This window comes from Vibrio sp. VB16, from assembly GCF_015594925.2.
Taxonomy (GTDB): domain Bacteria; phylum Pseudomonadota; class Gammaproteobacteria; order Enterobacterales; family Vibrionaceae; genus Vibrio.
Genome location: NZ_CP087591.1, coordinates 519,044 through 634,386, shown reverse-complemented (window position 1 = coordinate 634,386; position 115,343 = coordinate 519,044). Strand labels below are relative to the sequence as shown.

105 protein-coding genes (2 of these 105 running past the window's edge) are annotated in these 115,343 nt (G+C 41.8%); 62 read left to right on the top strand and 43 right to left on the bottom strand.

What is annotated here, in order from left to right:
* The 8 genes from IUZ65_RS19370 to IUZ65_RS19335 all read left to right on the top strand — a co-directional run.
* Positions 1 to 287, top strand: the 3' end of a protein-coding gene (locus IUZ65_RS19370) for an ABC transporter substrate-binding protein (RefSeq protein ID WP_195705664.1). The gene continues 1,063 nt to the left of window position 1, outside the view; only the last 287 of its 1,350 coding nucleotides appear in the window; its start codon lies beyond the left edge, outside the window; the stop codon is at positions 285 to 287.
* Positions 288 to 443: 156 nt separating this feature from the next.
* Positions 444 to 1,454: a carbohydrate ABC transporter permease gene (locus IUZ65_RS19365; RefSeq protein WP_195705663.1), complete on the top strand. Its 1,011-nt coding sequence runs from the start codon at positions 444 to 446 to the stop codon at positions 1,452 to 1,454.
* The gene (locus tag IUZ65_RS19360) at positions 1,455 to 2,618 is read left to right on the top strand and encodes a carbohydrate ABC transporter permease (RefSeq protein WP_195705662.1); all 1,164 of its coding nucleotides are present in this window, start codon (positions 1,455 to 1,457) and stop codon (positions 2,616 to 2,618) included.
* Between the two features lie 21 nt (positions 2,619 to 2,639).
* A complete protein-coding gene (locus IUZ65_RS19355) occupies positions 2,640 to 3,731 on the top strand; it encodes an ABC transporter ATP-binding protein (RefSeq protein WP_195705661.1) in 1,092 nt (363 codons plus the stop codon).
* A gap of 521 nt (positions 3,732 to 4,252) precedes the next feature.
* Entirely contained in the window at positions 4,253 to 4,744 is a 492-nt protein-coding gene (locus IUZ65_RS19350) for a MarR family winged helix-turn-helix transcriptional regulator (RefSeq protein WP_195705660.1), read from the top strand.
* Positions 4,745 to 4,901: 157 nt separating this feature from the next.
* Positions 4,902 to 5,885, top strand: a complete 984-nt coding sequence (locus IUZ65_RS19345; RefSeq protein ID WP_195705659.1) for an ABC transporter substrate-binding protein — start codon at positions 4,902 to 4,904, stop codon at positions 5,883 to 5,885.
* A gap of 69 nt (positions 5,886 to 5,954) precedes the next feature.
* Entirely contained in the window at positions 5,955 to 6,854 is a 900-nt protein-coding gene (locus tag IUZ65_RS19340) for an ABC transporter permease (protein WP_195705658.1), read from the top strand.
* Entirely contained in the window at positions 6,847 to 8,076 is a 1,230-nt protein-coding gene (locus tag IUZ65_RS19335; protein ID WP_195705657.1) for a quaternary amine ABC transporter ATP-binding protein, read from the top strand. The genes IUZ65_RS19340 and IUZ65_RS19335 overlap by 8 nt, the downstream gene beginning before the upstream one ends.
* A 121-nt stretch (positions 8,077 to 8,197) precedes the next feature.
* Here IUZ65_RS19335 and IUZ65_RS19330 read toward each other — a convergent pair whose 3' ends face one another.
* The gene (locus tag IUZ65_RS19330; RefSeq protein ID WP_195706444.1) at positions 8,198 to 9,136 is read right to left on the bottom strand and encodes a LysR family transcriptional regulator; all 939 of its coding nucleotides are present in this window, start codon (positions 9,134 to 9,136) and stop codon (positions 8,198 to 8,200) included.
* Between the two features lie 127 nt (positions 9,137 to 9,263).
* Here IUZ65_RS19330 and IUZ65_RS19325 point away from each other — a divergent pair, with 127 nt between their 5' ends.
* From IUZ65_RS19325 to IUZ65_RS19310, 4 genes are all read left to right on the top strand, one after another.
* Positions 9,264 to 9,554 (top strand): putative quinol monooxygenase, encoded by a 291-nt coding sequence (locus IUZ65_RS19325; RefSeq protein ID WP_195705656.1) that lies wholly within the window; start codon positions 9,264 to 9,266, stop codon positions 9,552 to 9,554.
* Between the two features lie 215 nt (positions 9,555 to 9,769).
* A complete protein-coding gene (locus IUZ65_RS19320) occupies positions 9,770 to 10,060 on the top strand; it encodes a putative quinol monooxygenase (protein ID WP_195705655.1) in 291 nt (96 codons plus the stop codon).
* A gap of 152 nt (positions 10,061 to 10,212) precedes the next feature.
* Positions 10,213 to 10,611, top strand: a complete 399-nt coding sequence (locus IUZ65_RS19315; protein ID WP_195705654.1) for an OsmC family protein — start codon at positions 10,213 to 10,215, stop codon at positions 10,609 to 10,611.
* Positions 10,612 to 10,869: 258 nt separating this feature from the next.
* On the top strand, positions 10,870 to 11,361 hold the full coding sequence (locus IUZ65_RS19310) for a DUF2850 domain-containing protein (RefSeq protein ID WP_195705653.1): 492 nt from the start codon (positions 10,870 to 10,872) through the stop codon (positions 11,359 to 11,361).
* Positions 11,362 to 11,378: 17 nt separating this feature from the next.
* Here IUZ65_RS19310 and IUZ65_RS19305 read toward each other — a convergent pair whose 3' ends face one another.
* Both IUZ65_RS19305 and IUZ65_RS19300 read right to left on the bottom strand, forming a co-directional pair.
* Positions 11,379 to 12,275, bottom strand: a complete 897-nt coding sequence (locus IUZ65_RS19305; RefSeq protein ID WP_195705652.1) for a cation diffusion facilitator family transporter — start codon at positions 12,273 to 12,275, stop codon at positions 11,379 to 11,381.
* Positions 12,276 to 12,459: 184 nt separating this feature from the next.
* On the bottom strand, positions 12,460 to 13,338 hold the full coding sequence (locus IUZ65_RS19300; protein WP_195705651.1) for a LysR family transcriptional regulator: 879 nt from the start codon (positions 13,336 to 13,338) through the stop codon (positions 12,460 to 12,462).
* A 168-nt stretch (positions 13,339 to 13,506) separates the two neighbouring features.
* On the opposite strand from IUZ65_RS19300, the gene IUZ65_RS19295 reads away from it, so the two are divergent.
* Complete coding sequence (locus IUZ65_RS19295; protein WP_195705650.1) at positions 13,507 to 14,082, top strand: class I SAM-dependent DNA methyltransferase; 576 nt, start codon at positions 13,507 to 13,509, stop codon at positions 14,080 to 14,082.
* 135 nt (positions 14,083 to 14,217) lie between these two features.
* A complete protein-coding gene (locus IUZ65_RS19290) occupies positions 14,218 to 14,469 on the top strand; it encodes a hypothetical protein (RefSeq protein ID WP_195705649.1) in 252 nt (83 codons plus the stop codon).
* 268 nt (positions 14,470 to 14,737) lie between these two features.
* On the opposite strand, the gene IUZ65_RS19285 is transcribed toward IUZ65_RS19290, so the two are convergent.
* Positions 14,738 to 15,823, bottom strand: a complete 1,086-nt coding sequence (locus tag IUZ65_RS19285) for a glycerol dehydrogenase (RefSeq protein ID WP_195705648.1) — start codon at positions 15,821 to 15,823, stop codon at positions 14,738 to 14,740.
* Between the two features lie 263 nt (positions 15,824 to 16,086).
* On the opposite strand from IUZ65_RS19285, the gene dhaK reads away from it, so the two are divergent.
* From dhaK to ptsP, 3 genes are read left to right on the top strand one after another with little or no spacing between them, the layout of a single operon-like run.
* Complete coding sequence (dhaK, locus tag IUZ65_RS19280) at positions 16,087 to 17,151, top strand: dihydroxyacetone kinase subunit DhaK (RefSeq protein WP_195705647.1); 1,065 nt, start codon at positions 16,087 to 16,089, stop codon at positions 17,149 to 17,151.
* 1 nt (position 17,152) lies between these two features.
* Positions 17,153 to 17,791, top strand: a complete 639-nt coding sequence (gene dhaL, locus IUZ65_RS19275; protein ID WP_195705646.1) for a dihydroxyacetone kinase subunit DhaL — start codon at positions 17,153 to 17,155, stop codon at positions 17,789 to 17,791.
* Between the two features lie 3 nt (positions 17,792 to 17,794).
* Entirely contained in the window at positions 17,795 to 20,194 is a 2,400-nt protein-coding gene (gene ptsP, locus IUZ65_RS19270; protein WP_195705645.1) for a phosphoenolpyruvate--protein phosphotransferase, read from the top strand.
* Positions 20,195 to 20,269: 75 nt separating this feature from the next.
* Here the strand turns inward: ptsP and IUZ65_RS19265 are convergent, their stop codons facing one another.
* Together IUZ65_RS19265 and IUZ65_RS19260 are read right to left on the bottom strand one after the other, a co-directional pair.
* Positions 20,270 to 21,025, bottom strand: coding sequence for a ParA family protein (locus IUZ65_RS19265; RefSeq protein WP_195705644.1), 756 nt, complete (start codon positions 21,023 to 21,025; stop codon positions 20,270 to 20,272).
* Between the two features lie 363 nt (positions 21,026 to 21,388).
* Positions 21,389 to 21,535 (bottom strand): hypothetical protein, encoded by a 147-nt coding sequence (locus IUZ65_RS19260; RefSeq protein WP_195705643.1) that lies wholly within the window; start codon positions 21,533 to 21,535, stop codon positions 21,389 to 21,391.
* A 294-nt stretch (positions 21,536 to 21,829) separates the two neighbouring features.
* Between IUZ65_RS19260 and IUZ65_RS19255 the strand changes: the two genes are divergently transcribed.
* Positions 21,830 to 22,459, top strand: a complete 630-nt coding sequence (locus IUZ65_RS19255; protein ID WP_195705642.1) for a glutathione S-transferase family protein — start codon at positions 21,830 to 21,832, stop codon at positions 22,457 to 22,459.
* Here IUZ65_RS19255 and IUZ65_RS19250 read toward each other — a convergent pair.
* Entirely contained in the window at positions 22,456 to 22,746 is a 291-nt protein-coding gene (locus IUZ65_RS19250) for a DUF1496 domain-containing protein (protein ID WP_195705641.1), read from the bottom strand. The two genes, IUZ65_RS19255 and IUZ65_RS19250, sit on opposite strands and share 4 nt — an antisense overlap.
* A 522-nt stretch (positions 22,747 to 23,268) precedes the next feature.
* On the opposite strand from IUZ65_RS19250, the gene IUZ65_RS19245 reads away from it, so the two are divergent.
* Positions 23,269 to 23,517 carry a hypothetical protein gene (locus tag IUZ65_RS19245; protein ID WP_195705640.1) on the top strand — a complete coding sequence of 83 codons (249 nt, stop codon included), beginning with the start codon at positions 23,269 to 23,271 and terminating at the stop codon, positions 23,515 to 23,517.
* A gap of 72 nt (positions 23,518 to 23,589) precedes the next feature.
* A complete protein-coding gene (locus IUZ65_RS19240) occupies positions 23,590 to 24,483 on the top strand; it encodes a DMT family transporter (RefSeq protein ID WP_195705639.1) in 894 nt (297 codons plus the stop codon).
* Positions 24,484 to 24,815: 332 nt separating this feature from the next.
* Here the strand turns inward: IUZ65_RS19240 and IUZ65_RS19235 are convergent, their stop codons facing one another.
* From IUZ65_RS19235 to IUZ65_RS19225, 3 genes are read right to left on the bottom strand one after another with little or no spacing between them, the layout of a single operon-like run.
* Positions 24,816 to 25,298: an AAA family ATPase gene (locus tag IUZ65_RS19235; RefSeq protein ID WP_195705638.1), complete on the bottom strand. Its 483-nt coding sequence runs from the start codon at positions 25,296 to 25,298 to the stop codon at positions 24,816 to 24,818.
* Positions 25,299 to 25,335: 37 nt separating this feature from the next.
* Positions 25,336 to 25,836, bottom strand: a complete 501-nt coding sequence (locus tag IUZ65_RS19230) for a GNAT family N-acetyltransferase (RefSeq protein WP_195705637.1) — start codon at positions 25,834 to 25,836, stop codon at positions 25,336 to 25,338.
* 44 nt (positions 25,837 to 25,880) lie between these two features.
* Positions 25,881 to 26,309 (bottom strand): GNAT family N-acetyltransferase, encoded by a 429-nt coding sequence (locus IUZ65_RS19225; RefSeq protein WP_195705636.1) that lies wholly within the window; start codon positions 26,307 to 26,309, stop codon positions 25,881 to 25,883.
* Positions 26,310 to 26,542: 233 nt separating this feature from the next.
* Here IUZ65_RS19225 and IUZ65_RS19220 point away from each other — a divergent pair, with 233 nt between their 5' ends.
* The 6 genes from IUZ65_RS19220 (at position 26,543) to IUZ65_RS19195 (ending at position 33,428) form a co-directional block, all read left to right on the top strand.
* On the top strand, positions 26,543 to 26,890 hold the full coding sequence (locus tag IUZ65_RS19220; protein WP_195705635.1) for a DUF3316 domain-containing protein: 348 nt from the start codon (positions 26,543 to 26,545) through the stop codon (positions 26,888 to 26,890).
* Between the two features lie 199 nt (positions 26,891 to 27,089).
* Entirely contained in the window at positions 27,090 to 28,619 is a 1,530-nt protein-coding gene (gene norR / locus IUZ65_RS19215) for a nitric oxide reductase transcriptional regulator NorR (protein ID WP_195705634.1), read from the top strand.
* 205 nt (positions 28,620 to 28,824) lie between these two features.
* Positions 28,825 to 30,486: a hydroxylamine reductase gene (gene hcp / locus IUZ65_RS19210; RefSeq protein WP_195705633.1), complete on the top strand. Its 1,662-nt coding sequence runs from the start codon at positions 28,825 to 28,827 to the stop codon at positions 30,484 to 30,486.
* A gap of 75 nt (positions 30,487 to 30,561) precedes the next feature.
* Positions 30,562 to 31,605 carry a hybrid-cluster NAD(P)-dependent oxidoreductase gene (locus tag IUZ65_RS19205; RefSeq protein ID WP_195705632.1) on the top strand — a complete coding sequence of 348 codons (1,044 nt, stop codon included), beginning with the start codon at positions 30,562 to 30,564 and terminating at the stop codon, positions 31,603 to 31,605.
* A gap of 172 nt (positions 31,606 to 31,777) precedes the next feature.
* The gene (locus IUZ65_RS19200; protein ID WP_195705631.1) at positions 31,778 to 32,959 is read left to right on the top strand and encodes a winged helix-turn-helix domain-containing protein; all 1,182 of its coding nucleotides are present in this window, start codon (positions 31,778 to 31,780) and stop codon (positions 32,957 to 32,959) included.
* Positions 32,960 to 33,047: 88 nt separating this feature from the next.
* Positions 33,048 to 33,428: a CoA-binding protein gene (locus tag IUZ65_RS19195; protein ID WP_195705630.1), complete on the top strand. Its 381-nt coding sequence runs from the start codon at positions 33,048 to 33,050 to the stop codon at positions 33,426 to 33,428.
* A gap of 76 nt (positions 33,429 to 33,504) precedes the next feature.
* On the opposite strand, the gene IUZ65_RS19190 is transcribed toward IUZ65_RS19195, so the two are convergent.
* The 3 genes from IUZ65_RS19190 to IUZ65_RS19180 all read right to left on the bottom strand — a co-directional run bounded on the left by IUZ65_RS19190 (position 33,505) and on the right by IUZ65_RS19180 (position 36,718).
* Positions 33,505 to 34,758 (bottom strand): hypothetical protein, encoded by a 1,254-nt coding sequence (locus tag IUZ65_RS19190; RefSeq protein WP_195705629.1) that lies wholly within the window; start codon positions 34,756 to 34,758, stop codon positions 33,505 to 33,507.
* 82 nt (positions 34,759 to 34,840) lie between these two features.
* Positions 34,841 to 35,824: a Gfo/Idh/MocA family protein gene (locus tag IUZ65_RS19185; RefSeq protein ID WP_195705628.1), complete on the bottom strand. Its 984-nt coding sequence runs from the start codon at positions 35,822 to 35,824 to the stop codon at positions 34,841 to 34,843.
* A 252-nt stretch (positions 35,825 to 36,076) separates the two neighbouring features.
* Positions 36,077 to 36,718 (bottom strand): hypothetical protein, encoded by a 642-nt coding sequence (locus IUZ65_RS19180; RefSeq protein ID WP_195705627.1) that lies wholly within the window; start codon positions 36,716 to 36,718, stop codon positions 36,077 to 36,079.
* Between the two features lie 216 nt (positions 36,719 to 36,934).
* Here IUZ65_RS19180 and IUZ65_RS19175 point away from each other — a divergent pair, with 216 nt between their 5' ends.
* The 6 genes from IUZ65_RS19175 to yqfB all read left to right on the top strand — a co-directional run bounded on the left by IUZ65_RS19175 (position 36,935) and on the right by yqfB (position 42,901).
* Complete coding sequence (locus IUZ65_RS19175; RefSeq protein WP_195705626.1) at positions 36,935 to 38,077, top strand: hypothetical protein; 1,143 nt, start codon at positions 36,935 to 36,937, stop codon at positions 38,075 to 38,077.
* Positions 38,078 to 38,289: 212 nt separating this feature from the next.
* Entirely contained in the window at positions 38,290 to 40,308 is a 2,019-nt protein-coding gene (gene fusA, locus IUZ65_RS19170; protein WP_195705625.1) for an elongation factor G, read from the top strand.
* A gap of 337 nt (positions 40,309 to 40,645) precedes the next feature.
* The gene (locus IUZ65_RS19165; protein WP_229638320.1) at positions 40,646 to 41,497 is read left to right on the top strand and encodes a tetratricopeptide repeat protein; all 852 of its coding nucleotides are present in this window, start codon (positions 40,646 to 40,648) and stop codon (positions 41,495 to 41,497) included.
* Entirely contained in the window at positions 41,494 to 42,228 is a 735-nt protein-coding gene (locus tag IUZ65_RS19160; protein WP_195705623.1) for an AzlC family ABC transporter permease, read from the top strand. Before IUZ65_RS19165 ends, IUZ65_RS19160 begins: the two co-directional genes overlap by 4 nt.
* Positions 42,225 to 42,542 (top strand): AzlD domain-containing protein, encoded by a 318-nt coding sequence (locus tag IUZ65_RS19155; protein WP_195705622.1) that lies wholly within the window; start codon positions 42,225 to 42,227, stop codon positions 42,540 to 42,542. Before IUZ65_RS19160 ends, IUZ65_RS19155 begins: the two co-directional genes overlap by 4 nt.
* A 47-nt stretch (positions 42,543 to 42,589) precedes the next feature.
* Positions 42,590 to 42,901 (top strand): N(4)-acetylcytidine aminohydrolase, encoded by a 312-nt coding sequence (gene yqfB, locus IUZ65_RS19150; RefSeq protein ID WP_195705621.1) that lies wholly within the window; start codon positions 42,590 to 42,592, stop codon positions 42,899 to 42,901.
* A gap of 123 nt (positions 42,902 to 43,024) precedes the next feature.
* Here the strand turns inward: yqfB and IUZ65_RS19145 are convergent, their stop codons facing one another.
* The 4 genes from IUZ65_RS19145 to IUZ65_RS19130 all read right to left on the bottom strand — a co-directional run bounded on the left by IUZ65_RS19145 (position 43,025) and on the right by IUZ65_RS19130 (position 45,763).
* Entirely contained in the window at positions 43,025 to 43,303 is a 279-nt protein-coding gene (locus IUZ65_RS19145; RefSeq protein ID WP_195705620.1) for a hypothetical protein, read from the bottom strand.
* 117 nt (positions 43,304 to 43,420) lie between these two features.
* Positions 43,421 to 43,909, bottom strand: a complete 489-nt coding sequence (locus IUZ65_RS19140) for a hypothetical protein (protein WP_195705619.1) — start codon at positions 43,907 to 43,909, stop codon at positions 43,421 to 43,423.
* A complete protein-coding gene (locus tag IUZ65_RS19135) occupies positions 43,906 to 44,502 on the bottom strand; it encodes a winged helix-turn-helix domain-containing protein (protein ID WP_195705618.1) in 597 nt (198 codons plus the stop codon). The genes IUZ65_RS19140 and IUZ65_RS19135 overlap by 4 nt, the downstream gene beginning before the upstream one ends.
* Before the next feature lie 376 nt (positions 44,503 to 44,878).
* Positions 44,879 to 45,763 (bottom strand): LysR substrate-binding domain-containing protein, encoded by an 885-nt coding sequence (locus IUZ65_RS19130; protein WP_195705617.1) that lies wholly within the window; start codon positions 45,761 to 45,763, stop codon positions 44,879 to 44,881.
* A 90-nt stretch (positions 45,764 to 45,853) separates the two neighbouring features.
* Between IUZ65_RS19130 and IUZ65_RS19125 the strand changes: the two genes are divergently transcribed.
* Both IUZ65_RS19125 and IUZ65_RS19120 read left to right on the top strand, forming a co-directional pair.
* Entirely contained in the window at positions 45,854 to 46,786 is a 933-nt protein-coding gene (locus IUZ65_RS19125) for a DMT family transporter (protein WP_195705616.1), read from the top strand.
* Between the two features lie 209 nt (positions 46,787 to 46,995).
* The gene (locus IUZ65_RS19120) at positions 46,996 to 47,739 is read left to right on the top strand and encodes a phosphatase (protein WP_195705615.1); all 744 of its coding nucleotides are present in this window, start codon (positions 46,996 to 46,998) and stop codon (positions 47,737 to 47,739) included.
* 165 nt (positions 47,740 to 47,904) lie between these two features.
* On the opposite strand, the gene IUZ65_RS19115 is transcribed toward IUZ65_RS19120, so the two are convergent.
* Positions 47,905 to 49,275 carry an MATE family efflux transporter gene (locus IUZ65_RS19115; protein WP_195705614.1) on the bottom strand — a complete coding sequence of 457 codons (1,371 nt, stop codon included), beginning with the start codon at positions 49,273 to 49,275 and terminating at the stop codon, positions 47,905 to 47,907.
* Between the two features lie 100 nt (positions 49,276 to 49,375).
* Here IUZ65_RS19115 and IUZ65_RS19110 point away from each other — a divergent pair, with 100 nt between their 5' ends.
* Positions 49,376 to 50,323, top strand: coding sequence for a LysR family transcriptional regulator (locus IUZ65_RS19110; RefSeq protein WP_195706443.1), 948 nt, complete (start codon positions 49,376 to 49,378; stop codon positions 50,321 to 50,323).
* Positions 50,324 to 50,329: 6 nt separating this feature from the next.
* On the opposite strand, the gene gloA2 is transcribed toward IUZ65_RS19110, so the two are convergent.
* The gene (gene gloA2 / locus IUZ65_RS19105) at positions 50,330 to 50,713 is read right to left on the bottom strand and encodes an SMU1112c/YaeR family gloxylase I-like metalloprotein (protein ID WP_195705613.1); all 384 of its coding nucleotides are present in this window, start codon (positions 50,711 to 50,713) and stop codon (positions 50,330 to 50,332) included.
* A 10-nt stretch (positions 50,714 to 50,723) separates the two neighbouring features.
* Positions 50,724 to 51,641, bottom strand: coding sequence for a LysR family transcriptional regulator (locus IUZ65_RS19100; protein WP_195705612.1), 918 nt, complete (start codon positions 51,639 to 51,641; stop codon positions 50,724 to 50,726).
* A gap of 119 nt (positions 51,642 to 51,760) precedes the next feature.
* Between IUZ65_RS19100 and IUZ65_RS19095 the strand changes: the two genes are divergently transcribed.
* Positions 51,761 to 52,954 carry a glycine C-acetyltransferase gene (locus IUZ65_RS19095; protein WP_195705611.1) on the top strand — a complete coding sequence of 398 codons (1,194 nt, stop codon included), beginning with the start codon at positions 51,761 to 51,763 and terminating at the stop codon, positions 52,952 to 52,954.
* A 40-nt stretch (positions 52,955 to 52,994) separates the two neighbouring features.
* On the top strand, positions 52,995 to 54,026 hold the full coding sequence (gene tdh, locus IUZ65_RS19090) for an L-threonine 3-dehydrogenase (RefSeq protein WP_195705610.1): 1,032 nt from the start codon (positions 52,995 to 52,997) through the stop codon (positions 54,024 to 54,026).
* 117 nt (positions 54,027 to 54,143) lie between these two features.
* Here the strand turns inward: tdh and IUZ65_RS19085 are convergent, their stop codons facing one another.
* Positions 54,144 to 55,013 carry a LysR substrate-binding domain-containing protein gene (locus tag IUZ65_RS19085; protein WP_195705609.1) on the bottom strand — a complete coding sequence of 290 codons (870 nt, stop codon included), beginning with the start codon at positions 55,011 to 55,013 and terminating at the stop codon, positions 54,144 to 54,146.
* Between the two features lie 303 nt (positions 55,014 to 55,316).
* Between IUZ65_RS19085 and IUZ65_RS19080 the strand changes: the two genes are divergently transcribed.
* On the top strand, positions 55,317 to 56,441 hold the full coding sequence (locus IUZ65_RS19080; RefSeq protein WP_229638249.1) for an S-(hydroxymethyl)glutathione dehydrogenase/class III alcohol dehydrogenase: 1,125 nt from the start codon (positions 55,317 to 55,319) through the stop codon (positions 56,439 to 56,441).
* 185 nt (positions 56,442 to 56,626) lie between these two features.
* Positions 56,627 to 57,466: an S-formylglutathione hydrolase gene (gene fghA, locus IUZ65_RS19075; RefSeq protein ID WP_269213889.1), complete on the top strand. Its 840-nt coding sequence runs from the start codon at positions 56,627 to 56,629 to the stop codon at positions 57,464 to 57,466.
* A gap of 67 nt (positions 57,467 to 57,533) precedes the next feature.
* On the opposite strand, the gene IUZ65_RS19070 is transcribed toward fghA, so the two are convergent.
* The 3 genes from IUZ65_RS19070 to IUZ65_RS19060 form a co-directional block, all read right to left on the bottom strand.
* Entirely contained in the window at positions 57,534 to 58,916 is a 1,383-nt protein-coding gene (locus tag IUZ65_RS19070; RefSeq protein ID WP_229638248.1) for an alkaline phosphatase, read from the bottom strand.
* A gap of 193 nt (positions 58,917 to 59,109) precedes the next feature.
* Positions 59,110 to 59,316 (bottom strand): hypothetical protein, encoded by a 207-nt coding sequence (locus IUZ65_RS19065; protein WP_195705608.1) that lies wholly within the window; start codon positions 59,314 to 59,316, stop codon positions 59,110 to 59,112.
* A 258-nt stretch (positions 59,317 to 59,574) separates the two neighbouring features.
* On the bottom strand, positions 59,575 to 61,371 hold the full coding sequence (locus IUZ65_RS19060) for a choice-of-anchor I family protein (RefSeq protein WP_195705607.1): 1,797 nt from the start codon (positions 61,369 to 61,371) through the stop codon (positions 59,575 to 59,577).
* 256 nt (positions 61,372 to 61,627) lie between these two features.
* Between IUZ65_RS19060 and IUZ65_RS19055 the strand changes: the two genes are divergently transcribed.
* The gene (locus tag IUZ65_RS19055; RefSeq protein ID WP_195705606.1) at positions 61,628 to 62,098 is read left to right on the top strand and encodes a hypothetical protein; all 471 of its coding nucleotides are present in this window, start codon (positions 61,628 to 61,630) and stop codon (positions 62,096 to 62,098) included.
* A 224-nt stretch (positions 62,099 to 62,322) separates the two neighbouring features.
* Here IUZ65_RS19055 and ggt read toward each other — a convergent pair whose 3' ends face one another.
* The 6 genes from ggt to fruB form a co-directional block, all read right to left on the bottom strand.
* Positions 62,323 to 64,068: a gamma-glutamyltransferase gene (gene ggt / locus IUZ65_RS19050; RefSeq protein WP_195705605.1), complete on the bottom strand. Its 1,746-nt coding sequence runs from the start codon at positions 64,066 to 64,068 to the stop codon at positions 62,323 to 62,325.
* A gap of 351 nt (positions 64,069 to 64,419) precedes the next feature.
* Complete coding sequence (locus tag IUZ65_RS19045) at positions 64,420 to 66,288, bottom strand: methyl-accepting chemotaxis protein (RefSeq protein WP_195705604.1); 1,869 nt, start codon at positions 66,286 to 66,288, stop codon at positions 64,420 to 64,422.
* Positions 66,289 to 66,639: 351 nt separating this feature from the next.
* Positions 66,640 to 67,905 (bottom strand): L-methionine/branched-chain amino acid transporter, encoded by a 1,266-nt coding sequence (gene yjeH, locus IUZ65_RS19040; RefSeq protein WP_195705603.1) that lies wholly within the window; start codon positions 67,903 to 67,905, stop codon positions 66,640 to 66,642.
* A gap of 181 nt (positions 67,906 to 68,086) precedes the next feature.
* Positions 68,087 to 69,823 (bottom strand): PTS fructose transporter subunit IIBC, encoded by a 1,737-nt coding sequence (gene fruA, locus IUZ65_RS19035; protein WP_195705602.1) that lies wholly within the window; start codon positions 69,821 to 69,823, stop codon positions 68,087 to 68,089.
* 45 nt (positions 69,824 to 69,868) lie between these two features.
* Complete coding sequence (pfkB, locus tag IUZ65_RS19030) at positions 69,869 to 70,810, bottom strand: 1-phosphofructokinase (RefSeq protein ID WP_195705601.1); 942 nt, start codon at positions 70,808 to 70,810, stop codon at positions 69,869 to 69,871.
* Between the two features lie 10 nt (positions 70,811 to 70,820).
* Positions 70,821 to 71,957 carry a fused PTS fructose transporter subunit IIA/HPr protein gene (gene fruB, locus IUZ65_RS19025; RefSeq protein WP_195705600.1) on the bottom strand — a complete coding sequence of 379 codons (1,137 nt, stop codon included), beginning with the start codon at positions 71,955 to 71,957 and terminating at the stop codon, positions 70,821 to 70,823.
* Positions 71,958 to 72,280: 323 nt separating this feature from the next.
* Here fruB and cra point away from each other — a divergent pair, with 323 nt between their 5' ends.
* The 8 genes from cra to dbpA all read left to right on the top strand — a co-directional run bounded on the left by cra (position 72,281) and on the right by dbpA (position 81,258).
* On the top strand, positions 72,281 to 73,258 hold the full coding sequence (cra, locus tag IUZ65_RS19020; protein ID WP_195705599.1) for a catabolite repressor/activator: 978 nt from the start codon (positions 72,281 to 72,283) through the stop codon (positions 73,256 to 73,258).
* Between the two features lie 438 nt (positions 73,259 to 73,696).
* A complete protein-coding gene (locus IUZ65_RS19015) occupies positions 73,697 to 74,494 on the top strand; it encodes a transporter substrate-binding domain-containing protein (protein ID WP_195705598.1) in 798 nt (265 codons plus the stop codon).
* Between the two features lie 59 nt (positions 74,495 to 74,553).
* Positions 74,554 to 75,501: an amino acid ABC transporter permease gene (locus IUZ65_RS19010; protein ID WP_195705597.1), complete on the top strand. Its 948-nt coding sequence runs from the start codon at positions 74,554 to 74,556 to the stop codon at positions 75,499 to 75,501.
* A 22-nt stretch (positions 75,502 to 75,523) separates the two neighbouring features.
* Positions 75,524 to 76,249, top strand: a complete 726-nt coding sequence (locus tag IUZ65_RS19005; RefSeq protein WP_195706439.1) for an amino acid ABC transporter ATP-binding protein — start codon at positions 75,524 to 75,526, stop codon at positions 76,247 to 76,249.
* 241 nt (positions 76,250 to 76,490) lie between these two features.
* On the top strand, positions 76,491 to 76,985 hold the full coding sequence (locus IUZ65_RS19000; RefSeq protein ID WP_195705596.1) for an RNA-binding S4 domain-containing protein: 495 nt from the start codon (positions 76,491 to 76,493) through the stop codon (positions 76,983 to 76,985).
* A 215-nt stretch (positions 76,986 to 77,200) separates the two neighbouring features.
* A complete protein-coding gene (locus IUZ65_RS18995; protein WP_195705595.1) occupies positions 77,201 to 79,150 on the top strand; it encodes an alpha-amylase family protein in 1,950 nt (649 codons plus the stop codon).
* Positions 79,140 to 79,703, top strand: coding sequence for a sugar O-acetyltransferase (locus IUZ65_RS18990; RefSeq protein ID WP_195705594.1), 564 nt, complete (start codon positions 79,140 to 79,142; stop codon positions 79,701 to 79,703). Before IUZ65_RS18995 ends, IUZ65_RS18990 begins: the two co-directional genes overlap by 11 nt.
* A 169-nt stretch (positions 79,704 to 79,872) precedes the next feature.
* Positions 79,873 to 81,258: an ATP-dependent RNA helicase DbpA gene (dbpA, locus tag IUZ65_RS18985; RefSeq protein ID WP_195705593.1), complete on the top strand. Its 1,386-nt coding sequence runs from the start codon at positions 79,873 to 79,875 to the stop codon at positions 81,256 to 81,258.
* 102 nt (positions 81,259 to 81,360) lie between these two features.
* Here dbpA and IUZ65_RS18980 read toward each other — a convergent pair whose 3' ends face one another.
* Positions 81,361 to 81,681 carry an ArsR/SmtB family transcription factor gene (locus tag IUZ65_RS18980; protein ID WP_195705592.1) on the bottom strand — a complete coding sequence of 107 codons (321 nt, stop codon included), beginning with the start codon at positions 81,679 to 81,681 and terminating at the stop codon, positions 81,361 to 81,363.
* Between the two features lie 272 nt (positions 81,682 to 81,953).
* Here IUZ65_RS18980 and IUZ65_RS18975 point away from each other — a divergent pair, with 272 nt between their 5' ends.
* The 7 genes from IUZ65_RS18975 to IUZ65_RS18945 all read left to right on the top strand — a co-directional run bounded on the left by IUZ65_RS18975 (position 81,954) and on the right by IUZ65_RS18945 (position 89,330).
* Positions 81,954 to 82,871 (top strand): permease, encoded by a 918-nt coding sequence (locus IUZ65_RS18975; protein WP_195706438.1) that lies wholly within the window; start codon positions 81,954 to 81,956, stop codon positions 82,869 to 82,871.
* Between the two features lie 453 nt (positions 82,872 to 83,324).
* Positions 83,325 to 83,744 (top strand): D-ribose pyranase, encoded by a 420-nt coding sequence (gene rbsD, locus IUZ65_RS18970; protein WP_195705591.1) that lies wholly within the window; start codon positions 83,325 to 83,327, stop codon positions 83,742 to 83,744.
* Positions 83,745 to 83,768: 24 nt separating this feature from the next.
* Positions 83,769 to 85,274 carry a ribose ABC transporter ATP-binding protein RbsA gene (gene rbsA / locus IUZ65_RS18965; protein ID WP_195705590.1) on the top strand — a complete coding sequence of 502 codons (1,506 nt, stop codon included), beginning with the start codon at positions 83,769 to 83,771 and terminating at the stop codon, positions 85,272 to 85,274.
* Complete coding sequence (gene rbsC, locus IUZ65_RS18960) at positions 85,271 to 86,257, top strand: ribose ABC transporter permease (RefSeq protein WP_195705589.1); 987 nt, start codon at positions 85,271 to 85,273, stop codon at positions 86,255 to 86,257. The genes rbsA and rbsC overlap by 4 nt, the downstream gene beginning before the upstream one ends.
* A gap of 61 nt (positions 86,258 to 86,318) precedes the next feature.
* Positions 86,319 to 87,197 (top strand): ribose ABC transporter substrate-binding protein RbsB, encoded by an 879-nt coding sequence (gene rbsB, locus IUZ65_RS18955; RefSeq protein ID WP_195705588.1) that lies wholly within the window; start codon positions 86,319 to 86,321, stop codon positions 87,195 to 87,197.
* A 172-nt stretch (positions 87,198 to 87,369) separates the two neighbouring features.
* Positions 87,370 to 88,296: a ribokinase gene (gene rbsK, locus IUZ65_RS18950; protein WP_195705587.1), complete on the top strand. Its 927-nt coding sequence runs from the start codon at positions 87,370 to 87,372 to the stop codon at positions 88,294 to 88,296.
* 29 nt (positions 88,297 to 88,325) lie between these two features.
* Positions 88,326 to 89,330, top strand: a complete 1,005-nt coding sequence (locus tag IUZ65_RS18945) for a substrate-binding domain-containing protein (RefSeq protein WP_195705586.1) — start codon at positions 88,326 to 88,328, stop codon at positions 89,328 to 89,330.
* A gap of 23 nt (positions 89,331 to 89,353) precedes the next feature.
* Here IUZ65_RS18945 and IUZ65_RS18940 read toward each other — a convergent pair whose 3' ends face one another.
* The 4 genes from IUZ65_RS18940 to IUZ65_RS18925 are packed head-to-tail and all read right to left on the bottom strand — an operon-like array spanning position 89,354 to position 92,655.
* Positions 89,354 to 90,262 carry an amino acid ABC transporter permease gene (locus tag IUZ65_RS18940; RefSeq protein WP_195705585.1) on the bottom strand — a complete coding sequence of 303 codons (909 nt, stop codon included), beginning with the start codon at positions 90,260 to 90,262 and terminating at the stop codon, positions 89,354 to 89,356.
* A 6-nt stretch (positions 90,263 to 90,268) separates the two neighbouring features.
* The gene (locus IUZ65_RS18935) at positions 90,269 to 91,075 is read right to left on the bottom strand and encodes a transporter substrate-binding domain-containing protein (RefSeq protein ID WP_195705584.1); all 807 of its coding nucleotides are present in this window, start codon (positions 91,073 to 91,075) and stop codon (positions 90,269 to 90,271) included.
* A gap of 31 nt (positions 91,076 to 91,106) precedes the next feature.
* Positions 91,107 to 91,901, bottom strand: a complete 795-nt coding sequence (locus IUZ65_RS18930) for an amino acid ABC transporter permease (protein WP_195705583.1) — start codon at positions 91,899 to 91,901, stop codon at positions 91,107 to 91,109.
* Between the two features lies 1 nt (position 91,902).
* Entirely contained in the window at positions 91,903 to 92,655 is a 753-nt protein-coding gene (locus IUZ65_RS18925; protein WP_195705582.1) for an amino acid ABC transporter ATP-binding protein, read from the bottom strand.
* 186 nt (positions 92,656 to 92,841) lie between these two features.
* Between IUZ65_RS18925 and IUZ65_RS18920 the strand changes: the two genes are divergently transcribed.
* From IUZ65_RS18920 to IUZ65_RS18905, 4 genes are all read left to right on the top strand, one after another.
* Positions 92,842 to 93,474 (top strand): DUF2760 domain-containing protein, encoded by a 633-nt coding sequence (locus IUZ65_RS18920; protein ID WP_195705581.1) that lies wholly within the window; start codon positions 92,842 to 92,844, stop codon positions 93,472 to 93,474.
* Positions 93,474 to 95,324, top strand: coding sequence for an Hsp70 family protein (locus tag IUZ65_RS18915; protein ID WP_195705580.1), 1,851 nt, complete (start codon positions 93,474 to 93,476; stop codon positions 95,322 to 95,324). The genes IUZ65_RS18920 and IUZ65_RS18915 overlap by 1 nt, the downstream gene beginning before the upstream one ends.
* A 228-nt stretch (positions 95,325 to 95,552) precedes the next feature.
* On the top strand, positions 95,553 to 98,381 hold the full coding sequence (locus tag IUZ65_RS18910) for an Hsp70 family protein (protein ID WP_195705579.1): 2,829 nt from the start codon (positions 95,553 to 95,555) through the stop codon (positions 98,379 to 98,381).
* A gap of 532 nt (positions 98,382 to 98,913) precedes the next feature.
* Complete coding sequence (locus tag IUZ65_RS18905; protein ID WP_195705578.1) at positions 98,914 to 101,355, top strand: sensor domain-containing phosphodiesterase; 2,442 nt, start codon at positions 98,914 to 98,916, stop codon at positions 101,353 to 101,355.
* A 78-nt stretch (positions 101,356 to 101,433) separates the two neighbouring features.
* Here the strand turns inward: IUZ65_RS18905 and IUZ65_RS18900 are convergent, their stop codons facing one another.
* The 3 genes from IUZ65_RS18900 to IUZ65_RS18890 form a co-directional block, all read right to left on the bottom strand.
* A complete protein-coding gene (locus IUZ65_RS18900) occupies positions 101,434 to 102,333 on the bottom strand; it encodes a LysR family transcriptional regulator (RefSeq protein WP_195705577.1) in 900 nt (299 codons plus the stop codon).
* Positions 102,334 to 102,446: 113 nt separating this feature from the next.
* The gene (locus IUZ65_RS18895; RefSeq protein ID WP_195705576.1) at positions 102,447 to 103,394 is read right to left on the bottom strand and encodes a hypothetical protein; all 948 of its coding nucleotides are present in this window, start codon (positions 103,392 to 103,394) and stop codon (positions 102,447 to 102,449) included.
* A gap of 76 nt (positions 103,395 to 103,470) precedes the next feature.
* Entirely contained in the window at positions 103,471 to 104,364 is an 894-nt protein-coding gene (locus IUZ65_RS18890) for a DMT family transporter (RefSeq protein WP_195705575.1), read from the bottom strand.
* Between the two features lie 230 nt (positions 104,365 to 104,594).
* On the opposite strand from IUZ65_RS18890, the gene IUZ65_RS18885 reads away from it, so the two are divergent.
* Positions 104,595 to 104,843 (top strand): hypothetical protein, encoded by a 249-nt coding sequence (locus IUZ65_RS18885; RefSeq protein WP_195705574.1) that lies wholly within the window; start codon positions 104,595 to 104,597, stop codon positions 104,841 to 104,843.
* Between the two features lie 76 nt (positions 104,844 to 104,919).
* Entirely contained in the window at positions 104,920 to 105,825 is a 906-nt protein-coding gene (locus IUZ65_RS18880; RefSeq protein ID WP_195705573.1) for a LysR family transcriptional regulator, read from the top strand.
* Between the two features lie 42 nt (positions 105,826 to 105,867).
* Here IUZ65_RS18880 and IUZ65_RS18875 read toward each other — a convergent pair whose 3' ends face one another.
* From IUZ65_RS18875 to dgcN, 5 genes are all read right to left on the bottom strand, one after another.
* Positions 105,868 to 108,690 (bottom strand): FAD-binding and (Fe-S)-binding domain-containing protein, encoded by a 2,823-nt coding sequence (locus tag IUZ65_RS18875; RefSeq protein ID WP_195705572.1) that lies wholly within the window; start codon positions 108,688 to 108,690, stop codon positions 105,868 to 105,870.
* A 298-nt stretch (positions 108,691 to 108,988) separates the two neighbouring features.
* Positions 108,989 to 110,410: an alanine/glycine:cation symporter family protein gene (locus tag IUZ65_RS18870; RefSeq protein ID WP_195705571.1), complete on the bottom strand. Its 1,422-nt coding sequence runs from the start codon at positions 110,408 to 110,410 to the stop codon at positions 108,989 to 108,991.
* A 244-nt stretch (positions 110,411 to 110,654) separates the two neighbouring features.
* On the bottom strand, positions 110,655 to 111,512 hold the full coding sequence (locus IUZ65_RS18865; protein ID WP_195705570.1) for a D-amino-acid transaminase: 858 nt from the start codon (positions 111,510 to 111,512) through the stop codon (positions 110,655 to 110,657).
* 53 nt (positions 111,513 to 111,565) lie between these two features.
* Positions 111,566 to 112,540: an N-acetyl-D-Glu racemase DgcA gene (gene dgcA / locus IUZ65_RS18860; protein WP_195705569.1), complete on the bottom strand. Its 975-nt coding sequence runs from the start codon at positions 112,538 to 112,540 to the stop codon at positions 111,566 to 111,568.
* Complete coding sequence (gene dgcN / locus IUZ65_RS18855) at positions 112,540 to 113,544, bottom strand: N-acetyltransferase DgcN (protein ID WP_195705568.1); 1,005 nt, start codon at positions 113,542 to 113,544, stop codon at positions 112,540 to 112,542. The genes dgcA and dgcN overlap by 1 nt, the downstream gene beginning before the upstream one ends.
* Before the next feature lie 810 nt (positions 113,545 to 114,354).
* Here dgcN and IUZ65_RS18850 point away from each other — a divergent pair.
* Positions 114,355 to 115,343, top strand: the 5' portion of a protein-coding gene (locus IUZ65_RS18850) for an alanine/glycine:cation symporter family protein (protein WP_195705567.1). It continues 370 nt past the right edge of the window; 989 of the gene's 1,359 nt are visible here — the first part of the coding sequence; the start codon lies at positions 114,355 to 114,357; its stop codon lies off the right edge, out of view.

The window sequence follows — 115,343 nt, the reverse complement described above, 5'->3', positions numbered from 1 at the left end:
TTATGAAGTTCCTTCGTTTACCAATTGCTCACGAAATATGGATGGCACAGTCTGGATTCTTGACTCCGTTTAAAGGTGCAAATCTTGATGCGTACGCAAACGAAGCATTAAAAAAACAAGGTCAAATTCTTCTTGGTGCAACGACATTCCGTTTTGATGGCTCAGACTTAATGCCTGGTAAAATCGGGGCGGGGTCATTCTGGACTGGAATGGTTGATTACAGTGGTGGCAAATCGTCTAAAGAGGTTGCGGACGAAATCCAAAATACTTGGGATGCAATTAAGTAATTTGTTGGAATAATTGGCGGGTACATTTGTATTTAATGTTGTTTTAAACGTTCGCGTTACGTACATCTGTACTGGTTGAATCTCCACTATGATTAATTGTCAGATCGTTGGAGATTCTCCCCAATTTGGTTTTTTGTTTTCTTTAGTGAGGCTGTTATGGATCAGTTATATTCCTCCCTCTTTATCATGGTCCTCGGTGTTACTGGCTGTGTGTTTTACTTTTTTGGTAGCAACATGTTACTGAATTTAATATTTCCGACTCGCGGTGTTTCCAATAGGCAAATGGCGAAAAATATTCGTCTAGCGGCGTCGGTGCGGCCTTGGCTGTTTCTTGGTCCAGCATTAAGTTTTTTAGGATTGTATCTAGTTTACCCCGTATTTGATTCGCTTATGCTTTCATTAAGCGATAGATCGGGAGAGGATTTTGTCGGCCTAAAAAATTATATGTGGTTAGTGAATGACCGTGAATTTCGTGAGTCTCTCTTTAACAATCTTCTGTGGTTACTCGTGGTGCCAGCGGCCTCTACATTCTTTGGTCTTGTTATCGCAGCTATGACCGATAAAATCAGTTGGGGTAACATTGCCAAGAGCTTGATCTTTATGCCGATGGCTATTTCCTTTATAGGCGCATCAATTATCTGGAAATTCGTATACGATTTCCGCGCTGAAGGATCCGAGCAGATTGGTATATTGAATGCAATAGTCGAGTATTTTGGTGGGACACCGCAGGCATGGATAACCATTCCTTTTTGGAACAACTTCTTTTTAATGGTCATTCTTGTTTGGATTCAGACGGGTTTTGCAATGGTTATTTTATCTGCTGCTCTTCGTGGTATTCCGGAAGAAACGGTGGAAGCTGCTGTACTAGATGGTGCGAATGGCATTCAGATCTTTTTCAAAATTTTGATTCCTCAAATTTGGGGGACGATAGCGGTTGTTTGGACAACGATTACGATAACGGTATTAAAGGTGTTCGATATTGTGTTAGCTATGACTAATGGGCAATGGGACACGCAAGTATTGGCCAATATGATGTTTGATTGGATGTTTAGAGGCGGTGGTGACTTCGGAAGAGGTGCCGCTATTGCGGTGGTGATTATGCTCGCTGTTGTTCCCGTTATGGTGTGGAATATTCGCCAAGCCAATGCACAAATGGAGGGTCGTTAAATGTCAGGTGCAAAGCTTAGCCTCAGTAAATTAAGGCGCTCTCCGTTAACGATTTTGGTACACCTGTCTGTTTTGCTTATCGTGGTTTTGTGGACGCTGCCAACCGCAGGACTGTTGATTTCTTCTTTTAGAGATAAAGATCAACTCGCGATTTCAGGCTGGTGGACGGCATTGTCGGCATCGGACCAAAATCTTATTGGACGGACTGCACACCCAGATACTCAGGTGCAGGAAAATGGTGTCTATCTTTTGAAAGGGTCGATTGGCGAAGATGGGAAAGATGTTGATGTGAGGATGTTCGGTTGGATATCTAAAGCGCCGACGGCGTATCTTCCTGGGACGTTGGCACCCATGCGTAAAGGTCAAACTCTTACTGTAAGTGCGACTGGTCAGTATACGATGACATCACCAGAACCTTTTACCGGGTCTCGTGGAAAACGGGTTTTCTTTACCGCTAATATCCCACCTAAGTTTAGTCTAGATAACTATCGTGAAGTGCTTACCTCGGAGGGAATTGGTCAGTCATTTATAAACTCACTGACGGTGACTATTCCGGCTACTGTCATTCCTATTCTCATTGCCGCGTTTGCTGCATATGCATTGTCATGGATGCGTATGCCCGGCCGTCCATTGCTAATAGCGCTAGTTGTTGGTTTATTGGTGGTACCTTTGCAGATGTCACTTATACCGTTGTTACGTTTGTATAACGACATAGGTGCTTTTTTTGGTGTGGGAGCAAAGACCTATCTTGGCATATGGCTGGCCCATACCGGGTTTGGTTTACCGCTAGCTATTTATCTTTTGAGAAACTATATCTCAAACCTACCGAAAGAGATCATTGAATCTGCACGTGTAGATGGCGCGACAGACTTTGAGATATTTGTTCGCATTGTATTGCCATTGTCCTTCCCTGCGCTGGCATCATTCTCTATTTTCCAGTTTTTGTGGGTGTGGAATGATCTGCTAGTCGCAACGGTATTTTTGGGAAATGGCGAAAATGAACTGGTGTTAACGGGTCGGTTAAGAGAGCTATTAGGTTCCCGTGGTGGTAACTGGGAAATTTTAACGGCGTCAGCATTTGTTTCTATCGCGGTACCTTTAACCGTGTTCTTTAGTTTGCAGCGTTACTTAGTACGTGGCCTTCTGGCTGGCTCAGTGAAATAATTGATTTAAGAGAAGAATTCAATGAATGGTTTAAAACTAACAAATATTAAAAAGGCCTACGGCGAAACTGAAGTTCTTCATGGTATCGACTTAGAAATCGATATTGGTGAGTTTATTGTTTTCGTTGGTCCATCTGGTTGTGGCAAATCGACTTTATTGCGAATGATTGCAGGGTTAGAGGATATCACGGATGGTGACTTAGAAATCGAAGGTGCGGTAGTGAACTATCTACCGGCGGCTATGCGTGGTATCGCAATGGTGTTTCAAACCTATGCGCTTTATCCTCATATGACGGTCTATGACAACATGGCTTTTGCGATGCGTATTGCCAAAGAATCAAAAGAGGATATTGACCAAAGAGTGACGTCAGCTGCCGAAATGCTGCAACTGACGGAATACTTAGGTCGCCTACCTAAAGCACTTTCTGGTGGGCAAAGACAGCGTGTTGCAATAGGTCGAGCTATTGTCCGTAATCCTAAGGTATTTCTATTTGATGAGCCTTTATCTAATCTTGATGCTGCGTTAAGGGTTCAAACGCGTATAGAAATAGCCAATCTAAAAGAGAAGATGCCGAAAACAACCATGATCTATGTAACACATGACCAGGTTGAAGCAATGACGCTCGCAGACCGAATTGTCGTATTATCTGCGGGTCGAATAGAGCAAGTAGGCACGCCTTTAGAGCTCTATACTAATCCGGCGAATGTCTTTGTTGCTAAGTTTATTGGTTCACCTTCCATGAATATTATTAAGTCCGATATTATTGCTGGGGGTGAAACGGGTAAAGTTAGGTTTGATAATAAAAGAGAAGCTGATTACGCATTCCCTGTACCGACCCATTTAGTTGGTACAACTGGGCAATTGGGTATTCGACCAGAGGATTTTGAGTTAGCAACTGAAAATGAAGCTTTTGTCTCAGGTACCGTTCTTTTTGTTGAGTCGTTAGGAGAGGTGACACAACTTCACATTAATGTGCCAAACCATGAAGACGCCATTGTGGTCAAAATACCGGGTATTAATGATCGACACAAAGGTGAAACCGTTCATTTGAAAGCGGCGGCAGACAAAATACATCTGTTCAATACCGATGGTATATCCGTTCGGTACCTATAGTTAAGTTATTAGGTTGGTGTGCTGACTTAAGATAGCTTGATGGATTTCATATTAGAGCCAGTGGGTACGTCCTGCTGGCTTTTTTAGTCGCTATCCTTGCAGATACGGCCGTCTGTGTTACCGATATTGTGCTGTTTGTCTATGGTTTAATGTGATGGCGACGAGTAGTGATTTTATGAAATAGACATACTAATCATTCGTGTACATTGTATTTTAATCCAACATTTTTCGCGTATGTTACATGCTCACGTTATTAGTGCTATTAAATGGTTCAATAGCATTCGCATTTTTATATTTTTTCTGACTGAATATCCCGTTAATGCACGGTGTGGCTCTGTTTTAGCTGCTAAAGTGTATTATAAATAGTTCGATTACAAATCATTACAGGTCGTTGTATCGGTTAACCTAAGCTTAATTTAAGGCGCATTATGGCATTTTCTTTTATCAACGCTTTTCAAGTTGTATAAAGTCAGTTATTTTCGCTGTAGTTTTGGATACCCCTATTATTACGGAGTTACGAGTTGGAAAAGCATGAAGAAGTTTTGGTTTCACTGAGACAAATTATTAGAGCGATTGATTTGCACTCAAAAAAATTGAGCAAAGAGTCGGGTCTTACTGGCCCACAATTGATACTCATGCGTTCGATTAGAGAGTTAGGTGAAGTGACTATTAGGCAATTGTCCACTCATACTAATATGAGTCCAGCTACCGCGACAACTATACTAGATCGATTAGAACGAAATGGGTTAGCAGAGCGCATACGTAGTACGACAGACAAACGTAAAGTCCATGCGAACCTTACCGCAAAAGGGGCTGAGTTACTTAGTCATGCTCCGTTACCCTTGCAAGAAAGCTTTATCAATAAATTCCATAGCTTAGATGAATGGGAACAAAGTTTGTTATTGTCTTCAGTACAGCGCATAGCAAGTATGATGAATGCAGAATCCTATGATGTGGCACCAGTGTTGGAGCTGGGTAATATTACGGATCCAGAAGTAACAGTTGAGAAATGAAAATCTGATTGTTTATGATATTTTTGCAGTAATCGCCCCATTTTGTCAGTGAATTATAACCACCTTTGAAATGCGAACACCTCTAATCATTTGAACACTAATCAAATTGGAGGTATGCTGTTCAACCTAATTAAGGAATCTTTTCAAAGGAATTGTTATGAAACTGAAACTTGCTGCGCTCGCTTTACTCGCTAGTGCCAACGTATCTGCTAGTGAGTGTGGGAGCGTAACTATCGCCGACATGAACTGGAGTTCTGCTAGCTTAATAGCCAATGTAGATAAGTTTATTTTAGAAAATGCCTATGGTTGCGATGCGGAGCTAATTCCCGGCGATACCATGCCTACGACAACATCGATGATCGAAAAAGGGCAACCAGATATAGCGCCTGAAATATGGGCTAACTCGGTAAAAGAAGCAGTTGATGCCGGCGTTAAAGAAGGTCGATTGGTCTTTGCTGGCCCATCATTGATAGATGGTGGTGAAGAAGGTTTCTGGGTTCCAAAGTATATGGTTGAGCAATACCCCGAACTTAAAACCATCGAAGGTGTTAAAAAACACGCCGCATTATTTAAGCACCCAGAAAATAAAGATGTCAGTGGGTTTTATGGCTGTCCAGCCGGTTGGGGTTGCCAAATTTCAGCGTCGAATTTATTTACAGCACTAAAACTGGCTGATGCTAATTTTGAATTGATTGATCCAGGTTCTGCTGCTGGTCTTTCAGGGTCAATCGCAAAAAGTTACGAACGCAAAGAAGCTTGGTTTGGGTATTATTGGGCTCCGACTGCCATTCTCGGTAAATATGAAATGGTTAAAGTTGATTTCGGTGCAGAGGTCAATGAAGCTGAGTACTTTAGTTGCACAACAATTGAAGGTTGCGAATCGCCTAAAGTTACATCCTATCCTGCATCTCCTGTCTTCACTGTCACCTCAACAGAGTTTTCTAAAAAGAACCAACCGGTTATGGAGTATTTAGAAAAACGTGGATTTAAAAACTCTGATATGAACAAACTTCTAGCATGGATGGAACAAGAACAGGCAGATTCAGAAGATGCCATGTTCTACTTCTTTGAAAACTATCCGACGGTTTGGAAATCGTGGTTGTCTACGGAAGCGGCTGAGAAAGTAGCAGCAGCGCTGTAATTAGTTAATATTTAAAAATAAAAAGAGTAACTTGCTACAAGTTACTCTTTTCGCATTAAGGAATTAAAGATGGCTGATAGTAGCTGGTTGTACAGCTTTCCCGAAATGGAACGTTCAAGTCTTCGTGCAATACGAAAAACACTTGATGGTGCCTATAAAGAGTTTTCACGTGAATATGGCGATTTAATAGAGTCTATTTTTGACCCTTTGCTCTCCTTTCTTATTTGGTTTGAAAAGCTTTTATTAGGTACACCTTGGTGGATAGTACTTCTGCTCTGTACTGGTTTGGTTTATGTCGCGAGTCGTTCGGTTAAGCTTGCGGTCGCGTGCTTTGTTTCGCTATTGCTTATAGGCTACTTTGGTATGTGGGAGGATACGATGCGGACGCTTAGTATTATTACCGTATGTACCTTCTTGGCTATAGCCATCGGGATACCAATTGGTATCGCAATGGCCCGTTCAAATCGAGTGCAGTCTGTTGTGACACCAATGCTAGATATCATGCAAACTATGCCGGCTTTTGTATACCTAATTCCCGTTGTTATGCTACTTGGTATTGGTAAAATCCCGGGTTTAATCGCGGTTATTATTTACGCTATCCCTCCCGTAATACGCTTAACGAATTTAGGTATCCGTCTCGTTGACAAAGAGGTTCTCGAAGCCGCGACAGCGTTCGGATCTAGCCCATGGCAAAGGTTGACTGGGGTGCAATTACCCTTAGCCATGCCTACTATTATGGCGGGTATCAACCAAACTATCATGATGGCGCTGTCCATGGTTGTTATCGCATCGATGATAGGGGTAAAAGGATTGGGACAGCCGGTTCTAAAGTCGATAACCAATCAATACTTCACATTGGGTTTACTTAATGGCTTTGCTATTGTTGCCTTGGCGATTCTTTTTGACCGTGCATCACAAGCTTACGCAAAGCGTACTCAAGCCCATTTAGGAGACCAGAAGCATGACTGAGTCAGTAATTAAAATTTCTGGTCTGTACAAGATATTTGGCCCTAATCCCAAAAAAGTTCTCCCTATGATTGCGGAAGGCTTAAGTAAGGATGAAATATTAGAAAAGACGGGACACACTGTTGGACTTAAAGACATAAACCTGGAAATTAAGAAGGCTGAAATCTTCGTTATCATGGGTCTTTCTGGTTCAGGCAAATCGACGCTAATTCGCCATTTCAACCGACTAATCGATCCGACTGAAGGCAAGATAGTGGTGGAAGGCACAAATATCATGGAATTTGGCGTACATGAGCTACAGGAATTTCGCCGTCACAAAATGTCGATGGTTTTTCAACGCTTTGGTCTGTTCCCGCATAAAAAAGTGATCGCTAATGTTGCTTATGGGCTTGAAATTCAAAAAATTGATAAAGCAGAAAGGCTTGCGAAAGCAAGCGAATGGATAGAAACAGTAGGCTTGAAGGGATACGAAGAGCAATACCCTTCTCAACTCTCAGGTGGTCAACAACAACGTGTAGGTTTGGCAAGAGCACTCTGCACTGACGCAGAAATACTACTCATGGATGAAGCATTTTCCGCGCTTGATCCATTGATTAGAAGTGAGATGCAGGATCAACTAATTGATCTGCAAGAGACGTTACAAAAAACGATTATCTTCATCACCCATGACTTGGATGAAGCATTAAGGCTAGGTGATAGAATTGCCATTTTAAAAGATGGTGAGTTGGTTCAGCAAGGTACGCCAGATGAAATCTTACTTGAACCTGCAAACGATTATGTTGAAGCCTTTGTAAAGGACGTGAACAGAGCAAGAGCGTTGACTGTAGAGACGGTAATGCAACGCCCTGCGATGAGAATAACGGCCGCAACCATTGAAGGTGCGTTAGCTCAAATGAGGAAATCGACTCATGATTACGGCTATCACATCACCAAAGATGGTTTCCAAGGTATTATTACTGAGAAAGAGTTAGAGTCCGCGGTTTCATTAGAAACAAGTGGGGCTATTCATCCTGATATATATGAAGATGTTCCGACGGTCTCTCCCGAATCGGCTATTGAAGATGTGTTAACCGAGACAATCTCTTCTGATTACTCTTTGCCTGTTGTTGATAGTGAAGGTAACTTCAAAGGTTCTTTAGAGAAAGAATCGGTCGCTGAAATATTTTCTGAGAAATCAAGTACTGAGAAAGAATTAACAGCCACGGAAAAAGAATCAAGTAGTTAGCCTGAATTTAGAATCATCGATTTGTGTTTGTTGAATGAGGCATAATTTAAAAGGGAGTCGATTTATCGGCTCCCTTTTTAGTATCTAGCCTGACGTGTACTGATGTACTTAAGACTTTAATTCAATTTTTCAAAACGCTAACGTCTAGGATCTCCTTATCGACCAACTGCTCTAAAATAGAGGCGCATTTTGCCTTTAATGCATCTCTTATCAATCTTGCAGCAGGTGTAATAGATTGTCGACTCGGAAAGATAAGCCATAATTCTGTAGGATGAGGTTGATAATTTGTCATGACAGGAATGAGATTTCCCGCCAATAAGTCTTGAGACATATCTAGGCACGATTTGACCGCAAGTCCTTCGCCAGCGACACACCATCTACGGACTAAATCACCATCATTGGAGGCCCGATTTCCCTGCATCTTGACCTTATATTGTTGCTCCTTACGTAAGAACGTCCATTCGTCGTTCAGTACGTCATATAGTTGATAGAGAAGCCCGTTATGCTCTGATAGGTCATTGGGATGCATTGGGGTCCCATTTGCATCCAGATATCCTTGTGTGGCGCACAAGAGCCTAGGCGCATTACAGATTTTAAATCCATAGAGGTTGGCATCATCTGGAGAGCCATATCGAAGTGCAATATCGATGGCATCGCGATAAAAGTCAATATTGCTATCACTTATATTGGCTCTAAGTTGAACCTCGGGGTAGGTGTGCAAGAACTCATCCAACCATGGTACGACCAAATTACGACCTAAATCGGATGATAGAGCAATACGAAGTTCACCATCGACAATATCAAGATCGTCTTTCATGTTCTGTTTAGCCTGTTCTAGCATCAACAAAGCTTGTTCGCATTGAGGTATATATCGTTCACCTGCCGCAGAAAGCCTAAGCTGACGCGTGGTACGAATGAAAAGGTCGACGCCTAGAGAACGTTCGACACGTTTGACCGCAGCACTTGCTGTCGCCATTCGCATATCTAAATGTGATGCGGCGGCAGTAATGCTGCGAAATTCCGCTACTTTAAGAATAACTCTCAGATCTTCTAATAACATATTATCTAATGATTTTTGATAATGATTCAATTATACCGCTGTTTATTAGAGTGTAATCAAAGGTTACGATGAGCACAACTTAAAGAGAAAATAACCAAAACACGGAATCTAAATAGAGGAACATTTCATGGCCAAATTAACTATTGTCGCAAATATTTTCGCAAAAGCAGACCAAATCGATCGAGTAAAAGCAGAGCTGCTGAAGCTTATCGATATCACTCGTGCAGAGGAAGGTTGTATCAACTACGACTTGCATCAAGATAATGAGAATCCAGCACACTTTACCTTCTATGAAAACTGGGTTTCTCGCGAGCTTTGGCAAACTCACATGGGCAATACACATCTACAAGAATATATGGTCGCGACTGAGGGAGCAGTGGAAGAGTTTACTTTAAATGAGATGACTAGGGTCTGTTGAAAGGTCAACAGACCCTAGTATTGCTTTATTTGATTGCCTAGACTCAAGCTGTCCTCCCACTGTAAGGGCCAGATTTAGAATGAGTATTCATAACCAAACGGTTATTTTTGAAATATAAGTTGTTGGTTAATTTATAAGTTAATAAGAAGCGCTATTATACTTGAACCGAACTGAATGAATATTCTATCACTCGTCATTATGAGGATGTATAACACATGACAAAGCTGACAATTATTGCAAATATCGTTGCTAAATCAGACAAGATTGAACTGGTTAAAAGTGAATTATTGAAGTTGATTGAAACAACTCGCGCAGAAGAAGGGTGTATCAACTATGATTTGCACCAAGACAACGATAATCTGGCGCACTTTCAGTTTTTCGAGAACTGGGCGTCACGTGAGTTGTGGCAGGCTCATATGAGCAACCAGCATTTGATCGATTATGTAGCAGCAACGGAAGGCGCTGTAGAAGAATTCGTTGTCAATGAAATGACGCAAATAGCCTAACGAACTAACACGGTAATTAAAGAAATAAGGAAAGGCAGGCTAATGGCTTGCCTTTTTTTGTATAAGTTCAGACGTTTGATTTTACGAATAAATGTAGTAAGCCTAAAATGGTTGGCCTTATACTAGAGAAAATATCAAGAGTGGAGATTTAAATGGAAGCAGCAGTAGAGTGGGTAAATGACTTTACCTTTATCGGAAATTCCCAATCCGGTCATGCCATTGTAATGGATGGAAACGGAGGAGCATCTGCGCCAAGCCCAATGGAATTGGTGTTAATGGCGGCGGGCGGATGCAGTTCCGTAGATGTTGTCGATGGTCTCAAGTCTGCGGGTCAAAAAATAGATTCATGTATTGCCAAGCTGACAACAGAAAGACGAGATACGGCACCAAGAATATTTACCAGTGTCAACATTCACTTTGAAGTAAGTGGGCAGGGGCTTGATGCTGCTGTCGTAGAAAAAGTGACTCGGGATTCATTGCAGAAATACTGTTCTGTTTGCTTAATGTTAGGTGAAGGCGTAACCATGACTCATTCGTGGGAAGTGGTATAAAGAATTTGACGACTAGTGGCAATGTTAGGCTCCGTTATCCTGTTGTGTGAATACGTAAATGACGGTTCTTTAATCTCCTAATTGTTGTCTGATTGGGTTAAAAAATCTTTGCGTGCGTATTTACGCATCTAAAGCTAAATCCTAATTATACTGACAATAACGTCGTTTTTATCCGACCCAGAATTGACCGATAATACTGTCACTATCTCGTTGGCTAGGTTAGGATTAAATGGAAAACGATGAATCAAAGAGAACGTAATGGCATCATTGGGACGAACAACACCGCGTAAAAATAGCAAAGACGATGATCTGGAAAGAGGACCCAAATACGCTCTGTATGTGTGGTTACTTTTCTTTCTAGTGACTGCGGCTATAGGTATTTACGTTGCCATTAAAAGCTATAAAGAATATATCGATCCTATACGTGTCTATGGCCATTGGTCAGAGATTGGTGCGCCTAGTTGGTCAACGGATCAATTTATACTTACACCAGAAGGCGTCATGGTTGACAGCAGATATATAGCATCTACTTTCGAATTTGATGGCTCTATTGCTTCTTTTAACGCAGGTGGTGAACGATATGAATATAAGGTGTTTGGGGCCAATAATGAACGGCTAAAGCGTTTATCTGGTGGCGGGCATGTAGCGTCATTCATAAAACAAGGCTATGAACACACGCTCCCACAAGAAGATGGTATTGGACCTGCGAGACGTGTTTCGTTAGCCGAGCATTTTCAAAGCAAGAAATAACGTGGTTGTCCCTTGCGTTATCGAGCGATATGAAAGTTTAAGCGTAAATTAAACGGCATGGTTGAAAGTTGATGAGCGATAGACTGCCGAGTTTTTTCGATATCCGCTACGTTAATAGAACGGTTTTCCTGCGTATTGATATCAACATTGACTCGTAGCTCACGTCCTACTTTTGTTAAACCGGTCAGTTTTATTTGTTGAGTACCTTGTTTATCGACCTTGTTTATACCTTCATCAACCTGATTACGTATCTCTTCACTTGGCGGCATCATCAGTAACTCTCGCATTGAATCCTTTAGCATATCTAAAGGTACCTTGATAAAGTATACCGAAATGATACACATCATTAATGGATCCGCATATACTGCATATCTAGCGAACGACGTGTAGCTAATCGCCCAAGCAACAAGGAAACCAGCTGTGACACCAACACTCAGCAAGGTATCCATTTTCCATTGCATCGACTCCGCTTCAATTAATCCAGAAGAGAACGTTCTGCTACGATTTACTATATACCACCAGGCATAACCACAACCGACGACATTGATCACACCAAATAGTGTCGCAATGCTTGCGTCCATTTCTCTACCACCATTAAAAATAGCGATTACAGCAGAATATAATGAGACAACGACTACCGCTAATATGACAGAGGCTTTTACCGTGATTACAACCGGTTCTAAGATGGCTTTGCCAAATGGAAACTGTTTTTTTTCTGGTTTTTGGATGTACTTAGATACTGCCAGTGACAATAATGTTAACAGTAAGCTGACGGTTGAATACGCACCATCAAAAATAATCACGAGTGAGCCTGTTAATAATCCAAAGAACAGTCCTCCGACAGCGAATAGCGATGCTAAAAGGGCTGAGAAGATTAATACTCGATTTTCATTGTGATTAACTTGGGCACACATACAATATCCATATTATTACTGTTGGACAAGTTTTGGTCATATATGGAAGATGTTCAATGAGAAAATAGCAAACTGAAAGGACTTATGAATTTTTTAACTAAAAATGCCACTAATAACAATGGGTTAATGCTCTAATTTGGTGCCATTAAAGTTGACGCTGACTGATTGGTCCCAATTAATATGCTTAGAAGTCAAACAAGAAGTCACTTAATTTATCGGATAACCACGTCATACCGGGATGCTCAGACATTCCTGCGGCAGTCACCATGCAGAAATCTTCTTGAGTTAAACCGTATGTGTGTTTGATGACAGCAATTTGTTCACTTCTTAAAAGGTGACGAATTAGGGGTTCAGGTAATACCCCCCAAGCACCTTCTTTTAGGATCGTGTGGAGCATATAGTCAAAGCTTGAAAATCCAATATATTTCAGTGAGAAAGGTTGCAGTTCCGGGTTGTTTTTTTCATTTAGGTAGGCCATTGAAGCTTGCATTGTGTTTCGTAGATCTTGATCTGACACTCGGCGCATTTTACTCAAAGGGTGTCCCTTTTTGCATACAGACATCATGCGGATCTTACCTAAAGGTTGATAAACGAGTTTTGGGTCGTCTGTTCGTTCAAAGTCAACGCCAAAGGCATAGTCAACTTGCTTTGTTTCTACTAAGTTGGCTAAATCTCCGCTGGATGCCAAAACAATATTGAATGAAGTTGCTGGGTATTTGTTATTGAGTTTATGAGCGAGTTCCTGCCAAAACTCATCGGGTAAACCGTCATCGCGAGCAATCCATATTTCCGCGTTGAAGTCACCTGAAGCCTGACAGCATGTCTGCTTAATTCTTGAGAAGGTCGATAACAAGTTTTCACAATCTTTATAGATAGCCTTACCTGCCTCAGAAAGGGATAATTGGTTTCCTGTGCGAACAAAAAGAGAAATGTTTAATTCCTTTTCGAGTGCTTTAATTGCCATGCTCAAGCTGGTTCTATTGCACTCTAGTTGCCTCGCTGCTTCTGAAACAGAGCCTAGATCAGCAACACGACAAAACGCTTCTATATGTGAGATATTCATGTTTGCTCCTAGTTTCATGGCGTTAGGATAACGAAACTGGCTGAGATTGCCTAATTGAAAGCATCAAATCTGAATAAACATGAAAAGTTTAACAATTAGTCGTGAAGCTAAGCGACAATTTGTTTAACATGGGGTAGCGAAAATTAAGGACGTACAAACGGAGACCAAATGTCATACGATTGGGATAAACGCGCAAAAAAATGGGAAATGGAATCAACGACAGCTCGCTATGCAGAGAAGGCGTTCGAACAGTTAGATAACATTATTAATGTGACCAATTTACGAGTGTTTGATTTTGGCTGTGGTACAGGATTATTAAGTCAAAAGATCTCACCATTAGCAAAAGATATAGTGGCGCTTGATTCATCGGAAGCCATGATAGAAGAGCTAGACAAAAAAATGTTGCCAAACGTTGAACCCGTTGTTGACATCCTTTCTCGAGGGTTAATTGCTCAGCATCCGGCGTTTCGTGGGCAGTTTGATTGTGTCATTGCATCTTCAGTATGCGGATTTATAGATGATTTCGATGAGGCCGCGGAGTTAATTTACTCCTTACTCGAGGATGATGGTTTATTTATCCATTGGGATTGGTTAGCGGAAGACGAGAAAGACGGGTTAACAGAAAGTAAAGTTGAGCAAGTTTTAATTGATGCAGGCTTTGATACCGTTACAGTTTCTGTTCCTTTTGAGATAGAAACTGAGCAAGGTATATTGTCAGTTTTGATGGGTGTGGGTGAAAAATAATACTAGGTTATACTAAAAGGCTGTTAGCTATAACATTTATAGCGCATACGAATTGACCTCTTTTTGCAATTACTCCTATTATTGAAGCAAGGAATTAATTCTGTTTATCGATACTCTGATAGGATAGTGACGTTTATGAGTAATGAATCAAAAGAACATTTGCACGCGTTGCGAATGATTTTATTGGCTTTAGATGAGGTGGTAAAATCAGGTGGTGCACCTATGTATGAAGGTGATGATAGTGCGACAAACCCTGAGTCATTTAAAAAATTAGTGATGCAATTTGCTGGAAATAGAGTAAGTGAAGAGATTATGGATGAAGCATTGAAAATCCCATTGCAGGAGATTGCAGAAAGATTGATGGAGGCTTCAAAAAACAATCGCTAATAGAGTGAATTATTTTATAAAAGATCGCGTTGTGCGATCTTTTTTGTTTGTGGGCCATTGCTTTGTTGTTTAGCCATTGCGCTGAAATTCTACCGCAAACTACTCGCGCATCTAACTTGGGCTCTTAATTAAGTGGCGTTGGAGTATAAGACCACCGATATAAAAAACCGCCACTAAAAAGTGGCGGGTTAAAGATACAATTTAAAATACTACAATAAATCTAAGCATGAATGTTTTCAAACTCATAAAGGAAAACCCCCATGATTGATTACATAGATCCTAGCTCATTAGCCGTTAGCATCGCCGCTAATACTAACGCTGGAGTCACTTCAAATGGCATGTTGTGAATAGTTTCACCTTCTGCACAAGAAGCCTCAGCTACTTCCATAAGCTTATCGCGATTGATTTCAGTTACGCCCATATCTTTTAGATTTGTCGGTAGGCCTACCGATTTACAAAAATCCAATACTTCAGTGATTTCAGCCATTGCTGCATTTTCCAACACTAATTGAGTTAGAGTACCAAACGCCACTTTTTCACCGTGGTATAGGTGATGACACTCTTCTAGTTTTGTTAAGCCGTTGTGAATAGCATGCGCAGCCGCAAGGCCTGAACTTTCAAAGCCAATACCTGATAGATAAGTATTTGCCTCAATAATGTTTTCAACGGCGATGTTAGAGAGGTTTTGATCACAAGCGATTTTTGCTTTAAGACCATCTTCAATCAATGTTTCATAGCAAAGCTTTGCCAATGCTTGAGCTGCGCGTGTTGGTGCTCCCCCAGCCATTGTTGACTTACCAGAGATACCATTTGCACGTGCTTCAAAGTAGGTTGAAAGTGCATCACCCATACCTGACACAAGTAAACGAGTTGGTGCACCAGCAATAATTTGAGTGTCCATAATAACCATATTAGGGTTAGTTGGAATCATTAAGTATTCTGAAAATTCACCTTCAGGCGTATAGATAACAGCGAGTGCACTTGTTGGTGCATCTGTTGATGCGATAGTCGGAACGATTACAACCGTTTTCTTCAAATAGAACGCGATAGATTTAGCCGTATCAAGTGTTTTACCACCGCCAATACCAACAACGACATCGACACCTTTTTCGTTTGCGATTTCCATTAAACGTTCAATTTCAGGACGGCTACATTCACCTACAAATTCAGCCATGCTTAGTTCAATTCCCGCTTCTTCACAGCTTTTCGTTACGGTTGTACCGACTAGACCAGTTACAAAACCATCGGCAATAGCAAGAACCTTCGTACCTAGTGGTTTGACATAGTCACCAATACTTTCTAGTACGTTTGCGCCCTGAATATATTTGCTTGGTGAGATAATGATTTTGTCCATTTTAGAGACCTCTTTGAAATTTGGGTAGGGGGGTAATGTTCACTTCGCTATGAAAACAATATTTTGTATTATCAACAGTGATCCATCACGCATTTTGTGATTTTTTGTATGTTTTTGTTTGTTTGATTTTGAGTTATCTCACGTTAAACGTTTTCATTGTTGGAAATATTACAATTTCTGACATAGTCTAGCGCGTAATGTAATATTTATCCTTATTGCCCATATGTGCACAAATTTATCCAACAATCAGTGAAGTGAATGTGATGAAAAAATTAATTAATACAGTAGAAAACGTAGTGACTGAGCAAGTAGAAGGCCTTGTCCTTGCGAATCCCGCGCTTAAACTCGTGACGGATCCTTACTTTATTTACCATGAAAAAAGCCAAGGAAAAGTATCTTTGGTCTCTGGCGGTGGCAGCGGTCATGAACCGCTACATGCAGGGTTTATTGGTAAAGGTATGCTGACAGCTGCTTGTCCCGGTGCGGTTTTTACCTCTCCAACTCCAGATCAAATGATGGAGTGTGGTAAAGCGATTCCCAATGAAGAAGGCGTGCTTTATTTCGTCAAAAACTACACAGGTGACATTCTTAATTTTGAAATGGCAGTTGAAATGCTCCATATGGAAGGAATTAAAGTTGGTTCGGTTGTCATTGATGACGACGTGGCCGTAAAAGATTCGCTATATACTGCGGGTCGTCGTGGTGTTGCTGCAACGGTACTGATTGAAAAAATTGTCGGCGCGGCGGCGGAAGCAGGTAAAGATATTTCATATTGCGAAGCGTTAGCTACCCGTCTTAATAATCGTGCTCGTTCATTTGGCGTCGCCCTGTCTGCTTGTATTGTGCCAGCAAATGGTAAGCCTTCTTTTATACTTGCTGATGATGAAATTGAATTTGGTGTGGGTATCCATGGTGAGCCAGGCATTGAACGTCGCACATACAAAGATGTTGATACAACGACAACAGAGATGCTTGAAGAGCTTCTCGCGTCAGACACATATTCTCGCACGCTAAAAACGTGGGATCGTGAAAACGGTGACTGGATAGAAACAGTGCAATCAACAGAAGCCTATAAAAAAGGTGATGACTTAATCGTGCTCGTTAATGGCCTTGGTGGTACGCCGGAATCTGAACTATTCGGTGCTTATCGTAAGGTTCACACAGAGTTAGAAGCGGCAGGCTTTACAGTCGCTCGCACTTTAGTGGGTAACTATTGTACTTCTCTAAATATGGAAGGCTTCTCAATTACATTGATGAAAGCAGATGCTGAAACATTAGAATTATGGGACGCTCCGGTCGATGCTCCTTCACTACGTTGGGGTTGTTAATATGTCTGAGATCACTAAAGCACAAATCGTTACTTGGCTAACAAATTGTAGCGGTATCTATTCTGAAAACCGTGACATGTTAACTGAACTGGATGCCGCTATTGGAGATGCAGATCATGGCCTAAATATGGAACGAGGATTTGGTGAAGTTGCGGCTAAACTTCCAGCGGTTGCTGATAAAGATCTAGCGACAATTTTCAAGACCACTGGTATGTCGCTTCTTTCTAAAGTAGGTGGCGCTTCAGGTCCTCTTTATGGCACGTTTTTCATCCGTGCAGCGACAAAGTCTGCTGGTAAAGAGAGCTTAACATTAGCCGAATTTATTGAAGCACTTCAAGCTGGTGTCGATGGTGTTGTTGGCCGTGGTAAAGCAAATCCTGGTGACAAAACGATGTGCGATGCATGGTGGGAAATCATCACGGCGGGAAAAATTGCGTCTGAAACGGGGGCGAAAGTTGGTGGTGCACTCACCAGTATGGCTGATGCCGCTGTTAAGGGCGTTGAAAAAACAATCCCTATGCAAGCCAAAAAAGGTCGTGCAAGCTACTTGGGTGAACGGAGTATTGGCCACCCAGATCCAGGAGCAACATCGACTAAGTTGATGATTGAAACGCTAAATAAAGTCGTCAATGAGGCATAAATAATGGTAGGTATCGTTGTTGTATCACACAGCGAATTGCTCGCGAACGGTGTTGTTGAGCTAGCAAATCAAATGACTCAAGGTCGTTGCAAAATAGCGGCGGCTGGCGGTATTGACGACCCTGAGAATCCGATAGGTACTGATACTATTCGTATCATGATGGCTATCGAAGAGGTGTACGACGATAGCGGCGTTGTGGTGATGATGGATATGGGGTCAGCCCTTTTGAGCACAGAAACAGCATTAGAGCTAATTGACCCTGATATGGTGCCGAATATTGCTCTGTGTTCCGCTCCGATTGTTGAGGGTACGATGGCAGCGTCAGTGGCAGCATCGGCGGACTTGCCAATGTCGGCAGTATTGGAAGAAGCGGCAGGTTCTTTATCTGCGAAACGTGAACATTTAGGTGAGGTGGAACAAAATATCTCATCTGCGACAGATGTTGAAGTATCAGAAGACGCTCTCGAGTTTTGTTGGACGGTATTGAATCCACATGGTTTACATGCACGCCCAGCGGCGGCCATTGTGGGCTTATTGGCAAAGTTTGACGCTAATATTCTATTAGAAAAAGCAGATAAGAAAGTGAATGCGAAGAGCCTCAATTCCATCGCGAAACTTGGTGTCAAACGTAACGATAATATTCGAATTCTGGCGTCAGGTAACGATGCCGAAAAAGCGATAACCTCATTTGAAGCACTCGCAAATAGCCATTTTGGCGAGTCTATTGCGCAGATGAAAGTCGTTGCGCTAGACGAAGACAAACCAACAGTGGCAAAAGTTGACGGTGCTATCTCTGGTATTTCCGTATGCGACGGGATTGCAATTGGTCAGATTCTTGGTCGTGAAAGTGCAATGCCTGAAATACCGCAACGTGACTTCACATCTGAAGCGGATGAACTAGCTAGGTTCGCTCAAGCCGTGGCAAGCGTGTCTGCATCACTCAAGAAACAAGAAGAAGACGCAGAGAAAACACTTGGTAAAGCGCATGCCGATATTTTTGGTGCTCATGGCATGATGATCACGGATCCTGAACTGTTAGAGATGGTTCAAGAAGAGATTAAGTTAGGGAGCATCGCTGAAGCGGCTCTGATGAAAGTGATGACGATACAAGCGGCAGAATATGCTCAGTCTGAAAGTGAGTACATGCGCGAGCGCGAAGCGGATGTATGGGATGTCGCAAAGCAGACAATGTATTCGTTTGACGGTGCAGAAGCGGAGACCATTGAACTAGTGGACAATTGCATTATTGTCGCAAGTGACTTGTCGCCAGCCCAGACTGCACAGCTTGATCCGACGAAGGTTGTTGGTATCTGTCTTGAGGCAGGTGGCAGGACTTCGCACAGCGCAATTATAGCTCGTGCAATGGGTATTCCCTGCATCGTGAAAGCAGAAGGAATTCTTACTTCCACCATCAGTGGACAAGAGGTTATTCTTGATGGAAAACGCGGTCATTTATGGCTTTCACCAGATGCAGAGAAGGCTTCATTTCTAATTGAAGAACGTAATGCTTGGATCGCCGATACCGTTGCTAAGAAAGAACAGGCGTCGAAACCTGCTATCACAGTCGATGGATTAAAAGTTGATGTTCACGCGAATATCGGTGGGCTGCAAGATGTGAAGGCAGCGCTAGCGTCAGGAGCGGAAGGTGTTGGACTACTTCGCACAGAGTTTGTATTTCAGTCGAGCAAAACATTGCCTACTGAAGAAGAACAATATGAAATCTATCGTGATATAGCGGTTGCTTTGGAGCATCGACCATTAACTATTCGTAGTTTAGATGTTGGCGGAGACAAACCCTTGCCTTCCTATCATATGGCTCAAGAAGAGAACCCATTCCTAGGGTTACGAGGTGTTCGTTTGTGTTTGACGGATAGCGAACTGTTCAAACCGCAGTTAAAAGCGGTATTGCGTGCAGCGAAAGATAACACGAACGTTCAATTAATGATTCCAATGATAGCGGAAGTAGAAGAACTTCAAGCGGTTAAGTCACTTATTGCAGATTGTCGTGATGAATTGAATCTGCCGGAAATCCTATACCCAATGAAAGTGGGTATTATGATTGAGGTGCCAGCAGCGGTACTTAATGCGGACGAACTTGCTAAAGAGGCGGATTTTTTCAGTATCGGTACCAATGACTTAACTCAATACGTTATGGCCGCTGACCGTGGAAATACAGCTGTTTCTGATTTAGTCGATTATAAAAAATCAGCTGTAATTTCAGCAATTCAAATGACCTGTATTGCCGCCAAAGCAAATGGTATTCCAGTTAGCATGTGTGGTGAGATGGCTGGGGATACTGAAATGTCTGAGTTATTGATTAAGTTGGGTGTACATAAGTTAAGTGCGAGCTCGTCACTTATTCCTAATGTGAAAGCTAAAGTTCGTGAAATCAGCTATCAGTAAGTGTAAGTAACGAAACAGAAAACGGATTTAGTTGAACGCTAAGTCCGTTTTTTTTTATTCATTGTGAATGGTAAGCTACCAGTTTCGGAACGACAACAGATTAGAATATCTAACGTTATTGTTTGTCTGTGAATGCGATTTAATGGTCAGGGGCGTTACTTTTTTGTCCGTTAATTCTATTTGAAGCCAATTAAAAACCTCTCTCCAAAGTGGTGTATCTAAATCGACATCCAAGATGGTCTTCTTCTGAAATGGTTCTTGATAAAGATAGGAGTCGCTCATTAGACCCAAGGTTTGATATTGTCGAAAATGATCAAGTAGACTCCTGACCTGTTCAACCTGAGGGTTACCTTCGGTGCAACGATTAATTACGAAGCCCACCTTGACTTCTTTCTTGATTAAAGCCAGATTTTTCAATATTTTTTCAATAAGGGGAAGAGTGGCATGGAGATCGATTGGTGAAGGTTGAATAGGAACAACCACATAATCTGCTAGCATTAAATATTTTTTTATATGGTTATCATCAAAGTTAGCGGGTGAGTCAATGAGAGTAAAGTCGCAATTTCTATCTACCTTTATTGATGAAGCAATATCTGAATAACTGCGGAAACTAATATTTAATTGCTGAGATTCAATCTGTTTTATCTCTTTTGCCCAAGAATGGGAAGAACTCTGTTTATCACTATCAATGATTTCAACACAATGCTGAGCCATACATAATTTTGAAGCGAGATTCACCGTAAAAGTTGACTTGCCAACGCCACCTTTTAGATTTAGCACGAGTATTTTTTTTGATTTCGCATGTGTAATGCTGATTTTTTTTCGAAGCATTCGACATTCCCGAGATATTTATTTTTATTTCGATAGACGACTTTATCAAAATATCTGTATACCAAAAATAGCATAAGTATAGAAAAATAAAAAATAGAATGGCGAGTATGGTGCGGCTTATAAATAAGGGTTTGTAAGGGTGTTTGAATTTTAATTTTGTGAAGACAGTTAACTACTAGTCAAAGACATAAAAACGTAACTTAATTACAGTGTGAATTATTTGTTTATCACCCTATCCATGTGAGAATAGAGCCATTCATACACAACTACAAATTTGGAGTTGTGATCACTTCTTGGACAATAAGAACGCCTTTTGTGTTCAACCGATTTAAACAACTAAAGTGCTTTGAGCACCTTAGTAGCTTAAGCAATCCAAGTTAGGCTTGTTAATAATACAATGGTAGAAGTCACAGCAAACATAGTGAAAATAGCTGCAATCTCATGTAATACAGATACTATTTTGTTGCTTACTTTTGGTGCTTCGATTTGTGAAGTTAATATTGAGCTCATGTCGTTTTCCTTGTTATTGATTATCAGATGACGGTCACATTATCGGCATTTATGTGACCTACGTCAACCTTTAGTTGGTAATTAAATTACAATAATGACTTGTCGCTTACGAAATGAGTTTGGTCAGGTGATTTTAATTCTTTAAAAACAATATGTTAATAAAATATTAATAGTATGTTTCGATAAAATGATTTTGATCTGAAGTTACCAAAAGTGTGGAGTTGAGCTTGACTACATTATTAATAGTGGACAATATGCATATAAAATAAAACATAAAGAAATACCGAGGATTCCATGATTACTTTACACCACTTAGTTAGATCACGTTCAAAAAGAATTATATGGCTATTAGAAGAACTAAAAGTACCTTATGAAATCAAGGCGTATCAAAGAGATACAGTCACTCAACTTGCGCCACCTGAACTGCGTGCGGTGCACCCTCTGGGTAAATCTCCGGTGATCGAAGAAGACGGTAAGGTCTTGGCTGAATCAGGAGCCATCACGGAATATTTAGCACAACGCTTCGCAAGCGAAACATTGGTTCCTGCTCATGGATCCGAAGAATACCCGCTTTATTTGCAATGGCTGCATTTTGCAGAGAGTTCGGCAGCGTTGCCTCTGTTAATGCATTATTTCTTGAAAGTTGATGGTTCAGAAACACGGTTTGTTTCTGATTATAGTCAAAATGAGATTAAACTCATTCTGGGTTATATGGATACGCACTTATCTCATAATACTTGGTTAGTTGGCGACCAATTTACGGCTGCAGATATATTAATGTCATTTATTGTAGAAATGGCGGCGGGATTAGGTTTCCTTGGTGACTATCCTAAGCTGTCAGAATATCTTGCTGCGTTAAATGAAATGCCTGCCGCGCAGAGAGCCGCTACTTTAGAGCAACAGTACGATGAAAGTGCGGCTTAATCTACTTTGTAACTAGGTTTATTTGAGATCTCTGAACGCTCTTGACCCAATGGAAACCATCTTAATGGCCCATTTGATTCACGAGCGTTTTCTTCACTACATATCATGTCGTTTTCTCCAACCTGCAAAACCGCACCAAGCGAGTATGCTTTGTCTTGGTAATAGCAGACTCGTTTAGCTATTGCATTGTTACTACTCCCCACAATGATGGCTTTACCAGGAGTAGAAATTGTATTTGCATAACCAACTGTCGATAGTAGACCTAACATTAACCAATGTTTATTCATTTAATCTCCCTGTTATGACCTTTATCGTAAGGTAAATAACTTTGGTTCGTAATCAATGTAAAGTTATCACAGTTTTTGATTTTAACCAGACATGAGTGCTTATCTTCTTAATTGGCTCATTTAGGTGCTTTGAGCTACTCCAATTTTAAAACGTAAACTAAGTAGCCCCTTTAAATTCGCAAAACTTGCGCCTTTCTTCGTTACACCATGATTTCGTATCGAGCTCGTATTTTTCTATAGACGTAAATTTAGAGTGATATTGATCAAATAATCATGCACAAAACACGGGGATACATATTATTTACGTGATCTTCGTTGCGTAAATACAGCTTGATTTTAGAATATTAATGCATTCAGACCATGAGTAGAGGATATTGAGTATTAGTACGCCATACGGGTGTGTGTTTTTTGATAAAATCAAACAGTTTTAACAGTACTCTAGAATAATAACTGCTTCTATGGATATGGTCGCAACATAATTTTCTGTACATTTTGCTATCTCTCAGGACATGGAATTTGAGAATGGCGTGGAGAACGTCGATGCTAAGCCATAAATTAAGCAACCTACTCAAACTTTATCGAATTGCCAATCGAATTGAAAATTTGAATACCATCTCTCATTGCTCAAATGAATTTCAGAAAGTGTTAATTAAGATAGATGGGCAAAAAATAGATCCGGCCGCTCGGATTTACTTGAAAGATCTGACTACCGTGCACCAAGCGTGTAATGACATCGTTAAAAGAAAAATGGTGAATGTAGAGGCCGCATAACAACGGTTTCGATGGCGGTTTTTAGACAATTGACTTATTATTGGTCAACTCAATATTAGATAGTAATTTTATATGTCGCCTCATTCTCCAATCCAAGGTGCTAGCTGGATGTTAACCGCTGGCTTAGCCTTTGCTGTAGTTAATAGCCTCGCTCAATATGTTAGTATCAATTTCTCGCTTCCGTCTACCTCTGTTGCTTTGATTCAATATGGTGTTGCGCTTGTCGTCATTCTCCCCTACCTAAAGACACTCGGTATAAAAAAATCGTTAACAACAATGAATTTGAAGATGCATATCTTCAGGGTGTTGTTGTCTGTTATCGGTATTCAATTATGGATGTGGGCGTTAGCTTATCCTGTTCCGATTTGGCAAGGCATCGCTCTCTTAATGACATCACCGCTTTTCGCTACGATTGGTTCAGGTTTATTTCTTAAAGAAAAAGTAGGGTTTGCCCGTTGGGGAGCGACCTTAGCAGGCTTTGTCGGCGCCATGATTATTTTGGAACCTTGGGGGGACAATTTCAATATTGCTTCTTTATTGCCTATCGGTGCTGCATTTTTTTGGGCATGTTATTCGTTGATGGTGAAAAAGCTCTCTTCTGACGATTCTCCATCGACAATGGTGGTTTACCTTCTGTTGTTTATTACGCCCTTTAATCTGCTTTTAGCGTTACCAGATTGGACGATGCCCACAACGTCAATTACCTGGGTCTTTTTACTTGGTGCTGGCGCTATGACCGCGTTGGCACAGTGGGCGATTGTAAAAGCCTATGCGGTGGCAGATGCATCATTTGTCCAACCTTTCGACAATGCAAAGCTGCCACTGAATGTACTGTTAGGATGGATGGTTTTTGGTTGGGTTCCACCAGGTCGGTTATGGCTAGGCGCTGCGATTATTATTGCAGCAGTCGCATTTATCACACATTGGGAAAGCAGTGGCAAACGAGTATTGAGTGAAGCACGTTAAGTCTATTGGTTAATTAGTCTTTATACGCTCGATTCTTTCATACTCATATTCTTTATATGGTTTACTTAAGCTGTCTAGGCACCTTTGGTAGACCGCACTGCTCTGACGGCTACAAGTGCTTTTTTGTTGCGCGTGAATGGAGTCATACATTTGCTGCTTTGAGCATCCAACAAGAAAACCAATAGTGCCGATCAAAAGCGTTATCCTATTGCACTTTTGTCTCCGCTTTCCTTAAAACTGAAATTGGCGATTTCGTATCGTCTTAACCCTTTTAGATAGCGTGAGTTATGCTTTATTAGGCCACCCTTAATGTCCATGATCCTTATCTTAAGCTAGTTATTGGATGATTTAACGTACGTAACTTTTTCATGTGGTGTTGGAACTTCAAACCATTGCCAGAACATCTGGAGCATTTCAGGTGTCATTTCGTAGGCTTTTTCTAAGCGGTCTGCATTGCGTTTATAGGCTCTTTGGCTACAAATTTCGAAACTAGAATCTAAATAAATTAACTCAAAATCGAATCCATGAGACTGTGCCCATTGGGTTATTTTTGTTCGTTCTAATTGGTTCCAAAAGCCAAAGTCAAATATAACCGAGGTGTTCAGTTGCATCATCTGTATTGCTGACGATTTAAAGAGCTCGGTTAATGTGTCCATACGCTCATCGAATAACTCTCTAGGCATGTGTTCACCGAATAACGGTATCATCCATTCGTCGATAGAAAAACGGAATGCCGAGTGGGTATTTGCCAATTGTTTTGCATAAGTAGTTTTACCTGAACCGATGAAACCACAGATAAAGTAGATTTTGGCCATGTTTAGAGTGTTCCTTGCACCATTCTAATTCAATATTTTACGTTCTAATTCTTGCCATATGATAGACGCTGACAAATTCGCCCTTTCTAAACGCATAATCTTTTGACTCACCCTCAATGACAAAGCCAAATTTTTTATATAGTGCAATGGCAGATGCATTGTCGATAAAGACGGTAAGCTCTAGTCTTTTTAGATTTAACCAGTTGTCGGCTAATTCAATCATGGCTGATATAAGAGCAGTGCCAATACCTTTGCCTTGTTGTTCATCTTTCACCCCCATACCAAAAGAGCCAGCATGTCGGCGTCTTAAATTAGCAAAAATCTCGAACCCGAGGTTACCGACTATTTCGCCATCGATCTCAGCAACAAAGCTGTAAATATTATCCGGTTTATTAGCGATTCTCGATTCCCACACAGCACCGTCAGGAAAAGGGAGCTGTAAGGTGTTTGAGTAGGCATTTTCACATTGGTAAACTTGCGTAATACCTTGTGCATCTTTTGCCTCACTATGACGCACAATAATCTTTTTCTTATCCATGGATAGTTCTCTCTAGCGACGGTTTACTTTTAACAGGTCGAGTTCTACAGGTTCTTGTATGCGTCTGGCTTGTGAATCTGCATCAACATCTCAGGGCTATTCAATGGCTCAAAACCGAATTGCTGGTAGAGGCCGTGTGCATCTTTGGTCGCTAACATCATTCGTCTTAGCCCTTGAAGTTGAGGATGGTTAATAATTTCCGAAATCAACCATTTGCTTAGTCCTTTTTGTCTATGATTTTCCAGAATAAAAACATCGGCTAGATAAGCAAAAGTGGCTTTGTCTGTAATTAGGCGAGCAAAGCCAACCTGATTGTTCTCGGAATCAAAAAGTGCAAAGCAAAAAGCATTTTCAATGGCTTTTTTCATGGTTGCTTTCGGGATGCCTTTGGCCCAATAGCTCGTAGAAATGAATGTATAGATCACATCGAAATCCATTTCACGTGTCTCTGTGCTAATTCGATAGCCGTCCATTACTTATCCTTAACTCTTTGTCTACGTGCCTATTTTTATTTATAAGCTTGCGTTTACCTCAAATATACTTTTATTGAGAAAAAGTGCAATTAATAGCTTGTATAGGCATTCGTATACCGACTTTATCTTTACCAATTATAGACATACCTTTACCTTCCTTGACGGACTCTTTACTTAAGGTTGTTTAATATGAGTACATCTCATGAGGGGATGAAATTAAAAAAGGCTAGATTATGAAAACATTATTAACGATTGCTATGACTGGTTTGGTATTAAGTACGTCTGTTTTTGCGGGTACCAATTTGTTAAAAAGTGAGACAGAATTTCGTTCTGAAGGCTATGCGACTCAAGCTCAAGCTTATGAAGCGGGCTTTGATATTGCGGATGAGTTGAAAGCGGCGTCAAACTCACAGCTTAAATTTCAGCTTCCAACCACACTAAATGGTCAGATTCAGAAGGTAGCAATTGAAGAGGTAGAAGTTAGTCTAGAGGAATTTTCAGCTCGACGTGGCGAAGTACAATACCGAGCTGTAGTTGATGTTGATTACTCTTACACAGTGAAAGAGAGCAACAATAGTTAACGGTATAGATGCCGAACAATACGGCTAACGTATTAAAACAGCTCGACTCAATGATGGGGGACGGTCCCGACCATTGAATCGAGCTATCTGTTTTTATTCCGCAAGGCATATTTTTAGATTATCTTGTTTTGAATCAATTCATGGTTGATGTAAAAAAGACATCATACGTATCCAGAAAAAATAATCATCTGAGATATTAATGAAGCCATCCCTAGATACAGTGCTTTTACAGATAGCACTTGACCTAAGCTCCTCATTACCCAAAGGACAGCACTATCAAAAACTGATAGATTCGGTAAATCAGGTGCTTCCTTGCGATGCTAGTGCACTGTTCATATTGGATAAAAAAGGTTTTCTTATCCCGGTAGCAGTCAGTGGTTTATCCAGGTCCGTTTTGGGTCGAAAATTTTTCCCGCAAAATCATCCACGCTTAGAGCAGATCCTCACGAATAAAAAACCAACTCGATTTAGCGCATCGTCTAATTTGCCTGATCCATTTGATGGTCTACTTTTGGCAACACCAGATGAACATATTGATGTCCATGATTGCATGGGATGTAGTCTGTATGTTGAAGATAAATTGGTCGGTATATTGACATTAGATGCTTTGGAAGTCGGCGCATTCGAGAAGATAGACACTATTACTATCGAGACCTTTGCGGCCCTAGCCGCCGCGACGATGAGAAATATAGCGTTATTTGAAACACTGCAAGAATCCAATCGTCAGCAAAAATCGATAAACCAACAACTTATTGAGCAAGCAAGAGACAAGCAAGGTAAGTTGGTGGGAGTGAGCCCACAGATGAATTATCTGAAAAACAGTATCTCTATGGTTGCAAGGTCAAATTATGCCGTATTAATTTCTGGTGAAACAGGCACAGGCAAAGAGCTTGTCGCCCATGGTGTACACGATCAATCAGAACGCCGCGATAAACCAATGATCTATGTAAATTGTGCTGCGTTACCAGAATCTATTGCGGAAAGTGAGTTGTTTGGTCACGTGAAAGGTGCATTTACAGGGGCGACAAGTAACCGAGCAGGAAAATTTGAATTGGCTGATGGCGGCACACTCTTTCTTGATGAAATAGGGGAGTTAGCCATTCATCTGCAAGCTAAATTGCTTAGGGTTATTCAACAAGGTGAGGTTCAAAGAGTCGGTGCCGACAAAAATAGTTTTGTAGACGTGCGGATTATCGCAGCAACGAATAGGGATCTAGAAAGAGAAGTAGAGGAGGGGCGGTTTCGACCAGATCTTTATCATCGACTGAATGTTTTTCCTATTCATATTCCTCCTTTGCGTGAGAGATTAGGTGACATCCCTGTTTTGGCTGGTCATATATTAGACAAAGTGCGGAGCCAATTTAATCTTCCTAACTTGCATATACATCCTCGATGTTTAGATTATATGGAAGGTCAAGCATGGTTGGGCAATGTTCGAGAACTAGAGCATACATTGATGAGGGTGAGCTTGAGAGCGATTCAACAAGAAGAGTATGTAATTAATCGAGTGCATTTTGGTGCGGACGAAAAACCGACAAAAGCGAATAAGGAACAACCTTTCTTCCATAGAGAGCCTAAACCAATGCGAGAAACGGTTGAGTCATTTCAGAGGCAACTTATTGAGCATGCACTACTAGAATCGAATGGTATTTGGGCCAGAGCAGCTGAATTCCTCCAAATGGATAGAGGAAACCTGTATCGAATGGGTAAAAAGTTGGGTGTAAAGTAACGATAGTTCTTAGAGATGTAAAAATGACATCGATGATGATGTTTATTTTACATCATTTCTTGAAGAAATTAGAAAATAAATGAATAAAATCAAATAGATAAATATTGGCACGGATAGTGCTTTAGTTGGTAAGAATTAAATGACCGTCGACCGTTTTCAATCCTATAAGAGTCGATGGAATAACTAGACTAACTGGAGCTTTATAATGTTTTGTATTCAATGCGAGCAAACGATTCAAACACCAATCGGTAAAGGTTGTTCATATACGCAAGGTATGTGTGGCAAAACTGCTGAGGTTTCTGACCTTCAAGATGTGTTGGTGTATTCTCTGCAAGGTGTGTCGTTTTGGGCTGAGTTAGGTCGCGCTGTAAACGTTATTGATACGGAAATTGATCAGTGGGCACCTAAGGCGTTTTTCTCGACATTAACCAATGTGAACTTTGATCCAGTACGTGTTATCGAATTCGTCCAACAATCAAATGCTTATAAGCAACGTTTAGAAGAAAAAGTGCGCGCAGCTGCAATGCTCATTGGTTTTGATATTCCAGAGCTTTCTCCTGCCGCAAAATTCGAACTACCAAGTGACGAACAAGCGATTATTGAACTTGCTCCTCAAGCGGCCGTGAATCGTGGCCACGAAAGTGAGCATGAGGATGTGATTGGTCTTCGTCTTCTATGTCTATACGGCTTGAAAGGTGCTGCTGCCTACCTTGAGCACGCACGTGTTCTCTCTCAAACGGATGATGAAGTGTATGGCGAATACCACAAAATTATGGCGTGGCTAGGCACTGACCCTACCGATCTGAAAGCGTTACTGGATACATCAATGCAGATCGGTCTTGTTAACTACCGTATTATGGAGATGCTGGATAAAGGTGAAACCGATACATTTGGTCACCCAGAGCCTTCTCAGGTCAATGTTAAAACGGTTAAAGGTAAGGCTATTCTGGTTTCGGGTCATGACCTTCACGATTTAGAGAAAATTCTTCAACAAACCGAAGGCAAAGGCATCAACGTATATACAAACGGTGAAATGCTTCCTGGCCATTCTTATCCTGAACTCAAGAAATATCCACACTTGGTCGGTAACTATGGAAGTGCGTGGCAGAACCAACAGAAAGAGTTCGCCAACTTCCCAGGCGCAATTGTAATGACATCTAACTGTCTTCTCAATCCTAACGTGGGTCAATATGCCGATCGTCTATTCACTCGCAGCATTGTTGGTTGGCCGGGTGTTGCGCATCTTGAAGGTGATGATTTCAGCGCCGTTATCGATTGTGCTCTAGCGCAAGATGGATTCCAGCACGATGAAATAGAGCAGATGATTACAGTAGGATTCGGTCGTAATGCTCTAATGGCGGCCGCACCAGCGGTTGTTGAGCAAGTTAAAGAAGGCAATATCAGTCACTTCTTCCTAGTCGGCGGTTGTGATGGTGACAAAGCTGAGCGAAGCTACTACACCGACTTTACGGCTCAGGTGCCTGAAGATAGCGTTATTCTTACCTTAGCTTGCGGTAAATTCCGTTTCAATAAAGGTGAATTTGGCGACATTAATGGCATTCCACGTCTTCTTGATGTTGGCCAATGTAATGATGCGTATTCTGCTATTCAGCTTGCGATCGCGCTTTCAAAAGAGTTTGATTGTGATATCAATGAACTACCATTAACACTGGTTCTTTCTTGGTTTGAGCAAAAGGCAATTGTCATTCTTCTCACTCTGTTTGCATTAGGATTAAAAGGCATCTACACCGGCCCAACGGCACCAGCATTCTTAACTGATAATCTGTTAGCCATCATGCAAAAAGAGTTCGATATGCGTAGTATCAGCAACGTAGAAGATGATCTTAAAACTATTCTAGCAGCTTAATTACTCTGCCTACTTTCCCGGTAATGTTCCCATATTACCGGGCTTTTTTATTTTTGTTCTTGGAGATATTTAGTGATGTTAGCGTGGCAACATACCGATTCTGTCGATCTTATTTGTAAAGGTAAGTGGAGCGAAACCCCTGATACAGTCAGTTTCTCGCTGGGTAGTATCGATGATGATATAACGTTTGATTTTAAGCCCGGTCAATTCGTCACTCTTGGTTTTTCTCTGGTCGAAAGTGTCGAATATCGTGCGTATTCAATTAGTTCGTTGCCAAAGAAAAATGAGCTGCAATTCACTGTTAAGCGAGTGAAAGCTGGAAAGGTCTCTAATTACATCAATGATAACTTGATGATAGGAGATAGGGTTACGGTTCTGAAACCAGCAGGTAGCTTTAACAGTGTCGACTGTTTACCACAATCAAAAGTCGTTATGCTAAGTGCAGGATGTGGAATCACACCTGTCACATCAATGGTGAAGCAGTGGTTATCTGAAAAGGCCGATCTTGATATCGACTTTATCCATCAAGCAAGAAACAAACAGAACACGATATATTTTTCTGAACTTGAAGCACTGGCAAATGAACATCAAAATTTTCATTTGAAACTGCTTTTAAAGGAGAATGAAGGTACAGATTACCAACAGGGTCGATTTGACCAAGAATGGTTGCAACGGTTATGTCCTGATCTTCATCAACGTAGCGCTTATCTATGCGGCCCTATCGGGTTCATGGAGGATACCAAATCGTATCTTGAGACTCTTAGCTTTGATATGACGAACTTTTTTGAAGAGAGTTTCTCACCAGAGCAAAAGATGTGCGATATCGAGCAAGAAAATGGTGTTGAACAAAGCGGAGTGGTTTCGGTATCGGTACCAAGCTTTGGCGTCGAAGTGGATGCGGAATGTGGCACCATGCTGATTGACTCGCTAGAGAAAGCAGGGGTGCCCGTTATCGCGGCATGTCGAAGTGGAATGTGCGGTTCATGTAAATGCAAAGTGAAAGTGGGTGAGATTGAACGTACAAGTGTTGAAACCCTAACGACAGAAGAGATAGAAAAGGGCTTTGTATTAGCCTGCTCTTGTATAATTAAATCTGATGTTGAAGTGAGTTTAAACTAAGTCTTGAGTCGTCGATTTTTCGAATACTGCCACCTTAAATAAAAGGTGGCAGACTATAAACTGAAAAACCTTAAACGTCATATCTAAGCCACATATTAAATAGTGATCGATAATTACAGGTTATTTGTTATTGTCTCTTTATGAGCACTCTTTCCGAGATTATATAATTAGTATGGCAGACTCACTATCACTTCAACAGGCAAGAAAACTGGTACTGTTATCTCAAAAACTACCAGCACGGCAGCAAAAAGGAACGGCCTTAGAGGCGACTCTATCGGCTATTGAACACTTAGGTTATGTGCAAATGGATACCATTTCTGTTGTCCAAAGAGCACACCATCACACCCTTTGGAATAGAAACCCTCGTTACCAACCTAGCCACTTAGATACATTGGTAAATGACAAACAAGTATTCGAGTATTGGTCACACGCTGCCGCGTACTTACCAATGCGAGACTTCCGTTACAGCCTTTATAGAAAACACGCTATTTTAGATGGACATCAAAGTCATTGGTACAAACGTAACCATGACGTAATGGATAATGTTTTGTTGAGAATTGAGAAAGAAGGCCCATTAATGGCAAGGGACTTCGATGGTGATGGGAATAAATTAGGTGCCTGGCAACATAAATCCGCAAAAATGGCGTTAGAGAATCTATATATGCAAGGGGATTTGATGATTTCGTCTCGGGTGAAATTTCAAAAATCCTATGATTTAACAGAACGTGTATTGCCACAAGATATAGATAGGAGTATTCCTTCTGCTCAAGAATACGCTAGGCACCTTATATTTCGTTATTTAAAGGCGAATGGTATAGGTCAACTTGCAGAGATGAATTATTTACTTCAAGGCATTAAGCCGCACATCGCCGCTATGTTAGAAGAGTTAGTAGAGAATGGTGATGTTATGACAATAAAAGTTGCAGCGATAGAGTATTACACTCTTCCTGAAACGCTTTCATTACTCGGCAAGCGTTACCAGATCAATAAACTGCATATATTGTCTCCTTTTGACAATCTGCTGATTCAGCGAAAACGAATGCAAACCCTATTCAATTATGATTATCTTATTGAATGTTATACACCTGAAGCGAAAAGAAAATTTGGGTATTTCTCGCTGCCAATACTATGGAATGGACAGCTAGTCGCCCGCATGGACTGTAAAGCCGCTAGGAGTGAGTCAAGGCTAGATATACATCATTTGGCGCTGGAACCGAGATTGAAGAAAGTGGATGATTTTATGTCTTCACTTAAGCAAGCGCTTCCGGATTTTATGGTATTCAACGGTTGTGAAAGGCTTCTTTTACATAAGGTAACGGCAGGCAATAAGGTGATTTCAGCCGATCTAACCTAAGTTTGCAATGCGAATGTATTTACAGTGGTTATTGGCAAATGCTATAAACGATAAAGGCACCATCACTGAATAATAAGGAACACTATTAATGATTACTGACACTATCGAGAAAATTGCAATTTTAGGCATCTCTGATAAAGCCGAGCGTTACAGTTTCAAAGCGTACCAAAAACTGCTTGAGAATGGATTTACAAATCTAGTGGGTATATCACCTAAAAAACTAGATCTCTCTCAGATAGAACTTGTCGATACACTAGAGGCGCTATCAAAAGATGTGCATACATTGACGCTTTATGTCGGTGCCCAGCGCTTAGAACCAATGATTGAATCAATACTGTCGTTGTCACCGAAACGTATTATCTTGAATCCAGGAACTGAGAATCAAAATTTAATGACTCAGGCTGCCAAGCAGGGCATTGAAGTTGTTGAAGGGTGTACTTTAGTGATGCTTGTTACCAAGCAGTTTTAGATACAGATGAATAGATTCGAAATTCTTGGATTCGCGATGCTTGCTACCGAGTAAATTGAGACGCGGATGAATGGATTCACAGTGTTGCTTCCAGCATTTTATTTAGCTGTGCTCTAATAAGATTCTCTTGTGCGTTGAGTAATGTATTTTCATGTTTTGTAACTATATTTATGTCTCGATTTTGAGTGGTTGAATTCGATGCAAATTGATAGATATCCCTAATCAACATCATTGAGTTACGCATAATCGTTTCGCTTAACTCTGGGCTTATTAGCGCTTTTTCCTGACTTAAGCCTAGCAAGTTCCTAATATCAATAAAATGTTGAACATAACCAGATTGATGAACTTTGTACTCATTTCGACGGGTTTTAGCGTCTGAAAATGAACAGATATACGGATTATATTTGAGTGTACCGAACCCTAACACGACAACGCAGTTTTCATAATAAAGCTCTAGGCGACGGTCCCAAGTATCTGTTCCTTTTCCACCCTCAATGACAAAAGCTATCTCGGCTTCAGCAGACATAATATTGCCCGCACAAAGCATATACGTTTCGGCGTTGCGGTCTCTCATCAAATCAGGATGATGAAGAGCTTCTAGAATCACGTTATCCAACGTAATATTGGTGATTGAAATGGGTAACTTCTCTAGAAGCGTCATGAATCCCGCGATAGCATGTATGCCCATATCGAGACCAAATCCAGCTCCGCCGCTGGTGGCCAAATTAAGAAGTTGCCTCTCATTAAGAGTGGCTACTTTGTTGTTGAATCCAAATTCCGCGATTAAAGGGTGAGGATTGATTGGGTTGTCGACACCGACAGCGATGATCTTGTTGGGTAATGTATTGTTTGGGATATCCGGATGGGTTGTAAAGTCGATTAAAGGGGGAGTGACCATTGCAGTATCGATGAAGTAAAACCGATTACCATGTTCTTTCATCTCTTTAGATATTTGGTTAAAACCTTGCTCAATTTCGCTCAGCGAAAAAGACGGTTTTTCAATTACGATAAGACAATCACTGTCGGAAACGGTAGATTTTAGCTGTTTTAAGATATCCAAATGGTAGATTACCGGCGTTAAAATAAAAACGGCAGATAGGGTATCTAACCCGAAAGATCTTGAATAACTATCAAAGGATGAAAAGCTCTGGTGGTAGGAAATGCCCGCTTGGTTTTTAAGCTCTTTTCGTGCACTTTCATGATCTGGAGTTGGATCGATAGCGATCAATGAATAACGCGAATATAGCTCTATCATAAGCTCTCGATAGAGTTTTATGACTGAATGTTCTGGATTACCTAAGCCACCAAATATGAGTATTTGTTTTTTCATTGCTACCATACCGTTATGTCGTTTATCGGGTCAATTTTTCGTTATCTAAACTCTCCATTGACCCGACCATATATCCGCCGACCTATTTGTCAGCTGGAAAAACGACGCCAGTTTGCTTACGTATTTCAGTGATGACTTCTGCTACTTCTAACGAACGTTGTACGTAGGCGTAATTCATCGAACCATCACGGATCTGCTCTGCAAAGGCAATGGCTTCGTAGATCATCGAATTTTCTTCCTGTCCAACGTGAACGGTTTGCGGGTTTGTATCGGTTTTTTGGATGGTAAACCCGGTACACTCGGATATGTGATTGATTAAGATTACGCCTTCTTCACCTTGTAACTCGCTGGCAATATTGCCGTCAGACACTTTTGAATGTTGAATGGACACGATGAAGTTAGGGTACTCAAGGATAACGGTTCCATGAGCATCAACACCAGACTCTAGCAGTTTCGCGCTGGCTTGAATGGCATCTGGTTTACCAAATAGAGAGACGGCCGCCGCTACATTGTAATAACCGATGTCCATAATTGAGCCGTTAGAAAATTTTGGGTTAAATGTATTTGGATTTTCACCATTGAGGTACTTTTGGTAGCGAGATGAATATTGGCAGTAGCTTAAATGAACGCTGCGCAGTTTGCCTATTACAGCAAGGCTCATTTTGAGCTCTTCAAAGTTGGGTAAAAATTCGGTCTTAAACGCCTCAAAAAGAATGACGTTATATTTTTCTGCCGCGTCATACATCTGGCTTGCTTCGTTTATATTGGAAGCGATAGGCTTCTCACAAATGACATGTTTACCATGTTCCATCATGAAAATGGCCTGTTCGCAGTGCAAACTATTGGGTGAGGCGATGTAGACCGCGTCAATGCTTTTATCCGCACCGAGTTCTTCTAAGCTATTGTAGAAGTTACAATCAGGGGCTTGATGTTCTTTTGCGAAACTGTGAGCGCTCTCTAATTGACGTGAATAAACGGCAGTCAATGTGAACTGATTGCTTTGCCTAGCGGCTTCGACGAATTTTTCTGATATCCAGTTGGTTCCAATGACGGCTAAGTTGATCATCTGTTCGTATCCCCAAATTGTTTTAGCTGATTAGCAAAGCAAGTTTAGCATTGTTAGATGAAAAAGTTGGACATAGTTAACAATAACTTATGGTATTCCACAGAAACGTCAAATGGTAAAAAAGACCGTTGAATATGATTCATTTCAAACGCTTGGATATCTGCACAGTTCCCTACGAGCATCTATTTAGAGTGCAGGATATGTACTGTAGTGTTTAAAACTATCTGAACGTATTATCATTGCGCCATATTGTTATTTTCTAGACATGTGGAAGCTACCAAAGGCAATTTTTTCTAGCCCAATATGGCCACCTTCTTCAAGGAAAAAGAACTCTAATTCATCGTCTTTTCCTTTGCCAACAAAATGATGGAGAGTGCCGTTTTTCGTCAGTTTTTTGGTGTAAGCCGTAATAGTGGCACGTTTTATTTTTTGTTTAGAAAGAAACTCATAGTATTCCCTTGGTCCACCAGAGCGTAGATCGAGAATAACTTGATTGATTAAAGGCATAAAAGGGTAAACATTATCAGGCATGTCGGTTTGTTTATTATTTTTTTTATTTTTTATTTTTCGTGTTAAGAAATCATAAGTAAAGGCTCTCTTCTTTGACCCTATTTTTTCGGCATATTGAGTGGTGACGGGAACGACTTGCCTATCAATTTTTTTGTATGTGCCTTTTTCGTTGATTTTGGCACCAATAAACATAAAAGAACCTTTAACCCGAGTCTCATAGTTACAGACGTCCTCATTGCAGTGGGAAGTCATTACCACGTCGCCAAGTGGTACAGGGCCCAGACCAACAGTAAACTCCCCATTCGCTCCTGCCATTGCTTGAGAGAAAATAGGGAATAATGAAGCAATAGATGCGATACAAATTGACAATGTTTTAGTTAGCATACAATAAAATAATCTGTTGAGTTATGAATGAGTGATAGTACTAAATCTAGATGAGTTGTTAGAACAGATCCAATAACTATTAATACTCAGTTTGATAAAAATCGTCGTTACCGATGTACGAATCAAAAGAGTACGGAGTAAATCACATGTAAACAATAGCTTTGTGCACAAATCATCTATAATTAAAAAAATAACAACAAAAAAAGAAAAGAGATATTGAAGATATTAGAATGTACTAGTGATAACAATGAAATTCTATTCTGTCCAAAGGTGATGGTCCGACAGAACATCGGTCACCGATTTATTCTAACTATGTTAATTTTACACCTCGCACCAGCAGTTCATGCTCAGCCTTCACAAAACATGGAAATAACCATGTTGCCAGCGGCTCAAGACCATCACGAATTATCGACTGATTTTTCCTATCAAGACGAGAACTCCTGGATTGATGATACAGAAGATTACTTCTCTGAGACGGTGCATGACTTTAGTGCCTTTTTGGATCAAGGTTTGGCGAAGAGAGATGATGAAGAAGCCTTGACCAATAAGAGTTATTTCAAAATTAAGTATCGTTCAGAATATAGCCATTATGGCTATTTCAATTCCGATGAGAGTATTTCTATTCGTATTGACTTACCTCACGTAAAAAACAATTGGAATATAATCTTAGAGACCGATCCAGACGACTATGATTCTTTAGAAAGTAAGCAAAGGGGTTTAACGTCAGATGCGTCAAAAAATAGTATTGATGGCGCGATAGGAGGCGTTCGATTACAAGACGAAGAGCTCAAAAATTGGCGTACTAATTTTGATTTGGGTGTCAAAATACGCCTGCCTTTTGATCCGTTTGTAAGGGCTGAACTTCGTAGAGTTGAAGATTTCTCTCAAAGTTGGACAGCACAGTTTAAACAAGACGTATTCTATTATCACTCGTTAGGGTCTGGTTCATTGACCGAATTGAATTTTTATCACTCCTTAACGGAAAATGATTCTAAGATTTTTAAAGTAGGATCAAGTGGGCAATATATTTATGAGGATGATAATTGGGAACTCTTATTTCAACTGAAATATTTCGATCGTCTAAGTAACAATCATTTATTGGAATATTCCACAGGCGTTAGTATTGAACCAAATCAGGCAGATGAAGTCGCTAACTCGTGGGTATCCGCATCTTGGCGCCAAAAAATCTACAGTAATTGGCTTTACCTCTCTCTTACACCACAAGTTGATGCTCCCCGGGAACTGGATCATAAATTAAATATGGGTATTCAACTGGAACTAGAGGCAGTGTTTTCAAAAAATAGGAATCTAGATCGTCTTAATCGGTTTATTCCGCGTTCTACTCGGGTGGCAGAATAATGATTTGCTCTTGCAGCTTTGTTACAGCTATGAATTAAGTCACATTATTTTTAAGGGAATAGGTTCAAGCTAGTTATAGGTAACCAAGTTAAAGGATCAACTTTGTATATGGCTATCCGAAAAATGACGTGGAAGACGAGTAGGCGGTGAGACCGCCAGCTCCGAAGATGTTTTTGTTTTAAAAACTGTTCACGAAATTTTAGGAGTTCATTATGCCCATAAATAAAATCCGCAATATCGCTTTTATAGGCCAAACTGGTACCGGTAAAACAAGCCTTATAGAGCGTCTACTTTTTGAATCAAAAACCATAAGTTCGCTTGGTTTTGTTGATAAGGGGGATACAGTCACCGATTTTGATCCACTATCCATTCAATATAGACACAGTATAGAAGCGACTCCAGTTTCGTTGTGTTGGAACGACCACCGCATGAACTATATCGATACTCCCGGACAGACAGAGCTACTGGGAAGAACCTTTAGTATCTTTCCTGCCATTGAATCTACAGCTCTCGTACTTGATGCAAATACGCCTTTAAGCCAGGTGTCCGATAGATTATTTACTTTTGCCAAAGAACAAAAAAAGTGCCAAATGATCGTGGTAAATAAAATCGATTTAAACGCCAACAAAATCGTTGAATTAATGGCTAATATTGCAGAGCGTTTTGGTGATGCTTGTTTGCCAATTAATTTACCATCTGAAGATGGTACCTCAGTAATTGATTGCTATTTTTCCCCGGAATATGAAAAAGCGACGCTTTTTGATGATGTAACAGCGGCTCATGAACGCTTGATTGATCAAGTGATAGAAGTCGATGAAGATTTAATGGGAATCTATTTGGAACAAGGATCTGAACTCAACCCTCATCAATTGCATGACCCATTTGAAGAGTCATTGAGAACTGGTCACGTTATTCCAATCTGCTTTGTCTCTTCTGATACAGGGGCTGGCGTTGATCTCTTGCTAAAAATACTCGCTGAAATTATGCCAATGCCCAATGAGGGTAACCCGCCGTTGTTAGAAAAAAAAGGCAAGCAAGTTCAAGTGAATTGTGAGTCTTTAGAGCATAGTGTCGCGCATGTATACAAAGTTAGCGTAGATCCTTATATGGGAAAACTGGCTTATGTTCGTTTATTTCAGGGTGAAATAAATGCAGGCAGTCAGCTCTACATTGGTGAAAATAATAAGGCGTTTAAAGTTGGACATCTTTATCAGTTACAAGGTAAACAACGAAGAGAGATACAAAAAGCCATAGCCGGAGACTATTGCGTGTTAGCCAAAGTGGATGACTTGCATTTCGATTCTGTGATCCATGATTCGCACGAAGAAGATGGCATACGCATGCGTACGCTGACATTTCCGCATTCCATGTATAGTTTAGCCGTGACGCCTAAAAAGCGTGGAGATGAGAAAAAAATATCTGAAATATTGAATCGTATTTCTGCAGAAGATCCGTCATTGCGAATAGAACACCGAGTGAGAACAAATGAAACGTTAATTAGTGGTCAGGGTGAATTCCATCTAAAAGTGGCTTTAGAGAAAATGGCCATGGTATATAAACTAGAGGTAGAAACCAGCCAACCGAGTGTTGAATATTTTGAAACCGTGACAAAACCAGCAAAAGGAATGTATCGTCATAAGAAGCAAAGTGGTGGGGCTGGGCAGTTTGGAGAGGTTCAGCTTAAGGTTTGCCCTTTGCCTCGTGGGGCTGGCTTCAAATTTGTAAATAAAGTCGTCGGTGGTGCAATCCCTACTTCTCTTATCCCGGCCGTAGAAAAAGGCGTGCGTCAGGCTATCGATGAAGGCGCGATTTCTGGAAATCCGATTAAGGATATTGAAGTTACGGTATATGACGGAAAATATCATTCGGTTGACTCTAAGGAAATCGCCTTTGTTATTGCGGGTAAAAAGGCGTTTTTAGATGCAGTCAATAATGCTGACCCCATTGTATTAGAGCCCATTGTGCAATTGGATATTCATATCCCTACACACTGTGTTGGGGACGTGTCTGGAGATCTTTCAGGCAATCGAGGATTAATAGAGGGGAGTCGGCCTGAAGCGAATAATTTCACCCTTCTTAAAGCAAAGTCACCTATAAATGAACTACAAGAATATTCTCGCCGTATTCGGGCTATTACAGGCGGAGAAGGCCGTTTTGATATGACTTTGAGTCATTATGAAATTGCCCCTCCTGCGATACAAAAAAAGGTGTGTAAAGAAACGACTCAATAATAGCGACAACTCAGTCACTTAAAGGCGTTCCTTAGGGGGTAATGCCGTTAACTTAAGACATCAAACTCCGTCATCCTCACGAAAGTGGGGATCTAAACCCACCCAGATTCCCGTTTTCACGGGAATGACGACGAATACTTTTTCTTAAGTGAACGGCATTATTCCTTAGGGGGGCCTTTTTATCTTTTACGTGATAGAAACCATTCTCGTGCACTTGCGAGCCGAGAAAAGTAGAAATAACACTTTAAATGTATGTTGTGTTTTTTACTACTTGAAAGGATGGAGTTTACCTCCTATTGTAAGGCCTTCTTATGCGCGTAATTTGGTTGTGATTGTGATGAAAAATTGTTTGGTGCTTTTTATAGCCCTATTTATCTCTTTTAGTGGTACTTCTGCAGAGAAGTATTCTGAGAGTGATATTTTGGAACGTCCATTGGTCGAGCGCTATATATTGGATGAGCTTAAAGCGCTTAGACAAGACCAACAAGATCTGGAACGTAGGTTGGTTATTCAGATTACTGACCGAGAGTTAGAAGTAGCCGATAAATCCATGAATTATGCCAATGTTACGGTAACGTATTTTTTCTACATCATTGCCGGGGTTGCTTCACTGATTGCGCTGGTTGGTTGGCAGTCATTAAAAGAGATCAAGCAAAGCACCAAAGAGATGGCTGATGCGCGCTTGAATAAATTAGCCAAAGAGTATGAAACGAAATTTTTAGCATTAGAAAGAGATCTAAAACGTAAAACCCGTATTATTTCTGAAAATAACCAAGAAATTGAGATCATCAATGAAGTTCATAATCTTTGGTTGCGAGTTCAAAATGCTCAAACACCTGAACAGAAAATGGAAGTTTGCGATGAGATCCTAGTTATTCGCCCAGGAGACTTAGAAGCGCTGACTCATAAAGCGGATGCGGCAATGGAAATGAGCGAATATCACTGGGCTATGAGCCTTTGTAATCGCGTACTTGAAGTTGATGATAACAATGCACACGCGCTATACCAAAGGGCTTGTTCATATGCACGTTTAGGAGCAGAAGAACAGGCTATCTATGATCTGCATCGCTCTATTCAAGTCAGTGCGTCCATTCGTGAACTTGCCGCAGAAGAGCCCGATCTAGAGTCTTTACGTGGGAATCTTCAATTCGACACATTAATTGAAGGGGTGGAAGGTAGTCAGGCGTGATAGCTAGAAAACGTCTTTTCTGGCAGGGAGCATTAGCGATATTGCCACTCTCGGTGGCGGTTATTCCATGGGGCTTTTTGGTCGGTTCGTTTGCTATGGATGTCGGACTAACACCTTTTGAGGGACAAGCACTTTCGGCAATATTATTTGCTGGCTCTGCACAGTTGGTTGCGGTCGGGATGTTTAAAGCGGGCGTAGGGATCAGTACCATGTTATTAACCACGTTTTTTATTACTTCACGCCACTTTTTATACAGTGTATCAATGCGGAGTAAAATTGCACCACTGTCGATTAAGTGGCGGTTGTTGTTAGGGTTTTTACTCACAGATGAGCTGTTTGCGGTAGTAGGCAATCAAACGCCAGAACGATTTAAACCATGGTATGCTCTGGGGGCTGGGCTGAGTTTTTACTTGGTTTGGAATATTGCTACCTTGGTCGGAATCGTAGCAGGAAGTCAGATCCCAAACCTGGATCAGTTGGGATTGGAGTTTGCTGTTGCCGCAACCTTCATTGCTTTAGTTGTTCCTACAATAAAAAATATCCCTATTTTAATGTCTGTTTTTGTCGCGTTAGTTCTATCCGTTGCTTTGGAGTACATGAAGATTGAAGGCGCCTTAATGGTATCGAGTCTTTTCGGTATGCTGAGTGGCTTTGCTTGTGAACGACTATATAGAGTTGACAAATCAAATGATAAGAAGGGAAAAGATAAGAATCGTGAGGACAAGCTATGATTTTGTTTTCTATATTCGCGATGGCGGGGCTGGTGTTTTTCAGCCGTTATCTTTTTTTAGAACCAAAATTACCCATCAAACTGAATACAACCACTCAAAGGTTGTTAGCATATTCTAGCCCCGCAATATTAACGGCCATTTGGGCACCGATCGTTTTTATTCAAGACGGTGAGTTGTCTATTGTTCCAACCAATCCTTACCTGCTGGGCGCGCTCTTTGCTGCCTTCATGGTTTGGAAAACTAGGAATGTACTTTGGACGACGATAGTCAGTATGGCGCTATTTTTGTTTCTAAAATTGGTCGTATTTAACTAACAATATGAAAGATCAACAGACCCTAATATTAAAGTAAGGAAATAGAGATGAGCTTATCAGAGATAACGTTTTTCGAACGTTTTGAAACCGACATTTTGTCAGGTAAAAAGACGATTACAATTCGAGATGAGTCAGAAAAAGATTATGCTTCAGACTCAATTGTTCAGGTGTCTACACTTGAGACTGGCCGTTGGTTCTGTGCATTGAAAATTGACTCGGTAGTTGCGATTAAATTCGACGATTTGACAGAATTTCATGCGCATCAAGAAAATATGTCGCTTGTTGAGCTGAAAGCGGTTATTCGCGAAATATACCCCAATATCAATGATTTGTACGTCATTAGTTATGCTCTTGTTTAAACACTTTAAGTCGAGAATCAAGCAATACGATAGAAAGAGTAAATGAATGGTTTCTGAAGCTTAACTGATTATCTATCAGCGTGAAGCAGAAGGAAGATTTAATGAAATAGAACCGAAAATCAGTTATACCATGAGGTTGTTTCTCACTAATCCTCGGCGAACATTTTTGCATAGTTTGCCAAACTGTCTAATATCGTCAAAATTTGGTGTCATTCCGCGAGATATTGCTGATTCCCAGTAAGTGAGCTCTGAATCAACTAGTTCAAGAAGTTTTTTAGGACAGCCAGTACAGTTGCTTTCTGTTCCGCAGGTAAAGGTGTCTGACTCATACAGAGGTAAGGTATCTTTCACCTCTTGTATCAGCGTTAACATTGCGGTGCATCTGTCTGGTTTCTTGTTCATCTTGTTATTTGATTCGCTCTCGGATTCATGTAGTTTTAAACCCTTACTTTACATAACTTGTGCAATGGCATGATGTCTGTTTTTTTATAGTAATAGTTTATGGGATGACTTTCGAAGTCAATTTGAGGTGTTCATATTTGAAAACCATCGATCAGAAAAATCCGTAAATCCAACAACATCAACCTTTAAAGCCATTGATATTGGGTGTTCTCTTAACATCACGAGACTATCCGCATTCCACCTATAGATCCAAAAATGCTTCGGTAGTCCATCATCAAATAGTACATGAGTAGTATCGAATTTAGTATTACCTGTATGGCTATCAAATATTTTTTCAGAGCTAGTATAGATATAAACAAGTTGATTAAAAAGTGAGAATTGAAACCCTTCACTTTGCCAAACGGATCCTTCTATGTCTTCAGTTACGACTGTTACCTTGGCGTTGTTGCAGGTGATATATATATTCGTGCCGTTACTATTTTTACTTGTGAATTTGTATTTGCATCCGAGAGCATTCAGAAAGCTTAGGGAAATAAATAGAAGCAATGCTGACCAGACAAGTAGTGCAACGGATAGACAGATCGTTCGTTTCTTAATAGCAATCATTTGAAATTAACCAAATTATGTTTAGATATAAAATTAGATTCCACATCTCTAGTAAGCTGAATTTCCTCTGTAACATCACTCAGTAGGTTTTTATCTAGCGAGCAAAAATTGATCTCAGTAGTTGAATTACACGTTATTGAAAGCCAATTGTTGGTGATGTAAAAAATTGGGAAAATGCTAGACGTGATAAGAAAACATATTAATAAATACAGCATGCCAGGCCTTATTTCTATTTTGGTCGGCAGAGTAACCTTGGCAACTTTGTTCTCTTTAGTCTGTTCTATATTTGAGCAATCGAGCCAGTAACCCACTTTTGGAATATTGATAATATCCCAATCGGTAGAATGTTTTATTTTCTTACGCAAATTTGAGATAACCACTGTTAGAGAATTGTCGCCTGTGGGTTGACCTTCCCATCCAGCCATTATCAGTTGTTGCTTGGTTATTGTTTCCCCTGCATGATTTATAAGATACTCCAAAACGCGGAATTCTGGCGACGTGAACTTGATTGTCTGCGCCTCTTCACCATCTAGGCGAAAGAGCAGTTCACGTCTAATATTGACTAACTGCACATCTCGAATAACTCGGATCATGAAAAAATAATAACCATAGTCTTAGTAATGTTTGTAGGATAAACCAAAAAAATACCATAAATCAATATAAATAGAACGACCTAGACGATGAATGAATAAATATAACAGAATAGCTTGCATTATCACTCATAGACCCTATTTTGTATTTTTTGTGGAGGTATGTTCTAAAATAATAATGGTGAACGATATAAGTTAAGTGATATTAACATTTTATAATGTCAGAGAATAATATGTCGATTGTCTCATTTTCCTATTAGAAATAAATATGTTAATTTGTTATACAAATAAATAATATCTATTAATGATGGGTAAATAATAAATAATAAATAATTAGTATATATTGCCGTCGACGTGTTTAGGTGGTTTTTCTGCTTTTCTACGCAAATTCTTTTCGAAGCCAACTTCGTAAAGTTAACACGCTTTCAAGCCTAAGTTTTTCAGACTGGCAGACAAAATAAAAACTTTGTGAAGGGTGTTTTACCGGTTCCCCTACCTCTACGAGTAGGCCGAGTCTAATATCATCTTTAACAAACTGTCTATGTGTGACAAATATACCGAGCTTGCTAATGGCTGCTTGCACAGCATGTACAGAAACAACAAAGCTTAAGTTATTCCTTTGTTTGGGAATGGGTAATTGGTGAGCTTGGCACCAGTAGTTCCAGTCATTTTTACGCCGGAGATTAGAGGCATAAATTGCTGGATAAGAGTTAAGCAACGACTCAACAGTTGCTTTGCTGCTAACTAAATCTGGATTGCAAACCATTATTATTTCATCATCCCCTAGTTTTTCACAATAATAGTCCTGCCATTCATCTTTAAGGTCGTGAATAAGAGCAACATCTACTCCCTCATTATCTAAATTAAATGGACCAACGAGATTGGAAACCCTTACATCGAGATTTGGTGCGGTTTGTTGAAAGCTAAGCATACGAGGTATCCACCAATGAACCGCGAGTGAATTGTTCATGTTTAGTGTCACTCGGTTTGAATGTATTGGCTTTTGCAGCGCTTCAGAAGCATCGACTATCTGTTCTAATGCTGGTGCGACTTTTCTGTAATAGCGTTTGCCTTGGCTGTTGAGTTCAACACGCCTACCTATACGTTTAAAAAGTGGTTGACCCAGCTGGTTCTCCAAGCTTTTTATTGCCTGACTCACAGCAGAGTGGCTGACGTTAAGCACCTCAGAGGCATTAGTCATGCTGCCGGTTTCAGCTACAGCAACAAATGCATAGATAGATTTCAATGGAATTAGTGAACGCATATGTAAGTTTTTTTAACAGGTTTGGTTAATAATACTCGCTTTTCTATTCGCCGTCACTTCTCTAAGATGCCCGTATCAAAGGAGAGTAGAATGTCTAGTGAATATAAACCCACCATTTTTATGCTTGTATCTACGCTAAGCCTTTCATTATCCGGAGTTATTGCAAAATACCTAACGGGTCAGTTTAGTTTAGTTGTTTTAGTCTTTTTGCGTCTATTTATTCCCGCCATTTTTATGCTATTTATGATGGCAACAACACGATTTATGTTTCCTCAGAAAAACTTAACAAAATCGTTCATTATGCGCGCCTTGTGCGTTGCTGGCTGTCAGATGTGTTTTTTGTATTCACTAAACACTCTGACATTGGTAGAGAGTGTGGTGTTATTTGCGGCTGGGCCTTTGTTTATCCCTATATTTGAGAAAATACTTTTTGGTGTAAAGGTTCAAGCCGTGACCAAGATAGGATTAGTTGCCACGTTTTCTGGGGTGCTAATGCTAGCAGGGGATGTAAGCAGTATCGCTTTGAAGCCTGAGTTGTTGGTTGGATTATGTGCAGCGATATTTAATGCGGGATCTCAATTAAGTCTATATCGCTCAACTAAGGGGGATATGCCTGCTATCGCGGTTAATGCGTGGAGTTTTCTATTTAGCTCAATTGTGATTTTGCCGATAACCTTGTGGTATGGCGTATCCGATTTAGATATCCAAGTATTGTCTGAACCTGTAAACCATTGGGCTATTTGGTTAGCCATCGTGGTGCTTACATTTGTGATAATTAGCAATCAAGTTTTCCGCTCTAAGGCGTATAAATTGGTGGATAGTAGCTCTCGGTTGGCCCCATTGATATTCACAAATTTGATCTTCACTTTAGTTTGGCAAGTGACGTTTTTTAACGAGACACTAACACAAGAAAAACTGGCCGGTGTTTCACTTATTATAATGGCGAGTGTCTTGCAAGTTTTATGGCCAAAAATGAAGGGTGTTTGGTATAAGCCTAAGCTGAAAAAGGCATCTGACGCATAAGTAGTATTCTCTATAAAGGTGTTCGCTTTTTTATACGAGTGATTCCTTCTGTTTTTCTGATCTGTCCATTATTTAGTAGGTTTTCATCATAGACTTCGTTTCCTGTCATTAATTTTTCATATTAGAAGATGAAGAAAGAGTGATCTATGTCCACAATTATTGTTACACTTGTTGGAAATAACCCGTATAAGACAAGCGAGTGAGGCGATATGAAGTTTGAAGTTGATACACATACTCATACCTATGCAAGTGGACATGCATATAGCACCTTAATTGAGAATGCGAAGGTGGCAAATGAGAATGGATTGAAAATTTTTTGTACGACTGATCACGCAGAAACGATGCCCGGAGCCCCTCACTATTGGTTTTTTGCTAATCAACGAATTCTACCTCGCTTTTTATCTGATGTTGGTGTCGTTCGAGGGATTGAATCGAATATTCTGAATGTATCTGGTGAAGTAGATATAAATCCAACACTCGATGAAAAGCTAGATTGGGTTATCGCGAGCTTCCATGAACCGGTATACCCACCTCAAGACAAAGCCATTCACACTGAGACGTTAATTAACGTGATAAAGAGTGGTCGGGTGGATGCATTGGGTCATTTAGGTAACCCAAACTTTGATTTCGATTTTCATAAAGTATTAACGTGCGCCAAAGAACATAACGTGGCGATTGAAATTAATAACAGCTCGCTTAGGGGGCACAGCAGAGTCGGCAGTGTCGATCGCTGTTACGAAATAGCGTTAGTTGCGAAAGAAGTAGGCACTTACATTACCACGGGGTCAGATGCTCATTTTTGCGTGGATATTGGTATATTAGAAAAAGCCAGTGACCTGCTTGATAGAGCGGATATTCCTGCAACTCAAGTGATCACTCATACTGCCCGTCAGTTTTTAGATTTCCTTGGGCTTCGAAACAGGCAAACTATTGTCGAGTTTGAAAATCTATAAATCGTTCTTTTTATCGTAATTCTGAGATTATGGTGGATAGTGAGTGAACGAAAAAAATAGCGAAAGAAGACATCAATTTAACGGTCAGTGAAAACTGACCGTTAATGTATACGGTAAAAAATTAGCCTCCTCTATTTATAAATAAACTGAATAGCAGAAACGTCGCTAGGTTGCCCTTTTGAGTTTACCCTTAATAGCATTGTGTGTGGTCCGAGTATTCAGCACACTGAGCAACTGAATAACTAGTAATATTCCCGTTACGCCCAAACCTACTCCAATGCCGCCCCAAATTCCAGCTAAGCCATATTTTGGCATTAACCACCACGCTACAGGTAACCCAAACGCCCAATAACCTATTGCCGTCACGATCGTTGGAGAGAGCACAATTTTCATTCCTCTGAGTAAATTCAGAGCCAATAACTGCCAAGCATCAACCACAAAACAGAGTGCAACGACCCAAATAGATGAGGTCAGTAGGCGGGTTAATTCGTGATTACTAGACGGATTAGCTTCTTCAAGTTGAAATAGTTGAGCGATAGACTCCGGCCAGAGGATGAACACGGCAGCCAGTATTATGCTCAGTATGGTCACGAGTATAAAGCTTTGGTGAGAGGTTCGCTTGATGCCTGCCTGATTTCCTGCGCCAAAGTCTTTGCCGACCAAAATAGCGGCTGCTTGAGAGAAGCCGAAATTGATGTTCCACGTAAAACTTAAACACTGTAATAATATCTGGTGCATTGCCAACGATGCGACACTGATCATACCTGCCATCAGTGTTCCACCGTAGATTAATCCATGTTCCAAAATACTCGCCAGTGCAATAGGTACCCCCATTGTCAATAAAGGGGTAATGAGTTTAATTGAGTATTCATCAAGTCGTAACCAAGGGGCGAAACGATAGTATTTGTCACGCCCAAAAATCCAGTAGCCATAACCGAGCAACGAGATAATGGCTGAAATTGAGGTCCCAGCACCGAGACCCGCTATTCCAAATCCTAATTGAAAGCCAAGCAAGTAGCTGATAGGAACGTTGAGCAACACGGTGATCACGGACATCACCATGACAGAGCGAGCGTCGCCAAAGGTGCTTGTTAGGCCCCTTAACACTAATAGTAAGAGAGTGGGCAACATCGCCCATTTTAAGGCGTTGAGATAATCCATTCCGATAAAAATGACTTCATCTGATTGATTCGCACTACGTAGTAGTTCTGGCGCGAAAATCAAGCTTGTCGTAAGTAGGAAAGTACATATTACCGCTAGCATCACCGCCCCTTTAATAGCATTGCGTATTTGTTGTTTACCAAACTCAGGACGTGACAAGCTCTGTCCATAGGCAATAGCGATTAAGTTCGCGCTGCAACCAACGGTGCTTGCTGCAATTAGAAACACAAACGAGTAAACGGACGCACCTAATCCACCAGCGGCAAGAGCTTGTACACTGATGCGTGACATCATCCAGATATCGGTTAATACCAATGCCATAGAGATGAGTTGGGAGACAATGAGTGGGAGAGCGAGAGAAAATAATTTTTGCATAGTAGCCTCTGTGTTATGTAACACAAAGTAACGTTTTCAAGGCTAGCGTTCAATTGACATTTGTGCCATGCTGACATTACATGAACTCATGCGAATAACTATGTCACCTTATCCCCAAATTCCCTATTCTCATAAAGGTCTACAGGTTTTTGAATCTGTAGCGAGGCTTATGAGCTTTACCTTAGCAGCAAAAGAGCTACACGTTACTCAAAGTGCTGTCAGTCGACAGGTCAAACAGCTTGAGGATGATCTTAATGAATCTCTAATCATTAGAAGAAATCGCTCAATTGAACTGACATTAAAAGGACAGGCGCTTTATTCCGTGTTGGAAAAGAATTATCTAGCTCTAGAAGCTTTAATTGCTTCTTGGAAACAAAGTAATCAGAAAAAAATCGTTATAAAGGCCGCGCTGAGTTACGCAACACGTTCGCTTATTCCCAAGGTACAGCAGCTACACGAGAAGTTTCCCGGCTACGAGATCGTCGTGATCCCTAGCATGGATGAAGACGAAAGTGTTAACGCGAGTGAATACGATTTACTGATATTCAATACTCGTCGTGGTTCGCTTTATACGGATAACCTCGATGTATTGTACTTGCGAGAAGAGTTTATGGCTCCAGTTTGTGCGCAACAATTGGTGTCGGACCAAGCCGACATAGAGGCAATTATTCAGATGCCTAGGCTTCATCCAACGATGGACCATTATGACTGGATCACATGGCTGAGAAATACCCACTATGTTCACTCTTCAAAGACAAGAGATACCACATTCTTAACCTTGGATATGGCACTCAGTGCCTGCTTATCTGGTCAGGGTGTTACAGTGACCGATCTTTTGTTGGTTCTACCTGAACTGGAGTACGGGTATTTAATATGCCCAGAAGGTGCGCCAGTTCAATACAGTCCTTGGCAGTATTTTTGTCACTATCGTACTAAATCACCCATCGTTGAGGAACTGATTGAATGGCTAAAAATTGAAACAGATAAAGAGGTGCAGACCCTTAATCGACTGGCGAATCAATACCATTGGAAAGGGGTGGTGGACTAATATTCGCTATGCTTGATAAAGCTCTAATGGTAACCCGTCCGGATCTTTAAAAAAGGTAAATGCTTTGCCTGTATACTCGTCAATACGAATCGATTCGACTTCGATACCTTTCGCCTCTAGCTCGCATTTGATTTTTTCTACGGAATCGACCACAAACGCCAGATGCCTTAACCCTTGAGCTTCTGGTGTATCGGGGCGTTTAGGGGCATTAGGGAATGAGAATAACTCGATCTGTCCACCATCTGGTAGCGCAAGGTCCAGTTTGTAGGAATCTCGGTGAGCACGGTAGTTTTCTGCGATCACTTCTAGACCCAGAACGTGAGTATAAAACCGTTTTGATACCTCATAATCTGAACAGATAATAGCAGTGTGATGAATTCGTTTAAGCACAGTTGTTCTCCTAGTTGGCGATGAGAAAATGTTCCATCGCATAATCGATGAATACACGAAATCGAGCGGGCATATATTTGGTTTGAGCGAACTGAAGAGCAATCATGCCATGATAATTGCCTTTTATCGTCCAGTCACTGAGTACTTCCTCTACCTCACCAGACCGTATTGCTTCTTGAATAACAAAATCATGGAATATACCAATACCTAAACTATTCTTAACCCCATTGAGCCGCATTTGTGAATGGTTTACCGCGTAACGGCCTGAAACCGGGATCCGGTGTAACTCATCGTCCTTAACAAAACTCCAGATATGGTCGTTGTCAGTTTCACCAAGATAAAGGCAATCATGTTCAACCAGTTGATTGGGATGAGTTGGGTAACCTTTGTTGGTCAGATAGTCACGACTGGCACACAAGACCAGATTTGTTTTACCCATCTCTTTTAATACTAAATTTTCATCGGGTTTATCCGTGAGCCGAAAAACAATATCTATACCGTTTTTAAAGATATCAATGTCGCCATCTGCTGCGCGAAGTTTTAATTGTATATCAGGGTATTTTTTCAAAAAAGGAATAACAAAAGGTTGCAAAACCGAATTGAGAAATGCTTCAGGTGCGGCGACGGTAATGGGTCCACTAGGGTGGTTATGGTCTTCTGTCGATAGTTCAATCGCTTGTTGTGCGGAGTTCACCATGGTGATGCACTCTTCATAGATTTTTTTACCCGCCTCGGTGATGAGCAATTTTCGTGTAGTTCTTTCAAACAGTTTTACCGATAGCGCTTTTTCTAAGCGGGTTATCGTTTTACTCAGTGCAGAAGGCGTTACATTGAGTTTCTTTGCTGCAGCAGTAAAACTTTTCTCCTGCTCGACTAGAATAAAGACAGCAAGATCAGGAAGAAGTGTGATCAACTTATTAGAAATCATCGTTATTTGTGCCTGTGGTTCATTAATGTTTTTCCATGTAGAGGGATAATAGTCTTTATCGCTTTCAGTTAGAATAGTTTTACACTACAAATACATCATTTTCAGCAAGGAATACAAACATGTCTTCAGCATTTTATGATCAGATAAATCAACAGATTGAAGAAGTAAAAGAAGAAGGACTGTATAAGTCTGAACGTATCATTACTTCTGCTCAAAAGGCCGCTGTTTCTATCTCTACTGGAGAAGAAGTGCTGAATTTTTGTGCGAACAATTATCTTGGATTGGCGAATCACCCCGATCTTATACAGGCCGCAAAAGATGGCATGGATGAACACGGTTTCGGTATGGCATCTGTTCGTTTTATCTGTGGTACCCAAGACTCACATAAAGTACTGGAACAGAAGCTGTCAGAATTCTTAGGCAAAGAAGATACGATCCTATACACCTCATGTTTTGATGCGAACACGGGCCTTTTTGAGACCATTTTAGGTAAAGAAGACGCGATAATATCCGACGCACTAAACCATGCTTCTATCATCGATGGTGTTCGCCTATGTAAAGCGATGCGTTTTCGTTATGCCAACAACAATATGCAAGAACTAGAGCAACAACTTATCGATGCCGATAAGGCGGGTGCTCGTCATAAAATGATCGTAACTGACGGGGTTTTCTCTATGGATGGTGTTGTCGCTAATCTTCCTGCAATTTGTGACTTAGCCGATAAATACAATGCCCTCGTGATGGTTGATGATTCTCACGCAGTTGGTTTTATGGGTGCAAACGGTCGTGGAACCCATGAACATCATGATGTGATTGACCGAATTGACATAATTACCGGCACATTAGGTAAAGCGATGGGTGGGGCATCTGGTGGTTATACTTCCGGGAAAAAAGAAGTCGTGGATTGGTTACGTCAACGTTCACGTCCATATCTGTTTTCCAATTCCGTTGCACCAGCAATCGTTTCAGCGTCTATTCGCGTGCTGGCCCTTTTAGCCGAAAGCGGAGAGTTGCGTGACAATTTATGGGAAAACGCGGCCCATTTCCGAACTCGTATGGAAGGCGCTGGCTTTACTATGGGAGGCGCTGACCACGCGATTATTCCAATCATGCTTGGTGATGCGAAGGTCGCAGCCGAGTTTGCTGAGCGATCCCTAGAAAAAGGTATTTATGTGGTTGGTTTCTCATTCCCTGTCGTACCAAAAGGGCAGGCTCGTATCCGTACTCAGATGTCTGCAGCACATAATCGTGAAGAGTTAGATAAAGCGATTGATGCCTTTATTCTGGTCGGTAAAGAGATGGCGATTATCTAAGTCGGTGGCAATAGCCCAACGTATCTTGAGAGATTTAAGTATGAAAATTAAAGCACTGGCAAAACTAAAACCTGAAGAAGGTATTTGGCTTACCGAAGTAGATAAGCCAGAGATGGGTCATAATGATCTGTTGATACGAATTAAGAAAACGGCAATATGCGGAACGGATGTACACATCTACAACTGGGATGATTGGTCGCAAAGTACGATCCCTGTCCCTATGGTTGTTGGACATGAGTACGTCGGTGAAGTGGTTGGCGTTGGCCAAGAGGTACGTGGTTTTTCACTTGGCGACCGTGTTTCTGGTGAAGGACATATTACGTGTGGGCATTGTCGTAACTGTCGTGGTGGACGAACTCATCTATGCAGAAATACGGTGGGTGTCGGCGTTAACCGTACGGGTGCATTCTCTGAGTTCCTCGTGATACCCGCGTTCAACGCATTTAAAATTCCAGATAGCATTTCGGATGATTTGGCATCGATATTTGACCCATTTGGTAACGCTATTCATACGGCTTTATCGTTTGATCTTGTCGGAGAAGATGTTCTTATCACGGGGGCTGGGCCTATTGGTATTATGGCGGCTGCCGTAGCCAAACATGTTGGTGCTCGTCATGTTGTTATTACTGATGTCAATGAATACCGCTTGGAATTAGCGCAGAAGATGGGCGTAACTCGAGCCGTCAATGTTGCCAATCAAAACCTTGAAGAGGTGATGGCTGAGTTAGAAATGACGGAAGGATTTGATGTTGGCTTAGAGATGTCGGGCAACCCTTCTGCATTCAACAGCATGTTGCATGCAATGAACCACGGTGGACGAATTGCACTACTTGGCATTCCACCTAAAGATATGGGAATAGATTGGAATCAGGTTATTTTTAAAGGGATGGTTATAAAAGGAATCTATGGTCGTGAGATGTTTGAAACCTGGTACAAAATGGCCAGTTTGATACAGTCCGGCTTAGATCTTACCCCAATTATCACACATCACTACAAGATTAATGACTTCCAAAAAGGCTTCGACACCATGCGTAGTGGGCAGTCTGGGAAAGTTATTCTAGATTGGGAATAGCAGGAATTCAGTAAATTACTAAGGGACCTTTTTGGTCCCTTTTTCGTTTTTGTGTGTTTGAAGACGCTGCTTTACAAAGAACGTCGTCAGTTTTTATTGATCAGCTCCCGTATTGTTCTATTCTAACGCTTTCTCCAAGTAATCTAACAACACCCTTACCTTTGGGGACAGATGTCGATTATTAGGATAGAGCGCTGAAATGGCTTCATCAGGGGAGCGATTTTGTTCTAATATCTGGGTTAGTCTTCCCTCTTCTATATGAGGTAAAACGTAGTAATCAGGTAACTGGATGATGCCTAACCCTTTAATGGCAGCATCAACGAGCGCGTGACCGCTATTACAAACCAAATTGCCTTTAATCTTGATATTTTTGGGTTTTCCAGAGTCTTGAAATCGCCAGTATTCCAGCGTCCCTACTAAGCAGTTATGTTGATCCAATTCTGATAAAGAGTGGGGAATACCAAAGGTAGACAAGTAACCTGTGGACGCGCAGACATATTGGGTTCGTGCCCCGAGTCTTTTCGCCATCATGCTTGAATCTTCTAGTGGGCCCAATCGAATCGCTAGATCATACCCTTCATCGACTAAATCAAGTTTTTGATTAGTCAGGTTTATGTTTACCTTTAGTTCGGGATATTTGCTCATGAAATCATTAATCAAAGGCGCGATTGTTTTTTCACCGTAGGTGATAGGTGCGGTAATCTTCAACAAACCTCTGGGTGCACTCTGCAAATGGGTGATGGCGCGCTCAGCATCTTCCAACCCGTCAAGCACCTGACGACAGTGTTGATAATAGATCATCCCAACTTCGGTTACCGACACTTTACGCGTTGTACGGTGGAAGAGTTTGGTCGCCAACCTCGTTTCTAGCGCGCTGATTTGTCGGCTAACTTGGGCCGTTGATATACCAAGGCGTTTTGCGGCTTTGGTGAAGCTTTCCGCCTCTGTTACGGCGACAAATTCGTTTACCCCTTCCCAGTTAAACATTATTACCCCTCAGTAATTATTTTGGCGCTGACTAGTGACTATGGTCTAGCTTATCATAACTGTAATCAACAAGAGATGATGTGAAAATAGGTGAAATATATTAAAGCATTGATAAATAATAATATTATAATAATGTGCAATTTGAAAGTTTGGTATTGGTCATGTTTATTATTACCATATAGTAAAAGTGATTTTCATGGACGTGGGATTATCACTCTCAAAAATGAAGACTATAATGTGTCTATACTTTTAGAGAACGCAATACGACCAGACGCTTTCAGCGATCAAATTAAGGATATCAATATGACAGCACAAACAATAAAATCCAAAGCCGCCGTTGCATGGGCTGTAGGTGAACCTCTATCGATGGAAATAGTCGATGTTATGCCACCTCAAAAAGGTGAAGTTCGAATAAAGATGATTGCGACGGGTGTATGTCATACCGATGCCTTTACCCTTTCAGGTGAAGACCCTGAGGGTATTTTCCCATGTATTCTGGGCCATGAAGGCGGCGGTATCGTTGAGTCAATTGGCGAAGGTGTTACTAGCGTTCAAATTGGTGACCATGTTATTCCGCTTTACACACCAGAATGTGGCGAATGTAAATTCTGTAAATCTGGTAAGACCAACCTTTGTCAAAAAATCCGTGAGACTCAGGGTAAGGGTCTTATGCCGGATGGTACGACACGTTTTTCAAAAGACGGAGTTAAGATTTTCCACTATATGGGAACCTCGACGTTCTCTGAATATACCGTTTTACCTGAGATCTCTCTTGCGAAAGTAAACCCTGAAGCGCCCCTTGAAGAGGTTTGTTTGCTTGGTTGTGGTGTGACCACTGGGATGGGTGCAGTAATGAATACGGCGAAAGTTGAAGAGGGTGCAACCGTCGCGATTTTTGGTATGGGTGGTATTGGATTGTCAGCGGTAATCGGTGCAACGATGGCTAAAGCTTCACGAATCATTGTTATCGATATTAACGAAAGTAAGTTTGAGCTTGCTCGGAAATTAGGTGCGACTGATTGCATCAACCCGAAAGATTATGATCAACCTATTCAGGATGTCATTGTGGAGTTAACCGATGGTGGTGTTGACTACTCTTTTGAGTGTATTGGTAACGTCAACGTAATGCGATCTGCGCTCGAGTGTTGTCATAAAGGATGGGGAGAGTCTGTCGTGATTGGTGTTGCAGGGGCAGGTCAGGAGATTTCTACCCGTCCATTCCAACTCGTAACAGGTCGTGTATGGAGAGGGTCTGCGTTTGGTGGCGTTAAAGGTCGCACGGAACTACCTGACTATGTAGAACGCTATATGGCAGGCGAGTTTAAGCTTAATGACTTTATTACTCATACGATGAGCCTAGATAAGGTGAATGAAGCGTTTGACCTTATGCATGAAGGCAAGAGTATTCGAACTGTTATTCATTTTTAATCATAAATTAAAGCTAGCTCAGAAGTTATACCAATCGGAAAAATTAACTGTTCAGGAATATGGATGTAATGGAGCAGACATCAATGGGCAAGGAAGCCTATTGCTAAGCGTACAGGGAGGTCTTGAGCGGTCTGCGGAGTTACTTCGATATTGATCACAAACTAACTTAATATGGTATTAGAAAAGTGGCGATTGAAAATATCAGCGTGAATAAGAGTTTTGGTGGCTGGCATAAACGCTATAGCCACCATTCGAAAGTACTAAATTGTCAGATGCAATTTGCTATCTATTTGCCACCACAGGCGTCAAATGGTGAGAAAGTTCCAGTTTTGTATTGGTTGTCGGGACTGACCTGTACCGATGAAAATTTCATGCAGAAATCGGGAGTGCAATCTCTGGCGTCTGAGCTTGGGATTGCGATTGTTGCGCCAGATACGAGCCCGCGTGGTGAAGATGTGGCAGATGCAGACAGCTACGATCTTGGCAAAGGTGCTGGTTTCTATCTTAATGCTACCCAAGAACCGTGGAGTAGACATTATCATATGTATGACTATGTACTTGAAGAGCTACCACAATTGATTGAATCGACGTTTCCAGTGACAGATAAGCGTTCAATCGCAGGGCACTCTATGGGCGGACACGGTGCACTTGTTATTGCATTACGAAATGCAGGTGCCTATCAATCGGTTTCGGCTTTTAGTCCGATCTGTCATCCGTCTATAGTACCTTGGGGTAAAAAGGCTTTTTCTGCCTATCTTGGGCGAGATACAGTGGAATGGCGTGAGTATGATGCGAGTATTTTACTTGGCGAGGCGGTCGACTTTGTTCCTGCTTTGGTTGATCAAGGCGTAGCGGATGAGTTCCTAAATGAACAGCTAAAAACGGAGTATTTAGAATCTGTTGCTACGGAAAAAGGGTACCCGTTAAAAGTTAATTACCGTGATGGCTATGATCATAGCTACTATTTTATCGCGAGCTTTATTGAAAACCATCTGCGTTTTCACGCGGAATATCTTAATAAGTAGCGGCTAATTGACCGAAAAAAGCCTCAACTGGAAAACTATCCTGTTGAGGCTTTTGTTTTCTTACAAATTATTTCTGAGTAAGACTACGAATGAGCTTTGGTACATCTGTATTGTTTAAGACACCTTCGAAGTATTGAGAACCAGGACCTGTTGCGAATAATGGAATCATGTTCGCTGAGTGACCACCAGTGCTAGAGGCTTCTCTAACCGCACGATCGATAGCACCAGCTTGGTAGTGAGCGGCGACCATTGAACCAATTTCCCAACCGAGTTTGTATTGATACTTCAACTTCCCTTTCTTACCCATTACGTGAGAATTTAATTCAACAACTTGTTCATCGGTCACTTCAAAGCCTGCGTATTCTTTGAATACGGCTTTAATTGAATCGGGTTCAAAACTTTTGCCATCGGCCGCTTTAACGAGTTTTCCTGCCATAAATTCAGGTGAAACAGTGATGTTTTTTAAACCTGCAATGTCCATTGGTTCGGTAACAGATAAGCCCATGGTTTCATGGTCGGCCAATACAACAATTAGTGTGTCATTGCGATCTTTAGCCCAATTTACGGTTTGTTTGATAGTGCGGTCAAACTCCATAAATTCTTGCCAGACACCGGTAATATCGGCGGCATGTGCGGCGTGATCAATTCGAGCGCCTTCAACCATAAGGAAGAATCCATCTTTATCTTTGTTAAGGACATCTATCGCTTTTTCGGTCATCAATTCTAAGCTTGGTTCGTTACTATTTAAGTCATCACGATCCAATTTATAGTTCATATAAGTTGGATTGAATAGACCCAAAAGTTTGTCCACGCCTTTAACCGCCGCGAGCTGGTCTTTATCTTTTACGATGGTATAGCCCGTTTCTTCAAATTTTGGCAATAAATCGACACCATCTTGTTTTTTAGGACCAAAATACTTTGAACCGCCACCTAATAAAACATCATACTCATGCTCTAGCATTTGACGTGCCGCAGCCGGTTGGCCTTGATAACGGTCAGCAACACTTGCTGTAAATGCTGCTGGCGTCGCATCCGTTACGGTATTAGTTGAAATAACGCCCACCTTGCGGCCTGCTTTTTGGAAGTCATCTAAAATACTATCAACTTCGACGCCTTGAGGATCAACCCCAATAGCACTGTTGTTTGTTTTCACGCTTGTTGCAATGGCAGTACCAGCGGCGGCGGAATCAGTGACTTGATTATTTGCTGAGTATGTTTTAACTAAAGCAACATTGGGTAATGATTCAATGAAATGAGAACCGTCTTTGCCATATTCCATATGACGAGCGATTTCAATTTGTCCTAAACCCATGCCATCACCTATAAAAATAATGACGTTTTTGGGTCTAATCGTTTCTGCTTGAGCTTGTGCAAAATCTGGTGCGGCCATAACGTAGTTAGAGCTTGCCAATGCGGTGATTGTGGCTAAAGCGATGGTTTTCAATTTCATAAATGGTGCCCTTCAACTAAAAAAATAAAACCTTTAACACAAAAAGGTCAAAATACGGTCGATATTCGAAAGAACCCGTATTTTCTCTGAAGATCACATATAGATATGATATCAAAATCACATAGTTAGCATGAAATATCAATTGATAGAATACTTTGTTTAATGCTGTTGAAATTGAATGCGAAGTCACGTCTTATTCTGTGATCTCTTTGGACAAATCTCGGAAGAAATGGCCGGTTTCACGAGTTGCGTCTCGCGTAGCGTGGCCAATAGCTGTTGTGGCTTCTTTGGTTGCCTTTCCTACTTCATTGGCGTCTTTTTTTATCTGCTCTTTTTGAGTAGCGGAGCATGCAAATAGAGTCGTGCAAAGAAATAAGGTAAAAATAGAGTTTTTGTTCATTTTGATTGAGGTCAGCCGTTATAAAAATGTAGGCAGTAGCTTATCATTTTGTCGGAATGACGAAAGCAAAAAAGCCCTGGTAAAAGGGTAATGCCGTTCACTTAAGAAAAAGTATTCGTCGTCATTCCCGTGAAAACGGGAATCTGGGTGGGTTTAGATCCCCACTTTCGTGAGGATGACGGAATTTGATGTCTTAAGTTAACAGCATTACTGGTAAAAGGGCTTTTATTTGAAGATGGGGTAGGTTGTTAGAAATCGCTAAAATTCCATTCTATAAACAGAAGTTGTACCACTCACTTCATTACCAACGGCCAAGTAATGTTGCCCATTTCGTTGGAAATATTTAATCGATTCTGGTCCCAAGTCACCTGCTTTCATGTTGTATTTTCCGTTGTCACAATTGCCGTCGTCTATTGCTGTACATACTCCTTCATTGTAATGTCGATTATTGACATAGTGATTAAACGTTGGCTTCTCTGGGTTACTTACGTCGTAAATCATAATGCCCCCCTGACGTTCTAAACCTATAAAGGCATACTGGCGACTGTTTATATTTGCGGTTTCGATCGCTTCTGGTTCTGAGCCTTTATCATCACTACGATCGTCACCACTCTGATTACTATCGTTTGTGCTATTAAAATGTTCGCCATTTTCACGTAGTGCGATGTGAGCAAATTCATCACCACTGTCGTATACAAGACGGCCCGATTCACTAAATATAGAGAATGACCTAGCACCGTACGTATATACTGTTTCATCAATGGAAATAGCTTTGCCTTGCGAGATATTCTTGTCGTTGAGGATCTTTAAACGCCCCAGTTGTGTCTTGTCTTTAAGTGCCACAGAAAGGGGGTGGTTCTCGTCGATGTTTAAGTTCTTGCCCCTGACCTCGTCGACATAAGCAATACAAAATCCTTCTGCCGAATTGTATTTATCTGTGTTTGAAAAATCATCTTCATCCCATTGATAACTTTTCATATCGCAGTTTTTTTGGGTGGTATCAAATCCATACTCTCGACCATCACCTTCATTAGCGGTCAAAATATAGGTTTTGCCGTTGACAGTGTAACTGGTGATGCTATCAGGCATGTATAGTCCTTCTAACATCGGATAGCTTTTCAAGTTCCCCGCTTTCTTATCTTTATTAGAGGCATCCAATTGAGCGTTGGACCATGATTTCCCGCCAAGGCCAAAAATTTTATCGATTTCCGCATTTGCCACATCAATTACCGCGATCGCATTGTTCTCTTGAAGCGCGACATATAACTTACCGTTGTCGGCAAACGTTAAGAATTCGGGTTCTAAGTCTTGAGCAACAGAGGCATTTGGCGCTGAAATTCGAACCGTTTCCGACAATTCGTTAAAACGTGAGTTTTCTGAATTAAATGCTTGGAAATTAATTTGAGTCACACTGGCGTTCATTGGTCCATCACTTAAATCGACAAGTGTGACGCTGCCCTCTGGATCAACGCTGTAATCAGAGTTTGGTTCGCCTTCATTCGCGGAAGCGAGATAACGACCGTCTTTTGAAAAGCTCACCATATCGGGTAATGCACCCGCCGTGTAGGTGTTGATCAGTTCTAAAGTGTCAGACCGGTATAGGGCAATGATACCGCTCTGTTGCTTGATTTTATTCTCAACGGCGATGGCCACTAAACCACCGTGCGTCGTTACGCTGTTAGCCGCGCCGATGTCTAAACCTGAATGGAGTGCTGCACTTTGTAAATCAATCACACCATTATTTATAGGCTTTGCATCTTGGTTGAGCAATAAGACATCCACTTGCGCAGCTTGTGCGTTAACCACATATAGCGAATCAGTACAGCTATCGTAGCTCACTATTTCTGCGGCTGATTTGTCAAAGCGTGCGTTGGATATATGGGTTCCAACTAAAGTTAAGCCTTTAATCGGCATCTCGGTATTTTCGACTATTGAATGTGGCTTGCACTGAACACCTAACTTAGACGAACTCTTCGGATTATTGCTATTTGTTGAAGTACATGCAGCCAACAATGTCATTGATAAAGCCAATATGAATCGGTTTTTGAATTGCATAAATTGTCCCTGAATAATAATGAGTCAATGAAATTAACCGGACTAATTTATGTGCTTTATGTTACGTATTGGTTTCAAATTGATTAACCTTGCTTGACAGGCCAAAATCAAATGCTGGTCAATAGAGTGGCCTCAGTAAGACAAATAGTTAACTCGTCTGTTTCCATATATGAGATGTCAGTATGTGAATTTCGCACTATATTCAACTCAGTTTACATGGTTAGATCACGTTTTTATTAGGAACTGGAGGTTAAACATGGGCTGGACAATTCAAGGCACAACACGTTATTTATCAGAATTTGGTCTTAGGCCAGTGCGCAGTAGAATAAGCGTAGAAGAAGGCAGTATTTTTCTGAGTGAATTGCTTAAAGTTGATCCTAATAACATGATGAATTCAAACGGTTACGCTTATTATATCTGTCGCCAAAAAGAAGAGGTGAAAGCGTTACTCATTACGACTTCAATCGAAGATAGTAAATATGTAAAAGAATCGGAGGCACAGTTTATCCGATTAGTAAAAAGTTTGGTTAAGCAAACGACAACTGGAGTGGTTAGTAAAGAGGTGGACTTGGTCAATAATCATGTCGAAAAAGTTGGAGTGCATACTTTTCAGATAGAAAGAAATGGCATCAATCACAGTAATTCTTTGCGATGTATATTGAGCCTAACAGAAGACGCTATTGCAGCGAAGCAATGGCTTGATAAGATTGATTACCACGCAGTATAAACACACGGAATACCTTGATTCTAAGCGGAATAGTCTATCTAAAAATGCCCAATAGAATGCCCATGGATGGCGGCTCCAGTGTCTCCGATTTGTTGACCAGTTATTTTCCAGATTGGTATTTTATAGGGGCCAGTTCAATTTATTGAAAATGGCCCCATTTTTATCCCTGTCACTTAACCTGACTTCACGGCACTTAATCAAGTAATGGTCAATTAATGGCGAAGTTAATCACCTAAAGCCACGCCTTCACGACGAGGGTCTGCACCCCCTATCAATTTGCCGTCTTTAAATAAAATGGCATGAAGACCGGAGTTTAGGTCGCGGATATTAACCTTGAATCCCATTTTCTCTAATGGTTTTTTAAAGCTTTCTGCGGAGGTTCCTTGTTCAAGGTCATAGGTGCCAAATCGATTCACCATATGGGGCATATCTATAGCTTGTTGTATATCCATTCCCCAATCTAGGTGTGCGATCAATGTCTGTGCGACGTAGCCAATAATGCGAGAGCCTCCCGGAGAACCAACGGCCATGTAAGGTTGCCCTTGTTTCATCACGATCGTCGGCGCCATAGAAGAACGAGGGCGCTTTCCCGGTTCGAGTCGGTTCGCAATGGGATAGCCATTTTTATAAGTGGCAAAAGAAAAGTCCGTTAATTCATTGTTGAGAATAAAACCGTTGCTCATCACTCTAGAACCAAACCCATTTTCGACGGTACTGGTCATTGAAACGATGTTCCCTTCTTTGTCGGCAATCACTAGATGCGTTGTGCTTGGTAACTCGATGGACTGATCATCGGCAAGGGCTATTTTATTCGCCCATGGCGGGTTTCCGGCCGCAGCCGTTGCTAATGCGCTGCCTTTTTTGATCAACGAAGACCGGCTAGCAAGGTAATCCGGATCCACTAACCCTTCAGGAACGGGTACAAAATCTGAGTCCGCCATATAACGACCTCGGTCCGCAAAGGCCAATCGAGAAGCATCCCCTATTATCTGCCATGAAACGGGATCTTCAGGTCCCATTGCGCTCAAGTCAAAATGGCTTGAGATGCCCATAATTTGGCCGACAGTAAGGGCGCCAGAACTTGGTGGCCCCATGCCGCAGATGTCATATTGCCGATACGGAGCACAGGTGGTTTCTCTTTCTACCACGGCGTAGTTAGTAAAGTCGGCTTGAGATAGATAACCAGGGTTATCTGTAACGCCGGTTACTTTCGCTACAATATCTTTGGCAATTTGACCTTGATAAAAGGCACTTTCCCCTTCTTTTGCTAAAGTCGCGAGCGTTTTCGCATAGGCCGGATTTTTTAGTGTGCTGCCTTGTGCAAGAGGTTGCCCATCGGATGTGAAGAAATAGGCTTTGGTGTCTGGATAGCGGCTCAAGCGCGCCTTATCTTTTGCAATAGAAGAGGCCAATCGTTCTGACACGGTAAACCCGTCTGTCGCCATTATTGTTGCAGGCACAAATAATTCGGACCAACTCTTTTGTCCATACTTTTCATGCATTGTCGCGAGTAACTTTACCGTGCCGGGCGTACCAACAGAGCGGCCACCGACTACGGCGTCATAAAATTTTAAAGGCTTACCATTTTCGTCTTGAAAAAGTTCGGGACGAGCCGCTATAGGGGCCGTTTCTCTGCCATCAAACGTGGTTATTTTTTTAGATTTTGCATCGTAGTAAACTAAAAATGCACCACCACCCAAACCAGAAGATTGTGGCTCAACTAAACCTAATACGGTTTGTATGGCGACTAAAGCGTCGGCAGCATTACCTCCATTTTTTAATACATCATAACCCGCTTGAGCGGCCAGTGGGTTTGCTGCCGCGACCATATAGTCATTGGCAACGACAGCCTGTTTAACCGTTACTTTGCTGGTTAATTCTGGGGCGACAGAGTCCGCCACTTGCGAGGTGGCATTGGCGTTAACGGAAAGAAAAAATAAGCCAACTGACGTTAATGTTTTGTTATACATAGTTTCCCTTATTATAATATTAACCCATTGAAATAAAGCGGATACTTGCAAAGTATGGTCCATATTTTCTCTATTTTAAATCAAAGGGTTGTATTGTTTTTAATAACAATTATTCAAGTCGTCTTACTCATTTGAGGCAAACTGCACTGGAATGGGGAAAGTATAGAAGAAGATTGAAAAGAAGTGTTTAGCATAAATAAGACATTCATGATGACAAAGCGAAAACGTCAAATGAGATAACAAAATGTATGCCATATTTTAAGTGTTTAACAGGCCCCAACTGGGGATGTATTTCCTACAAATAAAAGGGTGAGTAGATATCTACTCACCCTTTTATTGAAGCGAACAACCTTACACTATAAATTTGTCTAAGATACCATTCTGCTCTCGCACATTGTCGCCTTGAATCTGCATTGCGGTACTAGATTCACCTGCGGCATTGGCAACGAGATCTGATAAATCTTTGATCTTCACAGTATTAGAGTTTATTTCTTCAGCCACTAAGCTCTGCTCTTCCGCCGCGGAAGCGATCTGCATATTCATATCGGTGATACGCTGAATGGCGTCCCTAATCCGCTCTAGTGCGCTATTTGCCTCTTGTGCTTGGGTTACGGTTGTTACTGCGGTCTCTTTACTTGTGCCCATTGCTTTAGCTACCGCACCTGCACCGGCTTGTAGTTGTTCAATCATGGTTCGGATTTCGGTAGTGGACTCTTGGGTTCGTTGTGCCAATGTTCTCACTTCATCTGCAACAACGGCAAACCCGCGACCATAGTCTCCCGCGCGCGCGGCTTCAATTGCCGCATTGAGCGCAAGCAGATTAGTTTGATCTGCGATATCGTTAATAACCTGAAGTACGGTTTCAATTCTATCGGTAGCATCTTCCAATGATTTTACTTGTATGACGGCATCGTCGATGCTGGCGGATAACGCGCCAATAGATTCTGTCGTATGGCTAACGATAGCACTGCCTTCTTGTGTGGCGTTATCGGCTTCTTGAGCCGCAGACGCAGCACCTTGTGCATTACCAGCCATGTCGGTAGAAGTCGTGGCCATTTCATGCATTGCCGTAGCTAACTGTTCAATTTCACGCATCTGTTCGGTCATCGCCGCCGCCGCCGCAGACGCGCCTTCAGAACTTGATTCGGCACCTTTTAGTATCTCGTGACTTATCCCTTTAAGTTGCTTTATCTTGTCTTGTAGACTCTCTGTAAACAGGTTGAAACCTTTCGCGAGCTCTGCAAATTCGGTGTCTGTGGTGGTGGCTAAACGTTGTGTCAAATTACCGTCACCAGTAGCAACATCTTGTATTGCATCATTAAGAGAGCCTAATGGTTTCATTAATTTACCAATCAACACAAGCAGTAAGCCGATACTGATTATCAACGAGATGGTGGTAACTATGATAGAGCTTGTACGCATGTCACTAACAGGTTGGAAGGCAATACCATTGTCGATTACTGAACCGACATACCAGTCAATACCTGGTATTTTTCGAAAGTCATAAGCTAATTCATTTCCATCTGAGTTCACAATCTGCATCTTTTCAGTAATATTTACTTGAGCATGCATTTCAGAAAATGGTTTACCGTTTAATTCGGTATTTGGATGAGCAATGATCGTTCCATCTGAGGAGACAATGAATAGGAACCCCGCATCAAAAAGATTCACTTGGTTTATTGTTTCGGCCAAACTTGCGAGACTTACGTCAAAGAACAATGCACCAACAAATTGCCCACTTTTTTTCAATGGTGTTGCAATTGAGATTACGATCTCTTTGGTAACAGAATCGGCATAGGGGGCGGTGATGATAAGCGCATTATTTGACTTGGCATCCTTATACCAAGGACGAACGCGGGCATCCCAAGCAGAACCGGGATCCCAATTAACGTCGCCACTAATTGCTTTACCGTTTGTTTCTAAACCAGCACCAACAAGTATGAAAGGTTTTTTTAGACTGGGTTTATTAATTACTTTCTTAATGGCGTCGGGGCTTAGATCATCGTTAGCCATTTCTGTTGTATAAATAGCGAGCGCTTTTTGTCCGGAGATCTTTTCAGCAACGTTACTTTTTACACTATCCATGGCATTGTTTAACCCATGCATGATGGTATCAGTAAGGAGGTTTTGAGTAGTAAAAACTTGCTTCGTAGTAACTATCGCAACAGTTACAAGCATCAATAATGTTGAAGCGGCGACAATTTTGTGACTAAATTTCATAATAAATCCTTTAAAAAAAGGTATTTTGGACTTTCGTCAATAAGCTTATTACACAGAATAGAAACCCATCCCGTACGCTCAAGTAAATATAATTATTGTTTTTTATATAAAGCCTAACTAACACCTACAAGTATAGCGGCCTAGTTACGACAATCTTTAGCCAAAAGCTCGATTTAATCCCGCTTTCTCAATGAAGATAAGTAGTTCACACTTTTTGGGATGTATGTACATTATTGCAGCTCGTTTCTGAGACGAATATAAGCAGTAATTTTTATATCAACTCAATGATCTATGATACGGGTGATGTCTAATGGCTGTCGAAGGAAGACACCCTGTCTTTGAGGTGTTGAGTTATTTTTTATCTACCGATTGTGATTTGAAATTTTCAATATCTCTTCTCGCAAAATGAACCAAAGCAAAAACAGCAATAGCATAGAGAGAAGCCCAACCGAGACATGCAAATACCAAAATAGTGATAACCAGAGCAATGAGAGAGAGTAATTTATTCGTGCCAGTCAATAGTTTGTACGCCGATAGCATGGCAAGCAAATAAACAAGGACAAATACCCCGTTGGCTAATTTAACCAGAGCTTCTAGATCGACACTCAAGACTTCTCCGATGAATGCACAAATAACCAGAGTTCCAGTGATAGTGAGAGTGGCAACGGTAGGAACGCCACGTTTAGAGATGACCGCCATTTTGGTTTGAGGGTGGCTATTCTTAGCGATGGCGTATGCCATTCTAGATAAGCTTTGCACATATAAATTAAGGCTAGCGAAACAGGCAAAATATCCCACAAGGCTAATAAGTGTCGCCCCTTTGCTACCAAATATTTGTTCGCTTATCCAAGGAATAGATCCAGAAGAAAGCGCTTCTGTACCGTAGGCTTGGAACTTAAGAATGACAACAGAGCAACTCCAATAGATCACACCAGCGAATAGAGAGCCTAAGATAATCGCGATAGGGAAATCAGTTTCGGGTTTTTTAAATTCTTCTCCCATATGCGCAAATGCTTCAATGCCGACAAAACACCAGAACATCACGCCTAATGCAGATGCAATCGGAAAAATAGAATCGGTGGTTAAAACCGGCATTTTAATATCTGCGGTGCTGACGCCACCATAGATCCAGAACAGAGACACAAGGGCACAGATAGCCAAAGCAACGACCGTTTGAATCCGTGCTGAAGATTTGCTACCAATCAGGTTGACTGCAATCAATAAGCCGATGGTGATAAGTTCAGCGACGAGGGTGTGATCAAAAGGGGCAGGAAGTAACGGTTTTCCAAAACTACCGGCTAAGGCAATACCCGCAGGGATACCAACCGGCGTAACACTCAAAAATAACCATCCAACGCTGCGCTCCATTCGTGGACCAAAGGCTTTGCGAACAAAATAAGCGGTGCCACCGGAACTCGGAAAACGTTTTCCAAGGGCTGCAAAGGTCAAGGCGATAGGGATGATGGCGATAAACAGAATCAGCCATGCCCATAATGATGCTTCCCCCGCGATACCTGCTGCGATAGCGGGTATCATAAAGAGGCCGGTACCCAAAAGGGTGGTAGATAATTGGCCGACACCAGACCATAACGTAATTTCTTTTTTCAGCTCGCCCATAGAAACTGCTCTTAATGTATTGATATCCCAAATGGTTAGGCGGGCAAGGATACTGCAATTCTTGACGCAAGATACAATTATTCACAGACTATTTATTATTAATTGTTCTATCAAAAAAACAGAGCCTTCGTTACGAAGGCTCTGTTGATCGAATCACCTAAATGCAGGTTAGATAGTGAAATTAAGCAATAACTTGCTCTGTTTGCTCAGCGCGGCTTTTCAAAAATGCATAACCAAACCCAGTAACTGCGGTACCTGCTGTTATGGCAATGATGTACATCAGTACGGAAGAGATAGCATTTGGAATAAACAGCACGAAGAGACCGCCATGTGGTGCCATTAACTCGCAACCAGCAAGCATTGAAAGTGCACCCGCAACGGCTCCACCAGCCATTGTACAAGGGATAACGCGCATAGGATCACGGGCGGCAAATGGAATAGCACCTTCAGAAATAAAGCATAAGCCTAATACAAATGAGGCTTTACCAGCTTCGCGCTCACTCTGATTGAATTTCTTCTTAGCAAGGAAGGTCGCTAAACCCATACCGAGAGCAGGAACCATACCAGCAGCCATGACAGCGGCCATAGGTGCATAGGTTTGCGAAGCCAATAAACCAACACCGAATGTGTAGGCGGCTTTGTTGACTGGACCCCCAAGGTCGAAACACATCATACAACCGAGAACGATACCAAGCATGATGGCATTGGCATTGCCCATGTTATTAAGGAATTCAGTCATCGCTGCCATGACGCTAGCAACCGGGCCACCAACGACATAGATCATTATCAGACCAGTGAATAAGGTCGCAACAAGTGGAATAATAAGAATTGGTTTTAACGCATCCATTGATCGAGGAAGCTGCAGTTTATCAGCGATAAACTTAGCCGAGTAGCCTGCGATAAAGCCCGCTAAGATACCCCCCAAGAAACCCGCGCCAATTGAGCTTGCTAACATACCGCCAACAAGACCGGGTGCAAGGCCTGGACGATCCGCGATAGAGAAAGCGATGTAGCCTGCAAGCACAGGAATCATAAGTGCGAATGCCGACCCGCCTCCTATTGTCATTAGTGCCGCCGCAAGGGTACCTTCTTCTTTAAACGCTTCTATACCAAACACAAATGAGAGTGCGATAATCAAACCACCAGCCACAACAACGGGTAGCATATGTGAAACCCCGGTCATCAGGTGCTGGTATACGCCTTTGCTTTCTTCTTCTTTCGCGGTAACAGTGCCATTAGATTGGGTATAAACCGTTGCTTCAGCGAATGCTTTTTCCACTTCTTGCTTGGTTTTTTTAAGGGCTGGTCCTGTTTTCGTTTTATAGAGTTTTTTACCGTTAAAGCGATCTAAAGGAACATCGATATCTGCTGCGATAATAACTAAGTCAGCCTCTTCGATTTCCTGTTCAGTAAGCTGGTTCTTTGCACCTACACTACCGCGAGTTTCTACCTTAATTTGATGGCCAAGGCGCTTTCCTTCGTTTTCTAAAGCTTCAGCTGCCATGAAAGTGTGTGCAACACCTGTTGGGCATGCGGTAACGGCGACAATTTTCTTAGAAGCACTAGGACTTGATACGGGTACTGAAAGTGTGGTTGCATCGGTAGAGGTTAATTCAGTTGCCTCTAAAACGGCTTTTTCTAACCATGCTTTTGTATCTTCAGTGATTTTAGATATCTCTGCTTGATACACTTTTTTTCCGATGAAGCGTGTCGTATCAATTGGCGTGTTAGCGGCGATAACCACTACGTCAGATTGCGCAATATCGTTGGCAGTAAGTGTAATTCCCTGCACCACAGAAGATTGGCATTCAATTTTTGCATTCCAATCTAGTGATTTCACTGCTTTTCCAAGCAGCCCTGCCGCAATGATGCTATTTGCAACACCACTTGGACAAGCTGTAATAATAGCTATATTCATAATAATCGACCTTGTTAATTCATTGACTAATAATGGTTTATTGTTTTAGCTCAACTGGGTAATTTGTATCTGTTTCTGTAAGGATTCGAGTGCTTCTAGACATGGAACACCAACGCCTACTTGCGCGACGGCTAACGCAGAGAGGGCGGTAGAGAACGTCAATAGTTCTGGTTTCTGCATGTTTTGCATATGGCCCCAACAAAGGCCGGAAACTAATGTATCGCCAGCACCAACCGTACTTACTACCGTCATTTTTGGTGGCTGAGAGCGTAGCCATTCATTTTGGTTAAGCCACAACACTCCTTTGGACCCCATAGAGACTACGATGTTGTCGATACCTTTGTCGGCAAGTTCTTGTGCCGCTTGTTGACATTCAGCTGGTGTATCCAAAGAACGACCAACAAACCCGGACAACTCTTCGTCGTTAGGCTTAATAAGCCATGGATTTGAATGAATACCAGCAGTAAGCGCTTCACGACTGCTGTCAAATAGCACTTTTTTACCAAGGTTATGCAGATGTTGTATCCAACTGGCGCATAAGTCGGGTGATACACCTTTAGGCAAGCTACCTGCGATAACAAAATAATCGTGGTTCTTCGCCAGCTCAAAAAGAGTCTGCTCAAATTGCGTGATGTCGTCTTCGCTGACCTCAACACCCGGAAAATTAATATCGCTCACTTCTCCAGATTGCTCGACTAATTTTACGTTGATGCGCGTTGCGCCATCTACTCGCACAAATTTGTCTGTAGCATCGATCTCTTCAAATAATTGGCAGAACATCTCCTGATTATCACGGCCCAGAAATCCCGTAACGGTAACCTCCGCACCTAAATCAGAAAGTACTTTCGCTACATTCACACCTTTACCTGCAGCGTGTAATGAGCCTTGATTCACGAGGCTCACACGACCGACATTTAGCGTTCCCATACTACCGGTGAGATCCAAGGCAGGATTTAGCGTGACAGTAACGACTTTTTTGGTTGTCATAATACGATCCTTACCCTTCACCTAGGCCAGACTCAATGGCGATGCCTATCGCTTTTATTGCTTCGCCAGCGTCGATGCCCTCCGCGGAGAACGCCAAAGAATGTCCATGCATAACGCCTAATCCGATCACCTTCATTAAGCTCTTAGCGTTGACGGTTTTTCCGTCTCCATCAAGGTTCTTCACACTGATAATTGACTCGAATTTCTTCGCTTCTGCCACCAGCATTGCGCCTGGACGAGCGTGTAAACCGTGGGCATTTTTTATCTTGAAGACGGCATTATTATCGGACGTTGTGGGAGCAGATGTTTCGCCATCATCTTGTGTGAATAGAGAGACCAACTCTTGCTTGGTGGCTTGAAGAATGGTGGTTTGCTTCTGTTGGAAGACTAATTCACTGATCGTATCGAGCATGGTTTGGTGAGCGGCATTGCAAACGGAGAAAGCAATGAGCCCGTTGACGGGTTTGTCTTCAAATGAAAATGCGGGGTCGACAGTAACGACAGACATTGCAGTGCGTGAAACCGAGGTAACACTGCTGATCAACCATAGGCCTTTACCTAGATAGGTTGGCTTTTTACTAACAAGGTCAGCGATGAAGCTAGCCTCAACTGAATGGGTGTTTTTTAATAGGCCACCCGCAACGGCAGAAAGTTGAATCATGTCGCTTGCAGGGAAGTTTTGTAGGATCAGAGATTCATCAAAGTCCGCAGTGAATTGAACGTCACCATTTAATAGGGCGAGGATTTCTTGTTTTGTAGAAGCATCTCTCAGTTTATCTTCAACACCATCAGCAGAAAGAACCTTAGTCAGCTGCTTTAATATGCCTAAATGCTCGTCAGATTTAGCGGCGATGCCAATTGCGATATAAATCGTGTTACCGTCTTCCCAATCTACGCCCTGGGGAAAGTGATGGACAGCGACCCCGGTGCTTTTCACAAGATGACGGGTATCGGTTGTACCATGAGGTATTGCAATGCCGTTTCCAAGGAAGGTGGTGTTTTGTGCTTCCCGATTAAGCATACCTTCTACGTAGTCAACTTCTACTAATCCTTTCTTTGCAAGGTCGCTCGCTAATACGCGAATGGCCGTGCTTTTGTCTATAGCGGTTTGTTGAAGCTCAATATCTAATGTTGTCAGTTTTAACATGGTGCGCCTCTTAGAGCTCTTTCATGAGAGCTTCAATCATCGGGTCAAATTGCTTTTAATCTTCGATTCATCGTTGATGTAAACTTAGAGCTGAATCGGTTCAGCAATGCTGCAAAAAAATTCAGCAAACATCTACATATGTTGCTGATACTTGTTGTTTCGCTTATCTCACTCACCCACGGTGTAAAATAGGTGATTTAAGTCATGTTTCAAGTTTTGCTGAATCCTTTCAGCTTTAATACTGAATCGATTCAGCGTATAATTCAAGTTAGAATAACAAATAATCTGTAAAATTTTGATCAACTGCACATAAAGGTAATGAAATGACATTAGTCGAAATAGCAAAGTTGGCAGGTGTCTCAAAGACTACGGCAAGTTATGTCATCAACGGTAAAGCAAAAAAATACCGTATAAGTGAGAAGACTCAACATAAAGTGATGGCTGTTGTTAACGAGCATAATTACCAACCTGACCATGCAGCTTCATCCCTGCGGGCCGGGAATAGCCGTTCATTTGGCCTTATTATTCCTGATCTGGAGAACTCGAGCTACACCAAACTTGCCAAATTACTCGAACAAAACTCGCGAAAAGCGGGTTATCAAATCTTGATTGGTTGCAGTGATGACGAAGCTGAAATTGAAGAGAGTTTGGCTACCGCACTGTTGAGCCGAAGAATTGACGCACTGTTTGTGGCTACTTGCCTACCCAATGCAAACGAATATTACTTAAAAATCCAAAAATCTGGTACGCCTGTTGTGGCAATAGACCGTCCTTTAGATGATGAGTGTTTTGGGTGTGTTATCAGTGAAGACTACACCTCCGCCTATGATTTGACCAATTCAGTTTTGTCGCAGAGTGTAAAGACGGTTGGATTAATCGGTGCTCTGCCTGAATTAAGTATCTCTAAAGATCGTCAATTAGGTTTTTATGCGGCGGCGCGTATCCATAAGAAAGAATCTATCGTTGGTTATGGCAAGCATTTTAATAGAGAAGAAGGCAAAGCTGTATTGTCTCAATGGGTGCGAGAGAAAAAAGTACCTGACGCCATCGTGGTCACATCTTATACCCTTTTGGAAGGCGTGCTGGATGTGCTTTTGGAACACACCGAGCTGATGTCAAAAATAAAATTGGGCACTTTTGGCGATAACAGGTTGCTCGATTTCCTGCCAATGAAAGTAAACTCGCTGCCTCAGCAATTTGAATTAATCTCTGATAGCGCGCTTGCGTTAGCACTCAATGCTTCAGCCAAACGTCAGCAGTTTGGTATTGAGTTAATACCGAGAAAATTAATACGCCGATAACGACTGAGATACTCAAAGACTTACTCCAACGTCGTTCCCTCAAATTTAGCTGTTTATTCTATATAAGTGGCTAAATATCGAACAATTAACATCTGCACCAATATTATCTTTTTTCTTTATTTTCGCACCATTAAGGTGCGCTCATTATGAGCGAAATACATAGAAAAAGAACATGTCAGATTAATACGCTTACATATTCTAATTTTTTGGGTTAAACATCTAGTAAATTGACATTTATCAAGTGTGATGTTATCGGCACAACTATTGCTACAACTAACGGTAGATGCACAATATTGGTGATTGAGAATAGATACTCTAAAAGAGCACTTGAGTATTTATGCTGTACAAACGATATATAATGCAATAATATCTAGTAATAGTGAATAAAAAACCATTAATGGACTAATTTATTAACAATTATAACAGGGAATTAACATAATGAAGCATAAAATAGGTAAGTTGGCTGCATATAGCGCGATAATCCTCTGCTCTGCGGGAGCGGCCGCAGGACCAATATTAGACGGTATTGCAGAGTCTGGTGAATTACGCGCGTGTTTTGATGCGGGCTATATGCCATTTGAAATGAAGTCTACTAACAATAGCTATATCGGTTTTGATATCGATTTAGGTAAAGTGATGGCGAAGCAGATGGGTGTGAAATATGTGCCTGTAAACACAGCATGGGATGGCATTATTCCAGCGCTTATTACCGGTAAGTGCGACATCATTATGGCGGGTATGACGATAACGGCTCCTCGTAATATGAAGGTGAATTTTGCTGACCCATATATCGTCGTTGGCCAATCTATACTCCTAAATCCTAAGTTGAAGGGTGAGATTAACAGCTACAAAGACCTTAATGATCCTAAATATGTAGTAGCAAGTAAGCTCGGTACGACCGGTGAAACGGTGGTAAAAAGAATGCTAAGTAAGGCGGAGTATAACGCGTTTGAAACTGAAACTGATGCCGCTTTGGAAGTGATAAATGGTAAGGCTGACGCGATGATCTACGACATGCCGTTTATCTCTATCTATGCTGCTCAAAATAGTGAAAAAATAAACGCAATTCTTGAACCATTCACCTATGAGCCGCTTGGTTGGGCCGTTAAACAAGGTGACCCTGATATGGTCAACTTTTTGAACAATTACCTTCGTCAAATCAAAGGGGATGGCACTTACGATCGTATCTACGCTAAGTGGTTCAAGAGTGATGCTTGGTTAAAACAAATTAAATAAGTGGAATCAGCCAGAAACGTTCTGTTTCTGGCTCTCATTACTCTCATTTTGGTATTGATATGCTACATAAAAAGAATAATTGGGCTTGGCACTTTCTATTCATACTCGCTCTTATCGGCATTGGTTTCTCTGTTTATTCCGCTTCACAAAAAATAAATTATACATGGCAATGGAATCGAATTGTCCCCTACATAATTGATTCATCACCGACTGAAACGTTAGCCGATAGTGATGGTACGGTTATTACGGTCGAGAAGGGCAACATCGTTATTGAATTTGACAATGGAGACGCTGCTCAACGGATTGAAAAGGCAGATGATGTATTTGTAGTCGAGGGTGATTTAGTTTTTGCTGGTGACAGAATTTCTAGCCTAAATCAGCAGAGTATGGGTGTACTTTTAATCGGATTGATTACGACGATTCAACTCTCAATTATTTCATTGTCTTTTGCCATCATCATTGGTTTAGTTGCCGCGTTAATGCGTATATCCACAAACCCATTGAGTCGAAACTTCGCTTTTTTGTATGTTGAGATTATTCGCGGTACACCACTTCTTGTGCAGATCTTTATCGTGTATTTTTTCTTAGGCACGATTTTCGATCTGGACAGATTTACCGCAGGTATTACTGCGCTGTCTGTCTTTACCGGGGCGTATATTGCGGAAATCATTCGTTCGGGTATCCAATCGATCCCACAGGGGCAAATGGAAGCAGCACGCTCTTTGGGTATGAGTTATCCCAAGGCAATGACTTACGTTATCTTACCCCAAGCATTTAAACGCACGCTACCACCTATGGCTGGACAATTGATTAACCTAATAAAAGACTCTTCCTTAGTGTCGGTCATTTCCATTACGGATCTGACTAAGGCTGGCAGAGAAGTGGTTGCAGGTAGCTTTGCTACATTCGAAGTATGGTTCGCTGTTGCGGCGCTTTATCTTGTACTAACTTCCACACTATCTTTCGGCGTACAGCGCATTGAAAAGAGGCTATCAAACAGTGACTAGAGCGGATTATAAAGGCGAAGAGATGGTTGTCGCCGCAAGCGTAGATAAGATTTACGATAACGGCTGTCACGCACTAAAAAAGGTGTCCGTTACAGTAAAACGTGGAGAAGTCGTGGTGATTATAGGGCCGTCCGGTTCGGGTAAATCAACCTTCTTGCGGACATTAAACCAATTAGAGGTGGTGACGGACGGCGATATTATTATAGATGGTATCAACATGTACGACTCATCTACTGACATCAATGTACTACGTGAAAACGTCGGCATGGTATTTCAGTCCTTCAATCTATTTCCCCATCTTTCAGTCAAAAAAAATGTGATGCTAGCACCATTGAAAGTATCGAAGCTAGCTAAAGAGGAAGTAGAAAAGAAGGCAGTACAACTGCTAACTAGAGTAGGACTAGCTGAAAAAATAGATGTCTTTCCAAGTCAACTATCTGGCGGGCAGCAACAGCGTGTTGCTATTGCACGTGCGTTAGCAATGAATCCCGATCTCATGTTATTTGATGAGCCAACATCTGCACTCGATCCAGAGATGGTCGGAGAGGTTTTAGAAGTGATGAAGTCGCTTGCGGAGGAAGGTATGACCATGGTTGTCGTCACGCACGAAATGGGTTTTGCTAGTGAAGTAGCGGACAGGGTACTGTTTATGGAAGATGGCCAGCTGCTTGTTGATGACATACCTGAAAACTTTTTCGAAAATCCGTCTCATCCACGATTGAAAACGTTTTTGTCTAGTATTCTGTGAGTCGACACGCTGCTCATTTGATGAGTCATAGTAGGGTCTGTTGATCTTTTGAGGCTGTTTAACCACAGATCCTACGATATTTGCATAAACGGATATCGGCCCATGCTTTTCACATGAAGCATGGGTAGTTTTGCCCTTGTTATCGATACGATGTTATTTAAACCCGCTTATATCCCTCACTTTATCCACTTGCCACTGAATTTTGTTACACTACGCTCAAATATCCCTATAGGTCATTCCCATGAACGAAGAGCAACCAGACGATCTCTCCACTGATGAAGTAGAAGTTGAGGCGATCGGTATCGAGATCAGCAGCCAACCAATAGAACTCTATAAATTATTTAAAATAGCTAACTTGGTCAATGGTGGCGGTGAGGCTAAACACATTATCTCAGAAGGATATGTGGCCGTTAATGGTGAAATAGAGACCAGAAAACGTCGTAAAATGTTTGACGGCGATTTGGTTGAGTTTAATCAAGAATATTATGTGGTTTTGTGTGATCTTCCGGAAGGTGAATTACCAGAAGTTTTTGAAGAAGATCTGGTCGCGCAAGAGTACCAGGTGAGAGACTCGGATATTGAGTCTGTCGATCATGAAATGCAAGCTGAGTCTATTCAAAATGAATACGAAGAGGCCTCTCTGGAAGAAACAGAACTAGAAAGTGAGGAACCTGAGTCCGAACCTGAAGAGCCTGCAAAAAAAAATAGCGGTAGAAAATCGATTCAGTTTTTCTAATCTAAAATAACGCATTCGTTCTTTTGACCGAATTTTCGTTAGCGAATAGCCACTGAAATAGAGAAGGTATTCGGTGGCAGTTATCTGTTTGACTCTCTATGGCGATTAGCATCACAAAATAAGACTTAATCACTTCCTTAACGGTTACTTAAACGATTAAGTTAAATATCATGCTATTTAACTGTCAATAAAGTACACGTACAAGGGAGTTCGCAATGCTGTCACATTCGTTGAGCGAGAAAGCATTAAAACAAGTATTGAGTTCTGTCACCCTGCCAACGTTGACCAATAAAGAGGAAAAGGTATTTCTAGACCGTTTAGATTTTCATTTTCCAGAACTGGTTTCAAAGCTCCATCTACTCTATTCCGACCACTATGATTTTTTCTTTCATCTTCAAAGCCTAATCAATGGCTTGGCAACAGCATTTTCCCGTCGTAAACCTGAGTTAAAAATTAGAGACGAGCAGCGCCTTCTCAATCCCACTTGGTATCGAAGTGAAAAGATGTTGGGCATGGCGCTTTACGTTGATTTGTTTGCAGGTGATTTAAAAAACCTTAAATTAAAGCTGCCCTATTTTCAGAGTCTCGGAGTTAATTACATCCACTTAATGCCGCTGTACCAGTCACCTAAAGGCGATAGTGACGGTGGTTATGCGGTATCAGACTATCGTAAAGTTGATTCAACATTAGGAAGTGAAAAGGACCTAGAGGATCTCGCTGATGCTTTTAGTGAAGCGGGTATTAGCTTGGTTCTTGATTTTGTGTTTAACCACACCTCAAATGAGCATGAATGGGCAAAAAAAGCATTAGCTGGCAACCCAGAGTTTGCGAATTTTTATCATTTCTTCAATGATAAGAAAGAGGTGGATGAATATAATCAAACATGTCGTGAAATTTTTCCTACGGTAAGACGAGGAAGTTTTACCTATTTAGAGCAATCAAATAAATGGGTTTGGACCACATTTAATAGCTTCCAATGGGACCTTAATTATTCTAACCCCGCGGTGTTTAATGCGATTGCGGATGAAATGCTTTTTTTAGCAAATATAGGGTGTGAAGGATTGCGACTAGATGCACTTGCGTTTATCTGGAAGGAAAAGTGGACACAGTGCGAAAATTTAACCAAAGCACATACGCTAATTCAAGCATTTAATCTCTGTTTGCAGATTGTTGCCCCCGCTGTTCAGTTTAAGTCAGAAGCGATTGTTCACCCAGATGAAGTCGCAAAATATATCGATAAAAATGAATGCCAGCTCTCATATAACCCACTCATGATGGCACTTATGTGGGAAAGCTTGGCAACCAGAGAAACCAAGCTATTGACGGCTTCACTTAAGAAGAGCTTCGACATTGCTCCTGATTGTGCATGGGTGAATTATATCCGATGTCATGATGATATTGGATGGACATTTGATGATGAAGTGGCGAGTCAGTTGGGGATAAATGGCTTCGATCATCGTCGTTTTCTGAATCAATTTTACACGGGTCGTTTTGACGGCTCTTTTGCGAAAGGAGTACCATTTCAAGAGAATCCGACAACGGGCGATTGTCGAGTCTGCGGCTCATTAGCCTCGTTGGCAGGGCTAGAAAAAGCGATAATATCAGGTGATACGCAGACGTTGGATCACGCCATCAAACGGATATTACTTCTTAACAGCATAAGCTTAAGTATTGGGGGTATCCCACTAATTTATCAAGGTGATGAGATTGGTGTGTTGAATGATCATACTTATCTAGATAATGAATTTAAAAGAGATGATTCTCGCTGGGTCAATCGACCCGCGATTACAGAAGAGATCGTCAACTTAGCGAAGCATGCGACGTCCCCACAAGGTATCGTTAATCGCCAACTAAAGCAGATGATTGCTATCCGTCAATCTGAATCTGTGTTTGGTGAAGCGAGTACACAGATACTGGAAACCTACCGTTCTCACTTATTTGCTTATTCCCGTGAACATAAAAACGGAGAGAAGCTGCTCGCTATTTGCAATTTCAGTGAACATCCGCAATCAATACCAAGTTCTATTTGTGATCTGCTACAGGCGAATCAGGTGTTTGACTTGCTAACAGGGAATGATATCTCACTTAACCAAGAGATCACTCTCGGAGCGTACGCTGTACTTTGGATAAAAAAATTAGAAATTGGAACAGTTAATGAGAAGTGAAAAACAAAAAATGCTGGCTGGCGAACCCTATCTTGCTTGGGACAAAGAACTGTATTCAGAACGTGTCGCTTGCCGTAAAACATTACAAATACTAAATAATAGCTTACCAAATAGTGACGAATGGAAGGCATCGATCAAGCAACTGATTTCAAATGCGACGGATGATACCTATATCGAACCACCTTTTCGATGTGATTACGGCAGCAATATCCGTGTAGGTAAGAACTTTTATGCTAATTTTAACTGCATTATATTAGATGTGAATCGAGTTAATATTGGTGATAACGTACTCCTTGCACCCAATGTTCAAATCTATACCGCGGGTCACCCAACGGATGTGAAAAGCAGAGTTGAAGAGGGCGTTGAATTCGGCCTGCCGATCACAATCGGTGATAATGTGTGGATAGGTGGCGGCGCAATCATCTGTCCGGGCGTGACAATTGGTGCCAACTCAGTGATTGGTGCTGGTGCCGTAGTCACCAAAGATGTACCTGAAAGTGTGGTTGCAGCAGGTAATCCGTGCAGGGTTATTAAGAAGATCGATAATACCTAAATGCGATATTTTTGTATTTGTGATTTTATACAGCCTAAAGTAGCGATAACTTTAATATCCGAGTTTAGGCGAACAATAATTATTAGAGTAACTAACAGTTGTAATAGCGCATCGATACAGTTATCGTGCGCTTCCAATTTCGTCACTCCCTAACCGATAGGACATTCCCTTGAGCCAGATTCCATTTTCTACTCTTTCTTTGTCGCCTGCTTTATTGCAAAACTTGGAGACATTGGGCTACACCTCAATGACACCAATTCAAGCAAAAGCATTACCCCTTATGCTTAAAGGCGTTGACGTTATTGGGCAAGGAAAAACCGGCTCAGGTAAGACGGCTGCGTTTGGACTTAGCTTATTGACTAACCTCAATGTAAAACGCTTTAGAGTTCAATGCTTAGTATTGTGTCCAACAAGGGAACTCGCTGATCAGGTAGCAAAAGAGATCCGATCGTTAGCGCGTTCTATTCACAATATTAAGGTATTGACACTTTGTGGCGGTATGCCAATGGGTCCACAGATTGGTTCACTTGAACACGGTGCCCATATTTTGGTCGGCACACCTGGCCGTATTTTGGATCACCTTGAGAGAGGACGTATTGACCTTTCTGAACTCAACACGTTGGTTTTGGATGAAGCCGATAGAATGTTGGATATGGGTTTTCAAGACGCACTAGATGCGATAATCGGTGAAGCACCAACAGAAAGACAAACACTCCTATTTAGTGCGACCTTCCCAGAACAGATTCAAACAGTGGCTAACAAAATAATGAAGAAGCCTGAGCTGGTTAAGGTTGAGGCAACCCATGATAATTCAAGTATTTCGCAATTCTTCTTCAAAGTAGGCAATGATACGGACAGATTAAATGCGGTCAAAAAGCTGCTATTGTCACATCGACCTGAATCTTCTGTGATCTTCTGTAATACAAAACGCGAAGTTCAAGAGGTGGCTGAAGAGCTGTACCAAGAAGGGTTTGACGTTATTGATCTTCATGGTGATTTAGAACAAAGAGACCGAAATCAAGCTCTGGTTCAGTTTTCAAATAAAAGCATCTCTATCTTAATTGCGACTGATGTTGCGGCTCGTGGACTTGATGTAGATAACCTAGATATGGTTATCAATTATCAATTATCTCGCGATCCGGAGGTTCATGTACACCGTATAGGTCGTACTGGCCGTGCGGGTAGTAAAGGTATGGCGTGTAGCTTGTTTAGCAGTAACGAAATGCATCGAGTAGCACAGATAGATGAGTATATGGATCTTCCTATCGATCCTATTGCGCTGCCGAATGAAGAGGTATTGAGTGAGCCAACATACCAAGCTGAAATGGTGACGATAGAGATCTCTGGCGGTAAAAAGCAGAAAGTACGTGCAGGTGACATTCTTGGAGCATTGACAGGTCAAGACGGTATCGATGGTAAAAAAGTTGGCAAAATTAATCTTTTTGACATGCGTTCTTATGTAGCAGTACATAAGAATGTTGTTAAAGAAGCACTTAAAAAACTAGAGAATGGCAAACTTAAAGGTCGCAAGTTTAGAGCTCGAATTCTTCGATAGTCGCTTGCAAGCATAAACGCTTTTAAATTGTCTCGAGGTACCTTCGGTTACGAATGTACCTCGTTTTAGTTTCTACCCTAATCTATAGCAGGTTAAGGTTACTTAACTGGGTAAAAGGTGTTCAATTTCTTGGGCTGCCTCGTCTGCACAACACTCTTCCCGCAAATAACTGATCACGCCTTCTAAGTTCTCATACTCTGCTACACAGTATAGTGTGCGGCCTTCTCGTCGTTGTTTAATCAGATCGGCGGAAGCGAGGCTAGAAATATGATGAGACAAAGTAGAATTTGGGATTTTCAATATCTCTTGAATTTTCCCAACAGCAATACCTTGAAAGCCTGCCTTAACCACCGTTTTATATATGCATAAACGGGTAGGGTGACCAAGTTCTTTCAGTGCTTTTGCAACGCTTTCTAGATTCATTCATTACTCCTAATTGATAGTTCGATAATATTCGAAATGGGGGAGATATTCAACCCACTTTACGGCTCTGTCGCAAGGTTGAGTCTAAATACAAGAACATTGCATGTTTCAATCACTGAAATACCTATCCTAACTTTCAATGACTTAACTACAGGTTTAGTGGATCAAAGTAGGTCCTCTCTATATTTATATTTCGATAATCATGGAAATGTATTGACGACATCAATTTGCGATAGTATATTTCGGTTATTCTAGAAATACAGAGATAAAATATTATGAATATTACACAAAACATGGTCATGGATACCTTGGACATGTTTGCCTTTTTAGCGGTAGAACTCACCATTCTTTTTCTATTGATTAGCTACCTTGTTGGTGTATTACAGGAATACATCCCACCAGAAAAAATACAGAGTATTCTGAGTGGTAAGAACGGTAAAGGGTATCTCGTAGCGGGTTTCCTCGGCGCGATTACACCGTTCTGCTCATGCTCAACCATTCCTTTCTTGAAGGGCTTGTTGCGGGCGAAAGCGGGCTTCGGAACTATGATGGTTTTCCTATTTGCGAGCCCACTGTTAAATCCAATAATCATCGGGCTGTTTGCTGTAACGTTTGGACTAAAAGTCACCGCGTTCTATTTTGCTATCGCGATGGGCGTATCCGTTGTAGCAGGCTACACACTTGAAAAACTTGGCTTTGAAAAATACGTAAAGCCAGAAGCGTATATTACCCCTGAAACCAAAGGGTGTACTTCCTCATGTGGTGGAAAAGTAAAGGCTGTAAGCAAATGGAGAAAGATTTGGAACAGCACATGGACAGACTTTAAAAAGGTGCTTCCTTATCTAGTGGGTGGTATAGCGCTTGGCTCGATGATTTATGGCTTTATGCCAACAGAGTTTGTTGCGAGTATTGCAAGTGAAGACAATCCATTCGCTATTCCGGTCGCCGCGATAATTGGTATTCCATTGTATATCCGTGCGGAAGCTGTGATTCCCCTAAGTGCAGCGTTGGCCGCTAAAGGGATGGGGCTTGGGGCTGTAATGGCGTTAATCATTGGCAGTGCAGGTGCAAGTCTAACGGAAGTGATTTTGCTTAAATCTATCTTCAAAAATCAGATGGTTGCCGCGTTCCTATTCGTTATCGTAAGCATGGCAATCGGTGCTGGTTTCCTATACCAATTCATCTTCTAATCGGTAAAAGCACGCCTTAAAATTGTAATACCGATTATTTAAGAAAAAATATTCATCGTCATTCCAGTGAAAACGTAATGCTGTTTGGTTAGTGCTAAATACTTCGTCATTCCCGTGAAAACAGGTCAGTTTTCGTTGGGATGACAGGTTTAAATAACCTTAACCGAACAGCATTAGCCTTTTTAGGGTGTGCTTTTTTTCTTATTAATACATCACTTAATTAGTGACCGATCTCTGTTTTTCCTTTCAAATTTTTAATTTTCATTAGACCTCCATCACACATTTATTTTTCCTATGAGGTAAAAAATAATTGAGCAGCTATATTCTATCGAAACGTTTCGATGGCGTTTTATTTAGCACCATCGAAACGTTTCGATGGTTAGTGAAAATCTTGTCAGGTTTTTTCTAAATGAGAGATTCTCGTTTTAAGGGTTACACAATTAGGTCACCAATATGAAAAAAACACGCTTATTAAATTCTGAACTTTCTTATCTTGTTGCGACACTCGGGCACACAGATGAAATTACGATTGGTGACGCGGGATTGCCCATTCCTGAAGGCGTAGAACGAATTGACTTAGCTTTAACTCATGGTGTTCCTGGTTTTATTCAGACGGTTGAAGTATTACTTAGTGAGTCTCAAATTGAAGGCGTCATCATTGCGGAAGAAACGAAACAAGTGAGTCCTGAGCTACATTCTCAATTGCTTGAAGTGATTAAAAAAGACAGCCAGAGTACAGGTAAAGAAACGAACATAACTTATGTTTCTCATGAAGAATTTAAAGTTCACTCTTTTGATAGTAAAGCGATAGTAAGAACGGGTGAATGTACACCTTATGCCAATGTGATTTTTCAAACTGGTGTCACTTTTTAAACGCAGACATTTCGAGGAAGAGTAATGACTCAACCAATTTTAGAGCTAACGGGTATAGACAAAGCCTTTCCCGGTGTGAAAGCGCTAGATAATGCTTGTCTCAATGTATATCCAGGTCGTGTTATGGCGCTGCTTGGCGAAAATGGTGCAGGTAAGTCTACGTTGATGAAAGTGTTAACGGGCATCTATTCTTTAGATGCAGGAGACATCCGATACCAAGGCGTTAACGCTGCATTTCAAGGGCCGAAGCATTCTCAGGAAGCGGGCATCAGTATTATTCATCAGGAACTAAATCTTATTCCTGAATTAACTATCGCTGAAAATATATTTTTAGGCCGTGAAAGAGTATCACCATTAGGCCGTATTCGATGGTCTGAAATGTATAAAGAGGCGGATGCACTGCTTGCTCGCCTTAATGTCAAACATAGCTCTAAAGACCAACTTGGTTCGCTGAGTCTTGGTGAACAACAAATGGTTGAGATTGCCAAAGCGCTCTCATTTGATTCGAAGGTCATCATTATGGATGAGCCTACCGACGCATTAACCGATACAGAGAGTGAGTCACTGTTTGCGGTGATTGAGGAATTGCGCCAAGAGGGATGTGGCATTGTCTATATTTCACATCGTTTGAAAGAGATCTTCCAGATGTGCGATGACATTACGGTATTGCGTGACGGCAAGTTTATCAATCAATGTACGGTAGCGGAAACCAATGAGGATCTGCTCATTGAGATGATGGTAGGTCGTAAACTTGAAGAACAATATCCTCGAATCAATGCGGTTCATGGAACCACCTGTTTGGAAGTGAAAAATCTAACTGGTTCGGGTGTTAATGACGTTAGCTTTACATTAGATAGAGGTGAGATCCTCGGTATATCTGGTTTGATGGGGGCAGGTCGTACAGAGCTAATGAAAGCGATATATGGGGCGTTACCAAAAGAGTCCGGCAAGGTGATGTTGGACGGGAAAGCTATCGAACCGCAAAACCCACAAGAAGGGTTAGCACAGGGCATTGCCTATATCTCTGAAGATCGTAAAGGTGATGGATTGGTATTGAGCTTGTCGGTTAAAGAAAATATGTCACTTAGTTGTCTAGAACAGCTATCGAAAGGAATCCAAATTCAACACAAAGACGAAGTGATGGCGGTAGAAGATTTTATCAACCTCTTTAATATTAAAACGCCGAGCCGCAACCAGATTATTGGTAATCTTTCTGGTGGTAACCAGCAAAAAGTGGCTATCGCGAAGGGGTTAATGACAAGGCCAAAGGTGTTGATCTTAGATGAACCAACCCGCGGCGTAGATGTTGGCGCCAAAAAAGAGATATACCAACTCATCAACAAGTTCAAGGCGGAAGGAATGAGCATTATATTAGTCTCTTCGGAAATGCCGGAAGTACTTGGAATGAGTGACCGAATTATTGTTATGCACGAAGGCCACATCAGTGGTGAATTTGATGCGAAAGAAGCGGATCAAGAGAAACTTATGGCTTGTGCTGTTGGTAAAAAAGTAAGTGAGGTAGCAGCATGAACAACGATACAACAACCAAAAAGATAGAACCCATGCAAGATAGAAAACTATTTACTAAAGAGTGGCTAATCGAGCAGAAATCACTCATCGCATTGCTTTTTTTGATTGCAGTGGTTTCGTTTCTTAACCCTTATTTTTTTACGATGGATAACATCCTCAATATTTTGAGACAAACATCCGTCAATGCAATTATTGCCGTAGGGATGACCCTTGTTATTCTCACCGCGGGTATAGATTTGAGTGTAGGGTCCGTAATGGCACTATGCGGAGCCTTTGCCGCGAGTTTAATTGCAATGGAAGTCTCGGTGTTCATCGCCGTTCCAACGGCGCTTCTAGCGGGTGCGGCTTTAGGCGCAATTAGTGGGGTGATTATCGCCAAAGGTAAGGTTCAAGCCTTTATTGCTACACTGGTTACGATGACTTTATTACGTGGTGTGACGATGGTGTACACCGACGGACGACCAATTTCGACTGGATTTACTGATACTGCGGATACGTTTGCGTGGTTTGGTACTGGATATGCTCTAGGTATCCCTGTTCCGGTATGGATTATGGTTATTGTATTTTCGGCCGCATGGTATGTGCTAAACCACACGCGATTTGGCCGTTATGTATACGCCTTAGGTGGCAATGAATCAGCAACACGCCTATCTGGTATTAATGTTGATCGTGTAAAGATAGGTGTATACGCCATCTGTGGTCTACTCGCGGCTTTAGCCGGTCTTATAGTGACGTCCCGTTTGTCGTCGGCTCAGCCGACAGCCGGGATGGCCTATGAACTTGATGCTATTGCTGCCGTAGTACTCGGTGGTACCAGCCTAGCTGGTGGACGTGGACGTATTATGGGGACCTTAATTGGCGCATTGATTATTGGTTTTCTTAATAACGCGTTAAACCTTCTAGATGTATCTTCTTACTATCAGATGATTGCCAAAGCTGTCGTCATTCTTCTGGCAGTTTTAGTTGATAATAAAAATAAATAACTCTACCAATATAGGGCTAAGGTGAACCTTAGCTCTCACTATGAAACAAAGGACTACAATAATGAAAAAGATCGCAACTCTTATCTCAGCCGCTGTTTTATCTGCATCAATGAGCACTACGGCGTTCGCTGAAGATACAATAGCAGTAGTAGTATCTACTCTAAACAACCCATTTTTCGTTTCGATGAAAGATGGCGCTGAGAAAAAAGCAAAAGAATTAGGCTATAAGCTTATCGTTCTAGATTCACAGAATGATCCAAGTAAAGAACTTTCTAATGTTGAGGATCTAACGGTTCGTGGTGTGAAGGCAATTCTGATTAACCCAACGGATTCTGATGCGGTTTCTAATGCAATCCGTATGATTAACGGAACAAATATTCCTGTGCTTACTCTAGACCGTGGCGCAAGCCGTGGTAAAGTTGCAAGCCACATTGCATCAGACAACGTAGTTGGTGGCGAACTCGCGGGTAACTTTATTGTTGAAGCTATTGGTGATAATGCGAAAGTTATTCAGCTTGAAGGTATCGCCGGTACTTCTGCGGCGCGTGAGCGTGGTGAAGGCTTCATGAATGCTGTTAAAGGCAGCAAAATGGAACTGCTTGCTACTCAACCAGCCGATTTTGACCGTACTAAAGGTTTGAACGTAATGGAAAACCTACTTGCTGCTAACCCAGATGTTCAAGCAGTATTTGCTCAAAATGACGAAATGGCATTGGGCGCACTTCGCGCGGTTCAAGCATCAAGTAAAGACGTTATGATCATCGGTTTTGATGGAACAGATGATGGTATTGCAGCGGTTAAACGTGGCGACCTAGCAGCAACGGTTGCTCAACAACCTGAATTGATCGGTGCACTTGGTGTTGAAACAGCAGATAAAATCCTTAAAGGTGAGACAGTTGAAACGTACATTCCAGTACCTCTAAAACTTGTTCTTAAGTAAAACTAAAAATAGGTAATGTTGATAGATTGGATTCGTTTGGTTGAGTCTATTGGCATTACCTACCGCTGGGGAAACCCATCGCCAAACTTTCCCGAAAATTAAATAATTTACTTATTTCAGTAAAGTAACTAAATTATTCGGTTTTATATCCTCTACTCAATAGGTTGAATGTATGAGTAAACTCATTGTCCTCGGCAGCGTTAATGCTGATCATGTTCTAAAGGTTCCATCTTTTCCTAGACCAGGTGAAACACTTCACGGTGGTGGATATCAGGTGATTCCTGGTGGTAAAGGGGCCAATCAAGCAATCGCGGCAGTTCGCTTAGGCGCAGATATTGGATTTATTGCGAGTGTAGGTGATGATGCGTTTGGCGTAGCGATCAAAAAGAGTTTCAAAGAAGAAGGCATGAATACCGACGCCGTTTTGATTGAAGATAATACGCCAACAGGAATTGCAATGATTCAGGTTGCGGATACAGGCGAAAACAGCATTTGTATCTCTGCTGAAGCGAATGGTCGGTTGAATGCGGCACGAATTGCCCCTTATCTTTCGTCAATTGAACAGGCAGATTTTCTGCTTATGCAATTAGAGACGCCGATGGATGGGGTTGAATTGGCGGCAAAAACGGCTAAGTTATCGGGAACCAAAGTGGTACTTAACCCTGCTCCGGCGACAAAACTTAGTGATAACTTATTAAGCTGTGTAGATATCATCACGCCGAACGAAACCGAGGCAGAAATACTCACAGGTGTAACCGTGTTTGATGAGCAGTCTGCGCAAGTGGCTTCAGATATTCTGCATGCCAAAGGCATCGAAACCGTGTTGATTACGTTAGGCGCGCAGGGCGTATGGCTTAGTGAAGAACGTGGTAAAGGCGAAATAATCTCTGGTTTTAAAGTTGATGCAACTGATACGACAGCGGCAGGAGATACCTTTAATGGCGGTTTAGTGACAGGATTGATGGACGGTATGAACTTAAAACAATCTGTCGTTCTAGCTCATGCTGCCGCGGCTATTTCGGTGACCCGATTTGGTGCTCAAACTTCTATTCCATGTCGGAAGGAAGTGGATGCATTCAGTACTCAACACGATATTTAAAATCACCCTCAACAAATTAAGGTTGTCACATGGCTTCAATGAAAGATATTGCCAAACTAGCGGATGTTTCTACGTCTACGGTAAGCCATGTTGTTAATCAGACTCGGTACGTAAGCGAAGAGATTACCACTCGAGTAAAACAAGCCGCTAAAGAGCTGAATTACTCGCCTTCTGCTCTTGCTCGCAGCCTAAAAATGAATCGCACTCGTACTATCGGTTTACTGGTAACAACCTCAACCAACCCCTTTTTTGGTGAAGTTGTAAAAGGAGTAGAAAGGCACTGCTATGAACAAGACTACAACCTAATTCTTTGTAATACCGAAGGAGATGACGCTCGAATGAAGGCGTCGATTAACACGCTTTTGGAAAAAAGAGTCGATGGGTTGCTTTTGCTTTGTTCTAGCCTAGAGGGGAAATACTTAGACGTATTCGATCGATATCAGGATATCCCTACCGTGGTTATGGATTGGGGAGAAACCCATTTCCCAAGTGATAAAATTAAAGACAATTCAAGGCTTGGCGGTTACATGGCGGCTAAGCACCTAATTGATAATGGACATCGTGAAATTGGCTGTATTACGGGCCCATTAGATCGCCATCAAGCTCAGATTCGTTTTGCAGGTTTTCAGCAAGCACTGGATGACGAAGGAATATCACTGGAAAACAAGTGGGTCGTTCCTTCTAACTTCGAGTGTGATGGCGGATACGATGCATTTAATCTCCTATATGAACGTGGTGAGTTGCCAAGTGCTATCTTTGCTTGTAACGATATGATGGCCATGGGTTTAATCAATGCTGCGAATGAAAAAGGGGTTAGAGTACCTGAAGACCTTTCAGTTATTGGTTATGATGATATCTATATCGCTAAATTTATGGTTCCGGCGCTGACAACTATCCACCAACCCAAATTTCGACTGGGTAAAACGGCCGTTGATACTTTGCTTAAACGTATTGAAAAGCGAGCCGAGCAGATACAACAGGTACAGCTGGAGCCAACGCTAGTGGTTCGAAATAGTGTTAAACCGTTGAAATAAGCAATACTGATCTAAGCACTTTGTTACTTCTGTAAGTGCTTTCGGCTGTTTGCTTCAAGTTTGGAAAACAGCAGAGAGAGCCCGAAGCAGAGGACGAGATACGACAAACCGACTAACAACCATATCTCAAAAATCAATCCGGATGAATTTGCCATTTCTGTACCGACGAAAGTCAGTTCCTGAATAGAAATCAATGAAACAATAGAAGAGTCTTTTACAAGTGAGATAGCTTGCCCTGCCAACGGAGGCGCAATGGTACTTATTACTTGCGGGGCAATGACATAACGATATTTTGACCACGTAGATAAGCCCAATACATCCGCGGCTTCCCATTGGCCTTTCTCAATGTTCTCTAATCCAGCCCTCACAACTTCTGCGATGTAAGCGGCCGACAGTAATCCGACGCATAGCACCCCTGAGAGTAAGTTTTCCCAAAGGTTTGCTTTTCCAAATAGTATCTCCTGAACAACATTCGTCTCACCTGAATGCTCTCTAAGCAGGGCATCTAGTCCAAGTAATGGAATAAGTTGATTGGAGATGAAAAAGTAAAAAATAAATACAAAAACCAGCGGTGGTATATTCCGAATAAGCTGAATATAGGCGATAGCAGGTGCGCGAAATATCGATAATGCCGAGTGCCTGGCAATGCCTAATAGGATGCCAAGCAATAACGAAAAAACAACGCCCCAGACACTCAATCGGAGTGTTGAAACCACACCCTGGAAAAAATACGGTATGTCTCCATTTGCTCTTGGAGTGAAAACAAGCTCAATAGCACCAGACCAGTTCCAATGATAGTTCACACCAATAGAAGATCGGTAGTAAAACCAGATGGCGGCAAACGCAATCAATCCAAGCAGAAAATAATCTAATCGATTTAATCTTTTCGAACTCTGGGCCTTCGTTGGTCTTATTGAGCTTATGGTTTCCATTGTAGATTACTGCCCTTGAGCCACTTGGCTTTGCCAATCTAATGTAGAGAACCAATATTCGTATCGTTCAGCCAACCAACCGTCTTCAGTCCGCTCTTTAATCCAATGATCAAAGAAGGCCTTTTTATCGTCTTCACCGAGTCGCACTGCAAATGCCTCGTTACCTTTTGACAGCCGTTCATTGAAAGGAAGGAAAAGGACATCTTCGTGTTTTAGAGCCTCATGCTCGGGTTTTGGGCTAGAGGCAATAACCGCGTGGGCATTGCCGTTCAATACTTCTTGGAATGCTTGCGCATCGTCATCAAATTGAAGAATCTTAGCTTTAGGGAAGGTTTCACGCGCCACTTGTACAGTGAATGCTCCACGACGCGCTGCAATTTTTACTTTGCGAGAATTAAAATCGCTCATTTGATCAAAGCCAGCGGCGAGTGTTTTATTCGCGGCGACCTGAACGCCTGAGTGTGAATAGGCAGCGCTAAACAGAACGCTTTCGGCTCGTGCAGGTGTGATAGACATACCACCAATAATAACATCAAATTTCTTCGCCAAGAGCGCGGGGATAATACCGTCCCATGCCGTAGGGACGAACTCAACTTTCCAGCCAGAATCTTTCGCTAGACGGTTGGCAACGTCGATTTCAAATCCGATCAATTCGCCCTGTTTATTACGCATCGCCCACGGAACAAAGGTAGACATACCAACGCGTAACGTGCCACGTTGCTCTATTTTTTCGATGTTCACGTTATCGGCAACCGAAGGCAGAGATAGTAACGCCCCCAACATTGCAATCATTGCACTTTTTAATAATCTCATATTGCTACTCCGTGTTTTTTTCGTTTGTCCATTATAGTGTTCGCCATTGGGCACCTAGTTTATGTTCTAGCCTTGCTGCGAATGCGGATAGTGAAAGGGTAAGGGCTAGATAAATAGCCGCAATAGTAAACCATATTTCAAATGGCATTGCCGTCTCTGAAACGATATTTCTCCCTTCTGTTGTAAGGTCAAAGATTGCCATGACGCTAACAATAGATGAATTCTTAATCAGCGATACGACCTCATTTGTTAGTGGTGGCAGCGTTCTCTGTATTACCTGTGGCAATATAATGTCTCGATAACTATCGAGTGGCGAAAGACCAAGTGAACGAGCGGCTTCGAATTGGCCCCGAGGAATGCTGTTTAATCCTGCTCTGAATATTTCCGCTGTATAGGCTCCTTGGAATAACGCTAAAGCAAGTATTGCGGTTGAGAATCGATCGAGTCCAATCACTGGACCAAAAATAAAGTAGAGCAGATATAATTGAACCAGCAATGGTGTATTACGTATAAGCTCAATATACCCACGGGCAATGGCTCTACCAACGATAGAGTCTGACAACCTAAGTAGAGCCGTGGTGAGTCCTAGAACAAGGGTTGCTACTAAACTGAGCAGAGAAATACGTATGGTGACGAGAAGACCATCAACCAGCTCGGCTGACCACCATTCACCATCCTCATAAAAAAATAGGTAATCGGGAATTCGCTCCCATTGCCAACGGTAACCCATAGACTCGGCACCACTGTCTAAAAGCCAGACAATTCCGACGATTAAAACCGCAATTTGAAGCAGTGCTGAGAAAACGGGTTTGAGGATTTTAACCATATTAATGGCTTAATATCTGGTTTAAGAATGCACGTGTGCGTGGCTGTTTTGGTGAGCTAAACAATTGCTCAGGTGGTGCTGTTTCGATGATTTCGCCTTCATCCATAAAAATGACACGATCCGCGACTTTTTTAGCAAACCCCATTTCGTGGGTGACGCACACCATAGTCATGCCTTCTCTTGCAAGTTCAATCATCACATCTAATACCTCGTTGATCATCTCTGGGTCAAGTGCAGAGGTGGGTTCATCAAATAACATGATTGAAGGCATCATACAGAGAGAACGAGCAATCGCGACACGTTGTTGCTGCCCTCCAGATAGTTGGATCGGGAATTTATCGGCTTGTTCGGCAATGTGTACACGATTTAGGAAATGCAGTGCACGTTGTTCGGCTTCTTTTTTTGAAAGCTTTAGTGTTCGGATTGGGGCCAGAGTAAGGTTGTCTAATACGGTCAAATGAGGAAACAAATTAAAATGTTGAAACACCATACCAACCAACCCCTTTTGTTTAGAAAGGTCTGTATTTCCTAAGACGTTGATACAACCGGAATCGACCTGTTCTAGCCCGTTGATGCAGCGAATTAACGTTGATTTGCCTGAGCCTGATGGGCCACAGACAACAACTATCTCACCTTCAGCTACGGTAAGGTCGATTTTGGCCAATGCTTGAAAGTTGCCAAACCATTTATCAACACCTTTAAACTCGATGGCTTGTGAGTTTGACTTCGTCAATTTAACCCCATTGTGTTTCATTTAATTATTACCATAGCAATATCAGCGAGATATTTCATTTATAGATTGGCATTTATCGCGAAATTTTGTCGCCCATAACCACTTTAAATATGAGACAATGATCCCAATTATATGGTTATTGTGGGCAGCCGACGACAGAGTCGCCTGTCAGTTACACCCAGAATTGTTATTTACAGAGAGTGAAAAATGACTTTTGATTTAAATCTTATCCCTACCACCTTTGATATGTTACATGGTGGCCTTGCTGCCTCTTCTCTTATGTTACTAATACTCGCGATTTCTCGCCAATCTAAAGTGATTGAAAAAACGGTGGAGAAGCCCATCGAAAAGATCGTTGAAGTGGAAAAACAAGTAGAAAAGATAATCGAAGTAGAAAAAATTGTTGAGGTTGAAAAGGTCGTTGAAAGAGTGATTGAAGTTGAATCTAAATTGAAGACCGCAAGCACCGATTCCGCTATGCAACTACTTTCTATTATGCAGCAGGAAGCGAGATTGATAGATTTCCTTAAAGAAGATTTAACCGGTTTTTCTGATGATGAAGTAGGCGCAGCTGCTCGCGTTATTCATTCAGGTGGCCAGAAAGTATTGACTGAATATGTAGAGCTTTCTCATATAAAGAATGAAGATGAAGAGACTCGAATTACCATCGAAGAAGGTTTTAATTCTCAGGCGGTTCGCTTGGTTGGTAATGTGACTGGTAGCGCACCATTTAGTGGCACGCTTATCCACAAAGGTTGGAAAGCGGATAAGGTAAATTTGCCTAAGCTCGCTAAAAACTATGATGCTGCCATTATTGCACCTGCAGAGGTAGAGCTTTAATGGAAAATGATATCCCTAAGTACAGCGTTGGGATCGACTTAGGGACAACTCATTGCGTTTTGTCCTTTGTTGAACTCAACAATGAAGACGCGACGGTGCAAGTACTGAATGTCCCTCAGCTTATCGCACCGGGTCAGGTTGAAGAAAGAACTCAACTAGGGTCATTTGTTTATCAACCTTCTGAATATGAAATGGGGGAAGGTTCCCGCGTGCTTCCGTGGACCACGACACCGAGTGCCTTGGTGGGTGCCGTAGCACGAAATCTTGGAGCGAAAACACCAATACGCCTAGTTGCTAGTGCAAAATCATGGTTGTGCCATAGTGGAGTGAACCGACGAGAGGCGTTTCTTCCTCAAGGGAGCCCCGAAGAAGTTGCAAAGATATCACCATTAAGAGCAACCGAGTTGTATCTAGAGCATCTAAAAGAAGCTTGGAATCATCAAAACTCCGAACATAAACTTGAAGCTCAAGATCTTACCATCACCGTTCCTGCGTCTTTTGATCCTGCGGCTAGAGAGCTTACTGCAGAGGCGGCGCGGAACGTTGGCTTCAACCATTTAACTCTGCTTGAAGAACCGCAAGCTGCGTTATATAGCTGGATAAACAACAGCGAAGATCAATGGAGAAGTGAGGTTGATGTCGGCGACGTAGTTTTGGTCGTGGATATTGGCGGAGGTACTACTGATCTATCTTTGGTTGCGGTAACGGAAGAAGAAGGCAATCTAAGCTTAACTCGTGTCGCGGTTGGTGAACATATATTGTTAGGTGGAGATAACATGGATCTCGCCCTTGCCTATCGCATTAAAATGAAAATGTCCCAAGGGGGAAAGGACCTACAACCATGGCAAGTTCAAGCGATAACGCAAGCGTGTCGCGACGCAAAAGAGACCTTACTCAACGATATGGAAGTACAGTCTGTACCTATCGTTATTCCGAGCCGAGGTTCAAAATTGTTAGGTTCTACGCTGAAAACTGAGCTGACAAAAGAAGAGGTTCAACAGACATTAGTCGATGGCTTTTTCCCCATGGTTCAAGTGCACGAACACCCGGTACAAAAAGCACGTAGTGCGTTGACTCATATGGGACTTCCATACGCTCAAGACGCAGGTATTACTCGCCATATAGCCGCCTTTTTATGTAAGCAAAGTAATGCAACTCAAGAGGTGTTCGGCGGATTTTATGGTGAGCAACCAGCCGTTGATTTTATTAAGCCAACCGCCATTTTGTTTAATGGTGGTGTGTTGAAATCACGCCTACTAGAAGCGCGCCTTACCTCAACGATTAATGCATGGCTTGAGCAATCAAAATGCCAAGCGGCTAAGAAACTGAGCGGTTTAGATCTCGATCTTGCCGTCGCTAACGGTGCGGCATATTACGGAGCAGTAAGGCAGGGTAAAGGTGTACGCATTCGTGGTGGTATTGCCAGTAGCTATTACGTAGGCATAGAAAGTTCTATGCCTGCAATACCAGGAATAGCACCACCAATGGAGGCGATTTGTGTCGCTCCATTTGGTATGGAAGAAGGGTCATATTGTCAGGTTGAGAGTAAAGAATTTGGGTTGGTTATAGGTCAACCGGTTCAGTTTCAGTTTTATGGTTCTACAACTCGTCGTGACGACCAAGCTGGCACACATTTGGACTACTGGAAACCAGAAGAACTTGAGGAGCTACCAGAGATTCAGGTTACGCTTAAAGCGTCAGAAGGGCGTAATGTCGGCGAGATTGTTCCCGTTACGTTGGCGGCACGGGTGACAGAACTTGGTACGCTTTATTTGGAAGCGATGGCGAGTGATAATGGTCAAAAATGGCATGTAGAGTTTGACGTGCGTGACGTTTCAAATCCGGAATAAGTACTATTAGTAACGAAATGTCTTAGTAATACGCCAAATAAATTCCGTCATCCTGACGAAAACTGACCTGTTTTCGCGAAAACCGACGTCATCCCCATGAAAATGGGGATCTAATATCACCAAGATTCTCGTTTTTACGGGAATGACGGTAAATTTATATAAAGCTAAATCCTCTGTTGACTGACCGACATTATTCGTCCGCAAGGACTTTTACCTAAAGGAAACTCCATGGCCTCTGCTCGTTATTTGGTTGGTATCGATTTAGGCACGACGAACATTGTCGTTGCATACAGTGAGATTACCGAATCACTAAAAGATTCACCAATATCGATTTTTAAGATCGATCAACTCGTCGCTCCCGGTGAAGTAAGTCGAAAACCTCTGTTGCCTTCTTTCCGTTTTCACCCTGCTAAAGGGCAAGTTTCTGAAAATGATATGGTTTTACCTTGGGAAAACGTACCTGTCGAAGGCGATTTTAATCTCGCCATTATTGGTGAATGGGCCAGAGAATTAGGCGCAAAGGTTGAGGGGCGGCAGATCTCTAGTGCCAAAAGTTGGTTGTCACATCAAGCTGTGGATAGAGAGTCCGATATTCTACCTTGGGTTGCGGGCAACGATGTCGATAAAGTCTCTCCCGTTACCGCCACCGCGAGCTATCTTAACCATGTACGGCAAGCTTGGAACTACCATAACCCTATCAATATCCTAGAAAATCAAGATGTGGTGATTACGGTACCGGCTTCATTTGATGAAAGTGCTCGAAAGTTGACCCTCCAAGCCGCAAAAAAGGCGGGTTTAAGCAAAGTCGTGTTGTTGGAAGAACCGCAAGCGGTATGTTACGACTGGTATGCGCGTCATAGTGACTCAGCTAAATCAAAGCTAATAGATGTGCCTCTAATCTTGGTATGTGATGTGGGAGGAGGGACCACAGATCTCAGCCTAATTGAAGCGAATCATAAAAATGATGAACTGGAGTTGAACCGTATTGGAGTTGGTGATCACCTCATGTTAGGGGGGGATAACCTTGACCTTGCATTAGCGCACCTTGCAGAGCAACGATTTAACAAGGACAAAAAACTTAACGCGTCGAGTCTTTCTAAGTTAATTCAGCAAACGCGTAAGGCAAAGGAACAGTTGCTGAGTAAAACCGAACAAGAGCAAATTAAGATTACAATGTTGGGCAGTGGTTCTAGGCTTATTGGCGGAACCAAAAGCGTGGATTTATCGAAACATGAAGTACATCAATTGGCGCTAGATGGGTTCTTTCCAAAGGTGGAGATAACCGATTTACCTGATAAAAGGCGCAAAGCGGTTATTGAATTTGGTCTGCCTTATGTTGCTGACCCGGCAATCACTAAACATATTGCAGAATTCATCTCTCAACATCAGTCTGCTGCTAGGCATGCACTTGGATTGGCTGCCATGAGCGATGAAAAAACCGAAGAGACCGTTGTCCCTGTAGGCATTCTGCTTAATGGTGGTGTCTTTAACAGTGAACTGGTTACCGAGCAGGTCACAACTATCCTGAGTAACTGGCGGGGAAGCCCAGTTATTGTGCTAGATAATCCGCACCCAGATCTTGCCGTCGCGTTAGGTGCGGTTGCTTTTGGTAAAGCGCGTCGTGGTGCCCAGTTAAAAATTGGAGGCGGATCAGCTCGTTCGTATTTCTTACATTTACCTGAGAAAAAAGGCTTTGGCAATGCTATTTGTCTATTGGCCAAAGGCATTGAAGAGGGGCAAGAGATTCGACTATCAGGACGTAAGTTTGCACTGACCCTAGGCGAACCTGTTCGATTTAACTTGTTGACCTCTATCCACGATACGTTAAGCGACAATAAACCTGCCAATAATGGTGCAATGTATAAGGTCAATACGGACATTTTCACTCCGTTGCCACCTTACATTACTAGCTTAGAGCGCATGGAAGGTACAGAAGAACGTCAGGCTAATCAGAAACAACGGGTTGAAGTTCAGTTGACTTGTAAACTGACAGAGGTGGGCACACTGCAATTGGAGTGTGTAAGTGTGGAAGATGAAGCCAATCGTTGGGCGGTTGAATTTGAGATAAGAAAACAAGCGGATGTTACTCAAGAATCGAAAATAATACGGCCTAAGCTTCAAACATCACTCGATCTTATCACCACGGCATATAGTGGAAATAAGAAGAACGCTGACCCTAAGGTAATCAAAACGCTGATGAAAGAACTCGAACAGAAACTTGGCAAAAGGGCTGATTGGGACTTTTCAACATCAAGGCAGATTTTTGATGCATTTTCTAAAGGAAGAAAACGTCGCCGTCGCTCAGAGCAACATGAAAAGAACTGGCTTCGACTTTCAGGTTATGCACTCAGACCCGGATACGGTGACCCCACCGATGAATGGCGCATCGAGCAGGTGTGGGCGCTCTACCAACAAGGCATTCAATATCAGAATCATCAAGGTTGGAGTGACTGGTGGGTATTTTGGCGACGAGTTTCGGGAGGGCTAAGTGCGGATCAACAAGAAACAATTGCGACCGATATAGTTAAGTATTTGCACCCTGGTTCACTGCGCAACCCTAAGGTAGCTAAAGAAGCGCAGGAAAAAGGCTATGAAGCGATGGTTCGACTTGGCGCGTCTTTAGAGCTTTTGCATACCGACGATAAGGTCTTAATGGCAAAATGGTTCCTGAATAAGGCCGTTAATGAAGCACAGCATTCGCAGGCTCATTGGTGGGCATTGGGCAGGATTGCAGCACGTCAACTCATGTATGGTAGCCAACACTCTGTATTGCCACGTGAGCAGGTTGAGCAATGGCTGCCGACATTGTTAGAGCAGAACTGGATTAAAGAGCCCATCATCGGTTTTGCAACTGTGATGATGTGTCGTAAAACAGGTGACCGATTATTCGATGTTTCTGACGAATTTCGGCAGCAAGTCATTGAAAAACTACAACGCAGTAAAGCCGCATCAGCATGGATTGAACTAGTGCAACAAGTCAAAGAAATGAATGCATCCGAGTCAAAACAGGCCTTTGGTGATGCGTTACCACACGGGCTTCATCTTGTTAAGGATTAAAAATAAACTGGAGAATTGATGGATCATAAATAGGGATGAAGTGAAGTAGATATCAATCAGCATGCTTTATCCTTAAATGTAGACAAAGTGTTATGTTGCTCACCCTTTGAAATGCATATAGAGGCATAATCATCGATGAGCTTCTAATATAAATATACCTACTAGAAGATGGTATGTTGTCCTCGATGTTGTAATTTAATTTTACAGAGTTATTCAAACTTAGCTTCCGCAAAAATCAGTCATTTTGATGGCAACCAGTCTAGGCATTGAAGTGATCGCTGAAGGGGTAGACACATAGTGGAAAGACGACGACTTGAGAAACTAAGGTTGTCATCGTATTCAAGGTTATTTTTACGGAAAACCAATAGAAATAGCAGAATTTCTAGAAAAATGGAACACATCCGCCGATCAAATCACGCTAAAATTATAGAGTGGTCACACTTAAGTTAACCAATTGAAATAAAAGAATAAAACTGTATTACTATTATAGGCAATGATGGTAGTGAATTGTCGCTTAATGAGGGGACGTTACATGTCAACGCTCAAACTTGTTCAAGAAGAATTGATTGGGTTTCATTCTAAACGAGAGATTTCTTGGACATGGAATACTGAAACGGAAGTGTTCACTATTGACTCTGTGTTAATCCGTCAGTATTTAATGATCAATAAAGAAATTACAACGATTGAAGATTTTCTCGCACTTTTTAGTAGTGAAGATCAAAAACGGATTGTTTCCTTGTTAAAAAGTGTCTATGGCGATGAAAAAACGAAACCGGTAAAGGCTTGCATTGCGACAGAAGATGCGAGTGTTAGTTTAAGCGTAGTTACGGCGATAAAAGTATCTGAAGGCTTAATAGCGGGTTCCATAATGCCGCTCTTTTTGTCGCCAACTCAGGAGGACCTCTCAACTTTTTTTCATCAGTTATTCGAAAATGAACACCATGGTATGTTGATTACAGATGGAAAAACCCGAATAGTCGCTTGCAACAGTTTATTTGAAAAGACATCGGGTTATCGTATTGATGAACTCGTTGGGAAACAAACCTCGATCTTTAATGCTGGTAAGCATGGCCCGACATATTTTGAGGAAATGTGGTCCAAAATAGAACAGAATGGATTCTGGAGCGGTTTGATTTTAAGTAAGCGAAAATCAGGTATTGTTGTACCGGAAGAGTTATTGATTCAACGTATTACTTCTATACGTGGCAATATTTATTACTTGGGAATGACCGTTGATTTATCAGATACACCTTATAGAATTGCCGGTATTGAACACGGTGGTATTGAGCTATTAACACAACTCCCAAGTGACAATGATTATTACCTAAGGGTGAAATCTACGTTTACTTCTAAAGAAGAGACTCAAGGTCTGATGGTGATCTCTTTTGTACCCAATTTTGAGAGCGATGTTGAATTTGAATACAAGAAACAGCTGGCCAACGCGTTTGATCGAGAGAATAAAAACATAATTGCAGGCTTTCTAAAAGCCAGTGTTTTTTCCATTGCAATTTTGTACGAACGTAGCCCCGATAAGCCTCATTCACTGTCCATTTACGAAGCAATTCGAAGCTGTTTTAATGATATCAAGGTACACATTGATGCCATTATTTATAAACACATTTCTCAACTATCCATTGGGGTTTCGGTTCTTAGTATGGATGCTACCTCCCCAAGTCGATTAATCTCACACTCTTTAAAAGCGATGTATGAGAAGCACTCATCGGGAAGCAATCATATCTGTTTCTATAATAGAACGTTGCATGAGAAGGTTAAGAGGCGTGATAACTTAGAAACTATTGTGGTGGACTCAATCAAACATAACAAAATTGAGGTCTATTTTCAGCCGATCATTTGTACCGATAATTGGAAGGTGACGAAATTAGAGGCTCTCTGTCGATTTAGAGACGGAGAAAATAACATTCTCAATACTGAGGAGATGGTTAGGATCGCGGAAGATTTGGACTTGGTTTCGCAACTCGATCTTGTGGTTGCAGAGATCGCACTTAAAACCAGAGATCTACTGGTGCAAAAGTTCGGTACAGATGTTGAGTTATCAATCAATATTTCACTCAATTCTAAAAAATCGATTAAGGCGATATTGAATGATTTAATAAATATGTGTCGTGGATACAGTCAACATATACCCTATACAATCATTGAATTAACAGAAACGGCCTATTTTAATAGCGAAAATGAAGACGCGGAACAGTTATCAAAATTGAGAGATATTGGTTTTAGAGTTGCGATTGATGATTTTGGAACGGGTTACTCTTCGTTTTCTTACCTCAAAAACAATAACTTTGATATCTTAAAAATAGACAGAGAATTTGTAAAGGATTTGGTCTACGGATCGTCTAATTATCACATCGTTAAGATGATTACATCGCTAGCGCATACCCTAAACGTACAGGTTGTCGCCGAAGGCGTAGAGAACCTATCGGAAGTTGTGCTGTTAGGCGATTTAAAAGTAGATTACCTGCAAGGGTATTATTTCGAGAAACCGTTGCCATTTGATAAGTTACAACCAAACATAAATTATGTAAGAAAACTCAATGATTTAAAAGAAGTAAAGAGTGAGGCTATAGAATTAATTGCGTTTCCACCAACCCTATCACCAGGGTGTAACCTCGGTGAAGTCAGGGAAATATTTAGTAATACTAATTTCACCACGCTTCCCGTTATTGTTGATGATAAATGTGTCGGGTATCTAACCCGTGAAATTTTCAATTTGCATGCCTCTACGTCTTTAGGGACGGCAACTGAAACGATGCAAGACTATCGCTCATTATCAAAGCCCGTTAGCGCTATGATGGATGCAAAATTTGTCGAGGTTCATAAAACAGTTGGGCTTGGTGAAATTCATGAAAAAATTAAGAATAAAAACAAATTCCCTTGGATAGCAATCGATGATTCTGGTGAATATTTTGGATTAGTCGATGCTTTAAGTGCGATACAGTTTATCAATGAGCAATAGTATGTTGTAGACCGTATTTAATCTGTTTGAATTGGTACGGTTTTGTAGAATCAGCACAGGGATTAACGCATTGGATTTCTATTTGGTTCTGTCCCAATATGGTGGGTTTCCATAGTAATCTGCAAAGTAGTCAATAAAGGCTCTAACCTTTGGAGCTAGCAGGCGTGAACTCGGGTACACTGCCCAAATAGCAGAATCCGATGCCAATGGATAATCTTTAAGTATCTGAATCAATTCACCGCTTTCAAGCTGCTTATTTACACACCATGTAGCGGTTAATGCTATTCCTAACCCATGAACACAAGCGTCTCTAACCGCTTCTCCATGGTCAGTTCTCAAATTGCCTTTGGTTTTAATGTTCAGTTCACCCTCTGGGGTGTCGAATAACCAGTTTTCAAGCCCCATCAACTTAATGCATTGATGGTTATTAAGATCCTCTGGGGATTCAGGTTGCCCATAACTTGCTAGATATTCTGGAGAGGCGCAGATAATACGTTTATCAGAGGCCAGTTTACGTGCGATCAAACTAGAGTCTTTTAATTCTGCATTTCGAATCGCAATATCGAACCCGCCTTCAACAAGGTCGACAATGGAATCCGTTAACCGCAAGTCGATAGAAAGGCGAGGATGGAGAGCGAGAAACTCCTTAAGTGCGGGTAGCAGGTGCATTCGACCAAAGGATGCGGGTGCGGTAATTCGCAAAGTGCCTTGTGGTAATATGTTACCGACACCTATTGACGCTCTTGCGGCCTCAATAGTCGCAAGGACTTCCTCTGCATGAGGAAGAAAATCGATTCCCTCTTCAGTGAGCGAAACCTTCCTTGTGGTTCTGTGGACAAGGCGAACACCAAGCCCTTCCTCAAGTTTATTTACATGAGAACTGGCCACCGCAGGAGACAGACCGAGCTCTTGGCCTGCTTGGCTAATATTGTTGGTGGCGGCGAGTCTTACAAACAGTCTAAGGTGTTCAATATTCATTATTAATTAAATAGCAGTAATGGTTTAGAAACTTGACTCATACTATATTTAATTCAAATAAACAGCCACATAAGTCTGTCGGTTCTACGTTGTCTAATGGAGGTATAGCGAGCTCAAGGTGATAACGCCACATCGACAGGAAACGTTATGATTGGAGCGGGTAAATGTTCCGTTGTCACATAGATACTGCGGTTGTCAGAGCTAAAGGCGAGTGACTCTGCCTGTTTCAGTGAAGGGAGTTCATATCGAACTGGTGTAGATGAAAGTACGGTGTGCCAGTCAGTACTGCCTTTGCTTTCATATAAAAAAGCACTGTCATAAGTTAATACCGCAGCAAATCGCCCATCAGAAGATATATCCATTGCAGTAGGTTGTGATGAATAGCCAAGCAGATAAATAAAGCTAAACTTTGGCTTGCTTGGTTTTGGAAAAGAGGGCACTGCGCCCAAGCTGGTTGCAACTTGTGGTGTATCTCTATTAAGTGTTAATTCGAATAGGATTGGCTGTTCATCTCTTTTAGACAATAGGATTATTTTCTCATTTATTATATCTATGGCAATAGATTCACAATCTCTAGGACCATCAGCATAAGTGTATGAGATGCTCCATTCAGGGATAACTTGAATGGGATTAAGATAACGCCCTTTTGTTAATAGGGGCTCTTGGATTATATGAAGTAGGTATTCATCCCTGAGGGCGAAATTGTCTCCTGTATCAGCGATAATAAGGTAGCTTTTCTCGTTGTATTCAAACGCCGCCATATCTTCCCAGTCAATATTCTCTACACCTTGAATATTCACTTTGGCTCGAAATTTCCCTTGCAGATTTAACGCAATCAGTGAGGGGGAATTATCACTGTCGTTGTGACTCCATAAGGTGTTTGTATTCAATTTTGAAACAGCTAGCCCGCTTGATTCGGCGAGGTTTGTATCTTCGATAGCACCGATTACTAAAGCACCACTATTGCCTTCATAATCATCAAGCTGAGAACAAGATGATACCCAAATCGTTGAGAAGATAAGGAGTGCCACGGTGGCGATTAGTATGACGAATCTGCGCATAATTTCCTTTTGATAGTCATTTCAAGTTGTGTGGTTCTGCGGCCTAAAGACACGCTTTAATCCATTTCACATACCATTACTCTCGGTGTCTGTTTTTTGAAGTCAGCAGTGAACGAATGGAAATACCCGTCACTAACATGGTGCCTGATAATACCAAAACAGTACCAAAAACGGTATTCCAGCCAACTTGTTCATCTAATATTAGGTATCCCCAAAATATCCCAAATACCGGGATAAGGAAGGTCACAGATAGGGTAGAAGCGGCGCCAACGCTGGCGACTAAGTTAAAATAGAGTAAATAGGCGACACCAGTACTGAATATACCTAAAGCCAACACCGATAAACTGATTTCTATCGTCGGCATTTCTCTTATAGGAATAAAGAACACTAATGGTAGAACAATCAAGGCGGCGGCCCACATGTTGCCATGGGCGTTATCAAAGGAAGAAATTTGTGGGGCTGTTCTGGTGTAATTACTAGCAATACCGTAACAAACAGCAGCCAAAATTCCGGCGATGATCGGAAAGATAGCGTCTGTACCCAAACTAACCGCGTCCCAACCAACGAGAATAATCACGCCAACAATACCGATAATCATGCCTAATAAGGCGTGCTTTGTTAACGGCGTTCGTGTCCAAAATACACCAATTACCGCACCCCATATCGCGGCAGTAGAATTCAAGATGGAAAGTGTCGATGCATTTAGTGTTTGTGCCGCATAGGCGAAAAACAGAAATGGCAGTGCAGTATTAAATAAGCCGATAATAAAAAAATGTTTTTTGTACTGTAAAAGTGGTAGTTTTCTTTTTATAAAAATGGATACGACCAGTAAAAACAGTGCCGCTAATGTGACTCGAGCTTCAATCAGTACGGCAGGGCCAAGCGCTGTTGCAGAGATCCGCATAAACAGAAATGAGCCACCCCAAAGGGCAGCAAGCAGAAAAAGTTGAAGCGTGTTACGTAGTGACATTTAAAAACCAATCGCAGGGTGATAGATATTGAATGAGGCTATCTTGTTACTAATTTGTAATAAGTACAACTTGATTTTTGTTAAACCCAACAGATGAAACCTGTGCGAATTCGTTTGTAAGGACGTGTTACTAAATTAAATCGTTTCTATCCAGCCAAAGAAGATGACGGTCGCGTTTTTAAGGAAGCATATGATCTACATTACTTTAAAGACTAACCTCTGGAGCCGTTATGCGATATCAAATTAAAGAAGCCGTCGATAAATTCATAGGTGTGACGAACGCCGAACCGAGTCATGTATCCGTAACCAGTGCCAATCCAAATGATATTAGACTTTCTTACATGGATAATAATGAGCGGAAGTTTGAGTTTAAGTACTCTGATGGAAAATTATTTCTTTTAGATAAAGTTGAGGATTCTTGGTTTCTTCTGGATGAGTTTAATTGTACCTGTGATGGGCTATATTTTTTAAATTCGTAATAATTCCTCTGTAATTATCTCTATTTTCTATTAGTCTATTAGCATCGATAAATTTTTAACGCGGCAAAGATTAATAATGAAGAGAAATACAGACGATTTTTTAATTTTCTATCATTTGATTGAATTGGGATCCTTTAGTAAGGCCGCAGATCAGGTTGGATTAACTAAATCCGTAATAAGTAAGCGTATTACTCGTTTGGAACAGGAGCTAGGCGTACAGCTTATCTTTCGTACAACTCGCAAACTTACCTTAACTGAAGCAGGAGAGGTTTTTTTTCGCCACGCGCGCGAGGTCTATTTTAGCGTAAAAAATGCTCAGGAAGAGCTAAAAGGGTTGAGTGAGTCGTTTACCGGAACGATTCGTATAACAGTTCCGACCATTTCTGGCGAACTTATCTTGCCTCAAGCTATTGCAGAGTTTAGCCGTAAATATCCTGACATCACGGTACATATGGACTTGGATAATCAGTTTGTTGACTTGTTATCTGGAGGGTACGATCTCGCTATTCGGACAGGAGTACTGCCAGATTCGAGCCTTATAGCGCGGCGTTTAGTAGATGTTCATTGGGTTATTTGTGGTGCTCCAAGCTATTTCGAAAAAAACAAAACCCCTCAGAATCCTCAAGAGCTGAGTAAACATAACTGCCTTGGGTACTCGTTTCAGGAAACGGGCTCAGATGAGTGGCTTTTTAAAGGGAAGACCGAACCATTTACTTTAAAGGTGGCGGGCAACTTTTGCACTAATAATGCTTCAGCATTAAGACGAGCTGCGCTCCTTGGCCAAGGACTTATTTACGTACCGAAAGTTTTGGTGGCAGAAGATTTGAAAGAGGGCACTCTTGTAGAAGTGCTTCATAAACAGGTTGGTAAATGCTTAGGTATATTTGCGGTCTATCCTTATACCAAGCACTTACCAACTAAAACTCAGTTGTTTATCGATCACATCTACGATTGCTACAATCGAAGCGTAGAAAGTTTCTGACTTTTTGCCACCCCTATACAACATCGAAATGGCACCTTTGTCTTAACTGACTCTGTCTACCAAATAGAGGATTGAGCGATATTCAATCCCGCTATGTTCTGATAGACCAATTTCACAGGTTCTGCTATTGGAATACCCCTCGCTGCAATCCTCTGGTACTTCTGATCTTAGTGAGGCTAACGCAGAGGCGTTGAGTTCCGGTTTAGTGAATCCTTTATCGCCAGCGAATCCACAGCACTGTATATCCTCCGGTATGATTACTTTTTCAGCGCATGCTTCAGTGACTTCTTGAATTATGCCTGCTAAACCATTTCTCCGTGATGTGCAGGTAATGTGTAACATCACCGGCTCTTTTTGTTGCGTTATGGTAAGCCTTGGCAAGACGTATTCCGCAACAAATTTAAACGGTTCGTATATTGATAATTCTTTTTGAAGTGCGTCCTTACTCAGACTTGCACATGGGCTTGTATCCATCAAAATGGGGTACTTCCCTTGTTGCGATGCCTGCCAAAGTGAATCTTGCAATGCGTTCATCTTACTGTTTGCCGTATCGACAAAGCCTTTGCTCTTATAAGGCATACCACAGCATTGGCTGTTAATATCATCTGGTAGTACAACATCGTAGCCCGCTTTTTCGAGCAAGGAAATGGTCACTTCAGTTAATGACCTGTTATCGATGGCATTTTTTTCTGGTCCCATATTACGGGATGCACAACTAGGGAAATAGACGACCTTTTCTTTTCCTACGGAATGTATCGTAATCGTGGAAACATTTCTGGCTGGTATTGGAAGGTGGGGGGTCCATAATGGTACGCGTTTACCGGACAACTGGTGAGCGGCTTTGGTAACTGCTCTCATGTTATTGGTTCCAATGATGCCATGCATACTATTGGCAGCACCCAATCCTAGCTTGGTAACGGAGGTAACTGCTTCGAAATGATCGGCTGTCCAACTCGCGATTGTTCTAGCAAGAGAGGAGTGATCTTCGCGGAGTTTCCGCATTAGGTCACCCGTGTTTATACCAACTGGACAACGGTCAGCACAAAGCCCGGTGGCGGCGCAAGTATCAATACCTTGATAGCGGAATACTTTTTCCATTTCGACCAGTTTTGCTGGGTCTTCGTTGGTTTTGTAAAGGCGGCGGATTTCCCGGTACACAGTGTTACGTTGTCGTGGCGTCAAAGAGAGGTTCCGCGAAGGACATACTGGTTCGCAGAATCCACACTCTATGCATTTATCGATCAGTTCGTCTGCTGCAGGCATCTCTTTAAGGTTTTTTATATGTGACTCGTGGTCGTTATTAAGAATGACACCTGGATTCAGAATTCCGGTCTTATCGAAGATTTTTTTGATCTTCTGCATCAATTCGTAGCCGTCTTTGCCCCATTCGAGCTCAACGTAAGGAGCCATGTTACGGCCTGTACCATGCTCTGCTTTGAGTGACCCTTTATATTTCACGGCAACCAATTGCGCTACGGCGTCCATGAAAGCGCTATAACGCTTTATTTCGGCTTCATTATCAAAGGCTTGGGTAAATACAAAGTGAAGGTTACCTGCTAATGCATGCCCAAATATTATCGCCTCATGATAATCGTATTTAATGAACAGATTTTGTAATTCACGTACTGCAGGTGCGAGTTGGTCGAGTGGAAACGCGACATCTTCGATGATCACGGTTGTACCGGTTTCTCTTACTGCTCCGACGGCAGGGAAAAGTCCTTTTCGGATGGCCCATAGTTGAGCGCATGTGGTCGCGTTGCGGCTGAACTCGACGGCCTCAATGGGTGAATAACCATTAATTATATTGACTAATGCTTGAGACTGCGCAGCAAGATCTTGCTCATCTGCAGCGTGAATCTCTACAAGAATTGCGGCTGCTTCTGTGTTTCCTTTCTTTCCCAACTCGGCAATAAATTCGGGCATTCCCGGTTCATTGGCTACGGATGCGAGTGAGCGGCTGTCCATTAATTCGACCGCTGCGACATTGGTCTTACTGAGTTCACTGACTGCGAAACAGGTGGTTTCTATATCTGAGAATACAAATAGCCCTGACGCCTTGAAAGCGTGGTCAATCACCGTGTTATAAGTAATGTCAGCGATAAAACCGAGCGTACCCTCAGACCCAATTAATAGATGCTGAAGAATATCGATAGGGTCTTTATAGTCTACAAGTGAGTTTAGGCTGTATCCCGTGGTGTTTTTAAGGCGATATTTATGGCGTATTTTATCTGCCATATCAACATTACTATTGCATTCTTGTGCCAATGTGCTGAGGTCTGAAATGAGTGATTTATGGCTGAATTTAAATGACTCAATACTGTCTTTGTTGAGAGTATCTAGCACGGTACCATCGGCAAGTACGACCGTCATACCAGCCAACGTTTTGTAGCTATTTTTTGAGGTGCCACAACACATGCCAGAAGCATTGTTGGCTGCAATACCGCCAATTTTACAGGTATTGATTGACGCGGGATCCGGGCCAATCATACGCCCAAATGGCGCAAGATACTTATTGGCATCTGCGCCGATAACCCCTGGTTGTAGCCATATCTGTTCACCATTATTGATTATCTGGTGGTTGCGCCAACTGGTTGTCAGGGTGATGAGAACAGAGTCGGATATAGCCTGCCCTGATAAACTTGTGCCTGCGGCTCGAAAGGTGAGTGGTATCTGTTTTTCATTGCAGATTTTGATTGCGAGAACGATTTCATCAAGCGAATCGAGTTGCAGTATAAGTTTGGGCACCATTCGATAGAAACTAGCGTCTGTACCGTATGCTAAGGTTAGGGTTGGGTCGGTGATGATTCTCTTCTCGTCGATATGAACGCTGAGTTCTTGTATCAACTCTTTATATATAGATTCCATTCATGCTCCAGATTCATTTACGTCACGTTTTTCGCATATTCTTGTTATCGGTGTCTTCATGCAGATCACCTTTATAAATAGTTTATATAAGTGTTTATGGCGTATGCGTTCTTACATTCGTTGTTTGATATTACCCTAACAAATAGGGTTGATATATCACTTTTAATTCACTTGTTTGTTGCAAAAACAAGACTAATCGAATCAGTGACGAGAAAGTGATGGAGGAGCGGGCATAAAAAATGCCAGTCAGAATGAACGGACTGGCATCAATTTCTAATAAAGCTAAACGTTATCTAGATTAGCTTTTCTTAACCCAAGCCGTCGTATCGATATCAAGATCTTTATATTCGTCAGGGTTAAACACAGGATGTTCAACACCTGCATCAAGTTGTTTCCTGTAATCCTTGATAAGTCTTGTTGCCGTAGGGAACAGCATAATGAGTGCTAACAAGTTAACAATGGCCAAAATCCCCATCAATGGATCAGAGAAGAAGAAGACCGCTGTTGCACCAGGTGCTACAGCACCAACAAACACAACGCCAATAACAAGAATACGCAATATGTGAATTGCCATTGGGTTCTTAGTCATAAAGGTTAGTGCATTCTCTCCGAGATAGTAGTTGTATATAACGGAACTGAATGAGAACAGAAGGATAGCAAACGTCAGATAGTACTGAGTCCAAGCACCGAAGTGAGAAACCAAAGACTGCTGAGTAAGTACTATGCCATCGATACCTTCTGCACCAGGTACATACACATCACCAAGTAAAATAACGAAGGCCGTACAGCTACAAACAATAATAGTATCGATAAATACTGAAAGTGATTGAGTGATGCCTTGACTTACTGGGTGAGTAACGTCTGCTGTTGCTGCTACGTTAGGAGCTGAACCTAGGCCAGCCTCGTTAGAGAACAGACCGCGACGCAAACCTTGCGCTAATGCTGCACCCATACCACCGCCAACGGCTTCTTCAATGCCGAATGCGTTAGATACGATATTTACAATTACACCAGGAATTTCTGTGATGTTAGTGATAATAACGAGAAGAGCCATTGCTACATAAGTGATAGCCATAATAGGCACAACAATATCTGCAACCTTAGCGATACGTCGGATACCACCGTAGATGATGAAACCGACAATAATCGCAAGGAATAAACCCGTATACATACGGTCAATACCCAAGCTATCTTGCACTGCACCAGCAACGGTATTGCCTTGGAACGCGTTAAAACCAAACGCGAAAGCAGCAATCAAGCAGAATGCGAGTACATACGCTAACCAGCGATAGTCTTCACCAAGGCCATGAATAATAGTACGCGCAGGGCCGCCACGGAACTCGTTACCTTCTTTACGCTTGTATAGCTGAGCAAGTGAACATTCCACTAAGCTTGTTGCCATACCTACCAATGCAATTGCCCACATCCAGAATACGGCACCTGGACCTCCAAGAGTAATAGCAACGGCAACACCAGCGATGTTACCACCACCTACACGACCACCAACGGATAATAAAAGGGCTTCACGTCCGGAAATTTTGTCTTTACCCGCAGTTTGGTTTTTGCTTGATAGTACTCGGAACATACGTCCGAAAAATCGGAACTGAACAAAGTCAGTAACAATGGTAAAAAATAGGCCAAAAATTACAAGAAATGGTATAAGCGACCATCCCCAAGTGAGGTCACCAATGACCCCAAAAAAGCTTTCTAACATATCCATTCTTTCTCCTAGTATTCATTTTCTGTCTGAGAATTGATCAATTTGGCTAATTTATAGTCTATTAGGCGCCAATTGACCTTGCATTGTACTGGTTTTAAAAAAATATTCGAAGAAAAACAGGGAAAAAGTTTGTGCACGGTAACTAGAATGGATAAAAATCAGGAGCCAAGGGGGCTCCTGCAAGACAATATAGCGAATAAAGATGTTAACGTGGAATTAACATGATGTTAGCAATGTTCAATGTTCATACGGAAAGTGCCTTGGCAAATTCGATATAGATCTTACGGAGCTGCGATGCAATTGGGCCAGGAACACCATCACCAATTGATCGATCATCAATGGAGATGACAGGCCATATGAAGGTTGATGCTGAACTAATAAAAGCTTCTTTCGCTGCGTAAGCTTCTTCTATTGTGAATACCCTTTCTTCGATAGACAGATTGTGTTTTTCCGCTACTTTTAGTAATGAAGCACGTGTTATACCATGGAGAATATCGTTACTGAGTGGGCGTGTAACAATAGTATTATTTTGGGTTATTATATAAGCGTTACTTGAGCCTCCTTCCGTGACGTATCCGTCTTCAATCAACCATGCGTCATCACAGCCAACACTCATGGCTGCTTGTTTTGCCATACAGGCTGCCAATAGTGAGGTCGTTTTAACGTCACGACGTCTCCAACGAAGATCTGGCGTGGAGATGATCTTGATGCCTTTTTTTGCTTTCGGCGAGTCGATCACGGCGCGAGATTGAGTAAATAACACAACAGTCGGCTCAGTATTGTCAGGATAAGGGAAGTCACGGTCACCAGATGAACCCCTAGTGACTTGTAGATAAATACCGCCTTCCTTCAGATCATTAAGTGTGATGAGCTTTTTTTGAATGGTTACTAGGTCTTCAGTAGTAAGAGGATTTTTCATTGCCAATTCATTACAAGAACGAGCAAGTCTCGCGATGTGTCCTTCAAGATCTAAGAGTTTGCCGTCGACAACGGCAGTCACTTCATAGATGGCATCAGCGAATAAAAAACCTCTATCAAAAATGGAAACCTTTGCTTCAGATTCTGGTAGATACTCGCCATTTAAGTAAACGGTACGTTGCATATTTTTCATCCTAATTTAATTCAATTTCTCTAGGTATCGCAGTAAACCACTCTTTAACCCCATAGCTCTGTAGAGAAGGGCATCATGTGATTGTTATCGAACTCGAATCCGTGCTCTATATCTTCACTTAGTAGTAATGGGCCATCAAGATCAACAATATCGACACCTTGAGCAACAACGAATGCCGGTGCCATGCTTAAAGAGCTTGAAAGCATACAACCAACCATGATCTGCAACCCTGCTTGCTCTGCCTGATTCTTTAGGGCTAATGCTTCTGTTAAGCCACCGGTTTTATCGGTCTTAATATTGATCATATCGTAACGGCCAATTATTTCGCCTAAGCTTTCTCTATCATGACAAGATTCATCCGCACAGATTGGAATAGGTCTCGGTAGTGTCTCAAGAATATGGTCCATCCCTACAGGGAAAGGTTGTTCAATCATCGCTACGCCCAGTTTCACTAGCTCTGGAATAAGAACGTTGTAGAGTTCGGGCGTCCACGCTTCATTTGCATCAAGGATAATCTTGGCATTAGGTGATCCTTCGCGAACGGCAGCAACTCTTGCTAAGTCTTCGCCACCTCCAAGCTTCAATTTAAGCAAAGGACGAAATGCGTTCTCTATTGCTGCTTTTTTCATGTTCTCTGGGGAGTCTAGGGATAAAGTAAATGCTGTGAGCAAAGCGTCATGGGACGTCGCTAGCGTGTCCCAAATTCGCTGCTGTTTTTGCTTACACTCAAGATCCCATAGTGCGCAGTCTACGGCGTTTCTGGCTGCGCCCGGTGGTAAAAGGTCTTGTAACGCTTCTCGAGTGACCCCCTTTTTTAGTACAGGTAATACGCTCTCTAGTTCAGTTAAGGTACTGTCAATTGTCTCGTTGTAACGTGCATAAGGGACGCATTCACCGCGACCCATTACGCCGTTATTACTTATTTTTACCTGTATAACATCAGCCTGAGTTTTGCTTCCTCTAGAGATGGTGAAGCTTCCTCTAATTGGCCAACTTTTAACCTTAAAGCTTATTTGCATTAAACCTCCGATAGTTTGTTTACTATACGGCTTACACCTTGACGGAATGGGTCTACGACAGGTAGACCAAATTCAGATTCTACTTTATCCATAAATTCTAGCGCGACTTTTTCATCAAGCTGAGAGGTGTTTACAGAAATTCCAATAAATTGTACACCAGGATTGGTCAATCTGGCCGCTGCAATGTTAGCTTCCATACACGCTTTTATGTCGGGTATGGGGTAGTTTGGTAGCCCGCGCATGTGTGTTCTTGTTGGTTCATGACACAGAACGAGAGCATCGGCCTGCGCCCCATGTGTCAATCCAGTAGTCACACCAGCAAAGGATGGGTGGAATAGAGATCCTTGTCCTTCAATGACGTCCCAGTGGTCTACAGCGTTTTCTGGTGAGATGGTCTCGATGGCACCTGCGACGAAATCAGCTACCACGCAGTCAACACTCACTCCGTTTCCAGTAATCAAAATACCCGTTTGACCTGTTGCACGAAAGTCAGCGTTGATACCTTGCTCTTTCAGCGCTTTCTCTATCGCTAATGATGTATACATCTTGCCGCACGAACAATCTGTGCCAACCGTTAAAAGTCGTTTGCCTTGGCGCTTTTTACCATTTCCTACCGGGTAGTTTTGAGTTGGGTATCGCACATCAAACAGTGACTGGCCATTTTTTTTTGCACTAGCCACTAACTCCGGAATGTCGGTCAACCTATTATGTAAGCCTGAAGCAATATCAAGTCCGGCGTTTAAAGCGTCTATTAATATGCTACACCATTCCTTTGAGATAATACCTCCACGGTTAGCAACCCCAATGATCAAAGTCTTAGCCCCTGCTTCTACCGCTTCTTCAATAGAAAGATCAACCACACCGCAATCCGCATTGCATGTTGGTAAGCGATACTGACCGACACAACATTCAGGACGCCAAGTTTTTATGCCTTGAGCAACTTTTGCCGCGAGTGGATCTGCCGCGTCTCCAAGGAAAAGTAGATAAGGTTTTTTTAATTCCATTGGTATTCTCCATTTAAGAAATTAGCCGCCATACAGATGATTAAGCTATGTACCGACATTAGCTGCAGTGCAATATTCGTGACAGGAATGACGACTAATGAGATGTTCTTATGCGGATACTATATAAAATGTACCTTTTTAAAGGCGTGAGTGAGATGGTTTTGTCTAGATGTCGAAGGTATGGGTATTTTGCGTCATTCTATAACTTATGGTCATATTAGTTGAATGTTCTGATAAGGGTGATTTCCTAGACAAATTATTCAAAATCAATAATTATTTAGAAATATATAATTCCAATATATATCTAATTTTGTGAAATTATATGCTGTATGAAAAAGGAGACAACACCTTGCCAATTTACGGCTTCTTCGATGTTAAATAGCTAAATTTACAAAAGAATGAGCAGCATAATAGTCTTTACCTAGCACCATATATGAACAACACACACTTTTAATGATCATTAATGGTGCAATGGATATCCATAAAATCAGATATTCAGTGTTTAAAACTGATTATGATTGATGTTAATAAAAACTGATTTTTAAATATTTGTTGCCAAAATGTGAAATATTATTGTGTATGAATTCAGTTTATTACTTCAATATTGTTGTAAATAGCCATATTAAAAACTAAAAATAGACAGAAGGCCGTGCAAATTTATACTTGCAGCGTTATCTCATAATTGTTTCACTGCCATTGAAATTCCTCTTTAAATGGAATAATTCTAATCATTTCTTATGCTTGGTTTGCTATTTGCTACGGGCATAAGAGGATAGTTTTTAAAAAGTCACTATATTGGAGAGTCAGAAAATGGAGTTTATTTCCGGATTGATCGGTCAACTTAATGGGATAGTGTGGGGGGTACCCATGCTCGTCCTCATCTTAGGGGTTGGTATATATTTGACCGTAGGGTTAAAGTTTATGCCTATCCTAAATGTAGGGCGTGCATTTAAGTTAATGTGGAGCAGTCGTGAGGCGAGTGGAGAGGGTGAAATACCGCCATTTCAGGCGTTGATGACTGCGATGTCTGCAACGGTGGGTACGGGTAATATTGCAGGAGTGGCAACCGCCGTATTCATTGGTGGTCCCGGTGCTCTATTTTGGATGTGGTTGACGGCACTTGTCGGTTTGGCAACCAAATATGCAGAGGCAGTTCTTGCCGTTAAATACCGTGAAAAAGATGAGAATGGCTCATTTGTCGGTGGTCCGATGTACTACATCAAAAATGGTATGGGTGAGAAGTGGGCATGGCTTGGTTCTCTGTTTGCATTATTTGGCGCGGTTGCTTGTTTTGGTATTGGTAATGCCGTTCAATCGAATTCCATTGCTCAAGTCTTAGAATCTAACTTCTCATTTTCGCGCCTCGTTGTAGGCCTCATTATTATGGTTCTAGCGGGTGGTGTGATATTAGGCGGCCTTAAGCGCGTTGGTAAGTTCGCGGGTGCAATGGTGCCGGTTATGGCTACAGCCTATATTTTATGTGGGGTTGTGATCCTTCTAATGAACTTTGGGGAAGTTATTCCTGCGTTTGCTCTCGTTTTTGAACATGCCTTCACACCGGCTTCAGCAGAAGGTGGTTTTGCTGGTGCGACTGTCTGGATGGCGATTCGCTTTGGTGTTGCCCGTGGTGTTTTCTCTAACGAAGCCGGTTTAGGTTCTGCTCCTATCGCGCATGCGAGCGCACAGACCGATGATCCCGTTCGTCAGGGATTGATAGCGATGTTAGGTACCTTCTTAGATACATTGGTCATCTGTAGTATTACTGGTCTAGTTATTATTATTTCTGGTGCATGGACGAG

What these genes read in the sequence shown, in the direction of transcription:
- IUZ65_RS19365 (WP_195705663.1), top strand. Translation starts at nt 444, where the DNA reads ATGGATCAGTTATATTCCTCCCTCTTTATCATGGTCCTCGGTGTTACT.
- IUZ65_RS19360 (WP_195705662.1), top strand. Translation starts at nt 1,455, where the DNA reads ATGTCAGGTGCAAAGCTTAGCCTCAGTAAATTAAGGCGCTCTCCGTTA.
- IUZ65_RS19355 (WP_195705661.1), top strand. Translation starts at nt 2,640, where the DNA reads ATGAATGGTTTAAAACTAACAAATATTAAAAAGGCCTACGGCGAAACT.
- IUZ65_RS19345 (WP_195705659.1), top strand. Translation starts at nt 4,902, where the DNA reads ATGAAACTGAAACTTGCTGCGCTCGCTTTACTCGCTAGTGCCAACGTA.
- IUZ65_RS19340 (WP_195705658.1), top strand. Translation starts at nt 5,955, where the DNA reads ATGGCTGATAGTAGCTGGTTGTACAGCTTTCCCGAAATGGAACGTTCA.
- IUZ65_RS19335 (WP_195705657.1), top strand. Translation starts at nt 6,847, where the DNA reads ATGACTGAGTCAGTAATTAAAATTTCTGGTCTGTACAAGATATTTGGC.
- IUZ65_RS19330 (WP_195706444.1), bottom strand. Translation starts at nt 9,136, where the DNA reads ATGTTATTAGAAGATCTGAGAGTTATTCTTAAAGTAGCGGAATTTCGC.
- IUZ65_RS19325 (WP_195705656.1), top strand. Translation starts at nt 9,264, where the DNA reads ATGGCCAAATTAACTATTGTCGCAAATATTTTCGCAAAAGCAGACCAA.
- IUZ65_RS19320 (WP_195705655.1), top strand. Translation starts at nt 9,770, where the DNA reads ATGACAAAGCTGACAATTATTGCAAATATCGTTGCTAAATCAGACAAG.
- IUZ65_RS19315 (WP_195705654.1), top strand. Translation starts at nt 10,213, where the DNA reads ATGGAAGCAGCAGTAGAGTGGGTAAATGACTTTACCTTTATCGGAAAT.
- IUZ65_RS19310 (WP_195705653.1), top strand. Translation starts at nt 10,870, where the DNA reads ATGGCATCATTGGGACGAACAACACCGCGTAAAAATAGCAAAGACGAT.
- IUZ65_RS19305 (WP_195705652.1), bottom strand. Translation starts at nt 12,275, where the DNA reads ATGTGTGCCCAAGTTAATCACAATGAAAATCGAGTATTAATCTTCTCA.
- IUZ65_RS19300 (WP_195705651.1), bottom strand. Translation starts at nt 13,338, where the DNA reads ATGAATATCTCACATATAGAAGCGTTTTGTCGTGTTGCTGATCTAGGC.
- IUZ65_RS19295 (WP_195705650.1), top strand. Translation starts at nt 13,507, where the DNA reads ATGTCATACGATTGGGATAAACGCGCAAAAAAATGGGAAATGGAATCA.
- IUZ65_RS19290 (WP_195705649.1), top strand. Translation starts at nt 14,218, where the DNA reads ATGAGTAATGAATCAAAAGAACATTTGCACGCGTTGCGAATGATTTTA.
- IUZ65_RS19285 (WP_195705648.1), bottom strand. Translation starts at nt 15,823, where the DNA reads ATGGACAAAATCATTATCTCACCAAGCAAATATATTCAGGGCGCAAAC.
- dhaK (WP_195705647.1), top strand. Translation starts at nt 16,087, where the DNA reads ATGAAAAAATTAATTAATACAGTAGAAAACGTAGTGACTGAGCAAGTA.
- dhaL (WP_195705646.1), top strand. Translation starts at nt 17,153, where the DNA reads ATGTCTGAGATCACTAAAGCACAAATCGTTACTTGGCTAACAAATTGT.
- ptsP (WP_195705645.1), top strand. Translation starts at nt 17,795, where the DNA reads ATGGTAGGTATCGTTGTTGTATCACACAGCGAATTGCTCGCGAACGGT.
- IUZ65_RS19265 (WP_195705644.1), bottom strand. Translation starts at nt 21,025, where the DNA reads ATGCTTCGAAAAAAAATCAGCATTACACATGCGAAATCAAAAAAAATA.
- IUZ65_RS19260 (WP_195705643.1), bottom strand. Translation starts at nt 21,535, where the DNA reads ATGAGCTCAATATTAACTTCACAAATCGAAGCACCAAAAGTAAGCAAC.
- IUZ65_RS19255 (WP_195705642.1), top strand. Translation starts at nt 21,830, where the DNA reads ATGATTACTTTACACCACTTAGTTAGATCACGTTCAAAAAGAATTATA.
- IUZ65_RS19250 (WP_195705641.1), bottom strand. Translation starts at nt 22,746, where the DNA reads ATGAATAAACATTGGTTAATGTTAGGTCTACTATCGACAGTTGGTTAT.
- IUZ65_RS19245 (WP_195705640.1), top strand. Translation starts at nt 23,269, where the DNA reads ATGGCGTGGAGAACGTCGATGCTAAGCCATAAATTAAGCAACCTACTC.
- IUZ65_RS19240 (WP_195705639.1), top strand. Translation starts at nt 23,590, where the DNA reads ATGTCGCCTCATTCTCCAATCCAAGGTGCTAGCTGGATGTTAACCGCT.
- IUZ65_RS19235 (WP_195705638.1), bottom strand. Translation starts at nt 25,298, where the DNA reads ATGGCCAAAATCTACTTTATCTGTGGTTTCATCGGTTCAGGTAAAACT.
- IUZ65_RS19230 (WP_195705637.1), bottom strand. Translation starts at nt 25,836, where the DNA reads ATGGATAAGAAAAAGATTATTGTGCGTCATAGTGAGGCAAAAGATGCA.
- IUZ65_RS19225 (WP_195705636.1), bottom strand. Translation starts at nt 26,309, where the DNA reads ATGGACGGCTATCGAATTAGCACAGAGACACGTGAAATGGATTTCGAT.
- IUZ65_RS19220 (WP_195705635.1), top strand. Translation starts at nt 26,543, where the DNA reads ATGAAAACATTATTAACGATTGCTATGACTGGTTTGGTATTAAGTACG.
- norR (WP_195705634.1), top strand. Translation starts at nt 27,090, where the DNA reads ATGAAGCCATCCCTAGATACAGTGCTTTTACAGATAGCACTTGACCTA.
- hcp (WP_195705633.1), top strand. Translation starts at nt 28,825, where the DNA reads ATGTTTTGTATTCAATGCGAGCAAACGATTCAAACACCAATCGGTAAA.
- IUZ65_RS19205 (WP_195705632.1), top strand. Translation starts at nt 30,562, where the DNA reads ATGTTAGCGTGGCAACATACCGATTCTGTCGATCTTATTTGTAAAGGT.
- IUZ65_RS19200 (WP_195705631.1), top strand. Translation starts at nt 31,778, where the DNA reads ATGGCAGACTCACTATCACTTCAACAGGCAAGAAAACTGGTACTGTTA.
- IUZ65_RS19195 (WP_195705630.1), top strand. Translation starts at nt 33,048, where the DNA reads ATGATTACTGACACTATCGAGAAAATTGCAATTTTAGGCATCTCTGAT.
- IUZ65_RS19190 (WP_195705629.1), bottom strand. Translation starts at nt 34,758, where the DNA reads ATGAAAAAACAAATACTCATATTTGGTGGCTTAGGTAATCCAGAACAT.
- IUZ65_RS19185 (WP_195705628.1), bottom strand. Translation starts at nt 35,824, where the DNA reads ATGATCAACTTAGCCGTCATTGGAACCAACTGGATATCAGAAAAATTC.
- IUZ65_RS19180 (WP_195705627.1), bottom strand. Translation starts at nt 36,718, where the DNA reads ATGCTAACTAAAACATTGTCAATTTGTATCGCATCTATTGCTTCATTA.
- fusA (WP_195705625.1), top strand. Translation starts at nt 38,290, where the DNA reads ATGCCCATAAATAAAATCCGCAATATCGCTTTTATAGGCCAAACTGGT.
- IUZ65_RS19165 (WP_229638320.1), top strand. Translation starts at nt 40,646, where the DNA reads ATGAAAAATTGTTTGGTGCTTTTTATAGCCCTATTTATCTCTTTTAGT.
- IUZ65_RS19155 (WP_195705622.1), top strand. Translation starts at nt 42,225, where the DNA reads ATGATTTTGTTTTCTATATTCGCGATGGCGGGGCTGGTGTTTTTCAGC.
- yqfB (WP_195705621.1), top strand. Translation starts at nt 42,590, where the DNA reads ATGAGCTTATCAGAGATAACGTTTTTCGAACGTTTTGAAACCGACATT.
- IUZ65_RS19145 (WP_195705620.1), bottom strand. Translation starts at nt 43,303, where the DNA reads ATGAACAAGAAACCAGACAGATGCACCGCAATGTTAACGCTGATACAA.
- IUZ65_RS19140 (WP_195705619.1), bottom strand. Translation starts at nt 43,909, where the DNA reads ATGATTGCTATTAAGAAACGAACGATCTGTCTATCCGTTGCACTACTT.
- IUZ65_RS19135 (WP_195705618.1), bottom strand. Translation starts at nt 44,502, where the DNA reads ATGATCCGAGTTATTCGAGATGTGCAGTTAGTCAATATTAGACGTGAA.
- IUZ65_RS19130 (WP_195705617.1), bottom strand. Translation starts at nt 45,763, where the DNA reads ATGCGTTCACTAATTCCATTGAAATCTATCTATGCATTTGTTGCTGTA.
- IUZ65_RS19125 (WP_195705616.1), top strand. Translation starts at nt 45,854, where the DNA reads ATGTCTAGTGAATATAAACCCACCATTTTTATGCTTGTATCTACGCTA.
- IUZ65_RS19120 (WP_195705615.1), top strand. Translation starts at nt 46,996, where the DNA reads ATGAAGTTTGAAGTTGATACACATACTCATACCTATGCAAGTGGACAT.
- IUZ65_RS19115 (WP_195705614.1), bottom strand. Translation starts at nt 49,275, where the DNA reads ATGCAAAAATTATTTTCTCTCGCTCTCCCACTCATTGTCTCCCAACTC.
- IUZ65_RS19110 (WP_195706443.1), top strand. Translation starts at nt 49,376, where the DNA reads ATGTCACCTTATCCCCAAATTCCCTATTCTCATAAAGGTCTACAGGTT.
- IUZ65_RS19100 (WP_195705612.1), bottom strand. Translation starts at nt 51,641, where the DNA reads ATGATTTCTAATAAGTTGATCACACTTCTTCCTGATCTTGCTGTCTTT.
- IUZ65_RS19095 (WP_195705611.1), top strand. Translation starts at nt 51,761, where the DNA reads ATGTCTTCAGCATTTTATGATCAGATAAATCAACAGATTGAAGAAGTA.
- tdh (WP_195705610.1), top strand. Translation starts at nt 52,995, where the DNA reads ATGAAAATTAAAGCACTGGCAAAACTAAAACCTGAAGAAGGTATTTGG.
- IUZ65_RS19085 (WP_195705609.1), bottom strand. Translation starts at nt 55,013, where the DNA reads ATGTTTAACTGGGAAGGGGTAAACGAATTTGTCGCCGTAACAGAGGCG.
- IUZ65_RS19080 (WP_229638249.1), top strand. Translation starts at nt 55,317, where the DNA reads ATGACAGCACAAACAATAAAATCCAAAGCCGCCGTTGCATGGGCTGTA.
- IUZ65_RS19070 (WP_229638248.1), bottom strand. Translation starts at nt 58,916, where the DNA reads ATGAAATTGAAAACCATCGCTTTAGCCACAATCACCGCATTGGCAAGC.
- IUZ65_RS19065 (WP_195705608.1), bottom strand. Translation starts at nt 59,316, where the DNA reads ATGAACAAAAACTCTATTTTTACCTTATTTCTTTGCACGACTCTATTT.
- IUZ65_RS19060 (WP_195705607.1), bottom strand. Translation starts at nt 61,371, where the DNA reads ATGCAATTCAAAAACCGATTCATATTGGCTTTATCAATGACATTGTTG.
- IUZ65_RS19055 (WP_195705606.1), top strand. Translation starts at nt 61,628, where the DNA reads ATGGGCTGGACAATTCAAGGCACAACACGTTATTTATCAGAATTTGGT.
- ggt (WP_195705605.1), bottom strand. Translation starts at nt 64,068, where the DNA reads ATGTATAACAAAACATTAACGTCAGTTGGCTTATTTTTTCTTTCCGTT.
- IUZ65_RS19045 (WP_195705604.1), bottom strand. Translation starts at nt 66,288, where the DNA reads ATGAAATTTAGTCACAAAATTGTCGCCGCTTCAACATTATTGATGCTT.
- yjeH (WP_195705603.1), bottom strand. Translation starts at nt 67,905, where the DNA reads ATGGGCGAGCTGAAAAAAGAAATTACGTTATGGTCTGGTGTCGGCCAA.
- fruA (WP_195705602.1), bottom strand. Translation starts at nt 69,823, where the DNA reads ATGAATATAGCTATTATTACAGCTTGTCCAAGTGGTGTTGCAAATAGC.
- pfkB (WP_195705601.1), bottom strand. Translation starts at nt 70,810, where the DNA reads ATGACAACCAAAAAAGTCGTTACTGTCACGCTAAATCCTGCCTTGGAT.
- fruB (WP_195705600.1), bottom strand. Translation starts at nt 71,957, where the DNA reads ATGTTAAAACTGACAACATTAGATATTGAGCTTCAACAAACCGCTATA.
- cra (WP_195705599.1), top strand. Translation starts at nt 72,281, where the DNA reads ATGACATTAGTCGAAATAGCAAAGTTGGCAGGTGTCTCAAAGACTACG.
- IUZ65_RS19015 (WP_195705598.1), top strand. Translation starts at nt 73,697, where the DNA reads ATGAAGCATAAAATAGGTAAGTTGGCTGCATATAGCGCGATAATCCTC.
- IUZ65_RS19010 (WP_195705597.1), top strand. Translation starts at nt 74,554, where the DNA reads ATGCTACATAAAAAGAATAATTGGGCTTGGCACTTTCTATTCATACTC.
- IUZ65_RS19005 (WP_195706439.1), top strand. Translation starts at nt 75,524, where the DNA reads ATGGTTGTCGCCGCAAGCGTAGATAAGATTTACGATAACGGCTGTCAC.
- IUZ65_RS19000 (WP_195705596.1), top strand. Translation starts at nt 76,491, where the DNA reads ATGAACGAAGAGCAACCAGACGATCTCTCCACTGATGAAGTAGAAGTT.
- IUZ65_RS18995 (WP_195705595.1), top strand. Translation starts at nt 77,201, where the DNA reads ATGCTGTCACATTCGTTGAGCGAGAAAGCATTAAAACAAGTATTGAGT.
- IUZ65_RS18990 (WP_195705594.1), top strand. Translation starts at nt 79,140, where the DNA reads ATGAGAAGTGAAAAACAAAAAATGCTGGCTGGCGAACCCTATCTTGCT.
- IUZ65_RS18980 (WP_195705592.1), bottom strand. Translation starts at nt 81,681, where the DNA reads ATGAATCTAGAAAGCGTTGCAAAAGCACTGAAAGAACTTGGTCACCCT.
- rbsD (WP_195705591.1), top strand. Translation starts at nt 83,325, where the DNA reads ATGAAAAAAACACGCTTATTAAATTCTGAACTTTCTTATCTTGTTGCG.
- rbsA (WP_195705590.1), top strand. Translation starts at nt 83,769, where the DNA reads ATGACTCAACCAATTTTAGAGCTAACGGGTATAGACAAAGCCTTTCCC.
- rbsC (WP_195705589.1), top strand. Translation starts at nt 85,271, where the DNA reads ATGAACAACGATACAACAACCAAAAAGATAGAACCCATGCAAGATAGA.
- rbsB (WP_195705588.1), top strand. Translation starts at nt 86,319, where the DNA reads ATGAAAAAGATCGCAACTCTTATCTCAGCCGCTGTTTTATCTGCATCA.
- rbsK (WP_195705587.1), top strand. Translation starts at nt 87,370, where the DNA reads ATGAGTAAACTCATTGTCCTCGGCAGCGTTAATGCTGATCATGTTCTA.
- IUZ65_RS18945 (WP_195705586.1), top strand. Translation starts at nt 88,326, where the DNA reads ATGGCTTCAATGAAAGATATTGCCAAACTAGCGGATGTTTCTACGTCT.
- IUZ65_RS18940 (WP_195705585.1), bottom strand. Translation starts at nt 90,262, where the DNA reads ATGGAAACCATAAGCTCAATAAGACCAACGAAGGCCCAGAGTTCGAAA.
- IUZ65_RS18935 (WP_195705584.1), bottom strand. Translation starts at nt 91,075, where the DNA reads ATGAGATTATTAAAAAGTGCAATGATTGCAATGTTGGGGGCGTTACTA.
- IUZ65_RS18930 (WP_195705583.1), bottom strand. Translation starts at nt 91,901, where the DNA reads ATGGTTAAAATCCTCAAACCCGTTTTCTCAGCACTGCTTCAAATTGCG.
- IUZ65_RS18925 (WP_195705582.1), bottom strand. Translation starts at nt 92,655, where the DNA reads ATGAAACACAATGGGGTTAAATTGACGAAGTCAAACTCACAAGCCATC.
- IUZ65_RS18920 (WP_195705581.1), top strand. Translation starts at nt 92,842, where the DNA reads ATGACTTTTGATTTAAATCTTATCCCTACCACCTTTGATATGTTACAT.
- IUZ65_RS18915 (WP_195705580.1), top strand. Translation starts at nt 93,474, where the DNA reads ATGGAAAATGATATCCCTAAGTACAGCGTTGGGATCGACTTAGGGACA.
- IUZ65_RS18910 (WP_195705579.1), top strand. Translation starts at nt 95,553, where the DNA reads ATGGCCTCTGCTCGTTATTTGGTTGGTATCGATTTAGGCACGACGAAC.
- IUZ65_RS18905 (WP_195705578.1), top strand. Translation starts at nt 98,914, where the DNA reads ATGTCAACGCTCAAACTTGTTCAAGAAGAATTGATTGGGTTTCATTCT.
- IUZ65_RS18900 (WP_195705577.1), bottom strand. Translation starts at nt 102,333, where the DNA reads ATGAATATTGAACACCTTAGACTGTTTGTAAGACTCGCCGCCACCAAC.
- IUZ65_RS18895 (WP_195705576.1), bottom strand. Translation starts at nt 103,394, where the DNA reads ATGCGCAGATTCGTCATACTAATCGCCACCGTGGCACTCCTTATCTTC.
- IUZ65_RS18890 (WP_195705575.1), bottom strand. Translation starts at nt 104,364, where the DNA reads ATGTCACTACGTAACACGCTTCAACTTTTTCTGCTTGCTGCCCTTTGG.
- IUZ65_RS18885 (WP_195705574.1), top strand. Translation starts at nt 104,595, where the DNA reads ATGCGATATCAAATTAAAGAAGCCGTCGATAAATTCATAGGTGTGACG.
- IUZ65_RS18880 (WP_195705573.1), top strand. Translation starts at nt 104,920, where the DNA reads ATGAAGAGAAATACAGACGATTTTTTAATTTTCTATCATTTGATTGAA.
- IUZ65_RS18875 (WP_195705572.1), bottom strand. Translation starts at nt 108,690, where the DNA reads ATGGAATCTATATATAAAGAGTTGATACAAGAACTCAGCGTTCATATC.
- IUZ65_RS18870 (WP_195705571.1), bottom strand. Translation starts at nt 110,410, where the DNA reads ATGGATATGTTAGAAAGCTTTTTTGGGGTCATTGGTGACCTCACTTGG.
- IUZ65_RS18865 (WP_195705570.1), bottom strand. Translation starts at nt 111,512, where the DNA reads ATGCAACGTACCGTTTACTTAAATGGCGAGTATCTACCAGAATCTGAA.
- dgcA (WP_195705569.1), bottom strand. Translation starts at nt 112,540, where the DNA reads ATGCAAATAAGCTTTAAGGTTAAAAGTTGGCCAATTAGAGGAAGCTTC.
- dgcN (WP_195705568.1), bottom strand. Translation starts at nt 113,544, where the DNA reads ATGGAATTAAAAAAACCTTATCTACTTTTCCTTGGAGACGCGGCAGAT.